This is a genomic window from Clostridium pabulibutyricum, assembly GCF_058242705.1.
Genome location: NZ_JBZAYZ010000001.1, coordinates 1 through 115,343 on the forward strand (window position 1 = coordinate 1; position 115,343 = coordinate 115,343).

Annotated in this window: 110 protein-coding genes and 6 pseudogenes (1 of these 116 running past the window's edge); 98 read left to right on the forward strand and 18 right to left on the reverse strand. The window is 34.4% G+C overall.

Going from position 1 to position 115,343, the window contains the following annotated elements; all coding sequences use genetic code 11:
- Window positions 1–1,255 (reverse strand): ISNCY family transposase (locus AC4CVH_RS00005; protein WP_490786292.1); only part of this gene is annotated, 1,255 nt, incomplete at its 3' end.
- Window positions 1,256–1,848: 593 nt separating this feature from the next.
- Between AC4CVH_RS00005 and AC4CVH_RS00010 the strand changes: the two genes are divergently transcribed.
- From AC4CVH_RS00010 to AC4CVH_RS00020, 3 genes are all read left to right on the forward strand, one after another.
- Entirely contained in the window at window positions 1,849–3,333 is a 1,485-nt protein-coding gene (locus AC4CVH_RS00010) for an Lsa family ABC-F type ribosomal protection protein (protein WP_490785665.1), read from the forward strand.
- A gap of 151 nt (window positions 3,334–3,484) precedes the next feature.
- A complete protein-coding gene (locus AC4CVH_RS00015; protein WP_490785666.1) occupies window positions 3,485–4,483 on the forward strand; it encodes a Cfr family 23S rRNA (adenine(2503)-C(8))-methyltransferase in 999 nt (332 codons plus the stop codon).
- A gap of 394 nt (window positions 4,484–4,877) precedes the next feature.
- Entirely contained in the window at window positions 4,878–5,738 is an 861-nt protein-coding gene (locus AC4CVH_RS00020) for a hypothetical protein (protein ID WP_490785667.1), read from the forward strand.
- 1 nt (window position 5,739) lies between these two features.
- Here AC4CVH_RS00020 and AC4CVH_RS00025 read toward each other — a convergent pair whose 3' ends face one another.
- Entirely contained in the window at window positions 5,740–6,036 is a 297-nt protein-coding gene (locus AC4CVH_RS00025; protein WP_490785668.1) for a hypothetical protein, read from the reverse strand.
- Window positions 6,037–6,251: 215 nt separating this feature from the next.
- On the opposite strand from AC4CVH_RS00025, the gene AC4CVH_RS00030 reads away from it, so the two are divergent.
- The 8 genes and pseudogenes from AC4CVH_RS00030 (at window position 6,252) to AC4CVH_RS00065 (ending at window position 11,443) form a co-directional block, all read left to right on the forward strand.
- Window positions 6,252–6,983 (forward strand): hypothetical protein, encoded by a 732-nt coding sequence (locus AC4CVH_RS00030; protein WP_490785669.1) that lies wholly within the window; start codon window positions 6,252–6,254, stop codon window positions 6,981–6,983.
- Window positions 6,984–7,185: 202 nt separating this feature from the next.
- Complete coding sequence (locus tag AC4CVH_RS00035) at window positions 7,186–7,359, forward strand: hypothetical protein (protein ID WP_170065736.1); 174 nt, start codon at window positions 7,186–7,188, stop codon at window positions 7,357–7,359.
- Window positions 7,359–7,922 carry an ATPase gene (locus AC4CVH_RS00040; protein WP_039652139.1) on the forward strand — a complete coding sequence of 188 codons (564 nt, stop codon included), beginning with the start codon at window positions 7,359–7,361 and terminating at the stop codon, window positions 7,920–7,922. Before AC4CVH_RS00035 ends, AC4CVH_RS00040 begins: the two co-directional genes overlap by 1 nt.
- A 386-nt stretch (window positions 7,923–8,308) precedes the next feature.
- Window positions 8,309–8,877 (forward strand): annotated as a pseudogene (locus AC4CVH_RS00045) (lactate utilization protein).
- 166 nt (window positions 8,878–9,043) lie between these two features.
- Entirely contained in the window at window positions 9,044–9,589 is a 546-nt protein-coding gene (locus AC4CVH_RS00050; RefSeq protein ID WP_490785670.1) for a GNAT family N-acetyltransferase, read from the forward strand.
- Complete coding sequence (locus tag AC4CVH_RS00055) at window positions 9,586–10,083, forward strand: AAA family ATPase (RefSeq protein WP_490785671.1); 498 nt, start codon at window positions 9,586–9,588, stop codon at window positions 10,081–10,083. Before AC4CVH_RS00050 ends, AC4CVH_RS00055 begins: the two co-directional genes overlap by 4 nt.
- Window positions 10,084–10,122: 39 nt before the next feature.
- Window positions 10,123–10,686: a GrpB family protein gene (locus tag AC4CVH_RS00060; RefSeq protein ID WP_490785672.1), complete on the forward strand. Its 564-nt coding sequence runs from the start codon at window positions 10,123–10,125 to the stop codon at window positions 10,684–10,686.
- Window positions 10,683–11,443, forward strand: a pseudogene (locus AC4CVH_RS00065) (MBL fold metallo-hydrolase). Before AC4CVH_RS00060 ends, AC4CVH_RS00065 begins: the two are co-directional and overlap by 4 nt.
- Before the next feature lie 25 nt (window positions 11,444–11,468).
- Here the strand turns inward: AC4CVH_RS00065 and AC4CVH_RS00070 are convergent.
- A complete protein-coding gene (locus AC4CVH_RS00070) occupies window positions 11,469–11,975 on the reverse strand; it encodes a recombinase zinc ribbon domain-containing protein (protein ID WP_490785673.1) in 507 nt (168 codons plus the stop codon).
- Between the two features lie 41 nt (window positions 11,976–12,016).
- A protein-coding gene (locus AC4CVH_RS00075; protein ID WP_490786293.1) for an IS3 family transposase occupies window positions 12,017–13,155 on the reverse strand; the annotation gives its coding sequence in 2 pieces (ribosomal slippage) (window positions 12,017–12,882 and window positions 12,882–13,155; 1,140 coding nt in all).
- 359 nt (window positions 13,156–13,514) lie between these two features.
- Here AC4CVH_RS00075 and AC4CVH_RS00080 point away from each other — a divergent pair.
- The 4 genes and pseudogenes from AC4CVH_RS00080 to AC4CVH_RS00095 form a co-directional block, all read left to right on the forward strand.
- Window positions 13,515–14,060, forward strand: coding sequence for a hypothetical protein (locus AC4CVH_RS00080; RefSeq protein WP_490785674.1), 546 nt, complete (start codon window positions 13,515–13,517; stop codon window positions 14,058–14,060).
- Window positions 14,061–14,205: 145 nt separating this feature from the next.
- Window positions 14,206–14,460, forward strand: coding sequence for a hypothetical protein (locus AC4CVH_RS00085; protein WP_490785675.1), 255 nt, complete (start codon window positions 14,206–14,208; stop codon window positions 14,458–14,460).
- Between the two features lie 9 nt (window positions 14,461–14,469).
- Entirely contained in the window at window positions 14,470–14,655 is a 186-nt protein-coding gene (locus tag AC4CVH_RS00090; RefSeq protein WP_490785676.1) for a cysteine-rich KTR domain-containing protein, read from the forward strand.
- 1,014 nt (window positions 14,656–15,669) lie between these two features.
- Window positions 15,670–15,881 (forward strand): annotated as a pseudogene (locus AC4CVH_RS00095) (IS110 family RNA-guided transposase); the annotation flags it as partial.
- A gap of 638 nt (window positions 15,882–16,519) precedes the next feature.
- Here the strand turns inward: AC4CVH_RS00095 and AC4CVH_RS00100 are convergent.
- Complete coding sequence (locus AC4CVH_RS00100; protein ID WP_490785677.1) at window positions 16,520–16,702, reverse strand: hypothetical protein; 183 nt, start codon at window positions 16,700–16,702, stop codon at window positions 16,520–16,522.
- A gap of 129 nt (window positions 16,703–16,831) precedes the next feature.
- Entirely contained in the window at window positions 16,832–17,305 is a 474-nt protein-coding gene (locus AC4CVH_RS00105) for a MarR family winged helix-turn-helix transcriptional regulator (protein WP_490785678.1), read from the reverse strand.
- A gap of 151 nt (window positions 17,306–17,456) precedes the next feature.
- Between AC4CVH_RS00105 and AC4CVH_RS00110 the strand changes: the two genes are divergently transcribed.
- The 23 genes and pseudogenes from AC4CVH_RS00110 (at window position 17,457) to AC4CVH_RS00220 (ending at window position 40,474) form a co-directional block, all read left to right on the forward strand.
- A complete protein-coding gene (locus AC4CVH_RS00110; RefSeq protein ID WP_490785679.1) occupies window positions 17,457–17,945 on the forward strand; it encodes a MarR family transcriptional regulator in 489 nt (162 codons plus the stop codon).
- A gap of 114 nt (window positions 17,946–18,059) precedes the next feature.
- Window positions 18,060–18,530 (forward strand): Fur family transcriptional regulator, encoded by a 471-nt coding sequence (locus tag AC4CVH_RS00115; RefSeq protein WP_490785680.1) that lies wholly within the window; start codon window positions 18,060–18,062, stop codon window positions 18,528–18,530.
- Between the two features lie 325 nt (window positions 18,531–18,855).
- Window positions 18,856–19,260 carry a MerR family transcriptional regulator gene (locus tag AC4CVH_RS00120; RefSeq protein WP_490785681.1) on the forward strand — a complete coding sequence of 135 codons (405 nt, stop codon included), beginning with the start codon at window positions 18,856–18,858 and terminating at the stop codon, window positions 19,258–19,260.
- Window positions 19,261–19,279: 19 nt separating this feature from the next.
- On the forward strand, window positions 19,280–21,025 hold the full coding sequence (locus AC4CVH_RS00125; RefSeq protein ID WP_490785682.1) for a 1-deoxy-D-xylulose-5-phosphate synthase: 1,746 nt from the start codon (window positions 19,280–19,282) through the stop codon (window positions 21,023–21,025).
- Window positions 21,026–21,337: 312 nt separating this feature from the next.
- Window positions 21,338–22,396 carry a substrate-binding domain-containing protein gene (locus tag AC4CVH_RS00130; protein ID WP_490785683.1) on the forward strand — a complete coding sequence of 353 codons (1,059 nt, stop codon included), beginning with the start codon at window positions 21,338–21,340 and terminating at the stop codon, window positions 22,394–22,396.
- A 369-nt stretch (window positions 22,397–22,765) separates the two neighbouring features.
- Window positions 22,766–24,139, forward strand: coding sequence for a sugar porter family MFS transporter (locus AC4CVH_RS00135; RefSeq protein WP_490785684.1), 1,374 nt, complete (start codon window positions 22,766–22,768; stop codon window positions 24,137–24,139).
- 30 nt (window positions 24,140–24,169) lie between these two features.
- Window positions 24,170–24,832, forward strand: coding sequence for an SGNH/GDSL hydrolase family protein (locus AC4CVH_RS00140; RefSeq protein ID WP_490785685.1), 663 nt, complete (start codon window positions 24,170–24,172; stop codon window positions 24,830–24,832).
- 121 nt (window positions 24,833–24,953) lie between these two features.
- Window positions 24,954–25,904, forward strand: a complete 951-nt coding sequence (locus AC4CVH_RS00145; protein ID WP_490785686.1) for a 2-hydroxyacid dehydrogenase — start codon at window positions 24,954–24,956, stop codon at window positions 25,902–25,904.
- Between the two features lie 140 nt (window positions 25,905–26,044).
- On the forward strand, window positions 26,045–27,286 hold the full coding sequence (locus tag AC4CVH_RS00150) for an IS256 family transposase (protein WP_490785687.1): 1,242 nt from the start codon (window positions 26,045–26,047) through the stop codon (window positions 27,284–27,286).
- 156 nt (window positions 27,287–27,442) lie between these two features.
- Complete coding sequence (locus AC4CVH_RS00155) at window positions 27,443–28,555, forward strand: MFS transporter (protein WP_490786294.1); 1,113 nt, start codon at window positions 27,443–27,445, stop codon at window positions 28,553–28,555.
- A 217-nt stretch (window positions 28,556–28,772) separates the two neighbouring features.
- Complete coding sequence (locus AC4CVH_RS00160) at window positions 28,773–29,708, forward strand: ROK family glucokinase (RefSeq protein ID WP_490785688.1); 936 nt, start codon at window positions 28,773–28,775, stop codon at window positions 29,706–29,708.
- 280 nt (window positions 29,709–29,988) lie between these two features.
- A complete protein-coding gene (locus AC4CVH_RS00165) occupies window positions 29,989–30,624 on the forward strand; it encodes a TetR/AcrR family transcriptional regulator (protein WP_490785689.1) in 636 nt (211 codons plus the stop codon).
- 90 nt (window positions 30,625–30,714) lie between these two features.
- Window positions 30,715–31,398 carry a M23 family metallopeptidase gene (locus tag AC4CVH_RS00170; protein ID WP_490785690.1) on the forward strand — a complete coding sequence of 228 codons (684 nt, stop codon included), beginning with the start codon at window positions 30,715–30,717 and terminating at the stop codon, window positions 31,396–31,398.
- Window positions 31,399–31,481: 83 nt separating this feature from the next.
- On the forward strand, window positions 31,482–31,781 hold the full coding sequence (locus tag AC4CVH_RS00175) for an MGMT family protein (protein WP_490785691.1): 300 nt from the start codon (window positions 31,482–31,484) through the stop codon (window positions 31,779–31,781).
- 153 nt (window positions 31,782–31,934) lie between these two features.
- Window positions 31,935–32,900 (forward strand): helix-turn-helix transcriptional regulator, encoded by a 966-nt coding sequence (locus AC4CVH_RS00180; protein WP_490785692.1) that lies wholly within the window; start codon window positions 31,935–31,937, stop codon window positions 32,898–32,900.
- Window positions 32,901–33,017: 117 nt separating this feature from the next.
- A pseudogene (locus AC4CVH_RS00185) lies at window positions 33,018–33,173 on the forward strand (TfoX/Sxy family DNA transformation protein); the annotation flags it as partial.
- Between the two features lie 99 nt (window positions 33,174–33,272).
- Window positions 33,273–33,386 (forward strand): annotated as a pseudogene (locus AC4CVH_RS00190) (VOC family protein); the annotation flags it as partial.
- A 211-nt stretch (window positions 33,387–33,597) separates the two neighbouring features.
- Window positions 33,598–34,587 (forward strand): Gfo/Idh/MocA family protein, encoded by a 990-nt coding sequence (locus AC4CVH_RS00195; RefSeq protein WP_490785693.1) that lies wholly within the window; start codon window positions 33,598–33,600, stop codon window positions 34,585–34,587.
- Window positions 34,588–34,622: 35 nt separating this feature from the next.
- On the forward strand, window positions 34,623–35,309 hold the full coding sequence (locus AC4CVH_RS00200; protein ID WP_490785694.1) for a response regulator transcription factor: 687 nt from the start codon (window positions 34,623–34,625) through the stop codon (window positions 35,307–35,309).
- Window positions 35,296–36,285: a sensor histidine kinase gene (locus AC4CVH_RS00205; protein ID WP_490785695.1), complete on the forward strand. Its 990-nt coding sequence runs from the start codon at window positions 35,296–35,298 to the stop codon at window positions 36,283–36,285. The genes AC4CVH_RS00200 and AC4CVH_RS00205 overlap by 14 nt, the downstream gene beginning before the upstream one ends.
- An 82-nt stretch (window positions 36,286–36,367) precedes the next feature.
- Entirely contained in the window at window positions 36,368–37,051 is a 684-nt protein-coding gene (locus AC4CVH_RS00210) for an ABC transporter ATP-binding protein (RefSeq protein WP_490785696.1), read from the forward strand.
- The gene (locus AC4CVH_RS00215; RefSeq protein WP_490785697.1) at window positions 37,048–39,627 is read left to right on the forward strand and encodes an ABC transporter permease; all 2,580 of its coding nucleotides are present in this window, start codon (window positions 37,048–37,050) and stop codon (window positions 39,625–39,627) included. The genes AC4CVH_RS00210 and AC4CVH_RS00215 overlap by 4 nt, the downstream gene beginning before the upstream one ends.
- A 67-nt stretch (window positions 39,628–39,694) precedes the next feature.
- Window positions 39,695–40,474, forward strand: coding sequence for an alpha/beta fold hydrolase (locus AC4CVH_RS00220; protein ID WP_490785698.1), 780 nt, complete (start codon window positions 39,695–39,697; stop codon window positions 40,472–40,474).
- A gap of 13 nt (window positions 40,475–40,487) precedes the next feature.
- Here AC4CVH_RS00220 and AC4CVH_RS00225 read toward each other — a convergent pair whose 3' ends face one another.
- Complete coding sequence (locus tag AC4CVH_RS00225; RefSeq protein WP_490785699.1) at window positions 40,488–40,808, reverse strand: TetR-like C-terminal domain-containing protein; 321 nt, start codon at window positions 40,806–40,808, stop codon at window positions 40,488–40,490.
- Window positions 40,809–40,817: 9 nt separating this feature from the next.
- Here AC4CVH_RS00225 and AC4CVH_RS00230 point away from each other — a divergent pair, with 9 nt between their 5' ends.
- Together AC4CVH_RS00230 and AC4CVH_RS00235 are read left to right on the forward strand one after the other, a co-directional pair.
- The gene (locus AC4CVH_RS00230) at window positions 40,818–41,315 is read left to right on the forward strand and encodes a DUF4368 domain-containing protein (RefSeq protein WP_490785700.1); all 498 of its coding nucleotides are present in this window, start codon (window positions 40,818–40,820) and stop codon (window positions 41,313–41,315) included.
- A gap of 83 nt (window positions 41,316–41,398) precedes the next feature.
- Window positions 41,399–41,713 carry a DUF3847 domain-containing protein gene (locus tag AC4CVH_RS00235; RefSeq protein ID WP_490785701.1) on the forward strand — a complete coding sequence of 105 codons (315 nt, stop codon included), beginning with the start codon at window positions 41,399–41,401 and terminating at the stop codon, window positions 41,711–41,713.
- Between the two features lie 106 nt (window positions 41,714–41,819).
- Here the strand turns inward: AC4CVH_RS00235 and AC4CVH_RS00240 are convergent, their stop codons facing one another.
- Window positions 41,820–42,290: a VOC family protein gene (locus AC4CVH_RS00240; RefSeq protein WP_490785702.1), complete on the reverse strand. Its 471-nt coding sequence runs from the start codon at window positions 42,288–42,290 to the stop codon at window positions 41,820–41,822.
- A 409-nt stretch (window positions 42,291–42,699) separates the two neighbouring features.
- Here AC4CVH_RS00240 and AC4CVH_RS00245 point away from each other — a divergent pair, with 409 nt between their 5' ends.
- The 4 genes from AC4CVH_RS00245 to AC4CVH_RS00260 all read left to right on the forward strand — a co-directional run bounded on the left by AC4CVH_RS00245 (window position 42,700) and on the right by AC4CVH_RS00260 (window position 46,517).
- A complete protein-coding gene (locus AC4CVH_RS00245; protein WP_490785703.1) occupies window positions 42,700–42,849 on the forward strand; it encodes a hypothetical protein in 150 nt (49 codons plus the stop codon).
- Entirely contained in the window at window positions 42,824–44,128 is a 1,305-nt protein-coding gene (locus AC4CVH_RS00250) for an MDR family MFS transporter (RefSeq protein WP_490785704.1), read from the forward strand. The genes AC4CVH_RS00245 and AC4CVH_RS00250 overlap by 26 nt, the downstream gene beginning before the upstream one ends.
- 166 nt (window positions 44,129–44,294) lie before the next feature.
- Window positions 44,295–44,831, forward strand: coding sequence for a PadR family transcriptional regulator (locus AC4CVH_RS00255; RefSeq protein WP_490785705.1), 537 nt, complete (start codon window positions 44,295–44,297; stop codon window positions 44,829–44,831).
- 108 nt (window positions 44,832–44,939) lie between these two features.
- Window positions 44,940–46,517, forward strand: a complete 1,578-nt coding sequence (locus tag AC4CVH_RS00260; RefSeq protein ID WP_490785706.1) for an MDR family MFS transporter — start codon at window positions 44,940–44,942, stop codon at window positions 46,515–46,517.
- A 119-nt stretch (window positions 46,518–46,636) separates the two neighbouring features.
- Here the strand turns inward: AC4CVH_RS00260 and AC4CVH_RS00265 are convergent.
- Window positions 46,637–46,801, reverse strand: a pseudogene (locus tag AC4CVH_RS00265) (nitroreductase family protein); the annotation flags it as partial.
- Window positions 46,802–47,131: 330 nt separating this feature from the next.
- On the opposite strand from AC4CVH_RS00265, the gene AC4CVH_RS00270 reads away from it, so the two are divergent.
- Window positions 47,132–48,562 carry an MFS transporter gene (locus tag AC4CVH_RS00270; RefSeq protein WP_490785707.1) on the forward strand — a complete coding sequence of 477 codons (1,431 nt, stop codon included), beginning with the start codon at window positions 47,132–47,134 and terminating at the stop codon, window positions 48,560–48,562.
- A 3-nt stretch (window positions 48,563–48,565) separates the two neighbouring features.
- Here AC4CVH_RS00270 and AC4CVH_RS00275 read toward each other — a convergent pair whose 3' ends face one another.
- The gene (locus AC4CVH_RS00275) at window positions 48,566–49,420 is read right to left on the reverse strand and encodes an AraC family transcriptional regulator (RefSeq protein WP_490785708.1); all 855 of its coding nucleotides are present in this window, start codon (window positions 49,418–49,420) and stop codon (window positions 48,566–48,568) included.
- A gap of 155 nt (window positions 49,421–49,575) precedes the next feature.
- Between AC4CVH_RS00275 and AC4CVH_RS00280 the strand changes: the two genes are divergently transcribed.
- The 5 genes from AC4CVH_RS00280 to AC4CVH_RS00300 all read left to right on the forward strand — a co-directional run bounded on the left by AC4CVH_RS00280 (window position 49,576) and on the right by AC4CVH_RS00300 (window position 52,896).
- Window positions 49,576–49,722 carry a hypothetical protein gene (locus AC4CVH_RS00280; protein WP_490786295.1) on the forward strand — a complete coding sequence of 49 codons (147 nt, stop codon included), beginning with the start codon at window positions 49,576–49,578 and terminating at the stop codon, window positions 49,720–49,722.
- Window positions 49,723–49,834: 112 nt separating this feature from the next.
- A complete protein-coding gene (locus AC4CVH_RS00285; protein ID WP_490785709.1) occupies window positions 49,835–50,377 on the forward strand; it encodes a 2TM domain-containing protein in 543 nt (180 codons plus the stop codon).
- 26 nt (window positions 50,378–50,403) lie between these two features.
- Window positions 50,404–50,997 (forward strand): TetR/AcrR family transcriptional regulator, encoded by a 594-nt coding sequence (locus tag AC4CVH_RS00290; protein WP_490785710.1) that lies wholly within the window; start codon window positions 50,404–50,406, stop codon window positions 50,995–50,997.
- Between the two features lie 101 nt (window positions 50,998–51,098).
- Window positions 51,099–52,040 carry an alpha/beta fold hydrolase gene (locus AC4CVH_RS00295; RefSeq protein ID WP_490785711.1) on the forward strand — a complete coding sequence of 314 codons (942 nt, stop codon included), beginning with the start codon at window positions 51,099–51,101 and terminating at the stop codon, window positions 52,038–52,040.
- A complete protein-coding gene (locus AC4CVH_RS00300) occupies window positions 52,027–52,896 on the forward strand; it encodes an AraC family transcriptional regulator (RefSeq protein WP_490785712.1) in 870 nt (289 codons plus the stop codon). Before AC4CVH_RS00295 ends, AC4CVH_RS00300 begins: the two co-directional genes overlap by 14 nt.
- 43 nt (window positions 52,897–52,939) lie before the next feature.
- Here AC4CVH_RS00300 and AC4CVH_RS00305 read toward each other — a convergent pair whose 3' ends face one another.
- Window positions 52,940–54,826 carry a BglG family transcription antiterminator gene (locus AC4CVH_RS00305; protein ID WP_490785713.1) on the reverse strand — a complete coding sequence of 629 codons (1,887 nt, stop codon included), beginning with the start codon at window positions 54,824–54,826 and terminating at the stop codon, window positions 52,940–52,942.
- 196 nt (window positions 54,827–55,022) lie between these two features.
- Here AC4CVH_RS00305 and AC4CVH_RS00310 point away from each other — a divergent pair, with 196 nt between their 5' ends.
- The 14 genes from AC4CVH_RS00310 to AC4CVH_RS00375 all read left to right on the forward strand — a co-directional run bounded on the left by AC4CVH_RS00310 (window position 55,023) and on the right by AC4CVH_RS00375 (window position 68,217).
- Window positions 55,023–55,337 carry a PTS sugar transporter subunit IIB gene (locus AC4CVH_RS00310; RefSeq protein ID WP_490785714.1) on the forward strand — a complete coding sequence of 105 codons (315 nt, stop codon included), beginning with the start codon at window positions 55,023–55,025 and terminating at the stop codon, window positions 55,335–55,337.
- Window positions 55,338–55,364: 27 nt separating this feature from the next.
- Complete coding sequence (locus AC4CVH_RS00315) at window positions 55,365–56,660, forward strand: PTS transporter subunit EIIC (protein ID WP_490785715.1); 1,296 nt, start codon at window positions 55,365–55,367, stop codon at window positions 56,658–56,660.
- Between the two features lie 19 nt (window positions 56,661–56,679).
- A complete protein-coding gene (locus tag AC4CVH_RS00320; RefSeq protein ID WP_490785716.1) occupies window positions 56,680–57,015 on the forward strand; it encodes a PTS lactose/cellobiose transporter subunit IIA in 336 nt (111 codons plus the stop codon).
- Window positions 56,999–58,444 (forward strand): glycoside hydrolase family 1 protein, encoded by a 1,446-nt coding sequence (locus AC4CVH_RS00325; protein WP_490786296.1) that lies wholly within the window; start codon window positions 56,999–57,001, stop codon window positions 58,442–58,444. The genes AC4CVH_RS00320 and AC4CVH_RS00325 overlap by 17 nt, the downstream gene beginning before the upstream one ends.
- Before the next feature lie 237 nt (window positions 58,445–58,681).
- Window positions 58,682–59,407 (forward strand): ABC transporter ATP-binding protein, encoded by a 726-nt coding sequence (locus AC4CVH_RS00330; protein WP_490785717.1) that lies wholly within the window; start codon window positions 58,682–58,684, stop codon window positions 59,405–59,407.
- Window positions 59,400–61,028, forward strand: a complete 1,629-nt coding sequence (locus AC4CVH_RS00335; protein WP_490785718.1) for a putative ABC transporter permease subunit — start codon at window positions 59,400–59,402, stop codon at window positions 61,026–61,028. The genes AC4CVH_RS00330 and AC4CVH_RS00335 overlap by 8 nt, the downstream gene beginning before the upstream one ends.
- A 14-nt stretch (window positions 61,029–61,042) precedes the next feature.
- On the forward strand, window positions 61,043–61,501 hold the full coding sequence (locus tag AC4CVH_RS00340; protein ID WP_490785719.1) for an AraC family transcriptional regulator: 459 nt from the start codon (window positions 61,043–61,045) through the stop codon (window positions 61,499–61,501).
- Between the two features lie 193 nt (window positions 61,502–61,694).
- A complete protein-coding gene (gene vanR, locus AC4CVH_RS00345; protein ID WP_490785720.1) occupies window positions 61,695–62,390 on the forward strand; it encodes a VanR-ABDEGLN family response regulator transcription factor in 696 nt (231 codons plus the stop codon).
- Between the two features lie 32 nt (window positions 62,391–62,422).
- Window positions 62,423–63,481 (forward strand): sensor histidine kinase, encoded by a 1,059-nt coding sequence (locus tag AC4CVH_RS00350; RefSeq protein WP_490785721.1) that lies wholly within the window; start codon window positions 62,423–62,425, stop codon window positions 63,479–63,481.
- A gap of 133 nt (window positions 63,482–63,614) precedes the next feature.
- On the forward strand, window positions 63,615–64,502 hold the full coding sequence (locus tag AC4CVH_RS00355) for an ABC transporter ATP-binding protein (RefSeq protein WP_490785722.1): 888 nt from the start codon (window positions 63,615–63,617) through the stop codon (window positions 64,500–64,502).
- A 3-nt stretch (window positions 64,503–64,505) separates the two neighbouring features.
- Window positions 64,506–65,762: an ABC transporter permease subunit gene (locus AC4CVH_RS00360; protein ID WP_490785723.1), complete on the forward strand. Its 1,257-nt coding sequence runs from the start codon at window positions 64,506–64,508 to the stop codon at window positions 65,760–65,762.
- 108 nt (window positions 65,763–65,870) lie between these two features.
- The gene (locus AC4CVH_RS00365) at window positions 65,871–66,173 is read left to right on the forward strand and encodes a hypothetical protein (protein WP_490785724.1); all 303 of its coding nucleotides are present in this window, start codon (window positions 65,871–65,873) and stop codon (window positions 66,171–66,173) included.
- Window positions 66,174–66,402: 229 nt separating this feature from the next.
- Window positions 66,403–67,569 (forward strand): alpha/beta hydrolase, encoded by a 1,167-nt coding sequence (locus tag AC4CVH_RS00370; RefSeq protein WP_490785725.1) that lies wholly within the window; start codon window positions 66,403–66,405, stop codon window positions 67,567–67,569.
- A gap of 87 nt (window positions 67,570–67,656) precedes the next feature.
- Window positions 67,657–68,217 (forward strand): ferritin-like domain-containing protein, encoded by a 561-nt coding sequence (locus tag AC4CVH_RS00375; protein ID WP_490785726.1) that lies wholly within the window; start codon window positions 67,657–67,659, stop codon window positions 68,215–68,217.
- A 77-nt stretch (window positions 68,218–68,294) separates the two neighbouring features.
- Here AC4CVH_RS00375 and AC4CVH_RS00380 read toward each other — a convergent pair whose 3' ends face one another.
- The gene (locus AC4CVH_RS00380) at window positions 68,295–69,116 is read right to left on the reverse strand and encodes a MerR family transcriptional regulator (RefSeq protein ID WP_490785727.1); all 822 of its coding nucleotides are present in this window, start codon (window positions 69,114–69,116) and stop codon (window positions 68,295–68,297) included.
- Window positions 69,117–69,297: 181 nt separating this feature from the next.
- On the opposite strand from AC4CVH_RS00380, the gene AC4CVH_RS00385 reads away from it, so the two are divergent.
- The 3 genes from AC4CVH_RS00385 to AC4CVH_RS00395 are packed head-to-tail and all read left to right on the forward strand — an operon-like array spanning window position 69,298 to window position 73,613.
- Window positions 69,298–71,409, forward strand: coding sequence for an FAD-dependent oxidoreductase (locus AC4CVH_RS00385; protein WP_490785728.1), 2,112 nt, complete (start codon window positions 69,298–69,300; stop codon window positions 71,407–71,409).
- A 17-nt stretch (window positions 71,410–71,426) separates the two neighbouring features.
- A complete protein-coding gene (locus AC4CVH_RS00390) occupies window positions 71,427–72,113 on the forward strand; it encodes a DUF362 domain-containing protein (protein ID WP_490785729.1) in 687 nt (228 codons plus the stop codon).
- A 45-nt stretch (window positions 72,114–72,158) separates the two neighbouring features.
- Window positions 72,159–73,613: an FAD-dependent oxidoreductase gene (locus AC4CVH_RS00395; protein ID WP_490785730.1), complete on the forward strand. Its 1,455-nt coding sequence runs from the start codon at window positions 72,159–72,161 to the stop codon at window positions 73,611–73,613.
- A gap of 25 nt (window positions 73,614–73,638) precedes the next feature.
- Here AC4CVH_RS00395 and AC4CVH_RS00400 read toward each other — a convergent pair whose 3' ends face one another.
- Window positions 73,639–74,646 (reverse strand): LacI family DNA-binding transcriptional regulator, encoded by a 1,008-nt coding sequence (locus AC4CVH_RS00400; protein WP_490785731.1) that lies wholly within the window; start codon window positions 74,644–74,646, stop codon window positions 73,639–73,641.
- 210 nt (window positions 74,647–74,856) lie between these two features.
- On the opposite strand from AC4CVH_RS00400, the gene AC4CVH_RS00405 reads away from it, so the two are divergent.
- The 11 genes from AC4CVH_RS00405 to AC4CVH_RS00455 all read left to right on the forward strand — a co-directional run bounded on the left by AC4CVH_RS00405 (window position 74,857) and on the right by AC4CVH_RS00455 (window position 85,515).
- A complete protein-coding gene (locus AC4CVH_RS00405; RefSeq protein ID WP_490785732.1) occupies window positions 74,857–75,504 on the forward strand; it encodes a ribulose-phosphate 3-epimerase in 648 nt (215 codons plus the stop codon).
- Between the two features lie 23 nt (window positions 75,505–75,527).
- The gene (gene rpiB, locus AC4CVH_RS00410) at window positions 75,528–75,971 is read left to right on the forward strand and encodes a ribose 5-phosphate isomerase B (protein WP_490785733.1); all 444 of its coding nucleotides are present in this window, start codon (window positions 75,528–75,530) and stop codon (window positions 75,969–75,971) included.
- Between the two features lie 79 nt (window positions 75,972–76,050).
- A complete protein-coding gene (locus AC4CVH_RS00415; protein ID WP_490785734.1) occupies window positions 76,051–77,868 on the forward strand; it encodes a beta-glucoside-specific PTS transporter subunit IIABC in 1,818 nt (605 codons plus the stop codon).
- A gap of 196 nt (window positions 77,869–78,064) precedes the next feature.
- Window positions 78,065–78,772: a response regulator transcription factor gene (locus AC4CVH_RS00420; RefSeq protein ID WP_490785735.1), complete on the forward strand. Its 708-nt coding sequence runs from the start codon at window positions 78,065–78,067 to the stop codon at window positions 78,770–78,772.
- Window positions 78,773–78,774: 2 nt separating this feature from the next.
- Window positions 78,775–79,866 carry a sensor histidine kinase gene (locus AC4CVH_RS00425; protein ID WP_490785736.1) on the forward strand — a complete coding sequence of 364 codons (1,092 nt, stop codon included), beginning with the start codon at window positions 78,775–78,777 and terminating at the stop codon, window positions 79,864–79,866.
- Between the two features lie 89 nt (window positions 79,867–79,955).
- A complete protein-coding gene (locus AC4CVH_RS00430) occupies window positions 79,956–80,864 on the forward strand; it encodes an ABC transporter ATP-binding protein (RefSeq protein ID WP_490785737.1) in 909 nt (302 codons plus the stop codon).
- On the forward strand, window positions 80,864–81,568 hold the full coding sequence (locus AC4CVH_RS00435) for an ABC transporter permease (protein ID WP_490785738.1): 705 nt from the start codon (window positions 80,864–80,866) through the stop codon (window positions 81,566–81,568). Before AC4CVH_RS00430 ends, AC4CVH_RS00435 begins: the two co-directional genes overlap by 1 nt.
- Before the next feature lie 10 nt (window positions 81,569–81,578).
- Entirely contained in the window at window positions 81,579–82,313 is a 735-nt protein-coding gene (locus AC4CVH_RS00440; protein WP_490785739.1) for an ABC transporter permease, read from the forward strand.
- A gap of 80 nt (window positions 82,314–82,393) precedes the next feature.
- Window positions 82,394–82,996, forward strand: a complete 603-nt coding sequence (locus AC4CVH_RS00445; protein WP_490785740.1) for a TetR/AcrR family transcriptional regulator — start codon at window positions 82,394–82,396, stop codon at window positions 82,994–82,996.
- 24 nt (window positions 82,997–83,020) lie between these two features.
- A complete protein-coding gene (locus AC4CVH_RS00450) occupies window positions 83,021–85,258 on the forward strand; it encodes a HelD family protein (protein ID WP_490785741.1) in 2,238 nt (745 codons plus the stop codon).
- A gap of 20 nt (window positions 85,259–85,278) precedes the next feature.
- A complete protein-coding gene (locus AC4CVH_RS00455; protein WP_490785742.1) occupies window positions 85,279–85,515 on the forward strand; it encodes an acyl carrier protein in 237 nt (78 codons plus the stop codon).
- Window positions 85,516–85,564: 49 nt separating this feature from the next.
- Here AC4CVH_RS00455 and ilvD (AC4CVH_RS00460) read toward each other — a convergent pair whose 3' ends face one another.
- A complete protein-coding gene (gene ilvD, locus AC4CVH_RS00460; protein ID WP_490785743.1) occupies window positions 85,565–87,259 on the reverse strand; it encodes a dihydroxy-acid dehydratase in 1,695 nt (564 codons plus the stop codon).
- 181 nt (window positions 87,260–87,440) lie between these two features.
- Here ilvD (AC4CVH_RS00460) and AC4CVH_RS00465 point away from each other — a divergent pair, with 181 nt between their 5' ends.
- The 3 genes from AC4CVH_RS00465 to AC4CVH_RS00475 all read left to right on the forward strand — a co-directional run bounded on the left by AC4CVH_RS00465 (window position 87,441) and on the right by AC4CVH_RS00475 (window position 91,745).
- The gene (locus AC4CVH_RS00465; protein ID WP_490785744.1) at window positions 87,441–88,376 is read left to right on the forward strand and encodes a LysR family transcriptional regulator; all 936 of its coding nucleotides are present in this window, start codon (window positions 87,441–87,443) and stop codon (window positions 88,374–88,376) included.
- A gap of 184 nt (window positions 88,377–88,560) precedes the next feature.
- Entirely contained in the window at window positions 88,561–89,859 is a 1,299-nt protein-coding gene (locus tag AC4CVH_RS00470; protein WP_490785745.1) for a cell wall-binding repeat-containing protein, read from the forward strand.
- Window positions 89,860–89,876: 17 nt separating this feature from the next.
- A complete protein-coding gene (locus AC4CVH_RS00475; RefSeq protein WP_490785746.1) occupies window positions 89,877–91,745 on the forward strand; it encodes a hypothetical protein in 1,869 nt (622 codons plus the stop codon).
- Between the two features lie 52 nt (window positions 91,746–91,797).
- On the opposite strand, the gene AC4CVH_RS00480 is transcribed toward AC4CVH_RS00475, so the two are convergent.
- Window positions 91,798–92,652 (reverse strand): MurR/RpiR family transcriptional regulator, encoded by an 855-nt coding sequence (locus AC4CVH_RS00480; protein WP_490785747.1) that lies wholly within the window; start codon window positions 92,650–92,652, stop codon window positions 91,798–91,800.
- Between the two features lie 262 nt (window positions 92,653–92,914).
- Here AC4CVH_RS00480 and gnd point away from each other — a divergent pair, with 262 nt between their 5' ends.
- The 10 genes from gnd (at window position 92,915) to AC4CVH_RS00530 (ending at window position 105,346) form a co-directional block, all read left to right on the forward strand.
- Complete coding sequence (gene gnd, locus AC4CVH_RS00485; protein WP_490785748.1) at window positions 92,915–93,814, forward strand: phosphogluconate dehydrogenase (NAD(+)-dependent, decarboxylating); 900 nt, start codon at window positions 92,915–92,917, stop codon at window positions 93,812–93,814.
- A 270-nt stretch (window positions 93,815–94,084) separates the two neighbouring features.
- On the forward strand, window positions 94,085–95,617 hold the full coding sequence (gntK, locus tag AC4CVH_RS00490) for a gluconokinase (protein ID WP_490785749.1): 1,533 nt from the start codon (window positions 94,085–94,087) through the stop codon (window positions 95,615–95,617).
- Window positions 95,618–95,634: 17 nt separating this feature from the next.
- Window positions 95,635–96,951, forward strand: a complete 1,317-nt coding sequence (gene gntT / locus AC4CVH_RS00495; protein ID WP_490785750.1) for a gluconate transporter — start codon at window positions 95,635–95,637, stop codon at window positions 96,949–96,951.
- 50 nt (window positions 96,952–97,001) lie between these two features.
- Window positions 97,002–98,642, forward strand: coding sequence for a dihydroxy-acid dehydratase (gene ilvD, locus AC4CVH_RS00500; protein ID WP_490785751.1), 1,641 nt, complete (start codon window positions 97,002–97,004; stop codon window positions 98,640–98,642).
- 156 nt (window positions 98,643–98,798) lie between these two features.
- The gene (locus tag AC4CVH_RS00505; RefSeq protein WP_490785752.1) at window positions 98,799–99,764 is read left to right on the forward strand and encodes a helix-turn-helix domain-containing protein; all 966 of its coding nucleotides are present in this window, start codon (window positions 98,799–98,801) and stop codon (window positions 99,762–99,764) included.
- 134 nt (window positions 99,765–99,898) lie between these two features.
- A complete protein-coding gene (locus tag AC4CVH_RS00510; protein ID WP_490785753.1) occupies window positions 99,899–101,641 on the forward strand; it encodes an ABC transporter ATP-binding protein in 1,743 nt (580 codons plus the stop codon).
- Window positions 101,634–103,379 (forward strand): ABC transporter ATP-binding protein, encoded by a 1,746-nt coding sequence (locus AC4CVH_RS00515; RefSeq protein WP_490785754.1) that lies wholly within the window; start codon window positions 101,634–101,636, stop codon window positions 103,377–103,379. The genes AC4CVH_RS00510 and AC4CVH_RS00515 overlap by 8 nt, the downstream gene beginning before the upstream one ends.
- Window positions 103,380–103,554: 175 nt before the next feature.
- A complete protein-coding gene (locus AC4CVH_RS00520; protein ID WP_490785755.1) occupies window positions 103,555–104,076 on the forward strand; it encodes a methylated-DNA--[protein]-cysteine S-methyltransferase in 522 nt (173 codons plus the stop codon).
- A gap of 77 nt (window positions 104,077–104,153) precedes the next feature.
- Window positions 104,154–104,681: a flavodoxin family protein gene (locus AC4CVH_RS00525; protein ID WP_490785756.1), complete on the forward strand. Its 528-nt coding sequence runs from the start codon at window positions 104,154–104,156 to the stop codon at window positions 104,679–104,681.
- 29 nt (window positions 104,682–104,710) lie between these two features.
- Window positions 104,711–105,346 (forward strand): flavodoxin family protein, encoded by a 636-nt coding sequence (locus AC4CVH_RS00530; RefSeq protein ID WP_490785757.1) that lies wholly within the window; start codon window positions 104,711–104,713, stop codon window positions 105,344–105,346.
- A gap of 52 nt (window positions 105,347–105,398) precedes the next feature.
- Here AC4CVH_RS00530 and AC4CVH_RS00535 read toward each other — a convergent pair whose 3' ends face one another.
- Together AC4CVH_RS00535 and AC4CVH_RS00540 are read right to left on the reverse strand one after the other, a co-directional pair.
- Complete coding sequence (locus AC4CVH_RS00535; RefSeq protein ID WP_490785758.1) at window positions 105,399–107,201, reverse strand: serine hydrolase; 1,803 nt, start codon at window positions 107,199–107,201, stop codon at window positions 105,399–105,401.
- Between the two features lie 123 nt (window positions 107,202–107,324).
- Window positions 107,325–107,522, reverse strand: a complete 198-nt coding sequence (locus AC4CVH_RS00540) for an alpha/beta-type small acid-soluble spore protein (RefSeq protein WP_490785759.1) — start codon at window positions 107,520–107,522, stop codon at window positions 107,325–107,327.
- A 250-nt stretch (window positions 107,523–107,772) separates the two neighbouring features.
- Between AC4CVH_RS00540 and AC4CVH_RS00545 the strand changes: the two genes are divergently transcribed.
- The 7 genes from AC4CVH_RS00545 to AC4CVH_RS00575 all read left to right on the forward strand — a co-directional run bounded on the left by AC4CVH_RS00545 (window position 107,773) and on the right by AC4CVH_RS00575 (window position 114,523).
- Window positions 107,773–108,261 (forward strand): ferritin family protein, encoded by a 489-nt coding sequence (locus tag AC4CVH_RS00545; RefSeq protein ID WP_490785760.1) that lies wholly within the window; start codon window positions 107,773–107,775, stop codon window positions 108,259–108,261.
- A 139-nt stretch (window positions 108,262–108,400) separates the two neighbouring features.
- The gene (locus AC4CVH_RS00550; protein ID WP_490785761.1) at window positions 108,401–109,174 is read left to right on the forward strand and encodes an alpha/beta hydrolase; all 774 of its coding nucleotides are present in this window, start codon (window positions 108,401–108,403) and stop codon (window positions 109,172–109,174) included.
- Window positions 109,175–109,179: 5 nt separating this feature from the next.
- On the forward strand, window positions 109,180–110,298 hold the full coding sequence (locus tag AC4CVH_RS00555) for a DUF362 domain-containing protein (protein WP_490785762.1): 1,119 nt from the start codon (window positions 109,180–109,182) through the stop codon (window positions 110,296–110,298).
- Between the two features lie 11 nt (window positions 110,299–110,309).
- Window positions 110,310–111,443, forward strand: a complete 1,134-nt coding sequence (locus AC4CVH_RS00560) for a THUMP domain-containing class I SAM-dependent RNA methyltransferase (protein ID WP_490785763.1) — start codon at window positions 110,310–110,312, stop codon at window positions 111,441–111,443.
- Window positions 111,444–111,469: 26 nt separating this feature from the next.
- Window positions 111,470–112,300, forward strand: a complete 831-nt coding sequence (locus AC4CVH_RS00565) for an HAD family hydrolase (RefSeq protein ID WP_490785764.1) — start codon at window positions 111,470–111,472, stop codon at window positions 112,298–112,300.
- A complete protein-coding gene (locus tag AC4CVH_RS00570; protein WP_490785765.1) occupies window positions 112,301–113,548 on the forward strand; it encodes a dicarboxylate/amino acid:cation symporter in 1,248 nt (415 codons plus the stop codon).
- Window positions 113,549–113,578: 30 nt separating this feature from the next.
- Window positions 113,579–114,523 (forward strand): hydroxyacid dehydrogenase, encoded by a 945-nt coding sequence (locus tag AC4CVH_RS00575; protein ID WP_490785766.1) that lies wholly within the window; start codon window positions 113,579–113,581, stop codon window positions 114,521–114,523.
- 52 nt (window positions 114,524–114,575) lie between these two features.
- On the opposite strand, the gene AC4CVH_RS00580 is transcribed toward AC4CVH_RS00575, so the two are convergent.
- A protein-coding gene (locus tag AC4CVH_RS00580) for a SpoVR family protein (protein ID WP_490785767.1) crosses the window boundary here: on the reverse strand, window positions 114,576–115,343 show its 3' portion. 504 nt of this gene lie beyond the right edge of the window; the window shows 768 of its 1,272 coding nt (coding positions 505–1,272); its start codon lies beyond the right edge, outside the window; it ends in the stop codon at window positions 114,576–114,578.

Genomic DNA, 115,343 nt, shown 5'->3' on the forward strand with positions numbered 1-115,343 from the left:
TTGCAAGATCAAAATTTTTTGATGAAGGAACATGCTCTGGAAGCAATTCAAGCACATAAACTTTTTCATTAACACAAAAGTATAGATCATTGTTAAATGCCTTTATTACTATACCGCAGGTACCTTTATGGTAATATACCGGGTGACCATTAGCATCTACTGGAAGATAATATCCTTTATTGTATTTTACACAACTCCCGTTGTCTATTTTCCTACTAGAAAGCACACCAAGAATTAAATTGATTTTTTCAATATCAGGTTGCGTTTCAAATACAGATTTGATATTATCAACAGGTAAAGCAAATCGAGCATTGAATTTTTTTATGTAGGAGTTTAAAAATTCATTTGCCTGCTCAATTGTGCTTATACCAGCTAAACGCAATTCGATAGGAAGTCGTGATTGCAGTGTGTGGAACATTCGTTCCACACGCCCCTTGGCTTGTGGAATACTGCTGGTTTTAATCTCAATTCCTAACTGCTTGCAGGCATAACCGAATTGAGTAAAAGTGTCCTCTTCGATAGAAGGGGATTTTTTTTGCTTATACTCAAAAACTGTACGCCTATCGGTGTAAAACATATAAGGAATACCGTAGGTTTTCAGTATTTGCTCAAGTACATGGTAATAGCCATTTAGCGTTTCTTGAGCATCGAAATAAGCACCTACAATAACACCTGTGGCATCGTCCACAGCTATATGGAGCTGACTTTTTTCTTCGCCAAACCAAGGATGAAGAGAAGCATCCATTTGAAGCATTTCGCCAAAATAAGCACATCTAGGACGCCTGGGATGGGCATCTTCTATATCAAGAATAGCACTTTGAATAATAGCAGCTTCTTTTTTTGATTTGGTGTCTTTTTGTAAATCTCTAAGCTTATCATGTAAAGCTTTCTTAGAAGAACGTTTTGCCTTAGGAGACAGGATGAATTCCCGCAAAAGGATGGAACGTACAGTCGTTGGTGAGACCTTTATTCCTTCAAATTCTTCTAACAGTTCAGAAAAATGTGTTAGATTTGAGCCTTCATATTTTGTTTTGTATAAATCAACGATGTCCTGTTTTACAGAGTTATCTATGGTATGAGCTGGCTTCTTTCCACGGTTGCCATGAATAAAAAAAGCCTTTCCTTTTTCCTTATATCCCTTAATCATTCTGTTTATATGTCTAACAGTGCAGCCTAACTCAATTGCAGCTCTCTGCTTGTTACCATTACTATCTATTAACTTCTTAATAACTTTATATTTTAATTCTTCATTCATTTTTAAATATACCTTTCTAATCATGTCCACCTCATTTCTTTGTCATGAGGTTTATTATATTATAAATTTGCTTTTTGGGACATAATCAACTTTGGTATACTAAGACATTATCATCTTTCGTTCATACAGCAAAGTAGTTGATTCAAGCTTTTGTTGATTTTTTCAATATATAGTGATACAATGTAAAAAAGTTAAAGTTTGAGGTGAAAAGATGATTTAGTTTTCTTGCTAATTTTTAAAGTACAATTGACAAAAAGATAAAAGGATGTATTTTGTTTATTTTGTCGTACTTATGCAAGAAAGTTATTCTTTTTTCTCTTAATATATACTCTTGTGTTATGCTATAATGATTAGCTTAATTAGTATATCTATGAGCTGTAAGAATGATAATTTCTTGCGGCTCTTATTTTTTATAGATAATAGAATAAGGAGGATAATTAATATTATGAAAAACAAAGACACTTTGCTAACACATGATAATCTCCATATAAAGCCGTATACTGAAGGCGACATTTATATGGAGTAAATAAACACAGTCGCCTGTTGTTCCGACTTTGTTGTTTATACTATTAATTACAGAGGAGGACAAAAATATGTCTTTAATAAATGTTACAAACCTAACCTTTGCTTATGAAGATAGTTATGATAATATTTTTGAAAATGTAAGTTTCCAAATTGATACAGATTGGAAATTGGGGTTTACCGGAAGAAATGGAAGGGGAAAAACCACTTTTTTAAATCTCCTACTTGGGAAATACGAATATAATGGAAATATTTCAGCTGATGTGACTTTTGAATATTTTCCTTATAAGGTGCAGGAACAAGGAAATTTCACCATAGATATTATAAGGGAAATCAGTCCAAATTCAATGGATTGGGAAATAATTAAAGAATTATCATTGTTAGATATGGATTATGATGCTTTATATAGACAATTTTATAAACTATCTAAAGGAGAGCAGACCAAAGCATTACTAGCTGCTATGTTTTTAAAGGAGAACTCCTTCTTACTTATTGATGAGCCTACAAATCATTTGGATGTTGAAGCTAGAAAAAAACTAAGCAATTATTTAAAAAAGAAGAAAGGATTTATTCTGATTTCACATGATAGGTATTTTTTAGATAATTGCGTTGACCATATTTTGGCCATTAATAGAACTAATATTGAGATACAGAAAGGAAATTTTTCTTCATGGTGGAGAAATAAAGAATTACAAGATGGCTTCGAACTAGCAGAAAACGAAAAATTGAAGAAGAATATTAGCCGGCTTTCCAGTTCAGCAAAACGTACATCTGCATGGTCAGATAGTGTTGAAAGCAGTAAATATGGAGCTACTAATTATGGGAGCAAATTGGATAAAGGGTATGTTGGACATAAAGCTGCAAAAATGATGAAGCGTGCTAAAAATATAGAAGCTAGACAACAGAATATGATTGAGGAAAAATCAAGGCTTCTTAAAAATATTGAATCCAGTGAAAGCTTAAAAATAGTACCGCTTACTTTCCATGGTAAAAAGCTTGTGGAACTTGCGGATGTTTCAATTCAATATGATAATAGAATTATCTGTGAAGCAGTAAGCTTCACCATAGAGCAGGGTGAAAGAATTGCTATTCAAGGAAAAAACGGCAGTGGGAAATCAAGTATATTGAAATTAATTTATGGAGAAAAAATCCCGCATAATGGAATTGTGAGGAAAAGTAGTCAGTTGATTATTTCTTATGTTTCACAAGATACATCAGATTTATATGGTAACTTGTCTGAATACGCAGATAAATATTGTATTGAAGAAAGCTTATTTAAATCAATTCTTAGAAAGCTTGATTTTTCAAGAGAGCAGTTTGAAAAGAATATCCAGGATTTTAGTGGAGGACAGAAAAAAAAGGTATTGATTGCAAGAAGTTTGTGTGAACAGGCACATTTATATATTTGGGATGAACCATTGAATTTTATCGATGTAATTTCTCGTATGCAGATTGAGAAATTGTTAATTGAATATCAGCCCACAATTTTATTTGTTGAGCATGATATTGCATTTTGTGAAAATGTTGCAACAAAAACTATAAAATTGAAGGGATAGAATGGAATTAATATGTTTAATATGAATATACAAGTAACACATAATAGGCTCCATGCAAAGTCAGATGTTTTAGGCGACATTTGCATGGAGTAGTATAAGTCGCCAATGCTGGCTTTGCTTCCTAACTATTAATAGCGAGGAGGAAGCCTACATGAAGCAGACAAAAACAAAATATGAAAAAATAAAACAAATAGTATCAGATTTAAATTTACCAAATTATAGATATATACAGCTTTCAAAAGCTATTTTTCGTCAAAGGATAGATAATTTTGATGATATGGCTATGTTGCCAAAAGTATTAAGGATAGCTTTAACAAATGAGTTTGGAAATAATGTATCTAGCTTAATACCTGTTTTTTCACAACATTCTAAGCAAGCTGAAAAATTGTTATTTGAATTGACAGACGGAAAGAGAATAGAGGCTGTTCGATTACAGTATAAACAGGGGTGGGAATCGTTTTGTATTTCTTCTCAATGTGGTTGCGGTTTTGGATGCCGTTTTTGTGCAACTGGAAGTACTGGATTTAAACGAAATCTCACTGCTGATGAGATAACTGATCAATTACTTTATTTTTATTTCTATAGACATAGTTTGAATAGTGTTTCATTTATGGGAATGGGTGAGGCTTTTGCAAATCCAGAGTTATTTGGTTTAAGTCAACGAAGAATTACGATTTCAACAATTGGTGTTATACCAGGAATTCAAAAATTGACCAAAGAATTTCCACAAGTAAATCTCATTTTCTCACTTCATTCACCATTTGAAAGTCAACGAAGCGATTTAATGCCTATAAATGAAAGATTTCCATTGCATGAGGTAATGAAGACATTAGATGAACATATTATTCATACGGGACGAAGAGTATTTCTTGCGTATATTATGCTTGAAGGGATTAATGATTCTAAAGAACATGCAAAGGCAGTTATAGGTTTGTTGAAAAATCGTGGTTCATGGGAGTATTTATATCATATTGATTTGATACCTTATAATTCTACGAATAAAACAACTTTTAAATTTCAATCATCGAGTGCTATCAACCAGTTTTGCAGTACATTAAAGGAGGCAGGCATTAGTGCAACTGTTAGGACACAATTTGGTTCTGAAATTGGTGCTACCTGCGGACAATTGTATTGTGAAAATGAATTGTGATGTTGGTTCGAAAATATTATTCTAAGAATAAGCCCTCTCAATTAAAAAAGAGGGCTAATTTTTAAGTGTTGACTTTCTATCAAAATACGTGTGGATATGATAATTTCATTAAAAAGCACGGCAGGAAGACTTTAGTAGCTGTGCTCTTATTAGTGTAGGTTTATTATATACTCTAAAAACTGCTATATCTTTCAAGTTAATTTTAGAAGCTTTTAAGAGGCTGTAATTGAATAATGAAATTCAAGAGTCGGTTAAGGCGAGCAATCATCTTAATTGGATTTTTTGTTTTTACATATAGGTAATTTTATTGTTGCTGACAGTCTATGTCAGTATGAATGTATATAATAGAAAGTGTAATATATAAATATAAATGTTGAGGACAGGGGTGTGTGGTGTGAATTATGAGGATATGGACAAAAAAACGGAAGTGAACAAAATGAAAAAAGTTATTATTGGGATTATCACATTATTGGTTATTGTTGCAGGTGGTTGTGGTTATTACTTTGGTGTATATTTACCACGTGAAAAAGCCGTTACTCAGTTTGATAATGCAAAGAAAAAAGTTGAAACAGAAAATAAAAAACTGCAAATATTAATTGATGGTTCTGAGAAGTTGATAAATTCTAAGAAAGAAGCCTATGATACATCGGCATTAGATAAGCTAAAATCAGCTGATGACAGTGCCAAGAAAGCATTAGTATCTGTTCCCAAAGTTCCTAAAAAGACTGATGCAATCGAAAAAGCTACCAAAGAATTAGAAAAGCCAATTGACTATTCAATACAAATTAGTGAATTGAAATCAGCTAGCGAAGCATTTGAAAGCAGCGTGAAGCAGCTTAAGCAAATTACGAATCCAACAAGTGATTTTGTAATTCAAAGATTGAAGGAAGTATCTTCAATCACAGGAACACAAGCAGTAACAGAAAATAACGATCCAAACGGTAATCTTAATAAACAAGGTGGATATACTGCTGCAGTTTATTTCACTGACAAAAATGTAATTGAAGAAGTGGATGGCAAAGATATTGTTGATAAAGGAACTGATGCAGGTGGATGTATTGAAGTCTATCCAACTAAGAAAGATGCAGAAACCCGTAACGCTTACCTAGCAGCGTTTGATGGAGCAGAAATGTTTAATTCTGGTTCTCACGAAGTACATGGAACAGTTGTGATCAGAACTTCAACCAATTTAACAGCGGCACAGCAAAAGGATTTGACAAAACAAATTCTTGACAAGTTGATTGAGTTGAAATAGTTTATACCAAGAGCAATGGGTCGGTGTTTGACTCCCGGCTTATCTTGTGATCAGGAAAGGCTGGATAGTATTCCCATAAGTATTCATGTCCTTTCCTAAAAATTGGCATAAGAAAAGCACCTATCTTTCGATAGATGCTTTTGAGAATTAATATTCTATTCTTTATATCGTCCATACATTTGTTAATTTCAGTATCAAATTGTTTTTTGGTAAGTGAACCAAAGACAGTTGGAGCATTTGCAGGCAGTTTTATTTCAAATGGAATACCGCGTTGCAGTACAACTTGTCTTAAAAACATTCCTAAAATCGGCTTGTTGTAGTTATATAAGCTGATTTTTTATTACCTAGAATTAAAATGATTTGAGTTGATAAAATGATGCGCTTTTATGCCCGGGCAGGAATAATGTAATATAGAGAATCAATAATTATATGATTTATATTCAAAAATTTTAAATATTTAACTCTATTAAATTTCATGATATACTGAAATTAGTTATAGCAGATTCAAAACTATTGGCTAGTTTTAAGGCAATAGTAGTTTTGGGAGCGGTAATGATTATGTGTGTAAAAATCAGCAAATATTTAAAAGGGTATCGAAACAAGTACTCAGTGGATTATTGCTCTGACAATGGGAACAAAATACATCTGTTTGATTTTGATGAGAAAGAAATATTCCATGCTGAGGAGACTGGGGATTCATCGTTTTATAGGTATGACATAATGAGTCTTTTAGAAGAATTTAAGGTATTTGATAAGGTACAAGATAAGTTGAATGTACAGAAAAAGTCTTTTGAGCGAATGGTAATAGAGTCAGTTGAGGATTTTTATGAGTATGAGTTCAAAGATAATTTCACTAAAAACCAGTATAGGTTGCATTTGCGTAAGGAAAAAGAAAATGAGATTATAAAGGATATGATATATTATGAAGAAGAATATGATGAAAATTTCAATGATGAAGAACATTTCAAAAAATGGTATGTAAATATAATCAACTATAACTACAATACAAATTTCAATACATATAATGAGGCTAAAAGATTTTACAAATCTCAAGGATGGAAAGAAATTAACAAGCAGAGGAATTCTAATCCTTATCATCTGACAGCGGAGGAAAGTGAACTTTTTAAGGAACTGCTTAAAGCAGGATTTACTAAACTTGCAAAAAAATATCATCTAGATGTAAAAGGTGACAGTGAGAAAATGAAAATGTTGAATTCTTTAAAAGAGAAACTTAAAAACGATTAAGTTTATTTACTATTTAATTAAAGTCTGTATCTAAAAATAAAAAAGTTAAGCATGTGCCAAAATGGTTGAAGAAGTTATTGCTCTTTAATAAAGAAAAGTGAGATTCCTGAAAATTTAAATTCAGTTAAGTACAGCTATTTATGGGAGCATTATATTAGGGTACAATATAGTATAAAGATATATTTATCGAAGGGGAATCGTTATGGAAAAAATAAATCAGCAAAGTAGTTTGTATAAGCAGTTTCTTAGGTATTCATATGAGGATTTAAAAGAACTGTTTAAAAAATCAAAGACAAAAGAAGAACAAGATTTTTATGCTGCTTTATCGGATTTAGTGCTTCAAAGAGAGCAAAAAAAGGTGATAGGTAAAGAGTAATGGCTACTTATACTATATTTGCAGGAGTAAATGGGGCTGGAAAAACGTCCATATATAGATCTATTTATTATGAAAGAGATAAAAATCAAAAAAGAATAAATACGGATGAAATGGTAGCAAGAATAGGTTCGTGGAAAGATAATAATCTTCAAATTAGATGTGCAAGAGAGGCTATAAGGCTTATAAATTATTATATTGAAAATCATATATCATTTAATCAGGAGACTACTCTTTCAGGTAAAAGCATTATCAGAAATATAAAAAAAGCGAGGCAAGAAGGGTTTTATGTAGTTATGAATTATATTGGAGTTGATAATTGCGATATAGCAAAAGAAAGAGTTAAGATTAGAGTTATGAAAGGCGGACATGGCATTTCTGAGAGAGATATAGAAAGAAGATACTATGAATCATTGAATAATTTAAAAAAGATACTAGGTATATGTAATGAAATAAATATATATGATAATACAAATGAATTTAAATATGTAGCCTATATATGCAACGGAACAGTTAAATGGCAAAGGAATACAATTTCCAACTGGAGTAGAAAGATTCTGCAATAAGGGGGGGGTACATCTTTACGCAAAAGCCAATATTTCTGCATAATTATATCAAAGGCTTGTCTACTGGCATGTGGAGACGGTAGTATTGATGTCAAGGGTAGAAAATTGAATGTACGGAAAACACAGTAATACTGGTGCTTCCGGGGTTTGCGGGCAAAATTCCGGTGCGCCGAAAACGGCGGAATATCGCTTTGAGGGAACAAGTCCAGAGGGTTGATTTCGGTCGTGAGTGAACGATATTGATGTCAGTGCTCGGCGAGAGAACAGGATAGATGTTTCGGTGCTTTTGGGGTTGGTGTGTGAACAGAATTGATGTTTGTGAGTTTTGGCGTGGCGTGGGAACAGGTCCGTATATTAGTGTGTCGATAAGCGCTTGGGAGAGAAATATGCAGGGTACCATCAAAGAGACAATAGACAATTTAGGCAAAAATCACATGGCCGGATACTATGTGGAATCCATCTTTCAATTGCATAAGCTGATTCGGAATTTGATGCCCGAAGGGCAGACCGGCGTGTATGAATATGTCAGGAATCATCATTACAATTTTTGGGATAAGCATCGGGAAAGCTTGAGTCACGAGGAAAAACGGGAAATTTACCTCCGAAACTTCCGTGCGGACACGTTTTTAACGGGAATCAATGCCGTGACCGTAGACGGCAAACTATTTAATATTGATGGAAACGGCAGTCGTGTTGCGCCGATTATTTATGGACCAAAACAGGTGATTGCTGTTGTAGGAACGAATAAGATTGTAAAATCTGTAGATCACGCCGCCAGATTGCCGCACTACTGGATGCAAAACGACTTGGAAAAGAAACTCCATGTACAACATTGGGCCGGTGTATTGATTGTCATCATTCCCAGCGGATTTGCAATTATTTCGTACTGATAACTGGTCAATTTGAGAAGGAACGAATTAATGTCATATTCATTGATGGAAATTATGGCTATTGAAGTTAAGGAAGATTGCGGCTTCTTTTGAAACATACGCATCCATTACAGCCAGGCCTTTTTTTGAAAAGCTTGGGTACACCGTGCAGGCTGAAAATATCGCCGTCAGAGGAGATGTTTCCCTGACGAATTTCAGAATGACAAAAGTATATAGAAAGGCTACGAGGTTATGGAACTGCAAACAAAGCGATTGATATTACGGACTTGGCAAGAAACGGATGCCGAGAGTTTATACGAATATGCAAAGGATCCGGACATTGGACCCATTGCCGGGTGGCCGTCCCATAAAAGTGTTGAAGAAAGTCGTTCTGTGATAAAGGAATATTTTAATGGGCAGGAATGTTATGCCGTTTGTTTGAAAAAGGTTCCTGCGGCGATTGGCTGTATTGAGTTGAAGCTTAACGGTCACACGGATATGACGGATAAAGATGATGAATGCGAACTTGGTTACTGGATCGGAAAAAGGTTCTGGGGGCAAGGGCTGATTCCTGAAGCAGCCAAAGAACTGCTTCGTCACGGATTTGAAGATTTGGGAATGAACATCATCTGGTGCGGGTATTATGACGGCAACGCAAAGTCAAAACGAGTGCAGGAAAAGCTGAGGTTTCTTTATCATCATACCTGTGATACGGTGCCTGTTCCACTTTTGAGAGAAACCAGAACAGAACATACGAATTATTTGACAATGGAGCGCTGGCGTACAGAGTCGTTATGAAAGATATTTATTTAACCAGTGGCACCATGGGTATAGGTAAAACTACAACTTGCCGTATAATGAAACACAAACTTGAAAACAGCGTATTCCTTGATGGGGACTGGTGCTGGGACATGCATCCATTTCAAGTGACTGATGGGACGAAGCAAATGGTGATGAGAAATATTTGCTTTATCTTAAACAGCTTTATCAAATGCTCCGCTTTTGAACATATTGTGTTTTGCTGGGTTATGCATGAGCAAGGCATTATTGACGAAATTCTTTCACATCTTGATACAACGGAATTCCGTGTTCATCTGATATCGCTGATCTGTGATAAGCAGACGTTGCAAGCCCGGTTAGGCAAGGATATGGATGCGGGTATTCGCACGGGGGATATCATCCGTAAAAGCGTAGAACGTATTCCTCTTTATGAAGTATTAAGCACGGTTAAAGTGGACGTGTCAAAGAGAACTCCGGAACAAACGGCGAATTTTATTATCGAGAATTGTTAATCAGGTGAATACAGGGGAAACCGAAAGGTAGGTGTCGTGGTGCCTAAACCATTATCTGAAATGACGCTTCAGGAACTGTGGGAACTGTTTCCCATTCAGCTGACGGAGTACAAAACATACTGGAAAGACTGGTACCGGGAGGAGCGGGCGTTTCTGTCCTCTTTTTTGACGAAAGACGTTCAGATTGCACATATCGGCAGTACCGCCATTGATAGCATCTGGGCGAAACCGATTGTTGACATCCTAGCAGAGGCACCGCTTGCGGAGCATGAGACAATTAAAAAACTCTTGCTGGAAAACGGTTATCTCTGTATGGCTCAAAGCGAAAAGCGTATGGATTTTAATAAAGGCTACACGCCGGAAGGCTTTGCCGAGCGGGTGTTTCACTTGCATCTGCGGGATTTCGGCGACCACGACGAGCTTTATTTCCGGGACTACTTGAACGAGCATCTCGAAACGGCAAAGGAATATGAAACCTTGAAGCTGTCCTTATGGAAACACTATGAGCATGACCGGGACGGCTATATGGAGCAGAAAACCAGTTTTGTCCGAAAGGTTACAGAGCAAGCTTTCGCGCGATATGGAAATGAAAAATATCCATGAATGATTGGTTTACAATAGACCGCATTGATGCGGATACATATATCATCAGCGAATACAGGCATTGGGAAGAAACACACTGTTATCTTCTAAACGGGAACAAACGAAGTTTGCTCGTCGACACCGGGCTTGGTATTTGCAATATTTCAGAAGAAGTGAAAAAGCTGACGGACAAACCGGTTACCGCCATCGCTTCCCATATTCATTGGGATCATATCGGAGGACACAAGTACTATCCGGATTTTTACGCACACAAGGAAGAACTGGACTGGCTTTCCGGCGGATTTCCTCTGAGCATGGAAACAATCCGTGCTATGGTGCTTGACCGTTGTGACTTACCGGATGGCTATGATGTGAACACCTATAAATTTTTTAGGGTATGCCCGCGAAAATTTTGCATGATTACGACACCATTGACCTTGGCGGCAGGGTGATCGAAGTCCTGCATACACCGGGACATTCGCCGGGGCATATGTGCTTCTGGTAAAAAGAAAGGGGCTATCTTTTTACCGGGGATCTTGTTTATAAGGACACGTTGTTCGCATACTATCCTTCCACAGACCCAGAAGCTTATCTGAAATCATTGGAAAAGATCTCTGCTTTGCTGGTGAGACGGGTATTTCCCGCGCATCACACTCTTGATATCCACCCGGAAATCTTAGTCCGAATGCGTGATGCGTTCCGGCACATCAAAGCCGAAGGAAAACTGCATCACAGCAGCGGAACATTCGATTATGGTAATTGGGCTGTGTGGCTGTAACTTTGGATACAATAGGCAAAGCACCTTACGATGTAATTTCTGTGGGCTGTTCCCGCAGAAAAGCGCTCATGTCGGCGATGCGCTTCTTAACCTCGTCACGATTGGCGCTTTCTATCAGAGCCTTCTGCTTTTCGTCCCGCAGGCGGTAAATCTCTTTGCCGACTTTTTCATAATCCGCATTGGACGAGGCCAGCTTCAGAAGCTCCGCCTGCAGTTCCTTCAAGCGCTTTTCAATGTCGGCGAGCGCCCGGTCGTTCCCGTGGCTAAGGACAGTTTCAATATTTTTCTGCAAAATGTCAAGGAAATCGTCCTTGTCGCAGAGCGTCCGGTTGATGGCTTTGACCAGCACCTGCTCCAGCTGGCTTTCCGGCACGGTGCGGGCGTCGCAGTACAGGCCGGTGTTCTCCAGCCGGCTGATGCACCGCCAGACAATCGACTTTTTGCCACGGTTGTACCAGTGAATCCGGCGGTAAAACTCCACGCAGCCGCCGCAGTAGATGATGTTCGACAGGCAGTGACAGCTGCTGAACACCCGGTTTTTCCCGTTCGGACTTTTGGAATGTCAACATTTTTCTAGACAACTTTTTTAAGGTTATTTAGCTTAAATTGATATAGGGTTACATATCCAAGAGATGAATGAATTCTATAGTTATTGAACCAGTTAACATAATCCGCAAGCTGCCATTTTAACTCATCAAGTGATTCAAATACTTTTCCACGTACAAATTCTGTTTTTATAATTTTAAATGTTGCTTCTGCAACTGCGTTATCATAAGGACATCCTTTCATACTGAGTGAACGTTTAATTTGAAAGGCCCTCATTGCCTCATCTATAATCTTGTTTTTAAACTCATTACCTCTATCTGTATGGAAAATTTCAATATTCCTTAGATCTCCATTGACTCTGGCAAAGGCTTGTTTTACTAATTTTGAATTTTTATGCCTGCCAGCACTATAACCTATAATCTCACGGTTAAAAAGGTCAACAAGTATACAGATATATTCCCATCTGTCTCTAACCCTTACATATGTAAGATCGCTTACTACAACATTCCTGTATGGTTGATTCCTAAATTCCCGTTTAACCAGATTATCTATTTTTGACTGAGTGAATTTATTCACATGTGGTTTGAACTTTAATTTTGTATAACTGGATACAAGAGTATTTTGTTTCATTATTCTGCCTATTCTTCGCCTTGAAACTCTGTATCCTTTTTTCTGTAACTCAACCTTGATTTTTCGTGCTCCATAATTATTGCGGCTTGAGTTAAATATGTCCTTAATCATAGATATAAGAGCATCTTCACTGCCTTTCTTTCTACTTTTATAGTAATAGGTACTTCTTGAGATCTGCAGGACTTTACACATTGCTGATACAGAGTATTTGTGAGAATTCTTCCTTATCACAGTTACTTTCGTCCCAAAATCAGCGCTGCTTGTTTTAAAATATCATTCTCCATCATAAGTTGTTTGTTCTTCCTGCGTAGCTCCATAAGTTCCTGTTCTTCCTTGCTTCGATTATCCTTTTCCTTAAATGACCCCGTATTTTCAGACTGCCTTATCCATCTACTCACCATTGATAATGATAAACTATATTCTCTGGCAATTTCACTTTTCATCTTGCCATTGTGATAGAGCTCTACTATTTGATTCTTAAATTCCGTTGTATAATTATGTCTCTTTTTTGTTTCCTTTTTTTCAGACTGCGTTATTCCTTCGGCAATCCGGGAGCCCTTTATGGTATGAGCAAATGAGTTCAGTAATTCCTCCACTGTTAGTTCACCTCACCAGCAAATTTTACAGTATGGGTATAGGATTGAGAACGAACTAACAATGACTATAAATACGAAAACATAAAAATAGTTGCTTACAAATTTCGTGAACTCGAAATATAATAACTAAAAAGCAATAGTGAGAATGAAAAGGATGGAATGCTTGCCGGTTAGCGAAAAGCGGATGAAACCATCGTACATGTGTGCTGTGTTGACGTTGATACCTTTGGAATATACAGTATTGACTTTATATTATCAATATGATAATATTATAATACAGATAATGAAAGGGTGATGCTATGCCTATTACAACGGAACAGATTATGGATTGTATTGAAAATCCAGTCAAAACAAAAATAATATTTACGCTACAAGAGAAAGGCCCATTAACACCTCAGGACTTGCTAGAGGTGAATGAAGACATACCACAAGCTACTTTGTACCGTGCACTTAAAAGTATGAAAAGTTCTGGCGTTATTGAGGTCGTATCGGAAACTAAAGTGCGAGCTGTTGTTGAAAAAACCTATGCAATAAGCAAGGAATTTTTAAACTTTGAAGACGAGATAGTTAAGAAAAATGACGGAGAAGCTTACTACAAATTGTTCAGTACTTTTGTAATTGAGTTACTTAAGAGATTTGAGGCATATGCTAAGACTAAAGATATTAATATCGTTGGCGATGGTTCAGGTTTTACTGCTATTCCGTTATATGCCACAGTTGAAGAACTTGTTGGATACAGTAAACAAATTACTAAGGTACTTGAGCCTGCAATGACAAGAACATCGAAGGAACAAAAACTATATACACTCGCTACAATTATCACGCCGCCACGTGAAAATGATTAAAGAGAATTAAACATGTAAGGATATCTAAAATGTCATAATAAAATTTAAACTTTTTACTATCAGCATAGTCTATTGTTCTTCTCGCGTCATCTCTATTGCAGTTTTTAAAGTAAAAAAAATGAAAAGGGAAAGGATGAATAACTTCATGATTAACCAAAAAATTGAAATTGATATGTCGAAAGTTATTGCATATTCCGGTATTGTGATAATTACGCATAAGGATTTGGAAAAACTCAAAGCAAGCAATCGAAAAGCCAATATCCAAATGGTTGGATTATTGGTAATCACTAAGGACATTTCTCTCGAGTTAGCCAGAGAGACTATTGAGAGGGTCAAAGTACACGGAATAGTCAAGGCTTCTTCTGAGATAAAACAGTTTTTTCGGGAAATATGCTGTTGAGGTGGACAGATGCAGAATGAATGGGTAATGTGCCCTGTTTGCCAGAGCAAAACGAGGTTAAAAATCCGTGAGGATACGGAGTTGAAAAATTTTCCTCTATTTTGTCCTAAGTGCAAACATGAGACACTAATCAATATAAGTCAAATGAATATATCAGTTATGAAAGAGCCAGACGCGAAGGCGCAGAGCCGATAACACGTATAAGTAAAAATGCGGTTATCGGCTCTTTATTTTTGACAACAACTATTTGCTATGCGATTGCTGACAAGTTGCAATTTATAATAAACCGTTGCTTGTCTAAAATCGTGATTTAAATGACAGCGGTTTTGAAATTGAAAATCAAAGTTATAATTTACTTCTGTAAGATCAGATAGTTATGGGCAATCTCCGACTGCATATAAAATTGGAATTATAAATCTCGATGGAGGAAAATCATTGGTTGAACTGGTGAGTACTATCAATGCTATACCTAGAGAACATTTATGTTGTAGATAATAAGATAATGGTATTAAAATTAAAAATTCCGATATGTGGCTTTTTGATGCTATAATGATGTACTCGCCAAATAAAAAAAACGGCGCTTTGGCGGGTCATTCTCTATGTCTGAATATTTCAGGAATCCCTCCAAACTCGTAAAGTTTGGGGGGATTCCTATAGGTATTGGTCTCTACAGACTGCACCGCTGCGCATACGCCGCAGCGACATTAGGCCATTTGCACAACCGGTACATACTTAGGTGATTTCTTAAAAAAATCCTATGTTTTTCAGCGGATAACTATGCGCATCAGTACGAACCAACAGTACTGGTTAAACATGAAATGATATATAAGAGCGTTCTGACGGGTAAACATGCCTGTAAGTTCGCTCATTTTAGTACCATAAAAGTGTAATTGTTAAACACATCATTAGTGATTTAACACGTACACTTATTTTTTTATAATAAAGGAAAGTAATTGGTCTGTCGAGGCTCTTTTGGATTTTTACATCCATCATGAAAACCGTCAACCACCCCTTACTATAAACATTCGATTAAGCAGGTTGGAACTCATAGATGAGCTTTCGTGTAACGAACTAAAATGAACTGTAATAAGTGTGGATGGGAGAATTACAAATGATTTTAGGAGGTACATGATGATTAGTGTAGGTATTGATGTATCAAAAGGGAAAAGCACAGCATGTATTTTAAAGCCATATGGAGAGATTATTAGTAAAATTAGCAAACGTGGATCATCAATATTACGGAAAATCGGATATGAGACAATGCGAGTGTTAAAGACACATGCGGCGCCAGATGATGATGCAGTATATTGGTATATTCTAAAAAAGAAGCTGAGGGTAAACCCAAACGGGTAGCTAAAATAGCAGGCTTAAATAAATTTTTACGGATTTACTATGTAAGAGTGATGGAAGTTTACCAATAAAAAATAAAGTGGATGTTAAAAAAATACCTTGACTTTTCTTAGCAGGTTTAGTACCATAAAGCCAATATTAATGTTTATAGTAAATGCTTTAACAATGAAAAATACAGTCCAAAAACTGTAAATAGCCATCAAAAGGAAGTTTCATTGCTTACTCCTATGAAACATGGGGTATCTAGCAAAAAACTCCTTTTGGTGTTTGCTTTTGGTGACATCTGTAAAAAAAAGTAAATAATAGAGCAGCAAAAAAACAATAAACATACAACACCTATTGAGTTGTATGTTAATCATAGGTAAAAAGCGTATGGATACCATACGCTTTAATGCAATTGTTTATTCATCTTGCTTTTTTAGGAATTTATCAATTTCATTATCTTCAAACTTATTATTAAAAGAATTGCTTTGCTCAAATATTGAGTATTCATATGGATAAAAACCAAAGAGAACACATGCGGCTAAAGCAATATAGATTGCCCATAAACTTTTTTCATCAGCTTTAAGTATTTTATATTTATGCTTAATCACTTCACTATTATCGGAGTCCAGATATGGATTTGGTGCTTTGTTCTTTTTGATGTTAGCACCTCCTAAATTAATTACAGGTAAAAGCGTATGGCTACCATACGCTTTGGCATAATTGTTTATTTGTCTTGTTTTTTTAATGTTTTATCAATTTTGGTACTTTCTAGTTTATTATTGGAAGAATTGGCTTGCTCAAATATTGGGTGTTCATAAGGATAAAAGCCAAAGGGAACGTATGAGGCTAAAGAATTATAAATAGCACACAAAGCTTTTTTATCAGCTTCAAGTGTTTGTTTATACATTTTTTCCTTCACTTTATTATTATCACAAGCCATATATAACTTTGATGATTTTCTATTTTTTATGGTTAGCACCTCCTAACTTAATTATATACAGCAAGTGTATGGCTGCCATACTCTTGCTTAAAAATTTTACTCATCAAAATTTTTACTGAAAAATTTAATTTTGTTCATCACGGATGACAAAAAGTTTGACAAAAATTCTAATTCATGTTCGGAGGCATTTTTCAGCTCATCTTCAACCATATTGTTTACAACAGCATGATAATGCATATGGTTGCTATGAGCTTTTTTACCCTTTTCAGTCAGACTCAACGAATATCTAGATAGATTAAGATCATCAACTTCTTTTATAACAAGGCCCTTTCTCTCTAGCTTTTTGAGAATTTCCGAAACAGATCCTTTTGTTACTCCTAGAATATCAGCTAGACCACCCACATGAATTCCAGGATGTTCGGCAATAGCCATTATTACATGTATTTCAGAGTAAAAAATTGGCACATCAGTTTTGTAGTTACGAGTTTTTTTATCAAGATCAACCAAGGCAAGTGCTAACTTTAAAGAATTATCTGCAATTTGATGTTTGTTATCTATAAACTTATTCATGTTAATAGTATATGGTTGCCATACGCTTTTGTCAAGTTGCTATTTGATTTCCTAGGAAACTATTTTTGAAAAATAATATTGAGTAGATTAGTTATATGAGGTATAATATCATTGTTTCCGAAGAAATTATTTTTAAAAGGAGATTGCGATCATGAAAACAGAAAATGTAAAGTTTGAGATAGATTTAACAATAAATAAGTTTATGGCAGCCTTTGAACATATAAATAATTCGTTGAATAGTCATGATGATGAAATAAAGGATTTGTTAATCAAATATAACCACAAAGAGCTTTGTGATATGGGATTAATGTTTTCGGAAATTCACGTAATTGATTGTATTGGGAAAAATCGATTGGTGAATGCAACATTTATAGCAAAGGAATTAAATATGACAAAAGGTGCCATATCTAAGATTACTAATAAGCTGTTAAAGAAAGAGTTAATAAAAGGAAATCATTTGGAAAATAATAAAAAAGGAATTTATTATACACTGACAGCGCAAGGAAAAGAAGTATTTGAAATACACGAAATGCTCCATAAAGTTAAACGTGAAAAATTTATTAAAATATTAAGTAAATATGATAAAGAAGGATTAAACACTATAAATAGTTTTCTAGATGATTTAATAAGTCAAATCTAAGGAGGAGAATGGGATGATGCAAGAGAATTAGTCTTGAGTATGAATGATACACTGAAAAAGATATATTCTAGGAATTTTATAATGAATTCATGAAATCATATAGGAGATGATATTGTGGAGGATTATTTAGATAGCATATATGAAGAATTAAAAGCAGCAGATATTACTCTTACCCATCAACGAAAGGTTATACTACAAGTTTTATTTAAGAATAAAGATAACCACTTAAGTGTTGAAGAGCTTTATTATTATACTAGAATAAAAAGTCCGGATACTGGTGTGGCTACAGTCTATAGGACTTTAGAATTACTATATCAATTTGGAATAGTGAGAAAATTAACCTTTGGCGATAATATAACTCGTTATGAGATGGTTTTAAGCAAAAGTGAACATAAGCATCATTTTATGTGTAAGGAGTGTGGAGCTATTATAGATATAAAAGATGATTTTGTAAGTATTTTCAATGATATAATCATCAATAATTATGGATTTTATCTTATAGAGCAAAGCATAGCTTTTGAAGGTTTATGCTCAGAGTGTTTAAAAAAGAAATCTACATTTATTGCAGATAGCCAGCAAAAGTAAGAAAATATATGCTTAGTATTTTCAAATAAATCCGAGCTTATTTTCCGAGTACTATAATTATTGTGGCTTGTCTTGTTTTTGCTTCGTAGTAATAGGTGCTTCTTGGAATTTGCAGGACTCTACAGATTGATGATACAGCGTATTTGTGGGCAGTTCTATAAGTTCCTGTTTTTCTCTGCTTCGATTATCATTTTCCTTAAATGACTCCGTATTTTCAGACATGACCAAGAAAATATTAGGCGATACAAAAATAAAAATTATCACTACTTGACTTGGAGTTAACTCCAAGGTTTATAATTTGGTTGTTGGAGAAAGGAGATTGTTTATGACTATAAATGAAGTGTGTCAAAAATATGATATTTCAAAGGATACGTTGAGATATTATGAGCGTGTTGGCATGATTCCACCTGTTCATAGAACTGAAAGTGGTATTCGCAATTATACGTCTGAGGACGAAGCCTGGATGGAATTGTGTTTATGTATGCGTAGTGCAGGGCTTTCAATTGAAGTGATAATAGAATATGTAAAACTTTATCGGCAAGGTGATAAAACAATTGCTGCACGCCTGAAACTTCTCCAGAGACAAAAGGACGTTTTGTTAAAGCGACGTCAAAATATTGATGTAACTCTTGAGCGTCTTAATTTTAAGATTGCTAGATATGAGATTGCGGTGGAAACGGGCAGTCTCACATGGGCTGCCCCAAAAACAAAAGATAAATTGAAACCTTAGCTAATTGGAGGAATGTAATATGTATTTAGAACAGATTAAGTCACCTGTAGATATAAAAAAGCTTACGTTAGATCAGCTGAATGTTTTAGCCGATGAGGTAAGAACAGCACTGATAAAGAAACTCAGCGAGCATGGCGGTCACATTGGACCAAATCTCGGAATGGTGGAAGTTACTATAGCCATGCATTATGTATTTAATTCGCCTACGGATAAGTTTGTATTTGATGTATCTCATCAATGCTATCCGCATAAAATACTCACTGGAAGAAAAGAAGCATTTCTTGACCCGAAGCATTATGATGATGTAACTGGATATACAAATCCATTAGAAAGTGAACATGACTTTTTTACAGTTGGGCATACTTCAACATCGGTATCTCTTGCAACAGGACTTGCCAAGGGGCGTGATCTTTCTTGTGGAAAAGAAAATATCATAGCTATTATTGGAGATGGTTCTCTTTCTGGAGGTGAAGCGTTAGAAGCACTTGATTATGCAGGGGAATACGATAAAAATTTGATTATCGTTGTAAATGATAATGACCAGAGTATTGCGGAAAATCATGGCGGTCTCTACAAATCTCTGAAAAATCTAAGAGAAACTAATGGCAAGAGCACTAATAATATTTTCAAAGGTTTTGGTTTGGATTATTTATATTTGGATGACGGACACAATATTGAACAGCTTGTGAAATTGTTTAAACAAGTGAAAGATATTGAGCATCCGGTTGTCCTACATATTCATACAATCAAGGGAAAAGGTTTGCCTTATGCAGAACAGGATCGTGAAGCATGGCATGCAGGTGGGCCATTTACAATAAAAGATGGATCTAGGCCGAGTAACATAGGTGATTCTACTATTTTTGATAGTTTGGTTGAGTTGTTGGACAGCAATGAAAAGGCTGTTGTTCTAAATGCCGCAACACCAATGGGGCTTGGATTCACAGAAAAAGTTCGTCCTGAGTACGTAAGAAGAGGGCAGTTTATAGATGTTGGTATAGCAGAAGAAACAGCTATTGCAATGATTAGCGGGATTGCAAAAAATGGTGGAACACCTGTATTTGGAACACTTGCTCCGTTTTTGCAGCGAACCTATGATCAGCTCTCTCATGATTTGTGTCTGAATGATAATCCGGCAACCATTTTGGTTCTGATGTCCGGTGCTTTTGGAATGAACTCCAATACTCATATTGCAATGTGTGATATTGCATTTTTCTCTCATGTGCCGAATTTGATTTATCTTGCACCTGCAAGCAAAGAAGAATACATTCAAATGTTTAAATTTGCCACCACACAGAGAGAACATCCAGTTGCGATTAAAGTCCCACTTGTTTTGAATCAAACGGGGGTGAAAGATACTACTGATTATTCTATTTATAATAAATCTAAAACAGTAAAAAAAGGAAAAGAAGTTGCCATCATTGGTGTGGGCTGTCTTCTTCAAATGGCCAAGGAAACTGCAGAAGCCTATGAGAATGAATTGGGTGAGAGGATTACTGTTATTAATCCTAAATTCCTTACTGGTTTGGATGAAGAGCTATTAGAAGATTTGAAGAAAGATCACAAGTTCGTGATTACCATTGAAGATGGTGAGTTGGATGGTGGATTTGGTCAGCGTGTGGCCAGTTTCTATGGTGACAGTGACATGAAGGTTAAAAATTTTGGTATCTCGAAAAAATTCCACACTGACTTTAATGTAATGGAGTTACTTGCTGAGCATGGGATGTCGGTGTCAGGATTGATTGACTGTATAAAACAGTTTAAATAATATCATCAGTATCATAAATTATTAATGAAAAGAATGATTTTAACCTAGGATGCTAAACTTCTAAAATAAAACTTTTATAACAATAACGCCTTTTTAGGCGTTATTGACATGATAATTTTTACCTTTAAAATGTGACTTATAATATTACATTTGTTTTATAATAAAGTTATTATGTACAATATAATTTCTTTTAGAGTATAAATTCATGATGCTATTAAAATTTAAGCAATTAAGCAAGATTTTATATTGACAAATAAAGTTTTTAGATATATATTCTAAATAGAGAAAACGTTTTTCTTGCGGAGGATATATATGGATAATAAAAGAGTAACATTAAAAGACATATCTAAAAAACTAAATGTCTCATTAAGTACAGTCCATAAAGCTTTATATGATAAAAAAGGCATAAGTGAAGCTACACGTGAAAAAATATTAAAAACAGCAGATGAAATGAATTTTAAAATTAATATTATTGCATCAACATTAAAAAGAAAAGCTGTGAGAATAGTTGTAGTTTTACCCGAGGCTATAGGTGAAGAACGCTATTTTTATAAAGATATTTGGAATGGAATATTTGGAGCCAAAGAGTCTTTAAAAGATTTTAATATAGAAATAATAAATGTGCCGTTTAGAGGAAATGACTATAAATTGCAAAGAAAAGTTTTGGAAAATGTATTTGATAAATATAATTCATCTATTGACGGATTACTTACAGTTCCGTGGAATTCATCAGAATTGAATAATATAATCAATAAATTTTCTGATGCCGGTATTTCAGTTGTTACTATAAATACAGATGCCCCATTTAGTAAACGAATTGCATGTATAGCTCCTCCATCTAAAAAAATTGGTATGCTTGCAGCTGAACTTATGAGTAAAATGATAGATTCATCAGGAAAAGTTATTGTTATAAGTGGAAATAAAGAAACAACTCTACATAATAAAATTGTTGAAGGTTTTATTGATGAGATGTCAAAAGAAATGCCTTTAATAGATATTATTCAAATTATTGATACTAATTCGAATAATACTTATGAAACATTAAAGGGATTTTTTAAAAGTTTTGATGATATAAAAGGAATTTATTCAAACAACTCAAGAAATACATTGCTTTTAGGAAATCTAATAAAAGAGATGAACTTATTAAATAAATTCAAAGTAATAGGAACTGATATTTTTGATGAATCGATTAAGTTTTTAAAAGATGACATTGTACAAGCAATAATATATCAGAACCCATATATGCAGGCTTACGAAGGAGTAAATTTTTTATTTAACTATTTAATAAAAAGTGAAGTCAATATTCCTAATGAATTTAATAAAATAGCAATCGTTTTAAAAAATAATGTCGACTTCTATATAAATCAATAATAAAAATTATTGGTTTATAAGAGATAACTTCTATAAATTTCAAGAAAACGTTACCTTAACTGTGATGATAAATTAATTTTATATTCATTAAGAAAACGTTTCTTTTAAATACATTTATAAAATATAAAATGAAAGGAAGTGATAATATGGTTATTAAATACAATGTTAGATATGATTCATCCTAGATACAGGTATTACTAGAAAATATAATTTTACATGTGGCAAATAATTTTTTATAGTTATTAGAAAAACGTTTTTCTATTTGTGACTTTATGAGGTACTCAAATGATTAATTGAATTTTTATCATGTATACAGAGAAAACGTTTTGAATTATGATCAATATTTGAAAAATGAAAGGTTGTGTTGATATGTCTAATAAGAAAAAAAATGCTGAATTATCTTATACGATATTAATAACTGTAATAGCAGGACTTGGTGGGATTTTATTTGGATATGATCAAGGAGTAATATCTGGAGCTTTAAATTTCTTTAGTGTTCACTTTAATTTAAGCCAAACAACTGTTGGATTTGTGTCAGGTGTCCTTGCCTTGGGTGCAATGGCGGGATGCATTGTAGCCGGATTTTTGAGTGACTATCTTGGCAGAAAAAAAGTTATGTTTTGTGCGGGTGTTTTATTTACTTTATCGAGTTTAATTTTAGCTATTTCTCAATCAGTGGAAATTTTAATTGTTGGTCGTATTCTTTCGGGTATAGCAATTGGAATGGCTTCGACTATTGTTCCTCTGTATATTTCTGAAGTTGCACCTGCAAAAATTCGAGGAACTCTTGTTAGTACAAATCAATTGGCTTTTGCAATTGGAATGACAACTGTGTTCATAGTAAATGCAATTATCGCTAATACTCATACAAATGCTTGGAATGTTTTGCTAGGATGGCGTTTTATGTTTGGTTCTGGAATGGTTCCAGCAATAATATTTTTTATTTTAACTTCCATAATTCCAGAAAGTCCACGTTTTCTAATTAAAATTGGAAAAAATGAGGAAGCTAAATCTATTTTAACTCGATTGAATGGGGTGGAGGTTGCTAAAAAAGAGAGTATAATTATAGAAAAAAGCATTAAATCAGAGACAAAGGGCCTAATTTCAGAGTTATTTGCTCCTGGGATAAGATATGCTTTTTTAATAGCTATATTATCGGCAGTTTTTCAACAGTTAACAGGAACCATTGCAGTTGGTTATTATGCTCCTGCCATTTTTAAAATGACAGGTGTAGGAACTAATGCATCTCTGATTGAAACTATAGGAATTGGTGTAATTAAAATAATCTTTGTTGCTATTTTTATGTTTTATATTGATAAACTGGGTAGAAAGAAGTTATTGAGAAATGGCGCTTATGCTATGGTTGCTGCATTATTGCTACTAGCCATATTGTTTAGCTTGGGTACATTTAACACTATTATAGATATATTAATCTTATTTGGTGTTTTAGCACACACTGCGGCTTATGAACTATCCTGGGGTGGCGGAGCATGGGTAATAGTTTCTGAAATATTCCCAACTAATATTCGTGGAAGAGCTCTGTCATTTTCATCAATGGCAATGTTTTTAACTTCATATTTTGTTACTCAATTTTTCCCGATAATGCTTTCTAAACTTGGGGCCACAATGACATTTTTAGTATTTTCAATGTTTTGTATTTGTATGGGAATATTTGCTCATAAAGTGCTTCCTGAAACCACAGGAAAATCTCTAGAACAAATTGAAGCAGATTTTAAGAAATAACTTAATGACAGAAAGGATATGAAATAAAGAATGAGTAAAATTGTAATGAATTGTCTTGGAGATTCTACTACATGGGGAGATAATGGAAATGGAACAGGAGGAAATGAAATATCTTGGACTACTCAAATTCAGAAATTCCTTGAATTTGAAACTATACGTAATTATGGAGTCAAAGGGTCAAGGATAGCCATTACTTTTGATCGAAATGACAGCTTTATTGAACGTTTTAAGGATATGGATAATAATGCTGATATTATTACAGTTCTTGGTGGAGTCAATGACTTTCATCACGATGTGCCTTTAGGCAAGCAGAACTCTTTTGATCCTCATTGTTTTTATGGTGCTCTTAACACTCTTATTTCAGGATTGTTAGAAAAATATGCGGATAAAGAAATAATATTCATGACACCAATGAAAAATAATTTTTCAAATTCAGTTAAGAATTATCCTGATTCATTTAGTTATAACAAATTGAATTTAAAGCAGATTGATTATGTGGAAGCGATACTGGAAAGATGTGATTATTATAGCATTCCAGTGTTAAATATGTATAAAGAAAGTGGAATTTCACCATATGATGAATTTCAAGCGAAGTTATATATGCCAGATAAAATGCATTATAACATAGATGGATATAGAAGACTCGCAAAAAAAATTGCTCGATATTTAAATCAATATTTTCATTATTGCTAAGTTATATCATTATATATGAGTAATGGATGCTTTATGTGATATACTTAATAAAAAAGCAGTACATTATGTACTGAAGACTATTTTGAAGTAAAAATATAGATCACATGGAGGAGATAAAATTATGAATGATAAAACTGTAGTATTAAATGCTGGTTTGGTAAATTATGATGGCAACATTGATTACTCGGAAATTGCATCTGAAGTTGTAATCTATGATGAAACGCCTGAAGATAAAATTTTAGAGCGCGTTGACGGATTTACAATTGTTGTAACAAAAGAAATGAAAGTCACAGGAGACATTATTAGAAAATTTCCTGACAGTGTAAAGATGATCTGCGAAGCCGGAACTGGATATAATAATATAGATTTGGATGCGGTACATGAAAAAGGAATCACATTATGCAATATACCTGCTTATAGCAGTGAACGAGTGGCTCATACAGCAATCCTTATGATCCTAAACCTGGCAAGTTCAATGCAAAAACAGATTCGTATGCTTTCAGAAGGTAATCATGATAATTTTCATAAACATTTAATGGTAGACCATGTGGAATTGAACGGTAAAACACTAGGAGTTATTGGTTATGGAAACATTGCAAAAGAAATAATCAAAGTAGCACAGGCAATGGGAATGAAAATTTTAGTATCGACCAGAACTCCAAGGGCAGATATAGAGAATATTCACTTTACAACAAATGAAGAAGTTTTGATGCAAAGTGATTTTATTTCTCTTAATTGCCCTTTAAATGAATCAACAAGACATATGATTGATAAAGATGCTTTAGCAATGATGAAACCGACTGCATACTTAGTTAATACTGCAAGGGGGGCATTGGTTGATGAAAAAGCATTGATTGATGCATTGCAGAATAATGTAATTGCAGGTGCAGGATTGGACGTGCAAGAGGTAGAACCATTAGATGATGCAAGTCCATTGTACACAATGGATAATGTTATCATTACTCCTCATATGGGATGGCGGGGACTCGAAACAAGACAGCGTTTAGTTTCGTTAATTCAGGATAACATCAAAGCTTTTTCAAAAGGACAGCCGATAAATAGGGTAGACTAAAAAGTAAGATTAAACTTAATAAAAGAGCCAGGGCACTAAGAGTCAGAGCCGATAATTTTAAGAGCCTGTGACGGAAAGTCTGTAAATAAAAAATATATAGCTTTCTATGATAAAATAAAAAATCATAGGAGGCTTTTTTTATGGCAAGGAAAAAAGATGTTTATAAGGTAAAACCAATGACCGAAGGTAAGAAAAATAGTATAACTTTCCTTCTAAGTGAGTACGATATTAAATCTGCAGAGGATATTCAAGAGGCATTGAAAGATCTACTAGGAGGAACTCTTCAAGAAATGCTCGAAGGTGAGATGGACAATCACCTTGGATATAAGAAATATGGATGTTCTAATGAATCAAACTACAGAAATGGCCGCAAAAACAAGAAAATACGCAGTAAATATGGTGAAGTAGAAATTGATGTACCCCAGGACAGAAACAGTACATTTCAGCCGCAGGCTGTAGAAAAGCGTCAGAAAGACATATCAAGCATAGAAGATAGAATAATATCCATGTATGCAAAGGGCATGACTACAAGGCAAATATCTGAGATTGTTGAAGATATTTATGGTTTTGAAGCAAGCGAAGGTATGATATCAAACATTACAGACCGTATATTACCTGAAATTGAACAGTGGCAGCAGCGTCCATTATCTACGGTATATCCTATTGTTTTTATAGACGCTGTGCACTTTTCAGTTAGAGATAATGGTATAGTGAAAAAGCTTGCTGCTTATATAATTATGGGCATAAATGATGCTGGAATTAAAGATGTTCTTTCAATAAACATAGGAGAGAACGAGAGCAGTAAATACTGGCTTGGTGTTCTAAATGAGCTTAAAAACAGAGGAGTTAAAGACATTCTCATACTTTGCGCAGATGGTCTCTCTGGCATAAAGGAATCTATAAATGCGTCCTTTCCGGACACGGAATATCAGAGGTGTATCGTACACCAAATAAGAAATACTCTTAAGTATGTATCTTATAAACACAAAAAAGATTTTGCAAAAGATCTTAAGGGAATATATCAGTCTCCATCAGAAGAAATTGCCCATAAAAATCTAGAAGTTGTATCTGAGAAGTGGAATGATAAATATCCAGGAGCTATGCGAAGCTGGCATAGGAACTGGGACTCAATAACCCCTATATTTAAATTTTCACCAGATGTCAGAAAAGTAATATATACAACGAATGCCATAGAAAGTCTTAACAGTACGTACCGTAAGTTAAATAGTCAAAGAAGCGTATTTCCAAGTGATACTGCACTTCTCAAGGCTCTTTATCTTTCAACATTTGAAGCAACTAAAAAATGGACGTCAGTCCTCAGAAATTGGGGTAAAGTTTATGGTGAACTGTCTATAATGTATGATGGCAGACTTCCAGAATAAAATTTTTATAAAAATAACGTCTTTTTTCTTAGACGTTATTGACATGCTAATTTTTAAATTGTATATTTGAAATTAAGGTAGAAATAAATTTTATTTTATCTATCTTTCTAAAATTTCATAGAAAGCTAATTTACAGAAAAAGCTTCACACGCTCATATATTATTTGGTCCAATATTACTTGCTGTATTTAATACACTAACTTTTACTACACCTTCATTGGATAATACAGGAAAGATAATTTATGCGTGTGTTACGTACCTTTTATTTGGAACTATTTATTCTTTGGTTAATGTGCCTTATGGAGCTTTAGGCACGGTAATGACTCGCGATACTAATGAGAGAACTTCATTAAATTCGTTTAGGGGGTTTTTTTCATTAATTTCTAGTGTTATTACAGGGGCACTACTTATGCCATTGGTTAATGTATTAGGTCATGGCAACAATCAAAGAGGGTATAGCTTAGCAGCTTTAGTAATATCATTAATTACATTGCCATTATTTTATATGGTTTTTAGAAATTGTAAAGAAGTAATCAAAATTGAAAAACAGGAGAAGCCATCAATAAGAGATTCAGTAAAAGCAGTTATATCAAATAAATCATTAATTTTGGTTTTCTGTTTTCTATTTTTGATGTTTACTGCATTATTTGGAAGATTAGGTACAGTTGTATATTATTATACTTATGTTATGAAGAGAGCTGATCTTATAGCGCCTTTAATGGCAGGATTTGGTTTATGTACAGCAATTGGTTCTATAATAGTTGGGGGTATTGCTAAATTTTTTCAAAAGAAAACGTTAGCAATTATTGGCGTAACTATATGTGGGTTATCAGCTATTGCATTGTATTTTGTGCCTGTTACAAATATTACAGTTATAGTATTGCTATCAACAGTTGGTTTTATACCAGTAGGTTTTGGATCTCCAATGGTATTCAGTATGGTCGGCGATTGTATAGATTATAATGAATATAAGTATGGAACTCGTTCAGATGGTTCAATTTATTCTGTAACAAGTCTTATTACAAAAATTTCTTCTGCTATAATTGGTGGAATTTTTGCAATTATACTTCAATTTATAGGATATGTGCCTAATGTTCAGCAATCACTTGCCACGATGCATAATTTAAATATGATAGTAAATCTGATCCCAGGTGTTATTTATTTACTTGCAGTAATTCCAATGTGTTTCTATGGAATTACAAAGTCAAAGGCTCAGGAGTATGCTAGAGAGATTGAAAAAAGACATAATGAAAATAAAATTTCTAATTAGAAAATATGATTATTGAAAAAATATTAATATTGATATTTGAAATTTTAATCTGATTAAATTGGCTTGGTATAAGTTTTTAATTAGAATAAAAACATAAGCAGAAACAAATAACCAAATTAATGCTTTTATGTGGTAATAACTATATAATAGAATTAAGACAATTTAAGTAAAAGGTATATAAATAAAATTATTGACTGATCTACTAGGAGGAAGGCAAATGCCAAAATATGGATTTGGAATAGATATAGGTGGAACGACAATAAAGTTTGGATTTTTTAAAATTGATGGTACATTAATTAATAAATGGGAAGTAAATACTAGGAAAGAAGAAAACGGAAAATATATATTGGAAGACATATCAAAAGAGATAAAAGTAAAAATGAAAGAAAAAGGAATATATAGAAATGATGTAGTAGGTGTTGGACTTGGAGTACCGGGGCCGGTTATCGAAGATGGAACCGTTTTAAAATGTGTTAATTTAGGTTGGGGTATATTTAATGTAGAACAAACTTTGAGTGAAATGATAGATCTTCCGGTAAAAGCCGGGAATGATGCGAATGTAGCAGCATTAGGTGAAATGTGGCAAGGAGGAGGAAAAGGATATAAAAATATTTTAATGGTGACGATTGGCACGGGTGTTGGTGGCGGAGTTATAATTAATGGAAATATAATTTCCGGTGCACATGGAGCAGGAGGAGAAATAGGACACATTAAAGTTGTAAAAAATGAAACAGAAGTTTGTGGATGTGGAAAAACAGGATGTCTTGAGCAATATGCATCAGCCAATGGAATTGTAAAAGAGGCTAAAAGACTTTTAAATAAAGATGATAGTGCATCTGTATTACGGGATTTTGATGAAATTACATCAAAAGTAATATTTGATTCGGCAAAAGAAGGAGATAAATTAGCAAACAAATTAGTTGAAAAATTAGGAGAAAAACTAGGATATGCACTTGCAAGTGTTTCCTGTGTGTGTGATCCTGAGGTTTTTGTTATCGGTGGAGGAGTATCCAAAGCAGGAAGTATTCTTATAAATTCAGTTCAAAAATATTTTAAGCAAAAAGCATTTCACGCATGTGAAGGAACAAAATTTGAACTTGCAAAACTTGGAAATGATGCAGGAATTTATGGCGGAGTAAAATTAGTATTGTAAATGTATTGGAATATGGATATAACAAAAAAATAAATAAATAAAAAATAACTTATTTTTTATGTTGAAAGCAAGTGATTCAGAGTGTAGATAAATAGCATATTTTCATTTTTAAAAATATGCTATTTTGAATCCAAACAAATACACGTTTGATTGTTTCTTTTATTCTGTGTATACGATTTGAAGATATCTTTCATTACTTTGCTTATTGACCTGTTAGGTAAATCTGGATATAATATTATTAATCTAACAGGTCAATAATATTTTTTGTAAAGGAGTAGTCGTGATAAAAAAATTATTAAATTTAGACCATAAGCGAAGAGATGCTGTTTTAAATGCAGCATTAAAAGAATTCTCATTACAAGGCTATGACAATGCTTCAACAAATGTAATAGCAAAAGAAGCAGGAATTTCTAAATCTCTTATGTTTCATTATGTAAGTAGCAAACGAGAACTTTTTCTTATTGTATATGATTATTTTTCTGATTTAATGAAGAAGGAATACTTTGAATTGATGAATTACGATGAAAAGGATATTTTTAACAGATTACGGCAATCATATCTTTTACAAGTTAAGTTGTTTAAAAAGTATCCATGGATTTCAAAGTTTAGTAAACTTGCAGGTGTTACTAATTCAGCCGAAATTAATAAGGAACTTCAAAATAGAGCAAACCAAGAAGATTTAGACTGTTATCCTAAATTATTTGATAAAGTAGATGAGAGTAAATTTAGAAATGGATTAGATATTGAAAAATGCAAAAAAATTATATTTTGGTCTAATGTTGGGTTTACTAATCAACTATTAGAGAACATTCGTAATGGTGATATAAGTACTTTGGACAGTGAAGTTATTATAAATAAAATAGATGAGTATTTTGATGAGCTTAGAAAACTATTCTACATCTCACTCAATGATTAAGAGAATGAAATATTATGCATAATCGGTGCCTTACTTATAGCACTAATTCTTTTTAGTATGGGTAAACAATGGATTGATAGGAGGAATACAATGATTGAAATGCGTGAACCAATAATTGTAGAGTTTCCTTTGAGAGGGGAGTGGCTTTCTCCTAATACTCCAGGAAGGAAAATTCCGAGTCATGGTACGAATAAATTAGGAACAAGATATGCTTATGATTTTATACAGGTAGATTGGGAAAGAAAAGGATTACCTGCTTATCGAGTTAGTTTTTTGCAATATCTTCTTGGAGCTTCGGTGAATGAATATTATTGTTGGGGGAAAGAAATATATGCTCCATGTAGCGGAACCATTGTGAAGGCGGAAAACAGCTATAAAGAACGAACGCGTACGAAGCTGCTATCAGATATGTACAATGCTTATAAAAATGCTCATTATTTTGATCCTAAAAAACATGATCCAGGATTTGTCGCTGGCAACTATGTTATTATAGAAAATGCCAATAATGTGTATGCTGCCTTATGTCATCTTCAAACAGGATCTATTCAAGTTTCAGTTGGTCAGAGAGTGAAAAAAGGTGAAGTTATAGGCAAAATAGGAAATTCAGGAAATTCTTTTGCTCCTCATTTACATTTTCAGCTCATGGATAATAGTGATATATCAAAAGCAAAAGGGTTGCCTTGCGTTTTTGAAGAATATGAACTATTCAAAGATGGCAGATGGGTAAAAGTAAAAAATAGTATACCCAAAAATAAAGATAGAATAAGATTTTAATGATAGTTGTTTAAACTGTTTATTTAACACAAAGTGGTTTGAAAATATAGGATCATTTAAAGAAAAAAGGAGATTTGATTTATATGACACAGTTTATTGAGGAAGTCCTTGCAATAATAAATAAAATACCATATGGGAGGGTTATGAGCTATGGACAGGTTGCAAGCTTTGCAGGAAATATTAGAGGCGCGAGGCAGGTATCTAGAATACTTCATTCTATGTCTAAGAAGTATAATCTCCCTTGGTATCGGATAATTAACTCCAAAGGAAAAATATCAATTACGGATGAAAGAGGGGCAGCTATCCAAAGAGAACTTCTTATATCAGAAGGAGTGGAAGTATCCAAGGACGGATACATAGATATTTCTACATATGGAATATGAAGATACACTCAAGGTATGAGAAAACTATGGGCTGTAAAACAAATAAATAGAAACTATGTACCCTGCGGAATGCAAGAGCAAGTAAAATCAAGCAGGTAGCTTTCTATTTCTTTATAATAAATGCAGGGTGGTTGAAATGAGGTTGACAAATAGATGTACGAGTGGCAGAAGCAAATTCAAATTATCGTTGATGAAATTGACAAATGTATTAAAAATTATAATAACGAAGCATTGACACTGCGATTTCTTTCCAGCAGATTGGGTTATTCCAAATTTTATACAACAAGAAAATTTAAAGAAATATCGGGTATGCAGTTTCGGGATTATCTGCGGCTTAGAAAGTTAGCTTTTGCGTTAAAAGAGGTTCGGGATAGTGAAAGAAGTCTCTTGGATATTGCTTTTGATTATGGTTTTTCATCCCATGAGGCTTTTACAAGAGCTTTTAAGGCAACTTATGGGGTAACTCCGAGTGAATACCGGAAAAAGCCTGAGCCTATAGTTCTTCGTACAAAAATTAACCCTTTCGACCGCTACTTTTTTGGATTTGGAGAGATTGGCATGATGAAATCTACAGAGAATGTTAAAATTTATTTCGTAACCATTCCTGCACACAAGTTTCTGCATATTAAAAACTACGAAAGCAACGGATATTGGGATTTTTGGCAAAAGCAAAGTCTGATTCCTGGGCAAGATTTCGAAACTATCTGCGGCTTGATGGATAGTATCAAGGGCAAATTGGATGATGACGGCGGGAGCGAGGTAAACAGTGGCAGCGGTCAGATTATGGCGTATATCAGCGATCCAGATGGCAGACTTTGTGATTGGGGATTTCTGCGAACAGAATGTTATGGAGTACGTCTTCCTGACGATTATACAGGCGAAGTACCGCCACAAATGTTTATGATTGATATTCCCGAGGCCGAGTATGTAGTTTTTGAACATGGGCCGTTCGATTATGAACAGGAGAACCGTAGCGTGGAGGAAAAGATAGAAAACGCCATGTCAACTTTTGATTTTTCAGGCACAGGGTATTGTTTTGATACCTCTCTCGGGAGAATTATATACATGTATCATGATCCGGAACGTTTTTTTAAGTATATAAGACCAGTACGAAAGTAAATAAAATTCATAATATCATATCATTTGCAGAAACAGTTTGAAATGCTTTTGGAAGAGCTTCAAGCAAAGAGTCCACCGTTCTGGATTTGACTTTGTGGTAGTGAAGATTATACATAACAAGCATGGTTGAAAATACAAGAAATCGACATTTCTGCATGCATTCACAAATTATTAGCAATTGAAGGGGCGATTCAAGGTGTTAAAAAAACAAATTTATCACGAGAAAGGAAAGTAGAGTTAAAAGATTTTTATGATTTACACAAAATTAAGTAGTATATTATTTAAAAAAAGATATATCACGATTCATGACATACAGTTATCATGTTCTATTTGATAGAATGACCTTATAAAAATTAAGGGAGGAAACGTAAAATAAAATTAGATGGATTAGGAGTAGTTGTAAAGGACATGGCGATAATGATTCGTTTTTATCGTGATGTCCTTGGGTTTGAAATTAAGGAGTTTTACGATACGAAAAACGTTTACAGGGGAATCTTATAGAAATTGGTTTCTTTATAAAAGAGGGGGAATGATCATTAAATATAGGGGTATACATAAAATTGAGGGCTTTTTGAATATGTTGTGTCCCTGCTTAGAAAAAATTTGAGTAAACGTATGCCTAAAAATGCTGTATACTAGTGGTGAAACAAATTACTTTGAATACATAGAGAGATAATGAGAATTAGGAGGATACAATATGAAATTAGGCATTTTAGGTTCGGGAATGATTGTAAAAGAATTTCTTACAATTACAAAATATTTGAAAGATATTGAGCTGACAGCCATACTTGGAACTCAAAGATCCAAAGAAAATGTAGAGAAACTGAAAAGAGAATACAATATAAAAAATACATTTTATGATATGGATGAGCTTCTTGAAAGTGACGTTGACACTGTATATGTAGCACTTCCAAATAGCCTGCACTTTGAATTTAGCAAAAAAGCACTGGAGAGCAGTAAAAATGTTATTGTAGAAAAGCCATTTACTACAAACTATAAAGAAGCATTGATATTGAAAAAATTAGCTATGGAAAAGGAATTATTTATATTTGAAGCTATAACGAATCAATACCTTCCAAATTACAAAAAAATAAAGGAACTGGTACCAACACTGGGAGATATAAAAATAGTCCAATGTAATTATTCTCAGTATTCCAGCAGATATGACAGGTTTAAAGCGGGAATTGTTCTTCCAGCTTTTGATACTAGGGCGTCAGGTGGTGCGCTGATGGATCTTAATATATACAATATACATTATGTTGTAGGATTGTTTGGAAGACCTGAAAATGTTGAATATTATGCTAATGTTGAAAGAGGAATAGATACATCCGGAGTGCTGATCCTTGACTATGAAAGCTTTAAATGTGTTTGTATTGGGGCTAAAGACTGTAAGGCACATATTGCAAACAACATTCAGGGAGAGAAGGGCTGTATATATCAGGATACACCGGCAAATGTATGCGAAAAATTCGAGGTGATAATGAATGATGGAAATAATAAAATTATAAATAAAAATAACTATGAGCACAGGATGGTAAATGAATTTGTTGAATTTCAGAAGATGATTGAAAACAGAGATTTGGAAGGTTGTTATAAGAAACTTGAGCACAGTATGATTGTTTGCGAGGTTCAAACTATAGCAAGAGCAAAGGCTGGCATTGTGTTTGAGAAAGATGAAGAACAGTAAGTGTAAATTGCTTAGAGTGAAGGAGTGTGAAAACAATGAAACGGATATTTTTAGTTGAGGATGATAGGGAGATTGCCAAAAACCTTGTGCTTCTGCTTCGTTCGGAAGGATTTACAGTTATTCACGCTCCTACACGAAGGGAAGCACTCTCTCAACTTGCAGGGAATAAATTTGATCTGGCGCTTATAGATATTTCCCTGCCTGACGGAAATGGTTTTACGGTTTGCACGGAGATCAAAGATATGCAGGATGTTCCTGTTATATTTCTTACGGCTTCCGGTGATGAGGCAAGTGTTGTTACTGGCCTTAATATGGGAGCAGATGACTATATCACAAAGCCTTTTCGTCCGCGTGAATTGATTGCACGAATAAAAACTGCTTTGCGAAAAAGCGGGCATTCAAGATCGGATTTTGAAATCGCCGGACTTCATGTGGATATGGCAAGTGGTGTTGTTAAAAAGGACGGCAGTGAGATATTTCTTTCAGCATTAGAATATCGTCTGTTTCTAGTATTTATCGGAACCCCCAAAAGCATTATCACAAGAGCCAGACTGCTTGACGAGTTATGGGATGCAGCAGGAGAGTTTGTCAATGACAATACGCTGACTGTATATATAAAACGCTTGAGGGAGAAAATAGAGGACGACCCGGCAAAACCCAAAATTATTCTTACTGTTCGCGGTACAGGATATAGATTGGGGGAGAAGTATGCTTCGAAATAGAGAGTTACGTAAGTTTATGAGCATATTCTCACTAATGACTGCAATTTTTATAATTTTGGGATTTACTATAAATATAAAGGCTGGAATTCTTGTAACCATCTCTGCGGCAGCCTTTGGCACGGCATTTTTTATGTTTACAAGAGCAAGATATAAAAGTATTTCACAGATTTCAGATCAAATCGATCTCGTGCTCCATAATACTGATCATCTTTATATAGCTGAATCCGATGAGGGTGAACTTTCCATTCTCCAAAGCGAAATTACAAAAATGACGCTGCGTATTCGGGATCAAAATATTGCCCTAAAGAAAGAAAAAGAGCACCTTTCAGATTCTCTTGCCGATATAGCCCACCAACTCCGCACCCCTCTCACATCTATAAATCTTATTCTGTCATTATTAGAGAATAGCCCTGATCAAAATCATCGAAAGAAGTTAGTACGTGAAACGGAAGAGTTGCTTATGCGAATGGATTGGCTTCTTACTTCACTGCTGAAATTATCACGCCTGGATGCCGGTATTGTAAGCTTTCAAAGCACACGGATAGATGTAAAAGATTTGATATATACTTCGCTTCGTCCTTTTCTAATCCAATTGGAATTGCATAATATTGATTTGCAAGTGGATGTATCAAAAGGAATTATTATTTGCGGCGATTCAGCTTGGCTATCTGAAGCTGTTCAAAATGTTATCAAAAATTGTATAGAAAGTGCAGGTGATAATGGAAAGATTAAAATTTGCTGTAGCTCCAACCCACTATTTACCGAGGTTACAATTCACGACAGCGGAAAAGGTTTTGAAAAAAAAGATTTATCCCGTCTGTTTGACAGGTTTTATCGAGGGAAGAACACAGATACTGCAGGATATGGAATTGGATTGGCTCTATGCAAGATGATTATAACGCGTCAGGGAGGATCAATTACCGCAAAAAATGGTCCACAAGGCGGTGCGATATTTGACATCCGTTTTCCAAAGTGACAAATCTCTCACCTGAAAGTCACAGAGATGTAAGTTTAAAATTCTATTATATAAGTAAACCACGAGAAAGGAGACTCAAATAATGGAATTTTTAAAAATTGAAAACCTATGTAAAATCTATGGCCGGGGCGAGAACCAAGTTACTGCACTTGACCATGTTTCACTTACAATTAAAAAGGGAGAATTTACTGCAATCATCGGTTCCTCGGGTTCAGGAAAATCAACATTGCTCCACAGTATTGGCGGTGTAGATGTGCCTACAAGCGGAAAGATATATTTGGACGGACAGGATGTGTATGCTCAAAATAATGAAAAGCTCGCTATATTTCGCAGACGCCAGGTTGGACTGATTTACCAGTTTCACAACCTCATTCCAACACTGAATGTTGTTGAAAACATAACCTTGCCTATACTGATGGACAAGAGAAGGGTCAATAAGGAACGTCTTGATGACTTGCTTGAATTGCTTGGCTTAAAAGAACGAAAAAATCATCTTCCAAATCAGCTTTCAGGAGGTCAGCAGCAGCGTGTTTCCATAGGACGTGCTTTGATGAACGCCCCGGCTGTAATGCTTGCCGACGAACCTACAGGAAGTTTGGACAGCAAAAATGGACATGAAATTATAAGCCTGCTTAAGGCAAGCAATCAAAAATATCATCAGACACTTATAGTTGTTACACATGACGAAAATATTGCTCTTCAGGCAGACCGCATTATAGGTATATCAGACGGAAGGGTAGTGAGGGATGAGAGGGTGAGACCATGAATATTTTCAATAAAGTCACCCTGCAGGGAATGAAAAAAAGCCGCACACGAACCATTGTAACTATTATAGGAGTTGTACTGTCTGCTGCCATGATTACGGCAGTAGCTACCTTTGGCATTTCTCTTCTGAGCTATCTTGCAAACGGAGCAGCTCAGAAATACGGTAATTGGCATGTGGAGTTTTTGAATGTTAATTCTCATTTTGCAAAGGAAAGAAGTTTAGACAAGGGAGCTGCAGATACTGCAGCAGTTGAAAATATTGGTTACGCAAAACTTCAAGGTGGAAAAAACCCTCATAAACCGTATCTTTTTGTAACAGGATTTAGTGAGAAGGCATTTGACACCATCCCTATAACCCTGTATTCAGGCAGAATGCCTAAAAACAGCAGTGAAGTTCTTGTTTCACTGAGTATCGAATCAAATGGAGGAGTTAAGTTCTCAGTAGGTGACAAACTTTCACTTCCTGTAGGAAGCCGAATGGAGGGAAGTAAAAATCTTACCCAGCATGATCCTTATGCTTCCGACAAAGAAACTTTTATGACAAAAGGTACAAAAATCTACAAGGTTGTCGGTATATGCCAAAGACCAAGCTTTGAGGAGCCTTCTGCAGCAGGGTATACATTGATAACTAAAGCAGATGCACAAGACAAAACAGACAGCTTAAATCTGTTTGTCACACTTAAAAATCCACGAAAAGTTCATTCTTATGCAAGCAGCATGGCTCAAAGCCACACTTATATCTTTAATGATAATGTGCTGCGTTTTATGGGTCTTTCAGAGGATAATATATTTAACACTTTTCTGTATTCAGTTGGCGGCATTTTGATTATTTTGATAATGGTAGGATCTATTTTTCTAATTTATAATTCATTCATCATATCGCTAAACGAGCGTACGCAACAGTTTGGAATTTTATCTTCGGTGGGTGCCACAGCAAAGCAACTCAGAAATTCGGTGTTGTTTGAAGGAATCTGCATTGGCGCAATTGGAATACCGATTGGAGTTATTGTCGGCATAGGTAGTATAAGCCTTGTAATTTCCATTGTTGCCAAAAAATTTGAGAGTGTTATGTACAGCGGTGTGCCATTAACATTGACGATATCTGCACCGGTGATTGGCTCTGCAGCTTTGGTCAGTATAATTACGATTTTGATTTCAGCCTATATTCCAGCTAAAAAGGCTGCAGACACTCCGGTTATGGAGAGTATTCGCCAGACAAACGAGATAAAAGTTGAATTAAAAGCTGTAAAAACATCAAAACTTGCACAGAGTATTTATGGTTTGGAAGGAACCCTTGCGTTAAAGAATTTTAAGAGAAACAAAAAACGCTATCGCAGTATTGTACTGTCACTTATTTTAAGTGTGGTACTGTTTATATCTACGAGTTCTTTTGTAACATATATGAAACAGGCGTCGGATAAGGCAACAGTATTTACCACATATGACATTGGTTTATCGATGCAGGACATGGACGATAGCAAAATGCTGCAGCTTTATGACAAATTAAAAAAGGTGGATGGTGTTTACGAAGGTTCATATCAAGCACTTATGAAGTATTCGTGTGCTGCTAAAACAGACAGTCTTTCAGAGGCTTATCTTAAATATTCAGGTCAGCATTCAAATGATATGGTTAATCTGCCCCTTGACATCCAGTTTCTTGATGATAGTACCTATTTTAATATTATCAAAGGCTTGGGATTACCTAAAAATGAATATACCGGTGAAAATGCTAAAATGATTGCTGTTGCAAAAATGACAAATCAAATGAAAGCTAATCAGGAGCCTAATGAGTTTGATAATTTATTCAAAAGTTCTTTCGTAAATCTTTCTATTTCTCCGGGAATAAATGAAAAAAATAAAACAGAACAGTGGCGAAATGTAAATATTAAGTTTGTAAATATTGTTCCACCTGATACACTTCCTATTATGGGAAACTCTGAAGCAAACAATCCGTTTATTTTTAGGATAATGGTTCCATACTCGCTTAAAGATAATTTTCAGACTACTGATACCCATGTGGCTGTTAAGGGCATGACTTTTAAGTCAAAAAATGCAGCACAGTCAGCATCTAAAATTGAGGCTGTACTTAAGAGTGCGGAAAACAAATCCGGTTATATATTGTATAATTCTCATAAAATGCTTGATGAGAGCCGGAATTACATTTTCATAGCCAACATATTTTCGTATACTTTTATAATTATGATTTCGCTGATTGCGGTTGCCAATGTATTCAACACTATTTCAACGAATATAAAACTGCGCAGAAGGGAACTTGCCATGCTCCGCTCCATTGGTATGTCAGATCGTGATTTTCAGAAGATGATGAATTTTGAATGTGCTTTTTATGGAATGAAGGCGCTGCTATTCGGACTTCCTATATCGGCAATCTCATCGTGGCTGATTTACAAAGGGATGACAAATGGAGGTGCAGACAATGTCCATTTTGTATTCCCGTTAGGCAGCATGGCCATAAGTATAGTCAGCGTGCTATTTGTAGTATTCATTACAATGTTGTATGCTGTCCAGAAGATAAAAAAAGAAAATATTATTGATGCTCTTCGGGATGATATGGAGTGATAGTGTTTATATAGGTGATGTATTAAGGTATTATTAAAATTAAGATATTGTTTAAAGAATAGAGAAGGTGGTATTTTTGAAGGTATATGAATTTGGAAATGAAGAAAATCCAGCTATTATGCTGCTGCCAGGGACATGCTGTCACTGGAAAAATAATTTTTATGAAGTAATAGATTTGCTGGCAGAAGATTTTTTCGTTGTATGTATATCCTATGACGGCTTTGATGAAATGGAGAAAATAGAGTTCTCTGATATGCTAACTCAGACAGCAAAAATTGAAGATTATATTAAAAGAAGATTTAATGGAGAAATACATGCTGTATATGGGTGCTCTTTAGGAGGATCTTTTGTGGGATTAATGGCACAGCGTAAAAAAATTCATATGAACCATGGAATTTTAGGCAGCTCGGATTTGGATCAAGCAAGTAGAGGGATTGCTGCAGTGCAAACAAGTATCATGATTTTATTATTTTATAAGATGATGCATAGCGGAAGAGTTTCTGGGTTCCTTAGAAAATATATGATAAAAAAAAGCGGAGAGGAGTATACAAAGAAGGGGCTTCATATGATGGGAATAGAAAATGAGGCACCGATGCGTTTTGTAACTAAAAAAAGCATGAAGAATCAGTTCTACACTGATCTTGTAACAAAACTTGAGAACAATATTGAAGTTAAGAATACAACTATTCACTGCTTTTATGCTGCCAAGATGGGAAAAAAATATAAAGATAGATATGAGCAGCATTTTACAGAACCGCATATTATAGAGATGGATTTATTACACGAAGAACTTCTCCTGTGTCAGCCAAGCAAATGGGTTCAAACCGTCAAGCAGTGCATACTATAATTATTTGATTTTACTACTTATCTTTAATCCACTTGAAATTTTTCATAACGCCATCTTCCATAAGACTGTATAAAATCTGTACAGTCTTCTCTATATCTGGATTTTCCTCTCTTGTAAAACAATAGGTCATCACGCCAATAAAAGCAGACATGGCGTATTCAAGGGTACATTCTAGCATATAGTCATCCACATTTCTATTAATTGATTGAATGGCAGGTCTAAGTAACGATTTGTATGCGTTTTTCATCTTTTCCTGAAAAGCGGGATCGCCGTTTTTTCCCAGTAGAACAATAAAGTATTGTTTGTTTTTTATGTATACATAGGTAAGGATCAAAAACGGGTTGTGGAACTCAACGCCCTCATTCGCCGTATTTACGAGGACAACGTAAGCGGCAAACTGACCGATAAAGGCTTTGAACTGCTGTCACAGGAATATGAGCAGGAGCAGACAGAACTGGAGCAATCCGTTTTACGGTTGCAGGCGGAACTGGACAGCTTCAACGCCAACAGTGCCAGAGCCGACAAGTTTATTGAACTGGTAAAAAAGCACACCGATTTTTCCGAACTTACCCCGCAGATGATAGCGGAGTACATAGAAAAAATCGTGGTACACGAAGCAGACAAATCCAGCGGGGAACGGCAGCAGCAGGTAGATATTCACCTGAACTTTATCGGCAGGTTTGAAGTACCCACGCCAGAGCCGACCGCAGAAGAAATCGCCGCCCAAGAAAAGGCGTTTCGCAAGCGGGAGCAACGCCGAGAAGCACAGCGGCGGTATGCCGCCAAGCAGAAGCAGAAACAGCAGGAACAAGAAAAACAGGCGAGGAAGAAAAGCGCATAATCACATATTTGACTGCAGAAAGCGGCTTACTCAAAACAGGGTAAGCCGCTTTTTTGCGCTTAAAATCGAAAGGAGTTTTTTTCATGGCAAAGACCAAGACCGAGAAAATAGCGGACATTCAAACGCAGATTGAACAGCTTAAAAATCAGGAAAAGCGGCTCATTCAGCAACAAAAGGAACAGGAACGCAAGGACAGGACAAAGCGCCTTTGCAAGCGGGCGGGGCTTCTGGAAAGCCTTATTCCCGACACTATATCCCTCACGGACGAGCAATTCAAAACCTTCCTTGAAAAGACCGTCACCACTGAACACAGCCGCCGCATACTGGAGGGGTTGACCGCACATACCGACACAGGCGGGAGCAAGAACGAGGGCAACGGCAAAAGGGTATCGGGCTAATGCCCCTGCCCTTAAACCCGAAGGGCGCACTTATATACCACATGAATGTGGTATGTGCGGCCTGGCGGCGGCGTTTTGTGCCTATCGGCACAAAAGAAAGCGAGAATTAGTCACCTAAAGCTGATTTGATGTAATTAACATCAACATCCATGCGATTTGCTGTTTGCTCTAAGGTAAGTCCTGAACTGATGAACCGCTTTATTACCATAACTATATTTTCGGCAACCTCAATAATATGTTTGTCCAAATCATAAAAACGCACAGCCCGTTGCCCCCAACTATGCTCTACTACCTGATGGAGATATTCAATATTGCCAAATGCTTTCATCTTCTCAATAAACATATCCATATCATCAGTTTCAAAGTACAATTCCACTGCGTTATTAGAAAAAATAATTTGTGCTTTTTCTTTATGGATAAAACCAGTCCAAGTATCGGCTGTTTGTAGAAACACACCATCTGTCAATTGTACATTTGCGCCTGCGTCCATCACTACTTCCAATCCCAACACAGCATTGTAAAACAGCTTAGATTTTTCAATATCATTAACCGCAATCAAAGTACCCTTATATTGCATTTCCATTACCCCTTTAATTTAGTTTCTATTTTTTTAATTATCCAAATTATAACACTCCACCGCCCCACACTCAATTAAAACCGAAAGGAGGCCATGCGGTTGGCAGACCATTCAGTGTGCGAGTAGCACTGCCAGTAACATGCCCTAGTTGTGATTTCTTTTACTGTGATCTTTTCAATTCGCTTTTTACAGTATAGTTGCCAGAAGGCATCCATTAAGTTTCGTTTTGTTTGCATTGTGATTTCAGGCTGCTTGTTCATAGAATTCTCCTTTTTGAAGTTTTCAATAACCGACAAAGCATGAGCAATTGTTGGTTGATGAAGAATCTTAAAATTATTGCAATATGATTATCCAACAGGTTGTTGGATAATAAAAGATTTTTAAGATAACTTATAACAGGAGGATGTAATTGTGGAAAAAAATAGCAAATGATTCAAAATTGCAGAAAGAAAAAATAAATCCAATGCTGCTTAAGGTATCAATCATACTGGTATTTGGTTCTTTTGCACCATTGCTGGATTCTACAATGGTCAGTGGCGGTAAAAACAATAGCAAGTGACATGAAAAACACTGTTTCAATTATTCAGTGGGTCATAACAGGATATGTGCTGGCAATGGCAATGGCGGTACCAATTTCAGGGTGGGCTATTAATCGCTTTGGAGGCAAAAGATTGTATCAATTTTCTCTGGCATTATTTCTTTTGGGTTCAATGCTTTCATCGCTGTCATGGAATATAAGTTCTTTTATTGGATTCAGACTTCTGCAGGGAATTGGGGCAGGTTTATTGATGCCGACTATGACAAATATGCTTGTTAATATATCCGGCGGCAGAAATTTAGGGCGTATGGCATCAATTGTAAGTCTGCCAATGCTTTTGGCACCTATTCTTGGTCCAGTATTAGGAGGGATTATAGTTAACAGCCTTGGTTGGCGTTGGATTTTTTATGTTAATATTCCAGTTACCATTATTGCATTATTTTTAGTTTGGTTAGGAATACCAAAGGATAGTTCTTTTGACAAGAGACAGTCCCTTGATATCATTGGCATTTTGCTATTATCTCCAGCGTTTGCCCTGCTTATTTACGGAATTTCCGAAGTGTCATCTCATGGAGGAATAAACAGCAGTGCAGTGTTTATTCCAGTGGTACTTGGATTACTTTTAATGGTTGCATTCATTGTTTATGCTTTGCATGCAAAAATTTCTCCTGTGCTTGACTTGCATTTGTTTAAATCACGCAATTTTTCAGCTTCGACTATTTTGCTTTTCATGTCGGGAATTATTACAAATGGTGGGTTGATTCTTCTTCCATTATTCTATCAGCAGGTACGTGGCGAAAGTGTTTTATATGCCGGACTTTTATTAATTCCTCAGGGAATTGGCATGCTATTTACAAGAAGTCAGATGGGAAAATTGACAGATCGCATAGGGGCACGTCCAATTGTGTTGGTAAGTCTTGTAATTACCGCAATAGGAACTTTGCCATTTGCTTTTGCTGACTCACACACAAATTCAATACTTTTAACAGCAGCACTTCTGGTGCGTGGAGCTGGTTTGGGTGGAGTATTTATTCCAATTATGGTATCTGCATATTTAGGAGTTAAGGATGCTGAGATTCCCCATGCAAGTATTGCTACGAGAATATTACAGACAATCGGCAGTGCATTTGGATCTGCAGTTCTTGCAACGATATTGGAACATCAGCTTGCACAACACTCTGCAGCAGGGATGCAGTATGTTGCAAGTTCATATAATGTTGCATTCTGGTGGTCTGTTGGATTTACTGTAATTGCTATAATTCCGACACTGTTTTTGGCTAACAAGCATTCTGAAAAATAGTATGTTAAACTGTTTTTTATTTTAATACAAGCTGCTGACAAATATATTCTGCCAGCAGCTTGTTACATTGATTATTATAAGTTATTTTATTGAACAGGCTATTGACATAATTGAAAGTTGAGTATACTATATACTAGTATACTTTATACTACAAGGAGGTTGTTGTATGTCAACTATTGATTTGATGCTGCTTGGAGCTTTGATGGAAAAGCCAATGAATGCTTATGAAATGAAAAAAAATATGGAAGCTCGCAATATAAAGTCATGGGTAAAGATTAGTTCTCCTTCAATATATAAAAATCTTGTTTCGCTTAATAAAAAGGGATATCTTGATGATAAAGTTGTAAAGGACGGGGAAATGCCGGAGAAAACAATTTATTCAATAAATGAAGAAGGGCGCAGTTATTTCGTGAGAATGATGGAAAAATACTCTGAAGAGCCTGGAATGATTTATATAGATTTTGTTGCATTTGCTGCAAATCTTCACAATGTGTCACCAGATATGGGATTGAAGATGATTAAAAACTTAAGAAACAATCTTTTGGAAGCGAGAAAGGTTATTCAATCCAATATTGAAGCAAAAAAAGAATTTGTGCCATTTTATGCAATGTCCATATTGGAGTTATATGACAAGATGTATTTATTGTTTTGCGAGTGGTTCGAAAAAATTGCAGATGATTTCACCGAAAAAAACAATCTTTAAAAGTTAATTTGTCATGAAAATTATGTTTTGAGAGAAACATAATTTTTTATACTCATATAGTATAAAGTATACCAATATAATATATAGCAAGTAATTGGAGGCGTTTTTTTGAAAACAGAAAATTTAAGTAAAACAAAAATTACGTTGATTCTTGTAGGGTTAATGGCAAGCCTTTTGCTGTCAGCTTTGGACTCAACAATTGTAGGTACAGGAATGAAAAAGATAGTTAACGATTTGCAGGGCATGGAATACTATGCGTGGCCATTTACAATTTACATGCTTTGCGCTACTATAATTACTCCGGTTTCGGGAGGACTTGCTGATATCTTTGGGAGAAAGCCAATATTTGTATTCGGTATTTTTACATTTTTAATTGGTTCGGCATTGTGCGGAATGTCAAGAAGCATGGTTCAACTTATTATTTTTCGTGGTATACAGGGAATTGGCGGAGGCATACTTGTTACCAGTGTTTTTACTGTCGTTGGCGATTTATTTCCACCTCAAAAAAGAGGAAAATATATGGGTATGGTTGCATCTATGTATGGATTGTCAAGTATAATTGGACCGCTTCTTGGAGGAATAATTATAGATAATCTCAGCTGGCGCTGGATTTTTTATATAAATGTGCCAGTTGGAATTTTTGCCGCAGCAATTATAGTATTTATAATGCCTAATTTTAAAACAGAGGGAAAAAGGAAGGCAGTTGATTACTACGGAACATTTGCAATGATACTTGCTTTAGCCCCAATGCTGCTTGCTTTTAGCATGGGCGGAAAAGATTATTCATGGTTGTCTGTACAGATTATAGGAATGTTTGTATTTTCATTTGTCATGCTGCTGATGTTTATCTTTTGTGAGTCAAAAGCAGAAAATCCAATCATACCATTATCTTTCTTCAAAAATAGAAGTATAAGTGTGACGCTTATTGTGGCATTTCTTACAAATGGAATTATGTTTGCAGCAATTATGTATATTCCATACTTTGCACAGGGAATTATTGGAACAACAGCGACAACTTCAGGCTCAATAACAATGCCTATGATGCTTGGACTTTTGTTTGCAAGCTCATTGACAGGAGTTTTGACATCAAAGCTTGGTAAGAGCAAAGTGTTTGTATTTGTAGCCTTTATTTTAATGACAATTGGAGCAGGGCTTCTTTCTACAATGAATGCCAATACATCATATTTTAAGGTCATTTTTTATATGATAATATTGGGTCTTGGAATTGGAATCAATATGCCTATTACCAATACAAATGTTCAAAATTCCGTATCCAGAAGGCAGATTGGGGCTGCGACATCTACAGTTCAATTTTTTAGAAACATTGGAAGTACTATTGGGTCGGCAATATATGGAACAATAATGACAGCAGCAATGAATACAGGTTTTTCAAAGCTTGATTTAGGGAGCATTCCAGGTGGCATTCAGGAACAGCTTAAAAATCCTCAGGTGATTACAAATTCTGAAACTTTGAAGCAGATAGAAAATCATGTTCCAGGGCAATACGTAAGTCTTTTAAATACAGCACTTGAGAGTGCAAAAAAAGTGCTTTCAAATTCCATACATGAAATTTTCTTGCTCTGTATGTTTGTTGCAATAGGAGGTTTTATACTTACAATTATTTTTAAGGATGCACCATTACGTTCAAAACAGATTGATAAAAACAGTGAGAGAGTAATTCAATAAATTTTTAAGTGCTGGGTACTTTGTGCTGGACGTCAAACTGCATACTATATAAATACATAAAATCTATATCCATTCAGAAACTTCTTCCAGCAACTTTCGTGGTTTTGGATATGGCGACTGGTTTGTATAGCTGCGCCTATTGATTGAGTATCAGTGAGTAATCTGTAATGATTGTAATCTTCTTCAAAATTAGAAAATGCATTAAATACTAAAGCTACTGCTTATGCTTCATTAATTAAATTTATATTTAACTCAAAACTTCCAATAGGTTTATTTTGTTTCTTTTGGTATTATTTTTATTTTGAAACTTTCGTATACTTCTTCGTTCTTCTGTTGTCTTTATTACATGCATGTTAGTTCTCCTAGAATTCAAAGTTTTTACTTGGTATATATAAATGAGATTGTTAACAATATAAGAATATGATGCACGTATCATATCTGTCAAGAGTAGGTTGGAAAATGTCAATATAGTCCTAAAACAGTGCAAACAAGTTCTTGTATGCAATTATTTAAATATTTATTATTATACGTGGAGCGAGTCAGATTATAAAAAGTTCTGTAAAACTGTTACGCTCGTATTTTAAATAATTGATGAGTTAAAAAAGGAGGTTTTTATGAAAGAACAAAAGTTTGACATTTATCAGAATAATAAGTGGATTGTATTATTTGTTGTTGTAGCAATGACATTTATGGCTACTTTGGATTCAAGTATAGTTAATGCTACATTGCCTGTAATATCTGAAAATTTGTCAGTTTCTCTTTCTTCAATTGAATGGATTATTGCAAGTTATGTAATAGTAATTTGTGCAACTATTTTATTCTTTGGAAGATTAGGGGATATGATTGGTAAAACCAAAGTTTTTCAATGTGGAAGTGCTTTGTTTACTTTGGGATCTTTTTTGTGCGGAAGGTCAAACTCATTTATCTTACTTATTATTTTTAGATTCATTCAAGGAATAGGTGCATCTGCTTACATGGCAAATAATCAAGGCATAATAACAGAAATATTTCCTGAGAAAGGAAGAGGAAAAGCATTAGGAATTTTGGCTGCGGCTGTTGCATTAGGAACTATGATTGGACCACCTGCTGGTGGAATAATTGTTTCATATTTAAGTTGGAATTATATTTTTCTCATTAACGTTCCAATTGGAATTATTGTTTTTATTTTGAGCATTAAATATTTACCAAGAGCTAAAAAAGCCAGTCAAAAACTGGATATAGCAGGAACTATTTTTCAACTTTTAGGGACATCTTTATTTTTTGGAGCATTCATATTGGCTCAAAGAATAGGTTTTGAAAATATATGGATAATAGGCGGGCTAATTGTATCGATTATTTTAATAGTTGTATTTATATATATTGAAACAAAAAGCAATCAACCATTACTTGCATTAAAAATATTTAAGAATAAACTATTTTCTGTAAGTTTGATATGCGCTTTTATTTCTTTTACATGTATAGCAGCATCTACTATATTGTTGCCATTTTACTTTCAAGACACTATGAAATTATCTCCATCTGCTGCAGGATTTCTTCTAATGATATCACCTATCATAATTGCAATTTTTTCACCACTATGTGGTACAATGTCAGATAAAATAGGTCCAGAAATATTGTCATTAACAGGATTGTTATTTATGAGCATTGCATTTCTACTTCTATCTTTTTTGACAGAATATTCACCTATACTGGAAGTGATAATATTTATGGCGATAATGGCTTTTGGACAGTCTTTATTTCAACCATCAAACAATTCACTTATTATGTCAAATTCTCCAAGAGAACAGTTGGGTATAGCCGGAAGTGTTAATTCATTAGTTAGAAACTTAGGACAAATTGTTGGAATTACATTGTCTACAACATTTCTATATACCTTTATGAGCCAGAAATTGCATTATCGTGTTTTAGGATATGTTTTTGGGAAAGATTATGCATTTGTATATGGTATGAAAAATGATTATATAATTTTATCGATAATATGCCTTATCGGTATAATGCTTACTGGTGCAAGAGCATTGCAAAAGAAGAAACAGGCAGATGTCTAGCCTTTAGCATACAAATTTTGTGGGAGAAACACCATATTTCTTCTTAAACAAACGACAGAAATAATTTACATCATTGAAGCCGCAGTTTATTGATATTTCTGTTATGTTCATAGTATCATTTTTTAAAAGTTCTATAGACTTTTTTAATCTGATTTCATTTATATATTCTGTTGCAGTTCTTCCAGTTATTTGTTTAAATATCCTGCAAAAGTAATATGTACTTATATGTGCAATACTTGAAAGTTCTTTTGCACATATTTTTTTACTGTAGTTATTATCTATATATTCGAATACTTCATGGAAACGCTTGAAGTTATCAAGTTTATATATGTTTTTTTCTTTTATGAACTCATCAATATAATTTCTGAGAAGTAAGACAATTAGGTTGTATATATGAGCTTTTACAGCAAGTTCATGTCCAATATCTCCATTAAAGTATTCTTTAATTATAGTAGTTATACATTTTAAAACTTCACTGTCATTTTCTATTAAATTTTGAAATACAATTAGATTTTCAGATAGAGGAGATAAATATTTTGCTTGACATAAATCAACATGGCCACTGAATAAAAAAGGCAAGTCAATGCGTATAATATAAAATTTAAAATTGTCATTGCGGCTTTCAAGATAATGTAATTCTCTGCTGTTTATAATTGCAATATTACCTTTTATGACGGAGAAGCATTTTTTGTTGCATCCCAGGAAACCTTTTCCATCAATAAAGTAGAAAATCTGAAGATGCTCATGCCAATGCTCTTTAAGTCTAGATCCTAATTTAAAAATTTTGGGCGATATTATGTCTACACCAAAATTTTGATCAGGCATATTTTTGTAATAATAATTTTTCATATCTTTCATAAGTATTACCTCTTACATATATTTTTTAGGAGATTTATTAATAAGTTAATTATATCAAGTGTGTAAAATAATTTGATGATGAAAATTCTATTATGACTTATTTAACAATTATACTGATTCGTAGAAGAGAACTCGCCATACTTAAAGCTATTGGCATGACAAAAAAACAGCTTGCTGTAATGCTGTGCCTTGAGTTCTCTGTTTATTGTGCGTCCGTTGTTATTTTTGATGGGTGCATTGATTCCGTATGTTTTCTATCATTTTGTAGGCAGGCAAAGTGTTGCGGAGTCTTTAAAAATTGATGAATAATAAATATTATTATGATACAGAAAAAATCTCTTGACAATATTTTATTAGATACTATATTATTATAATACAAGTGTATTATAATAATGCGTCGGGAGGACAATATTTATGTTGGTTGCATTAATTATAGCATGTGAAATAGGATTTTGGATTTTAGTATTTTTGGGACTTGCTACTCGTTATATTTTGAAGAAGAAAAGGATGGGAGCATTTTTGCTTTTGTTGACACCGATAGTTGATATGATACTGTTAATAACAACTGTGATTGATTTGCGCGGTGGTGCCGAGGCCAGCTCCCTTCATGGACTTGCTGCTGTTTATATAGGTATTTCTCTTTCCTTTGGACCTAAAATGATCCGTTGGGCGGATGAACGCTTTGCACATCGTTTTGCAAATGGACCGTCTCCTTTAAAACCGCCAAAGTATGGGAGGAAAAACGCACGCCATGAGAGAAAAGGATGGTATGCACATTTAAGAGCATGGATAATTGGAAGTTTGTTGTTATATTTTATGACGGTGCTTATAGGTGACAGCAATAGAACAATGAGTTTGATAAGTATAATTAAAACATGGGGAATAATACTTTTTATAGATTTTCTTTATAGTTTTAGTTTTACGCTGTGGCCAAGAAAAGAAAATAGTGTGCTGTAGTATTTTGATTAGTAAAGGAGATTAATATGCCTAAAATTGTAAATCATGATTGTCAGAAGGAAATTATTGCGAAAGCTGCCTGGAGAGTGATACAAAAGGATGGAATAGAAAATGCAACAGTGAGGAAAATTGCACAGGAGGCAAATGTGTCTTTAGGTGCATTAAGGCACTATTTCAGCAGTCAGGTTGAATTGTTGGAATTTGCAATGCTCATGGTTTCAAATCATATTGAAAAAAGGCTGGCAAATATGGATGCCTTGTTAGATACTATTAGTTTATCTGCGGCAAAGGAAGTATTATTAAATTTTATACCAGTTGACGAAGAACGTAAGCTTGAGATGAAGGTATGGCTTTCCATGTCCATTAAAGCTTTGAATGAACCCTCTTTAGAAAAAATCAGAAATGATACTTATGAATCCATGCACAAAACTATTTTTACCATGCTTCAGCAATTGTCGGAAGCACATATTATAAAAGAAGCGATTGATCTGGAATTTGAGGCACAGCAGTTGCAGGTTCTTGTTGATGGATTGTCGTTTCATTTGATGATTTGTCCTGATAAAATTACAGTTGATGAAGTGGATTCGATTCTAGCAAATCATCTTGATGGACTCTGCTAGGACAAATAAAAGCACAATCAGACAGAACTAAGATGATGTATTTTGATATACTCTAGTGTAGATGGTTAAGTATAAAATACAGCTGACGGAGGATATTTTAAATGGGATGTTATTATAAAATCAGAGGAAAGAATATTTACACTGAAATTTTAGGAGAGGACTCATCCAATGTATTGTTGTTTATTCATGGCGGACCGGGTGGAATTGGCGTTGCAGATTTTATTCAGTATCAGGGAGAGAGATTATCAAAGAATTTTAAAGTTATAGCTCCGGAACAAAGAGGTGTGTGGAGATCTGAAGATGTTTTACAGGAAGAAAGTATTACACTGGAAGACATTATTGAAGATTTTGAAGAACTCAGAAGAAAACTGCATATAAATAAATGGTCGCTTCTAAGTCATTCATTTGGAGGATATCTTGCTGCTGTTTATGCGAGTTTATATCCTGATTCCATTGAATGCATGATATATGAATCTCCATCTTTTGATTTTGCACTTTCAGAACGTTCCATGTTAAATGCAGCAGCAAATGAACTGACAAAGCTTGGAAATCCAATATTGGCAGAAGAATATTTTGAAGCGTTAAAAAATATTACAGATTATAAAAAAATTAATAAACTTCTCACAAAAGCTATAGGTCAGCTTGGGGAGAACTGCAATAATTTCATGTGGTTTGGAGATGACAAGCATATTATTGAAAGAATAGCAGTAAATACCCATGATGCCAAGAGGCTATGGCAAAAATCTACAAATACGAGAATGAAGCTGCTAAAAGATTGGCGTGTATATAATGATGTGTTTTGTGAGTTGTCAAATATAAATAAACCGTCTTTACTTCTTAAAGGCAAATATGATCCAATAACTTGTGAAGTTCAGATTGAGGAATTTACGAAGAGGGCTTGTGACAAGAGAGTGGTTGTATTTGATTTTTCTGGTCATTATATTAGAATTGAGGAGCCGGACAAGTATTGTGAGGTTATAACAAATTATGTGTATAATAAGATGATGATTCCTAAAGGAGATAAAAAAATTGGAAACAATTGAGCTGCTTAAAAATGCACTTGAATATATTGAAGAAAATTTGGATGCAGAACTTAATATAGATGACATAGCAAAAATTGCATACTCGTCAAGGTATCATTTTCAGCGGATTTTTCATGCATTGACAGGATTTACAGTAACCCGGTATATAAGAAACAGAAGGCTTACTCTTGCGGCAGAAGAGTTGACTATGTCGCATAATAGAATAACTGACATAGCATTGAAATACGGATATGAGAGTCCGGAAGCCTTTGCCAAGGCGTTTAAAAGAATGCATGGAATGTCGCCTTCAGCTTTAAAAAATTTTGGTGGGAAAATTAAAGCTTTTCCAAAAATATCTTTTACAATATCAATTAAGGGAGAACGGGAAATTGTCTATAAAATAGTTCAAAAGGAAGGTTTTAAGGTATTCGGTGTAAGTTTTGAAACAACTAAAGTTAATGATGAGGCCTATAGAGATATACCAAAGTTTATTAGCGGGATATTTGAGAATGGAGTACATGACAGGATAAATGAAATGTTAGGCAGGCCAAAGGGTAGTTTGCTAAGTGGACTCCATTATGATTTTAAGGAAGATGGTACAAGAAAGTATATGATGGGACATGAGATGGTTAGAGAAGAATTTACGGGTGAATTTACAGTGCTTAGTGTGCCGGAGCTTACATGGGCGGTATTTGAAGGTTTTGGAAAAGGGCCGGATAATTTTATTATACAAGATATCTGGAGACGTGTGTATTCAGAATGGTTTCCTTCTTCGGGATTTGAACAGGTGGAGGGTCCCTGCATGGAAAAAAACTTTTTGGATGATGAAAGTGGGTATAGATGTGAACTCTGGATTCCCGTAAAAAGGAAAAAATGAGCATGCCGTATCAGTATAGAAATATTTTGATGCGGCATATTTTCTAATATAATTTTAAGATATTATTTATGAATTCGTTATATGATTTGGAATTAATTATGAACTCTAAGTTTGCATAGTTGTTACAAATACTTGCGAGAAATGAAAAGACATCAGAAAAATTAGAAAAGTCAAATTTACTTATTGAGAACATAAAAATAATTTTTACTGATGAGTTTCCCCAACTAACAGGTTCTTCTAAAATAGAAATTTCAAGAACCGTTTTTTGTGAATAACAATCTATAGGATGGGGAATAGCAACCATGCCAAAATTAGTTGGCGATATTTCTTCTCTTTCAAATATTTTTTTAGTGAATTCATAAGATACATATTCTTTTTTTATTAGGGTATTTGCCATTTTATTAATTGCATCATCCCTTGAAATATAATTACAATTAGTTTTAAACAAATCTTTATCAATAAGCTTTTTTAGCATAGCTGCGATTTTAGAGCGAGATTTATCTCTTTTAATATGTTTTATTAGTTTACTTATATTATCCTTATCATCATCATTAAAAAATGTAGATATAACAACATAATTACTGACACAGGAAACTGGAATTGTAGATATTATAAAATCATTGTCATTTAAGTTTAATTCCTTTGGATTTGTTATTATGGAATTAATCATTATATCTTCATGAAAATAGGATTCAATTTTTTTCAATTGATTATTGTAATGAGAATAATAATGTGGACAAATAATTGTTACTTTTAACTTTTTACGTATGCTGTTTAATTCCTCAATTCTCACTCCTATGTGCAAAGCTATATAGGCAATTTCATCATCATACATAGTCACATTTTGCTGCTTACTTATAATATTTGAGATGTAAACGGCAATGTCATATATAAAAGGAGAAGTCGATTTTATACTATATAATAATGGGTTGTGAACTGATACTTTTTCTTTAAGACGAATTAGCATGTTTTTAATGTGCAGAGAAAAAGCAATAATAAATTCATCGACATTTAGATCGATATTATAATTTTTATATACAGAACTTATAATATTATTCACCAATATTGTTATGTCATTGCTAACTGATAATTTTGTAGTTTCAATTTCCCTTAGCTCCTTATTTTTAATTGATCTAGTCATTAGAAGTAATGTGAACTGATATTTACTACTATCAGTAAATTTCACATCATACATATTTTCTAAAATTTCGCATAATTCATCAATAATTGAAACAAACGGATGAGTTGATGTTGTTAGCTCTAAATTTAAGGATTCGTAGCTATTTTGTGATGATTGCGCTTGATTCATTGAAATAAGTATGTGCAGCAGAAGATTAATAAGTGAGTATTCATCAATAAAAAAATGGTTTTCATTGAGTTTTTGCATGATGATGTTGTGAATTTCTTCTACATTATAATTAGGAAATATATCGTTAAGGGTGGATAAGCTAACTAAATGATTCCCAGCTTCATCATATATAAGTTGAATTATCAATGTTTTCTTATCTTTTACAGTTCCAACCAAAAGCAATTTGTTATTTTTAGTTTTTAATACTAAATGATATCTTGCAATATATCTTCGAATTTTTTTTATTTCGTTTTGCAGAGTGACTTCAGATATACAGAGTTTGCTAGATAAAATATCTAAATCGATAGCTTTGCCGGTTATTAGTAGTTTTTGCAGAATGTATGATTTACGTTCCTCGAATGTCAAAGGAATATCATTATCCTCGTTTAATTTTAAAGTTTTTTTGATTTTAATACTATTTTTACTTATTTCAATGTCATCTTTATACTCTTCTTTAATATCTTTAATATAATTTCGTATGGTTCTAGGTGTAACGCTAAAATGAAGAGCTATACTTTTAGAAGTTAAAAGTTTGGAATTTGAGTTATTCAAGTAGTTTATGATATCTCTCTTAGTTAGCATTTTAGTTACCTCCTGTACATTTTACCCTGCATTTCCTAAATATTATATCAAATAAAAAGATTATCTTTAATTAGTATAACTATAAATGTTTTTAAAAAAAAGGTTTACAATTTCTTGTGTGCAGGAAAAGACAGAACTATTTTATTAAAATAGCCTTATTTATACTAGAGACATAAAGTTTATGGAGGCGATTAATATGGCTAAGTATTCTATATTATTGTGTTGTGGTGCAGGTATGAGTTCTGGATTTCTGGCACAAGCTGCACAAAAGGCTGCAAATTCAAAGAAAGCTCAAATGATTATTGATGCAAAGAGTCAGAGTGTTGTTGAAGACGTAATAGAAGATTATGATTTTCTTCTTCTAGGACCACATTATAAAAGTCATCTTGAGGAATTTCAAGAAATTGCAGAACCATATGATATTCCGGTTGCTGTAATTCCACAAGAAATTTACGGAGCTCTTGATGGAGAAGGTTTAATTGAATTTATCTTGAAAAAATTAAAAGAATAAAAAAATTGCAAAGGAGGAGTAATACTTATGAAAAAGTTCATGTATTGGCTGCAAAATTCATTGACACCGGCAGTACAGAAATTTACCAATCGCCCATGGGTATCAGGTTTTTCTGCCGGTATAGTTAAATGTTTACCATTTATATTAACAGGATGTGTAGTTTTCTTTTATAATGTTATACAATCTTATTTTTCAAAAATTTTGCCGGATTTAACTATTATAACAACTTATACGTTTAATTTATTGTCTCTTCTTGTAGCGTTTATGATGGTATATCAATTAATGGGATCATTAAAACATCGTGGATATCAGGTAGTTGGAGGATTAACGGGTATATGTGCATATATTTTAACCATGAAAGGAACTATTGATAGTAAGGGAATATATACTGTAACCTGGAACAGATTTGGGCCAACAGGTATTGTTGTAGCTATATGTATTGGATTATATGTAGCATTTATATTTCATATTATTGCCAAATTAAAATTATTAAAGGGAAATACAAGCATTCCTGAATTTGTTAAGGAATGGATCAACAATATTATTCCTATTTTTTTAACTATTCTAACCTTAAAGATTTTAATTATTGATTTTAACATAGATTTGTATCCATTGGTATTGCTTATATTTCAGCCAGTTCAAGCAATTGCTCAAACATACCTGGGATTTTTACTCGTTGTTTTTATTCCTGTATTTTTCTACTCATTAGGAATATCAGGGTGGACATGGTCTGGTCCGAGAAATGCAATTTTTATTCCAGCGCAGGCTGCAAATGTGGCAGCTGTTGCTGCAGGTGGTACAGCTACATTTTTAACAACATCGGAGGTTGCTAATGGTATCGCATTATGTGTACTTGGTGGTATGGGCTGCACATTGGCTTTCAACATTTGGCTGCTTATGTCTAAGAGTAAAAAGTTAAAGACACTTGGCAGGGTGTGCATTGGACCATCTATTTTCAACATAAATGAACCAGTTATATTTGGAGCACCAATGGTATTCAATCCAATGCTTATGCTTCCAATGTATATTTGTACATTTGTCAATGCCACAATTGTATGGGTAGTTATGAAATTTGGGTTCTTAACCATTCCCACAATTCAATTGGCAATGGTTTCAACAATTCCAGCACCGATATCTACTGTACTATTTACAGGAGATATGAGGGGAATTATCTGGTGGGCAGTTGTGCTACTCTTAGATTTATTAATTTACTATCCATTTTTCAAGGTATTTGAAAAGGAAACATTGTTAAAGGAACAAGAAAAGCTTTCTGAGATGGAAGGTAAATCTATAAAAGGTGATGCGGAACTGGTTCTTAAATAAGATAAGGGAGTTTGATGGTATGGACGAAAAGATAGTTAACGTTGCCATGCAAATTATATTAAATGCTGGTGATGCTAGAAATAATGTTATGAGTGCAATGTCTGCAGAGATGGATGGAGACAAAAAGAAGGCAGATGAGTTGTTAAGTATAGCTAGAGAATGTATTAAAAAGGCACATCTTTCCCAAACAGAAGTTATTCAAGAAGAAGCACGTGGAAATAAAATGGATATATGCTTTTTATTCATACATGCACAAGATACTTTAATGACGATAGCGTCAGAAGTAAATATGATTGAGCAGATGATGAAAATGTATAGAAAATTGGAGGTAAAAATTGATGGATATTGTAAATAGCTTTCCTGAAGGTTTTATGTGGGGTGCAGCAACTAGCGCATATCAATGTGAAGGTGCAGCAAATGAGGATGGAAAAAAGGACAATCAACAGGATGTAATTAATAGAGAAATCAGTGATGAATACGGTTATGCAGATGCAAGTGTGGCAAGTGATCATTACCATCATTATAAGGAAGATGTAGCATTAATGGCAGAGATGGGATTTACATCATACCGTTTTTCAATTAACTGGGCTAGAGTTTTGCCTGACGGAATTGGTAAGCCCAATTCAAAAGGTGTTCAATTTTATCATAATTTAATTGATGAATTAAAATCTCATAATATTGAGCCAATTGTAACTATGTGGCATTACGATTTGCCTATGGCTTTAGTAAATAAATATGGAGGATGGGCAGATCGCAGAATTGTTGATGATTTTGAGTACTATGCTAGATATATTTTGAATGAATATAAAGATAAAGTGAAATATTGGTTAACTATTAATGAGCAGAGTATTGTTGTCAATTATATTGACCGTAAAAATAAAATATCATTGGAAGACAAGTTCAACCCAAAGTTTAGATATCAAGCAAATCATTACATGAATCTTGCTCACGCAAAAGCAGCAATTGCTGTTCATGAGATTGTTCCAGGAGGATTATGTGGTGCAGCACTTGACATGGCTCCATATTATCCACATACGTGTGCTCCAAAGGATATTTTGGCATCTAAAAATGCAAGTGCCTTTAAGAATTATTTTTATATGGATGCGTACTTTAAAGGAATATACACAAAATCAGTAATGGCTTATTTGAAACGTCAGGGGCTGGATTTTGAAATTTTAGAAGGAGACATGGATTTAATAAAAAGGGGTTCGGAATGCTTTGATTTCCTGGGAATAAATTATTATCAAAGTGCATGTGTAAAAGAGGCTGCCCCGGGATTGGCTCGTCGCTCTAAACAAAATAATAAGACGGGTAAGGGTGGAAAAATTGTTTATGAGGTACAGCCAGATTTATTTGAATGTTGTAAAAATGACAATATTAAAGATACTGATTTTTCAATGCCAATAGATCCAATTGGACTTCAATATGTATTGGAGGATATTAATGATCGTTATCACAAACCCGTTATGATTTGTGAAAATGGGTTTGGAGCATATGATGAACTGGAAAGAGACGGAAGTGTGCACGACAGTTATCGTATTGAATATATCCGTGAGCACATTAAGGCAATGAAAAATGCAATTGCAAATGGTGTTGATATTATAGCGTATAATCCGTGGTCTGCATTTGATTTATTGTCAACAAGTAACGGAATTGCCAAAAGATATGGATTTATATATGTAGATCGCACAGATAAGGATATTAAAGAATGCAGAAGATACAGAAAAGATTCGTTTTATTGGTATAAAAATGTTATAGCAACGAATGGAAAAAATTTAGAGTAGATTGTTTTGAAAATTTGTTTTAAGACTGCTGATAAATGCATTTATCAAGCAGTCTTTTTTAACAAAATTTTGGCAAGTCCTTATAAGGCTGAAGGTGAGAGTATTATTTCAGTGGAAAATAAGTCGGTGGCGGAAGTTAACGGCTTACTCTACTTATAAAGATATGTTAAAATAAAACGAATACTTTTTTATACAGCAAATTTTAGTATGAAAATATCCTAGAAGGAGGCGTCAATAATGATAAGCATACAAAATGTCATAAAAAGTTATAATGGAAATTATAAGGCAGTCGACAATTTAAATTTAGAAGTAAGCGATGGAGAAATCTACGGACTGCTAGGCCCTAATGGTGCAGGAAAAACCACTACAATCAAGATGATTACTGGAGTGATAGCACCAACTAAAGGGAATATAGAAATCAATGGTGTTGACATAAGTAAAAACCCAATTAAGGCAAAAAAACAGTTCGGATATGTACCAGACAATCCAGATATGTTTTTAAGACTTACTGGAATAGAGTACTTGAATTTTATGGCAGACATTTATGGCGTTTCTAAAGAAGATAGATCTGAGAGAATAAAGAATATGTCAAAAAAGTTTGGTATGGAATCTGCTCTTGCAGATAAAATTCAAGCGTATTCTCATGGAATGAGACAGAAAATCATTTTAATAGGAGTTATGATCCATAAGCCAAAAGTGTGGATTTTAGATGAACCCATGACAGGCTTAGACCCTAAATCAGCATTTACGTTAAAGGAAATGATGAGAGAACATGCTGATGCAGGAAACACAGTTATTTTTTCAACTCACGTGTTGGAGGTTGCAGAAAAAATATGTGATAAGGTAGCAATAATTAATAAAGGGCAATTAATATTTAATGGAACTTTAAACGACATGCATGATAAATTTAAGGAAAATGAATCTTTAGAGGAAATGTTCCTGGAGATGACCGAAAATGAATAGATTAAGAGTTGTGACCAAATATTTTATGAAAAATGCCCTCGGTGAAATGTTTGGAAACAATAAAATGAAGACTATCTTTTTATCTTTAATTATGATTTTTTCAATAATTGTCATATCTATACCATTTGCACTTATAATTGCAAGCGGATATGAGTCGTTTCATGCAGCAGGTCAGGAAGGAATGCTGCTGGCACTTATGGTATCGGCAGGTGCAGGTATTTGTTTCCTTCTTGGAACATACACAATAATGAATGTATTTTACTTTTCAGATGATATAGAAGTGCTTTTACCTATGCCAATTAAAAGCAGCGAACTTATAATTGGCAAGTTCTTAGCCGTATTATTAAATATGTATATGTATACTTCTATATTGATACTTCCGCTTATAGCTTATGGAATTGTATCAAAAGCAAGTATTATTTATTATTTGTATCTTGTATTAGTATTGATAATAACTCCTGTATTTCCAATGGTACTGGCATCTATCATATGCATGATACTTATGAGATTTACCAAGCTGTCAAAGCACAAAGATGGCTTTAGAATGTTTATAGGTTGTATTTCATTAATCTTTGTTATTTTATTTAATTACCTCAATTCTGCTTTAAATGGAAACATGACTCATGGACAAACGCTTTTGAAATTTTCAGAAGGTCATAACAGCATGATGGATACTATGACAGGAATTTTTATAACAAATAAATTTTCATCATATGCACTGCTGTACAATAACAAAACAAGCGGACTCTTGTATATAATTCTAACATTAGTAACAAGCATAGCAATATTTGCTGCTTATTCATATATTGGAGGAAAACTGTATCTCAAAGGAATAATAGGTATTTCAGAATCTTACAGCACAAGGGAAAACATACTTGAAAATGGAAAAGCAGATAAAATCATAAAAATAAATTCTCCACTAAAAGCTCTTGTGGTAAAAGATATTAAAATTATGTTTAGAACACCAACGTATTTTATAAATTGCGTTGCAATGATATTTTATATGCCGGCAATACTTGGGGTGTCAATGATATCCAACGGAGGTCTTGCAAATATAAAAAATATGTTAAACAGTACTAATAGACTAAATGGTTTTGTAATAGTTGGAGCCTTTGTTCTTGCCGCAATGTCTATAATGACAGGTGGTGCAGCCTCAATTGCACTTTCAAGGGAAGGCAGAGATATTATAGTATCTAAATATATTCCGATTTCATATAAAACTCATCTACACTCAAAAATAATATCATCTTTATGTATAAATGGAATGGCAGTAGTAATAACAGCAATAGTATTGATACTAATAGGTATCAATAAATTATTATTTATTTTAGGACTATTAGTATCGATAGGTGCAATATTACTGATATCTTTGATAGGTTTATTCCTGGATTTTAGCTTTCCAAAACTCACATGGGAAACTGAGAAAGCTATTTTTCAGAAAAACTATTTGCCAGTTTTAATAATGGTTATAGTTGTTGTTATAAGTGGGATACTTGTGATTTTAAACTTTTTTATAAATAATTATATAGTAATATTTCTTGTCTGCATGAGCATAGTGTTATTTGGAAGCTTAATTTTATACAGACTTTTATTAAAACTTGCATATAAAATATTTGGATAATAGGAGGAGCAGAGTTGGCATATAAATTAAACAAAATAACAATAAGAACTAATAACTCCGAGGAGGGAATAAAAAAGATTAATGATATCTGGAAGGATATTGAAAGTGGAAAACTGCCTATTCTTTTTGACAGTGAGCATGTATTTCAACAGGGGATTTCTCCGGTTTCAAAATACAGTAATTATTCCAGTGATGAAAAAGGAGATTACGATTTGACCATAATGGCTGCAACAGCAGATTTCTTTAAGATGATGGAACAAAAAGTAAATGAAGGACTTTATAAAAAGTATGATGAAAAAGATGAATATGGACAAATAAGCCTTTGCACAAGAAAGGCGTGGGAAAAGGTATGGTCTGAGCAAAACTCAGGTGATATACATAGAACTTTTACAGAGGATTTTGAAAGCAGTGTTCCGGGTCAATATACGAAGGACGGAAAAGCACATTGCTATTTATATATCGCAGTTAAGTAAATTTGATACATATGACAAGAGCAATCCATTAATAAATTTTATTGGATTGCTTTTTTTAGTTTGGGTGTATTATGATGGTATCAATATATATTAGTAAATTCTTAATAATTTCTTATGAAGAAAATTATAAATAAACGAAAGAAATTTGATAAAATTTTATATGGCTTACATTAGGTGGAGGAGAGTCGATTTTATGAGTGATAGAATTCTTGTGGTAGATGATGAACATGATATTGCAGATTTAATAGAGGTATATCTGCAAAACGAAAATTATATTGTTTTTAAGTTTTATTCTTCAAGAGAGGCACTTGCTTGTATAGAAGACATGCAGCTTGATCTTGCTATTCTGGATATTATGATGCCGGAAATAAATGGCTTTGACCTTTGCAGGAAAATTAGAGAGCAATATAATTTTCCAGTCATTATGTTGACGGCAAAAGATGAGGAAACTGATAAAATTACGGGATTGACTTTAGGTGCTGACGATTATGTAACAAAGCCGTTTCGTCCTCTTGAATTGATTGCCAGGGTAAAAGCTCAATTACGTCGATATAAGAAGTACAATTCTACAAAAGATGAACTGGATATAACTTCTCATTTATCTTATTCAGGATTAAAAATAAATATAAAGACATACGAATGCTTTATAGATGAGAAGCTCATTTCGCTGACACCAACGGAATTTTCAATACTTCGAATACTGATGGAGAATAAAGGTATGGTTGTAAGCTCTGAAAAATTGTTCCAGGGGATATGGAAAGATGAATATTACAGTAAAAGAAACAACACGATTACCGTTCATATTCGGCACTTGCGCGAAAAAATGGGGGATACTGCAGATGAACCAAAATATATAAAAACGATATGGGGAGTAGGGTATAAAATTTAGATATTGCAGGCTGCAAGGAAGGAAAATATGTTATGAACAATAAAATCATAGAAAAAAAGCTGTGTATTAGATTATATATTACTTTGTTACTATATACTTTAATTGGATACGTTTTAATTGTGATAGTTGATTATGCGCTGGGTAAATTTTCAAATGCGTTTTTTTCATGGTTTGATCTTAGAATCAGTATTATTTATTTTATGTATATTGTTATTGGTTTTTGCTGCATATTCTATCATTACTTGAAAAAACCTTGGGAATATCTTCATGAAGTCATAGATGCTACAAAAACTGTGCATCAGCCAAATGACAAAACCATTGAGTTATCGGAGCCTTTAAAAGATGTAGAAAAACAAATGAATCAGATAAAAATGGATGTTCTTTTAAGTTATAGGGCAGTAAAAGAAGCGGAAAGTAAAAAGAATGAATTGGTTATGTATTTGGCACACGATATTCGTACACCGCTGACTTCTGTAATTGGTTATCTGAGTTTACTGGAGGAAGCACCGGATATGCCTGCAGAACAAAAAGCAAAATATGTAAAAATTGCCTTAAAAAAAGCTGTAAGACTGGAAAAACTCATTAATGAATTTTTTGAAATCACACGGTACAATACACAGCAAATTAAGCTCAAGAAAGAAAACATCGATTTATACTACATGCTTGTGCAGTTGATTGATGAATTTTATCCTGCTTTATCGGCTAAAGGAAATTCTGCCATACTCCGTGCAAATGAAAATTTGACTGTTTATGCTGATCCTGAAAAGTTGGCAAGGGTATTTAACAACATTTTAAAAAATGCTGTTGCCTACAGTTATCCAGGTACGGAAATTATAATTTCAGCAGAAGAGAATAATGATAGAATAATTATTGTGTTTGAAAATCACGGGCAAACTATTCCACCTGAACAGCTATCATCTATTTTTGACAAATTTACCCGTTTGGATGATGCACGCAAGTCGGATACAGGTGGATCAGGGCTTGGACTTTCTATTGCAGATCAAATCCTTCGTCTTCATGGGGGAGAAATTTCAGCTCATAGTGAAAATAATACTGTTACTTTTACAGTATCTCTTCCAGTTAAGTCTTAGGAAAACATAAATCGGATATTAAGATTTCCTTAGGAATTTATATTGTTTATCTTAAAGTTTGAAACGTCCTTGTTTAGTACAATAAAAACTGAGCAGGGACGTTTTTATTGTAATTAAAAAAAGGAGAGATAATATGGAGCTTACGATTACAAATCTTAGTAAACAGTTTAAGGATAAAACCGCAGTTGACAATGTTTGCTTAAGTCTTACGCCAGGGGTATGGGGATTGATTGGAGCAAATGGTGCAGGCAAGACTACACTCATGCAGATGATTGCGGACATTTTAAAACCAACCAGTGGAAAAATTCTTTATGAAGGCAGGGATATTCACACTCTAGGGGAAGAATACAGGAATATATTCGGATTTTTACCCCAGGAGTTTGGATTTTTTCAAGACTTCACAGTAAAGGATTATTTGGAGTATATGGCGGCGTTAAAGGATGTCCCCAAGGTGGAAACAGGAAAAAAGATTGAAGGTCTTCTGCATACATTAACGCTTAATGATGTAAGAAACAAAAAAATCATTAAACTGTCAGGAGGAATGAAACGCCGTGTAGGAATTGCACAGGCAATGCTGAATGATCCAAAGATTCTCATTATGGATGAACCAACAGCCGGTCTTGATCCGGGAGAACGGGTTCGCTTCCGTAATTTTATTTCGGAATTTTCTCATGATCGTATTGTTCTTGTTTCAACTCATATAGTATCCGACATTGAGTATATTGCTACCCAAAATGCCATTATGAAGGCGGGAAAAATTCTTGATTTTGGAACAACTGACGAGCTTGTCAGGCAGGTTGAAGGAAAAGTTTGGTCTTGCAAGGTTCTAAGTAACAAGCTGTCTATGTATGAGATGAAGCTGCGCATTGTAAACCAGCGCAGTGAGGAGAACAATATGGTGTCTATCCGATATTTAGCAGATGAATCACAAGTGAGTGAATCTGTGATGGTACAGCCCCGTTTGGAGGATTTATATTTATGGTTGTTCCCGCAGGAGGAAATCAGTGAGGAGGAGAAATAATATATGCGTATTTATTATTTAGAACTTAAACGTATACTTAAGTCACGTCGCTCAATCATTTTGCTGCTTATCGCACTTCTTGCGTCCATAGGGATGGCATGGCTTCCAGTAATGTTTGTAGACAACAATCAATATGATGCTAAGGGAAACAAGGTGGCGGAGTTAAATGGATTAAAGGCTATTAGACATATACAGAAGCTTCAAGCTCCATATGATGGAGAAGTTACCCAGGAGAAGCTAAAGGAAGCGTTGAAAATTTATCAGATAACCATTGCACCGTACGGGGAAGACAGCCTGTATGATGGAAAATTTCCACCTGCTCTTTATCAAAAGATAGAACCCGTTCAGTCAATTATTGGCAGACTTCCGGAGGCATTTGCCGATTTACAAGATTTACAAACAGGATTGGGAAAAAGCAAAATGGATATACCCATAGATGATATGGATCATTTTTATGAAAGGACAAAGAAACGTCTTAACAGTCTTATGGATATAGAAGAGAAAGATTATCCATCGGCAAAGGAGAATGCCTTTAAGCAATATTCGAAAGTCAAGACACCGTTTAAGCTTTATTCAGGATATACAAGAGATGCTTTTGATTATATTGAACTTACGGTGTTCTTTCTTGTAATTCTTTGTGCAGCAGCTGTCACGCCTACATTTTCCAATGAGTATCAAACTGGGGCTGATAGTATATTAAGATGTACAAAACATGGACGCTCCAAATTGGCTGTAGTGAAAATATCTGCTGCACTGACCATTTCTGTCATAGCTTTTGCCGTATGTATTTCTCTGCATTTACTGATTTCAGATTTTGCATTCGGTACAGAGTGCATGAAAACATCTATGCAGATGTTGTTTTCTGTGAGCAGTTTGCCTGCAATTAATTTAGGCAAGCTGCAAGCTTTTGTAGCAATGGGTGGATTAATTTCCCTTTTGGCGACTGTAAGTTTTACGATGTTTATTTCGGCCCAATACAGGGATGCATTGACAGTTATTATGATTACTATTGCAGTGTGTCTGTTTCCTATGTTTGTATTTCAAGCTTTCGGTGCAAATTGGTTAAGTTCTGTTTTACCGTCTTCGGGAATAGGCATGAGTAGTAATAATTTCCTTTATCAACTTATTGATATTAAATATCTTCATATCGGGCACTTGTGCATTTGGACACCATATGTCATGATGGTGTCAGCAGTGATCGAAATCCCAATTTTTATCTTTCTCGCCGTACGTACTTATTGTAAACATCAAGTTGTGTGATTATATGCCAGTTTGATTTTTGTGAATTTTAGTATTAACATATATCCTATGCCTGTTTTCTTATTTGATGAAATATGTAACCGTGCAAATATACTGGATAATGTCTATTTGAAAAATAAATCTTATGCCATACTTGATGATGACAAATGCAGAAAAGCCATTAATATTTCAAATACCTGCGGGGAGGACATAGACAGCGAGATTTTGAAAATATTCGGTTTTGAAAAAGGTGGAATTGGTGAATATGATCATAGGATACGCAAAGCACTTGATATTATAAACGAGGCTGAAACTATTGAAACTGGAATTATTGGACTCTTATGCAGCAAAGTGTTTTTATCTGAAAGCCGTCTTTCGCATTTGTTTCGGGAACAAATCGGAACTTCCATAGCAAGTTATATTATGTTTTAAAAACTTGCAAAGGCTTATGGTTATATTCGGTCTGGCGAAAATATCACGCAGGCGTCAGTTCATGCCGGGTTTTCAAGTTCCTCCCATTTTGCCTCGGTAAATAAGAAGTTATTTGGAATTAGTGTGAAGGAACTTGGAGTGGTTCAAAAACTATTTAAAACAGCAGAAAAGTGAAAGTAAAAGCAGGATTCCTTACAGTACAATGAAGATACAGTAAGGAGGAGATTTTATGGAATTTCATTTTAAAAAAGGTGTATACAAGCTTAATTTGCAAAGTAATTTTGATTTTCAGCTCAATCGTCTGGTAATGTGGAATGGTGGAGATTTGGATGAAGTCAGAGCAATAGGCAGCAGGATAAGTGACAGCAAAAGCTGGAAAAAAGAGTTGATTGACCTTGGCAATCGGGCGGTTTATGAAAACCGTATAGAAAATGCTATTGGTTATTATCGCATGAGTGAGTTTTTCATGTATGATGGAGATCCTGACAAAAAAAAATATTATGTTAAAGCGTCGGAGATGTTCTACGATTTTTATAAAAGTTATTTTGAATGTAAAAAGGTCCAGCGTTTCTTTGTACCATACGATGGTGTAAAGTTGCCGGTTCTGCATGTAAAAGCAAAAGGACAGCCAAAAGACATTATTCTGCTTCATGGTGGAAATGACAGTTATTTTGAAGAGTTCTTCATCCCGATGCTATATCTTGCAGAGAATGGATTCGAGGTTTATTTGTTTGAAGGCCCTGGACAGGGTGGTGTTCTTCGAATACAGAATAAGCATTTTACTCATGAATGGGAAAAGCCTGTGAAAGCGATTATTGATTATTTTGGACTTTGTGATATCACGATAATCGGAGCATCTCTCGGTGGTATGCTGGCACCTCGTGCTGCAGCGTTTGAAAAAAGGATCTCACGAATAATTGCATGGAGTGTTATGCCTGACTTTCAAGAAGTATTGCTAAATAATTTGCCGGACAAAAAGAAAAAAATATGTAGATTTTTTTTGAATTTCAGGTTAAAGTTCATTATGAATATAGCCATGAAAAATGTTTCAAAAAGGGATGAACTTGTTCGATGGGGACTCTCTCACGGGATGTATGCCTATGAAGCTGAAACACCGTATGATTATATAGATAAAATGGATTCTTATCAGATGATGAATGTAGCGGATAAAATAACACAGGATGTGCTTATTGTCGGAGCAAATAAGGATCACTTTATTGATTATAGGGTTGGCTTGAAGGAAATTTCGGCTCTTAAGAATGCACGTTCAGTAACTTTTCGACTCTTTACAGAGAAGGAAAGTGCATGTAACCACTGCAACTGCGGCAATGTAAAGTTGACATTTGACACATTTATGAATTGGGTTATTCAGATGAAATCAACGGACAGATATTGATTTTATATAATTTTGCATTTAAAAGATTGTAATAGTATGGAGTACTTGTTAGAATTAAAGTATGATAGTTTTGGAGGGGATATTTGTATGGTTACTTTGACTTGTGCTGTTTGCGGCATGAAAATAAATGAAAAAAATTATAATTTCAATAAAAAAGCGTTTTTAAATTCCAATAGTGCAAATCATGTAATATACTGTCCGTTTTGTGGAGCGCCTATTGGCTGCCTATCAGAAAATGGGCGGGTAATACAATATGACAAGAATAAATTGACTGAAAATGATTTTAAAATAATAAACCATTCAGTTAAGTTGGAAGTTTTTAATGGAGATTTTTATAAAGAAGCATCAGATAGGGCTAAGAACGAAAATGTAAAAAATATGTTCAAGGATTTATCAAATATAGAATATATTCATGCCGGAATTCATAGGAAGATAGCGGGTTTAAAAGAAATGCCAACACTTAAAAAAGTTGATTATTCCAAATATAATACAGATGAAGAACTGCTTTCTTTGGCCTGTGAGAAGGAGAAGCATGCTGTAGAGTATTATAAAAAGTATGAAAAACAGATTCATGAAGAAAATGTTGCAAAGATATTTCGCATACTTTCCAGGGTTGAAGGAGAACATGTGGAACTTACAAGTAAATGATTTTTTGACAGGCTATATTTGACACAGGTAAAAGTTTAAATACTTGATATTAACTACAAGGGAAAAACGTACAAGAACTATATTTTCTCAAGTATTTGCAATTCCATTTCATACTCATATTTGTTTTTTGCACTTAAGTCAAGGCGTTCAAAAATTTGAAATGCTGTATCGGATAAAACAATTTTGTTTTTGTCTGCAAAATCAATCATGTCAGATATTATTTGATATGACAGTCTCTCGGAATATTTGAAGTTACAGCATAAATATCGTCCTTCCGGCAGGGTAATGTATTCTGCATTTCCAAGAGTTTTATTTGTGAAGTATCCAATTTGTGATACTAGTAAGTCCTCAACATGAGGATTAAAATCTTTTTTCTTGTATACATAGCACATTGTATTTAATTGGGTTGAATTATCACCTTGCAGTACATCTTCATTTCGTCTGCAGTACAAGTCAATATTATTTAGCGAAACATTGACATCTTTAACTCCAATACGACGACTCAGTAGGTATTGCTCATATATGTGAAGATCCTTTCTAATTTTATTCTTATCTTTCAGGTTGTTAATTGCCTCTGTAATGGTTTTACTGGAATATTGTAATTCTTTAATTTTCTTCTCCACGGATATTTTATGATTTGACAAATAGGCTAGAAGGGTTTCACAATCATCAGATGAATTCAACATTAATTTTATTTCTTCAAGAGATACTTTTAAAGCTTTATTCATATAGCGGATTAAATCAATATAAAAAAACTGATCATAAGTATAATATCTGTAGTGCGTATTTTCATCAATATGAAAAGGGTTTAATACGCCAAGTGAGTCATAATGACGCAGTGCTTTAACAGGTATGTTCATTATTTTAGACACTTCACCTGTAGTATATAAACATTTCAATTCTAATACCTCCCCAAATAGAAGTTCATAGTTTTTATTATATAATTATTCATTTACTTAGGCAAATTTTAAGAATTATGTAGAAAAAATATATTGACTCTTCCCCTAGGGCAGATTATATATTTAATTTGTTAAAACAATAACTTAACAGGAAATTAAACTTGAAAATGGAGTGAACATCATGAATACAGTAACAGTTACAATTGATGGCTATAAGTTACAGGCGGAATCTGGTAAAAACATATTGAGTATAGCATTAGAATCAGATATATATATTCCTCATTTATGTCATCATCCTGATCTACCTGATATCGGAGCATGTAGATTGTGTGTTGTGGAAATAGAAGGATGCAGCGAAATAAAAACAGCATGCACTACTAAAGTGGAAGATGGAATGGTAATACGCACAAAAACGGAAAGACTGGATGCTATGCGTAGGTTGTCGATGGAATTAATGCTGGCTAACCATGTTGATGATTGTACTACCTGTCCTAAATATTTAAAATGTGAATTACAATCCTTGATTCAGTATCTGGGAGTAAGTACATCACGTTTGCGAAGGACTCTAAATAGCGTACCTGTAAATACATCCAATCCACTTATTATAAGAGATTTGAATAGGTGTGTGTCTTGTGGAAGATGCGTAAGGGTATGCAAAGAGGTCAGGGGGGTAAACGTTCTTGAGTATGGAATGACAGAAGATGATAGAGTTATGGTTGACATTCGAAATCACAATTCCCTGCAGAAAGAAAATTGTCGTTTTTGTGGAGCTTGTGTAGAAGTATGCCCAACAGGAGCACTTCAAGATAAAGAAGGAGTATTTAAGAAAAATTTAAATAGAGAACTTGGTCTTATACCATGCAAGGCAGAATGTCCTGCAAATATTGATGTACCAAGATATATTAGATGTATTAAGGAAGGAAAGTATCAGGAGGCTATTGCGGTTATTAGGGAAAAAGCACCATTTCCCCATTCATTGGGTTATGTCTGTATGGCGTTTTGTGAAAGTGCATGTAGAAGAAAAGAAATTAATAAAGCCTTGTCAATTAGAGAACTGAAGAGATTTGCGGCAGAACATGATGAAGGGTTATGGCGTGACAAGGTGACTTTTAAACCTAAAACCAACAAAAAAGTTGCAGTAGTAGGTAGTGGACCGGCAGGGTTAACAGCGGCATATTATCTAGCCAAGTGCGGTCATAAAGTTACGGTATTTGAAAAACTTCCAGTGCCTGGAGGAATGCTTACAACTGGTATTCCAGAATATCGTCTTCCAAGAAAAGCTGTTGAAGCTGAAATTGAAGAGATAGAAAAAGCAGGAGTTACTATATTGACTAATTATGAGATTACTTCACTTGAAGATTTAAAAGCTCAGGATTTTGATAAAATCCTTTTGGCAATAGGAACAGGAAAAGGTTCAAGACTGCCAATTCCGGGGGCGGATTTAGAAAATGTATATGAAAATATAGATTTTCTGCGTAAGGTTTCTTTTAAAGAGCAAGTTAGTGTAGGTGAGAAGGTTGTAGTTATTGGAGGAGGTAATGTGGCCTTTGATTGTGCCAGAGTTGTAAAAAGGCTTGGTGCTCAAAATGTTACAATGGCATGTCTTGAGAGTAGAAAAGCTATGACTGCAAGTGAGGATGAAATAAAAGAAGGATTAGAAGAAGGAATAACAATTCTTAATTCAAGAACATTTTTATCCATAGAAGGCAACGAAAACAAGGTATTTGGAGTTAAGTGCCAGGAAGTGGCATCCTTTAGCTTTGATGAAAATAAAAAACTACAGCTTAAAATAACACCCGATTCAGAACATGTAATATTGGCAGATACAGTTATCTTTGCTATAGGCCAGAAGGTGGAAGTACCAGAGAAATGGAATATAGCTACTGGACGTGGAAATTCAATTGTTACTGAAGATGGAATAAAAGTTAATGACAGTGTTTATGCAGTTGGTGATGCAGTATACGGTACAAACTCTGTAATAAGGGCAATTGCATCTGGGCGTAGAGCTGCATCTTCTATAGATATTTCACTTGGAGGAGACGGGGATATCAAAGATACATTAACGGAAAATGTAACTCCAAATCCTTGTATAGGAAAAGATGAAAACTTCTTTAATATTGAGAGAGCGATAAACAAGTGTGAAGATGTTAAGGGCCGTGTTGAAAATTTCAAAGAGGTAAATCATTGTTTAAGTGAAGCTTCAGCTTGTATGGAGTCAAACAGATGTCTGCAGTGTGACCTGCGTACGCAAATTACAAGGTCAAAATTATGGACTGAGTACAAAATCAAATAGAATGGAGTGAAAACTGTATGTCGTTAATGGAAAGAAAACTGTGGAAGCAGGTGGCCTTGGATAAAATACAGGATTTTGTAAATAAAGAATATAAAAGGCGGCAGGAAAATCCCTGTTCGGTTGATAAAATAAGAGAGTTTACTGATAGTGCAAGGCGTGCAAGTTGTGGAGAATGTGTAATCTGCAGAGAGGGAATACTACAGATTAATATGATATCCGAAGCAATTTCGAATGGCAAGGGACGCGATGGAGATATTGAAATACTAGATGAAATATCAGAGAACTTGATAATAGGGTCCTGCTGTGACTATGGCAGAGAAATTGGAAAAATTATTAAAAATATAATTGGACAGAGCAGAGAAGAATTTGAAAAACATATAAAAAGGAAAAAATGTGATGCACTGATATGTAAGAAATTTTTCACATATTATGTTTCACCCGAAAAGTGTGATGGCTGCGGCAAGTGTGCAGGAGAATGCCCAAAAGGAGCAATTGCAGGAGGAGAGAACTTGATCCATGTAATTGATTCCTCTATATGTGATAGATGTGGGAAATGTGCAATTGTCTGTGAAAAATCAGCAATTCAAAAGGCAGGTACAATGGTGCCGGGCCTTCCATCAGAACCAGTAGCAGTTGGAAGTTTTAAGGCGGGTAAACAAAATGGGGGATTGATGGCTGGTAGAAGGAGACGTAGAAGAAGCTAGTAATTCAAATTGAAATATACATATTATTAAAGGAGGAAAAAAATAATGAGAGAATTTGAAACAGATGTTGTTGTAGTTGGAGGAGGTGCGTCAGGACTTGCGGCAGCAATTACTGCTGCTGAGAAAGGTGCGAATGTAATACTACTTGAAAAGGCAAATACTACAGGTGGATGTGCTAATATGGCAATGGGTCCTCTTGGAGTTGAAACGAGAATTCAAAAAGAAAAACTTGTAGATATATCTGTGGATAGAGCATTTAACAAGTTTATGGAGTATACACACTGGAGATCGGATGGAAGGCTTATAAGAAATTATTTGGAGCATTCAGCAGGAACTATTGAATGGTTGGAAAACATGGGTGTAGAGTTTGCATTGCCTTCAAAATATTTTCCAGGTTCAGAAGCAACATGGCATATTGTTAAACCTAAGACTGGAAAGCCGGGACTGCGTGCAGCTGCTACTATGATTAAGATTATGACGGAGAGGGCAGACGAGTTAGGTGTTAAAATATTGTTAGAAACACCTGTAAAGAGTATTATAAAAGATCAGGGAGATGTAATTGGTGTAACAGCTTCCGATAAAGATGGTGAGTTGGAAGTATATGCCGGGGCGGTTATTATTGGTACAGGTGGATTCGGCGATAATCCGGAATTTATAAAAGAGCATGTTGGGCTTGAGTGGGGAAAGGACTTGTTTTCATATAGGATTCCAGGACTTACAGGGGATGGAATTCAGATGGCCTGGGAAGCTGGTGCTTCAAAAGATTTTATGACTATGGAAATGGTTTTCTTTGCGCCAAATACTGGCGGATATGCTCCTATAGAGCTACCTTTTCGTCAACCTAATCTTTTAGTAAATTTGGATGGAGAGAGATTTATAAATGAAGAGGTTATAGAAAATCCTGTATTTACTGCGAATGCTATCGAAAAACAAAAAAGCAGAATTGCGTATTCTATAATAGACGAAGAAATAATCAAGCATTATGAAGAAAAAGGTTTGGAGCTTATAAATGTTGTTACATCTGGTATGGATATGAGCTATTTTAGACAGGAAGAAGAAGAAGCAAATAAAAATGGAAGTGATGTATTGTTTATTGCCGATTCTTTGGAGGAATTAGCCGAAAAGACCGGTATTGATGCTGAAGGTTTGAAAAATACAGTTCAAACTTATAATTCTTATTGTAATTCAAGAGATGAACTATTCCATAAAAACCCTAAATATTTATTGCCAATCAATGGACATAAATATTATGCATTAAAATTTGGTTTAAGTGCATATGGAAGTGCTGGAGGAATAAGAATAAATTATAATACTGAAGCTCTTAATGACGACTTGAATGTTATAAACGGACTTTATGCAGTCGGAACCGATGCCAATTCTTTGTACAATCCTGATTATGCTTTTGTACTGCCGGGAAATTCACTTGGATTTGCATTAAACAGCGGAAGAATAGCAGGGGACAGTGCTGTAAAGTACATTAAAAATCTCATAGAAGAGTAAATGATCACAATCTAGCAAAGTTAATTTACTTAACTTTGCTAGATTCTCTTAATATTAGAGATACGGGTATTATAATGGTTTTGCCGATTTTAGAAGGCTTATCAATAAGACCAAGCAAGTTTTCAACTGCCGAATTTGCAATTTTTTCTGTATTTTGATGTACAGAAGAAAGTGGTGGATTTGAGTATCTGGCATAGGATGTATCATCGAATCCAATTATCTTAATTTGCTCAGGAATTTTTTTGTTTAAATGAGATAGATGTATAATTAATTCCAGAGCAATAGTGTCATTTATTGAAAAAATACCATCTGTTATTGGGTTAGCCTTTAGAAAGTGCTTAAGTTTATTTTCAAATGGTATTGAATTGTCAAAAACAATTGTATTTTCATCAAAGACAAAAGTAAAATTATTTTTTTTAAGAGCATCTTTAAATCCTTTAAAACGTTCTTTTGAAGACGTGGATATCCTCTTATATAAAGCAATTACAGGATGATTACAGCCAGACTTTATCAACTCTTCTGTGGCCTCAAAGGCACCTTGATAATGATTGGAAGATATAAATATTGTATGATCTTTGTTTTTAGGTTCTCTATCAATACAAATATAAGGTATTTTTTTTTCAGATTGGTATTCATCAAAAGAAAACTCTTCTACTCCTGATATCACGATTAGGCCATCTACACCTTTGCCTTGAAGTATTTGCAGGTAAGCTTTTTCTTTTTTTTCATTTCGAGCAGTATTGCAAATAATAGATGTATAGCCTTTTTCAAAAAGGATTTCTTCGATTTTTTGTACAACATGTGAGAAGAAATAGTTACTAATATCAGGGACTAAAATTCCAATGGTAAAAGATTTATTCATTCGCAGACTTTTCGCATTGTAATTCATTTTATATCCGGTTTCCTCAATAATTTTTAAAACACGTTTTCTTGTTTCTTCTGAAAAACGTCCATTATCATTAATAACTCTGGAAACAGTTGCTACGGAAACACCACTTAATTCTGCAATATCTTTAATTGAATATTTTTTCATAAATCATACTCCTTTGAGTAATCGTTATCTCGATACAGTCGCATTTTCCTATATTTTCTCATAGCTTCAGCAATTTTTCAAGTGCATTTTAAAAATAAAACGTTGACATTGTTCTAATATCGTGATATAGTTTGAAATATAAAGAACAAACGATTACCCAAATATTTTTTAAAACGTGGTTAATCGTTACCGCAAAGGAGGAAAGCAAGTATGGATAAACTCTTATGCCCATCAATGATGTGTGCAGATTTTTCAAATTTAAAAAAGGATACAGAGGAGCTTGACCAGGCAGGAACTGATATTTTTCATATGGATTTTATGGATGGAAGCTTTGTTCCCAACTTTGGAATGGGGCTGCAGGATTTTAAGTTAGTGAGGGCTTCTACCAAAAAAAAGGTCGATGTTCATTTGATGATTGAAAATCCGGGAAAATATGTTGAAATGTTTGCTGATATGGGAGCGGATATTATCTATGTTCACCCTGAAGCAGACCAGCAGGTGGCAAGAACACTTGATGTTATTTCCAGCAAAGAGAAAGAAGCGGGTATTGCAATTAACCCGGGAACATCAGTTGAGACAATTAAAGAACTGCTTCCGTTAGTGAATTATGTAATGGTAATGACAGTAAATCCGGGATTTTCTGGACAGAAATATTTAGATTATGTTAATCCTAAAATTGAAAAGTTGGTTGAATTGAAAAAATGTTTTAGTTTTAAAATAATGGTTGATGGTGCTATTTCTTATGATAAGATAAAAAAGTTAAGTGAAATTGGCGTTGAAGGTTTTATTTTAGGTACCTCATCCTTATTTTGCAAAAAGGATTCATATAAAGAAATATTTAAAAAATTAAGAAGATAGGCTTTTTAGGAGGAAATGATATTATGAAATTGGCAATTGGCAGTGATCATGTTGGATTAGAATTGAAACCGGCAATTATTGAGTATTTAAAAGACTTGGGACATGAAGTGAAAGATTTTGGGACGTATTCTTCAGAAAGGACTGATTATCCGATTTACGGAAGAAAAGTGGCCGAAGAAGTTGCAGCAGGAAATTTTGATGGAGGAGTATTGATTTGTGGAACAGGAGTCGGCATTTCCATTGCAGCTAATAAAGTGAAAGGAATACGTGCAGTAGTATGCAGTGAACCGTATTCTGCCAAATTATCCAAAGAGCATAACAACACAAATATTGTAGCATTTGGATCAAGAGTTGTTGGAATTGAACTTGCAAAAATGATTGTTAAAGAGTGGCTGGATGCCAAATTTGAAGGTGGACGACACAGCAATCGCGTAAAAATGATTTCAAATATTGAATATGAAAATTAGAAATAAACCAAGGCGATTCAAAATTCGTGATTAATATTTTATAATGATTGGGTAATCGTTTAATCTGGGAGGGTTTGATATGGGAAAAAATTTAGGTAAAGAGATTATTGATTTAGTTGGCGGAGAGGATAACATACAATCAATTACTCATTGTGCAACTAGATTGAGAATGTCATTTAAAGATAGGAAAAAAGTCAATGATAATGAAATTAGTGATTTGAATGGTGTATTGAGCACAATGGAAAAAGGTGGACAGTATCAGGTAGTAATTGGACCTCAAGTAGAGTCAGTTTATAAAGATGCTATTAAAAACACTAGATTTGAAAATGAGTCATCAACTGGAACTAAACAAGGAAGTAAGAACATTATTACTATTTTCTTGGATACTGTTGCTGGAATTTTCACTCCGCTGCTTCCACTACTGGCAGGTTCCGGTGTACTGCGTGGAATTGTTCTTTTACTTACTCAACTTGGATGGCTTTCTGATAAAAGCAGCACTTATACTATTTTAACAGTTTCTTCAACAGCAGTATTTTACTTTTTACCTATTTTATTAGCATTTACTTCTGCCAAAAAATTCGGAGCAAACCAGTATGTAGCCGTAGCTGTTATGGGAGCACTTATAATGCCGGACTTTACTGGTCTTATGGGTAATGGCGGAAATGGTGCGATTTCAAGTTTTATTGGAATACCTGTCGTTTTAATGAGCTATAGCTCAACTGTAATTCCGGCAATTCTTGCTGTTTGGTGCCAGGCACAATTGGAAAAGTTATTGAAGAAATTTATTCCGTTAAATTTGCAATTATTATTTGTATCATTAATAACTCTTCTTGTAATGGTTCCACTGACAGCAATTGCATTCGGACCATTTGGTGTTTATGTTGGTAAGGCATTTGCTAATGTTGTGAATACTTTGATGAGTTTTAATGGCTGGATTGCCGGAGCATTTATTGGAGGAATCTGGAATGTTATGGTTATTTTCGGATTGCAGTGGGCAGTTAATCCTGTAATGATTCAAAATATAAGTGTTTTAGGATTTGATAAAATTGTTCCTTTAACGGCAGCTGCGAATTTCGGAATGGCTGGAGCAGCAATGGGAACTTTATTAAAGACAAAAGATAAAAAAATGAAGTCATTTTCTCTTTCAGCACTTTTGTCAATTTTCTTTGCAGGAATTACGGAACCGGCCATCTATGGTATTGCAGTAAAGTATAAAAAACCTTTGATAGGAGCGATTGCAGGCGGCGCTGCCGGAGGAGCATTTATTGGACAAGCAGGCGTAAAGGCATATGCTTTTGTGTTTGGAGGATTGACTACTATTCCCGCTTTTATTGGGGATACTCTTGTTTATTATTTGATCGGCTTAATAATTTGTTTTGTTGTTGGAATGATAGTTACATTTATTCTTGGAATTGAAGATAAATTTACAGATGAAAGTTCTAAAAATGAATATGCATTTACACTGCCGATGTCTGGAAAAGTAATTAAACTTGATGAAGTCAAAGATGAAGCTTTTAAATCAGGATCAATGGGGGAAGGATTTGCGATTCTTCCAAGTGAAGGAAAATTATATGCACCATTTGACGGAAAAGTTTCAATGATATTCCCAACAGGACATGCAATAGGTTTAACTTCAAACAATGGGACTGAAATTTTAATTCATATTGGACTGGATACTGTAGAACTTGAAGGAAGACCGTTCACCGCTCATGTTAAACAAGGAGATTCAGTTAAACATGGAGATTTGTTAATTGATTTTAATATTAACTATATTGTATCTAAGGGATATGATATAACGACACCGGTTGTGGTCACAAATGGTGGAGAAAAGACTATAAAATTACTGGATGAAGGTAATTTAAAATTTGGGGTGGACATATTGGATATCAACGGATAATTATATAATTTTGGTTGCTTGATATTTTTAATGCCTTGTAAGGCGCATAAACAAATTTTGTTTATGCGTTATTTTATTTGTTTCTATCATTGTCGCTTAATTTAAGTTTGATTTTTAATCAAAAAGAGATATGTGATATACTAAAAAAGTTGGCAGATATAATATAAAGTATTACAATCCAAAAGGAGAGATAAAAGTGGAAAAGTATATTCTTCTTGTAGACGATGAGGTTGGCATATTGGATATGCTGGAAATTGTTTTAAGAAAAGAAGGATTTGAAAATATAAAAAAGGCAGAATCCGGCAGTGAGGCACTACAGATGATTAAGAAATATGAACCGAAACTTATTGTATTGGATATCATGCTTCCGGACATGAATGGCCTGGAGCTTTGCATGAAGCTGCGTAAAACAACAGATGTGCCTGTACTATTTTTAACGGCCAAAACCTCAGATTATGATAAATTGACTGGGTTTGCAATGGGTGGGGATGATTATATTACAAAGCCCTTTAATCCAATGGAAGTGGTTGCTCGAATTAAAGTGCAGTTGAGGCATCAGCACATTTATTCCAATGGACAAAATTTAAATATTATAGAGTTTGAGGACTTTACTATAAACAAGGATTCCTGTGAAGTGAAACAAAATGGAAAAACACTGGAATTTACTGCCTTGGAGTATTCACTGCTTCTTTATTTTGCTGAACATCCAAATAGGATTTTTACAACGGCACAACTTTACCAAAATGTATGGGGACAAATCAATATGGGAGATGAGAAAACAGTAGTTATGCATATTTCAAAAATACGCAGAAAAATAGAAACTCAATCCAACAAACCAAAGTATATTCACAATATTCGGGGACTGGGTTATAAATTTGTTCCTCATAAAAAGGAGATGTCTTGATAATGAGAGTTTCCCCTAAAATAGTTCTTAAAGTTTTAATGTTTATGATTGCTGTTCTCCTGGTTTATTTGATAAGTCTTGATATACTCCTCTCTCTATTTAAATTTGTATATAAGTTGTCTTTTTTTCAGTTTTATGTAAGCTTCGAGATATTTCGACATACAGCTACTATTATTTCATCAATGCTTGCAGTATATCTGTTCTTTATCATTGTAATAAGACCAGTATTTTATATTAGTTCATGGATTCAACTGTTATCCCAGGGAAGTTTCAGAGAACCCATGATACCAAGCAAACATAAGAAACATTTATTTTTGAATAAATGTGCGGAGTTTATATACAAGGAACTTTTAATACAGATGAAAATTTTAACAAATGAATTGAAGCAAGCTGAGGAAGATAGGAAAAGACTTGAAAAAAATCGTCAGGAGTGGCTTTCAGGTATTACACATGATTTAAAAACGCCACTTTCATATATTCAGGGCTATGCATCTATGATTTCTGCTGAAAAGTACAAATGGACCTATAAAGAATTAATAGACTTTGGAAGTAAAATTGAAGAAAAATCAAAACATATAAAATATTTGATTGATGATTTGAATCTCTCTTTTGAATCCAAAGATGGAAAAATTTTTACCAATAAAAAGGAAGTGGAGATGGTTGAGTATATTCGCAATATAATACTGGACATTGCCAATTCACCAGACTTTTCATCATATAGTTTTTCTTTTGATTCCAGTGTTAAAACAATTTCTATTAGAATAGATTCAGTATTGATTCAGAGGGCTTTGCAGAATATTATTGTGAATGCGGTTATGCACAATCCACCTGAAACAGAAATCAATATATTTCTTAAAAAGGTTAAAGGCGTACTTATAATAAAAATTATGGACAATGGAGTTGGAATGAGTTATGAAGTCCAGAAAAATTTTTTTCAAAGTTATTATAGAGGGATATCCACAGACAAACATTCGGGAGGATCTGGACTTGGAATGGCAATTGCAAAGAGATTTATTGAATTGCATGATGGTTCCATTGATGTAAAAAGTACTTTGGGACATGGAACTTCCATTTTCATCAAGTTGCCAATCTGAAAAATTTTACTTATATTTTACTTTTGTTTACCTTAAAATTATATTCATTGTTTATACTCTTGTTATCAAGTAATGCAGGAGGTTTTTTTATGGGTAAATATATAATTGAAACAAAGGGATTAACACGGAGTTTTGGAAAGCATGTTTCTGTAGATCATATTGATCTTCGTGTTCCAGAAGGAAAAATATATGGGTTCCTAGGAGCAAATGGAGCAGGTAAAACTACAACAATTCGTATGCTTTTAAGTTTGATTCGTGCAGATTGTGGAACTATCCAGATTATGGGACAATCTCTTCAAAAGCATCGTGAAGAAATTTTGAGAAATGTTGGATGCCTTGTAGAAGGACCGTCTTACTACGGGCACTTGTCTGCATATAAGAACTTAAAAATTATTTGTGGCCTTATGGATTTGCCGGAGAAAAATATAGATGAAGTTTTGGAGATTGTTAGGCTTACACCTTATGCAGATCAAACTGTAAAAGGTTATTCTCTTGGAATGAAGCAGCGTCTTGGAATTGCCCAGGCATTAATTCGAAAACCAAAACTTTTAATTTTAGACGAGCCAATAAATGGTCTCGATCCAGCTGGAATTCAGGAAATTAGAGAACTGATGCTGTCACTTTGCAGAAATCAGGGAATTACTGTTTTTTTATCAAGCCATATTTTGAGCGAGATGCAGTCTATCTCCGATGAAATTGGAATTATTCAGAAAGGAAGACTTATTTTTCAGGACAATATAAAGGAACTGGAAAAGAAAAGTGGTTCAAGACTTTCAGTACGAGTGGATCATATGCAGGAGGCATATCGTGCACTTGCCTCCGCCGGAGTTGATGTGGTTTTGCAGGAGGATACACTTCTTATATCACTGACAGAGGATATTAACCAAGAAAAAGTTTTTCAAATTTTAAAGCCATTTTCCATACAACATATGCAGGAATATGTTTCTACGTTGGAAGACATCTTTTTATCTTTAACGGGAGAGGGTGGAAGCTTATAATGATAAAATTGCTTTATGCAGAAATTCAAAAGACAAGAAAAATTTGCTATGTCGTTCCAGTTGTTAGTTCTATCATTTTGATTTTATTTACATGTCTTGAGTGGTATATATATTTTCGCCAGGGTGCAGGAGGAATAATGTCAGGGTTAAATGTAGTATACATGTTTCTTTCTTTTACAATGCTTCTTACTATTTCTATTATGTGCAGTATAGTATCTGAAACTGAACATCAGGCACAGGGATTGAAATTATTTTTTACCATGCCAGTAAGTCGTACAGCCTTTTATGTTATTAAAGCTGTCTGGGTTATTATTCTGATGATTATATGCAGTACGTTGATTTTAAGTGGATTTTCAGTGGTATGGATTATGTATTCTAATGAGACGTTACCATTTTTATTTCTTGCAAAACAAATATTTGGGTGTCTAGCAGCATCACTTCCGGTTCTTTCCATTCAATTATTTATTTCAATGTATTTTTATAATCAAACATTTCCTCTTGCATTTGGTGTAACTGGAGCAGTTTCAAGCCTTTTTCTACCTAGAATCATACAAAAAGGTCTGTACATTTTTCCATGGGCATATCCTTCCATGGCAAGTCCTTTCATTAAGGAATATATTTTGTGGATTATATTGGGATTGGGAATCGGAGTAATTTTTCTTATAGCAGGTGCTGTGAAATTTCGTAATTTAGAGATAAAATAGGAGGAAATATATGTATAAATTGTTTTTATCAGAACTGCAAAAAATAAAATGGAGAGTTATATTGCTTTTGATATTATTAGAGGAGGTTGGAACGTGGATTCTTGCAACCGGAAGTGTAAAATCTTTGGTGGATTATTTTAAGCCAAACTGGATGACACTTTACTTTCAGGGAGTACTTTTCCATGGAATGTTCTTCTTGCCGCTTTTTACAGCACTTTTTGCAGCCTTTCTATGCTTTTATGAGCATAAAGAGGGGTCATGGAAACAGCTTCTTACTTTACCTTATCCTCGTTGGCAGGTTATTTTATCTAAAATTCTAACTTTGATTGCCTTAATTGCAGTTATACAGTTGATTTATTTTATGGGATATTTTATTGCAGGTAAAATTATTGGAGTGGAAGGATCAATTCCATTGAAAATTGTTATATTACGTATATTTGGCGGATGGCTTGCATGTTTTCCACTGGCAGTACTTCAAATTGGATTGGCATGTCGCTTTAAATCATTTGGTGCGATTTTGACATTTAGTATTTCTTCCGTAGTTCCAAATATAGTTCTTACAGGTCTTCCATCATATATAGGAGCGTGGCTGCCATTTGTTCCACCTTATTATGCTATGTTTCCCCAGGGTTTAAATCTTTCACCAAGAGTTGAACCTGTGCCTTTTATATTGATACTTTTAGTTACTTTTTTAATATATTTTTATATAAGTATAAGGTCTTTTGTTCATAAGGACTTTATGTAGCTTTAAAACATACCTTGATTGACTTTGCATTGTTAGTGTGCTAGACTCTTATTACCACTGGTAATAAGAGAGGTGTTTGAATGAAAAAAAGTATAACAAAAGAACAAATAATAAAAACAACCCTTGATTTATTGAAAGATGAGAGTGACATACGAAATGTAAATCTTCGAAGGATTGCTCGTGTTATGGGGTGTGCGCATACAAATTTGTACAATTATTTTCCGTCTTTTAATGAATTGCTTTGGGAGGCGCATATTGAAATAGAAAATAAGTTTGTGAGCCAGATATCCCTCAATATTGACAGTGCAGAGAATTATAATGTTAGACTTTATCAATTCTATTTTGCGCTGTCAGGACTTTATTTGGATAATAAAGGATGGTTCAGGCTTCTATGGATGGATTATATTGATGACAAAAGGCCGGAAAAAGATATAATTGCTACAGAAAATGCAGTGGATGTAATGATTGAAATTTTAAAGGATATTTGTGCTTGTATATGTCCTGAGGTTTCTGAAAGGGAGAAAATGCATGATATATTGCATGATGTGCACTGTTATATTGTCGGAGAGGTATCCAATTTTATAAACGGAAGAGGATTAATACAGGATAAGAAGCTGCTTAGAGAACACATTGCTGAAACTTCTGCTACTTTTTTCATGCTTCGTTTAAAAATGGAGATGTAATATACATACGTAGGAGGTTTTGTTATGGTAAAAAACTATAAAGTTGAGTTGGCATCTGAGCTTGAGTATTTTAATAAGACAATAACGTATATCGAACTGGAATTGGGAAAGAAGTTGACAAGTAACAATAACAGATGTAATGATGTTGTTTCCTCAAGGAGGGAAATGTGGAATGATACGGTGCATTCAATACATGATTCTGATGAATCAGTTGAAGTTTCTCAGTATTTACAGGAATTAAACATCAGAACGTCCTCTTATATTTCTTGCAATAATGAGATAGAAAAGTTAAAAATTTTAAAAGAGTCACCGTATTTTGCACGTATTGACTTTAAGGAAGATGGTTGTGAAGATAAAGAAAAAATATATATTGGATGTTATTCTTTCATGGATGATGATACTTGTAAAATGTTTGTTTTTGATTGGCGGTCACCTATAGCTAGTATTTTTTATCGCTTCGGGTCTGGAAATGTTGAGTATAAAGTACCTGATGGTATTGTGTATGGAAAAGTTTCTTTGAAGCGCCAGTATGAAATAAAATTTGGTAAGTTTGAATATTTTTTTGATGCAAATGTGCAAATAGTAGATGAATTTTTGCGCAGGCTATTATCTAAAAATGCTTCATCACGGATGACTTCTATTGTTGAAACCATACAGAGAGATCAGGATATTATTATAAGAGATTCAAAGAATGATCTTTTGATGGTTCAAGGAGTAGCTGGAAGCGGTAAGACGTCGGTCGCTCTGCATCGTGCGGCATACCTTATGTATCATGGGCTTAAAGATAGACTTTCATCAAACAATATTGTGATACTTTCACCGAATAGTTTGTTTGCAAAATATATTTCAAATGTACTCCCGGAGTTGGGTGAGGATAATGTAAAAACTTTGGATTTTGAGGATATTCTAAATAAAGTGTCGAAGGGTGATTTTGAAATAGCTCAAACACGCAATCAGTTTTTTGAAAAAATCATTACTTGTACTAGAGATTATGAAAAGCAATTTTTTAAGTTAAGTATGGAGTTCAAGACTTCAGATGTATTTGTAATAATGTTAAAAAGACTGATACTTTGCTATGAACGCAAATTAATACCGATAGAAGATGTTTATTATAATGGTAAATTGATTTTCAAAAAAAATTTATTGAAATCATGGCTATTAAAAAGAGATTCCAAGGTGCCGGTTATTATAAGGCTTGAAAAGATGGAAAATATGATTTTAGAAGAGATTCGCAGAGAAAATAAGCAGCGAATTATGAAACTGGAAAAATTTGCAGATAGATATCCGGAACATATGTACGAGGCGAGAGCATTCTCACGAATGATATCAATACATGAAAATAGGATGCTTCTTTTTCATATTCGTAAATTTACAAGGATTGATTACATGGATCTTTATTATAAAATGTACAATAATAAGGACTTGTTTTATACCCTTGCCAAGGGATTAAAATTGCCACAAAATGTTGAAGAAATCAGGCAGCAAACGATGAAACAGTTAGTTTATAAAAATTTACAGTATGAAGATGCATTGGGGGCTGTGTTTTTAAAAGTAAAGATGACTGGGTATGATTTTTATAAAGATATAAAACAGGTAATAATAGATGAAGCACAAGATTATTATCCAATACATTTTGAAATATTAAAGTCTTTGTATTTAAAAGCAAAATATACGATTTTGGGTGATATTAATCAGACAATAGAAAAGCAGACTTCATTAAATTTTTATGATCAAATTAAAACAATATTTAATAAAAAAAGATCTGCATTACTTACTTTGAAAAAGAGTTTTCGGTGTACCAGCGAAATTATTTGCTTTAGCGAAAAATTTATTGACAAGAACATAAAACAGGAATGTTTCAGTAGAAAAGGGACCCTACCCAAAATTATATTCGGTGATACCAGGGATGAATTGGATAAAGGAGTAATAACATTTATTAAGGGACTTGAAGAAAAGACTTGCAAGTCTATTTGTATTCTTTGCAAAAGTATAAGGGAAGCTTCTGAATTGTATGGAAAATTACAAAAATATTTGAAAATTGTTTTGATAGACAACACTTTTGCAGATGAGATATCCGGCATTTCTATTACATCCATTTATATGGCAAAAGGATTGGAGTTCGATGCAGTTGTTATTTATAATGTGGATGATGAGCATTATAAATGTATGGAAGATAAAAAGCTTTTATATATTGCATCAACAAGGGCACTGCATAAACTTGCATTGTGCTATACAGGCAAAAAAAGCAAATTTTTGAATTAAGAGTAAGGAGGTGAATATAAATGGTTTTTGATAAGGTTTCTTGTATTCTCGCCGAAATTTTGGGACAGGATGAAAAAGATATAACAAAACAAACAGAGTTCACAGAAGAATATGGAATTGACTCTATTGATTTTGCAAAACTAATCTTAGAAGTTGAAAAAAAGTTTAATATTACAATATACGATGATAAAGCCGCGGACTTTAAGAATGTTTGTGATATTGTAGATTATATAAATGAAGTTAGTGTTTTGAATTGAAAATATACAGCATGAATATTTGAGTTCATGCTGTATATTTTATAGGATGTTAAAATGTAACAGCACCGGTATCTGCAGATGAAACCTTTGAAGCATATTTTGCAAGAGCTGGTTTCATAGGTCTTTTAACCGGTTTCCAATTTTTATGACGATTTGAAAGTTCTTTTTCAGATACTTCAAGGGTAAGAGAACGGTTAGGGATATCTATTATAATAGAATCACCATTTTCAACCATTGCAATAGGCCCACCCGCTGCTGCTTCAGGAGAAACGTGTCCAATACATGGCCCGTGTGTTGCGCCTGAAAAACGTCCATCTGTAATAAGGGCACAGCTTTCACCGAGACCACGCCCCATGAGCATGGCTGTAGTCATTAACATCTCACGCATTCCGGGGCCACCTTTTGGTCCTTCATATTTTATAACTAAAACATCACCTTTTTTGATGGTATCACTTCGTACAGCTTCATTTGCCTCTTCCATTGAATTAAATACTTTTGCAGTTCCTTTAAAATAATACATGCTTTTTGCAACACCGGATTGTTTCACCACGGCACCTTTAGGGGCAAGGTTACCATAGAGTACGGCAATTCCACCTTCAGTGTTTATAGGTGATGATAGAGGATACAAAATTTTGTTTTCTATTGTAGGAGTATGTTTAATATTTTCTATTATGGAGAGACCGGTAACAGTCATATGATTTGGCATTAATTTGTCTTCGATGGTTTTTAAAACTGCAGAGACTCCTCCGCATGTGTCAAGTGCAACAAGGGGATATTTTCCGGATGGCTGCAAATTGCAGATGAAAGGGACTTTTCTACTTATATTGTCGAAATCGCTGAGTGATAGTTCAGCTGATGCTTCTTTGGCGATTGCCATTAAATGAAGTACTGCATTAGTGGATGCACCCATGGCCATGGTAACTGAAATGGCATTTAAAAGAGCATCTCTTGTAATAATTTTACGTGCTGTCAGGCCTTCTTTGAGCATATTTACAATGCGGCGGCCGGATTGTTTTGCGATAAGGCGTTTTTTATTTGAAACTGCAGAGGCTGTGGCACATCCAGGCAATGAAATACCAAGGGCTTCAGTTATACAGGCCATTGAATTTGCCGTTCCCATATGAGCACAGGTGCCTGCAGTGGGTAAGGCTGAACGTTCAGCAGTATGAAGCTGATCAAGGGTCATTTTTCCAACTTGAACCTGGCCTGAGAATTCTCTGAGTTCGCTTGAACAGAAATTATCGTTCCCGTTGAAGTTTCCAGGAAGCATAGGGCCGCTTGTAATTACAATGGCAGGTATATCTAAACGTGCGGCAGCCATGATCATTCCAGGCACGGTTTTGTCACAGCCTGGAATAAGAACCATTGCATCAAATTGATGAGCTTCCACTATCATTTCGATTGAGTCTGCAATTAGATCACGGCTTGGAAGGGGATATCGCATGCCCAAGTGTCCCTGACATAATCCGTCACATATAGAAATGGTCTCTAATTCTCTTGGTACACCGCCTGCGTCACGTATTCCCTGCTTTACATAATCGGCTATTTCATGGACATGGACATGGCCGGCAACGATTTCACTAAAAGAGCTGACAACTGCGATTAGAGGCTTTTTCATATCCTCTTCATCTAATCCAACTGAATATAAAAGTGCACGCTGACCTGTGCGTTCAAGACCGTTTGTCAGGGTACTGCTTCTAAATTTTTTATTTTTGATTTGATCAAATTTATCATCTTGTTTCATAGTATTTATACCTCCTTAGGATTATAATCACAGTATAAATACTGTGATTATAAAAGTAAAACAGTTAAATTCAGATAATACTACAATATAAATGTTGTATATATACTTGGAACAGAGAGTTAATTAATGTGTAATTATCATACTGAGATAGTAAAAATATGGAATGAAAGCAGGGGATTATATGAAAAACAGTCTTGAACATTTTTTGATGGCAACTAAAGAAAAAAGCATAAGTGATGCTGCAAGAAAAGCATTTATAACTCAGCAGGCCTTTAGCGACCAAATTAGGCATCTTGAAGAGGAATATGGTATAAAATTATTTCACAGGAGGCCAAGATTGGTATTGACAAAAGCTGGAGAAATTATGGCATATAGACTTCAACAAGTTAAAAGTATTGAAAATATAATGAAAACCGAACTTTTGGAATTGAAGGATGGAATTAGAGGCAAACTTCGAGTTGGGATGCACTCTACCAGGGCAAAAATAATTCTTCCGGGTCTTTTGGAGCAGTATCAAAAAAAATTTCCCAATGTCTCTCTTGAAATTATTCATGATGAATCGGATGATTTGGAAAAAAGGCTTTTAAATGGTGATATTGATATGTTTCTTGGGGTTAATGTAAAACCACTTCCTGAAATAAAGAAAATTCACTTGATGGATGCAAGGATATATCTTGTGATTTCAACGTATGTGTTAAATAAATATTTTCAGAAGGAAGATGACTATATAAAAGAAGGCTTCAAAGTTTCTATGGAAAAATTTATTGGAATCCCCTTTATACTTAGTCCGTGCAACAGCCGATTGTATAAAACTATAAATCATTTTCTTGATGACAGATGTTTGATATTAAAAAGTATGTTGACTATCAGTGATACTGATACACAAATACTTTTAGCAGGGAGAAACTTGGGGGCTTGTTTTTGCAATGAGATAATGCTGAAACGAATTGAATTATTAAATAACACGCAGTTTTTAAATAATAAACTTAAGTATTTTGAAATAGAAGGTATGAATCAAACTGATAAAATAGAACTGATATATAATAAAAATTTACGTTTACCGGAATATATGACAGGATTTATAGAAATAATTAAGAAACAGTTTTTAAGTTACTAGTAACTTAAAAACTGTTTCTTTTCATTATTCGTAAATAAAAAAGATAAATATGTGTTGACTGGAAAATATATCTGTGATAAGTTATTAGTGTAATTGATAATGAATATCATGTGTTAATATTTATCAGTTACATTAATATTACTGTTAAAGTAATATAGCTAAAAAATATTTTAGGGGGACTAAGATGATTTTAAAGAAAATTGTAAGTTTGTTTGGATTGACTATGATATTGTCGTCATCAACTGTAATGGCTCAATCGTCTTCGCATGAACTTACGCAGAAAAGGATTTTTGGAAATGACAGATACGAAACATCGTCGGTTATAAGCAAAGACGGGTGGCAGAATTCTTCAAATGCAATAATATGCAGTGGAGAAGATTTTCCAGATGCACTTTGCGCAGCACCTCTTGCGAAAAAATACAATGCTCCTGTACTTCTTGTCAGGAAAAACAGTGTGAGCAGTAATGTAATGCAGGAGTTAAAAAGGCTCAGTCCTGAAAAAGTTACAATAATAGGAAAAGAAGGAGCTGTTTCAAGCCAGGTCGAGAAAGATATAAAGAAAAATGTTTCTAGTATAAAGACAGTGGAAAGAATTGGTGGACAGGATAGATATCAAACTTCAAGATATATTGCAGATAAGTTTGAAAAAGGCAGTGAAGTAGCTCTTGTTTCAGGCAAAGTTCCATCGGATGCACTTACTATGAGTTCAATAGCAGCTAGCAAAAACATGCCTATTTTACTTGCAGATCAAAATGAAAACAATATAAAAGATTATATAAATAAAAATAATATAGGAAAAGCATACATAATAGGAGGAACTTCCTGTGTTCCAGGAAATATGGACAAAATTACCTCAAATTCTGAAAGAATATATGGAAAAGACAGATATGAAAGCAATGAGAAAGTAATAGAAAGATTCAAGGATGATATAAATTTCAGCAAAATATATTTAACAGTGGCAAAGTACAACGGAGTTGATCAGTTTGCAGATGCACTTTGCGCTGCACCTCTTGCAGCAAAAGAATCAAATCCAATAGTGTTTGGCGAAAATATAAGCAGCAAGCTTGTGGACACTATAAAAGACAAGGTAAGTGATAACAGCAGTATTGTAGCTATAGGTGGAGAAAAACTTGTATCAAAAAGTGTAGTTGACTCGCTGGCAAATGTGGATAAAAAAGATTCTGGAAATTCAGGCGGTTCATCAAGTTCTGGAGGCTCAAGCCATCATAACAATCAAAATTATTATACCGCCTCTTCCAGTTTGTCATTTCCAGGTGCTCTTACCTATGATGTAAAAGTTACGAGCAATAAAAGTTCAGAAATTCTAAAAGGATACAAACTTTTGTATGATGGAAAAGTAATAGCACAGGATGAGGACAACGATGGAACAGTAAGAGTACTGTCAATATTCTTTGATCAGAAAGTAGACAAATCAAAATTTCAGATTCAAAAAGACAATAATATATCAAATTTAGTGTTTTGAATTAGGGGGAACGAATAATGATAAAAAGAAAAATAATGTCATATCTTTTAGCATCAACAATAGTTTTAGGTACAGGCAGTTTTGTAATGGCAGCAGGAGTTGATGAGCTTCCGAACATATCAGATAATTCTCTGGTTATAGGTAAGAACTTATTTAAGCTGGATACTGTAACAAATTCTATTTACAATTTAAATACTTTTGTAAAAGCATCAAAAACTGTAGATGAAAACAATGGAGTGTATTATAAATATAATGGAAAATGGTATACGGGTCAGGACATAGAAAGCTTTGAAAAGCTTAAGACAGGAACTCCGGTTGATTCCATTAAAAATGATATTGAAAGTGTAAATGGTCAATCGGCAGCAGATTATAAAAATAACAACTTTTCCTTTGACTGGTATCAAGATGGTGATTACAGTCATGACAAAGATGGTGAAAATGAATCAGTAGAACAATTCGTGGTAGTATTCAATCAGAAGATAAATCCAAACAAGGGAAAATTAAAAATCATAGTTCCGGATAATACTAAAGCAGATCCTTATGGAGCTGGCAAGCTTGGCGAAATTACTGTAGATTTGGAAAATGACAGTACAGAACAGTCTCTTGCAAATGTAGAGGGAGGAAAACCTGTAACTTGCTTTCTTGTAAAAACTAAGGAGAATACAGACAGAGTTATTTTGGAACTTACAGAGGATTGGACGAGAATACTTAATACGGAAAAAACCGGCATAAATTATTATGACAAAAGAGTAAGTGGTCTTAAACTTGTTGCGGAAGGACTTGAAGATAGTGAAGGAAATAAAATATCAAATGGTTCAGAAACAGGTGAGATAACTGCAAAAAGTGATATAAATCTTGTAAAGGACAACCAGAAACCAAAAGTTGTATATGATAAACCAATATACACATATATAGGGGAAAACGGTATGCAGCCTGCAGGAAGTACAAGAATTGTATTCAATGAACCAGTTCAGATATTTACAGAAAAAATGATATCGGAGTTAAAAGATGCAAATACAAAATTGCCTGAGATTATAACGTATAATCCACTTACTCCGAGTCAGCAGCAGCTTGAAACAAATAAAGACGGACTGCCTGTTTTCTCAGCCGAATATCACAAGGTAGGCAGTGATGGAAAAGATGAACTTGACAAAGATGGAAAACCAATAGTCATAAAAGGTGAATATGGACTTATGGGAGACATTATGAAAAAGGATGCAGAATCAAAGGAAAATGGAGAAAAGATAGCATTTAGGATCGATCAGATTCCATTTGACTATGATTTTGATCCTAAAAACGAGGGAATTACAAGATTCAGGGATATAGGAGCTTATCTTATAAATCCCGAGACAACTTTAACAGAAGGAAAATGGAAGCTTGTAGTGAAAAACTTCACCGACGAAGCAGGAAATACGATGGATGAGTATGTTTCAGATGTAATTGATATTAAACCGTATTTCACAATAGAGAAGCTTACAAAGGATGGAATAAAGATTAAATTTACAGAACCATTTAAAGGAAACAAAATTTTTGGAGGCAGGGTACCGATACTTGTATATAATAGTGAAGGCAAAATGGTTGCATATTGTTTTATCGACAACATTAAAGAAGGACAAACTGAAGCAGAAGGTAAATTTTTAAGCCCGATTGAAAATTTAGAAGGCACCTATGATATAAATAATATGGAATATACTGTAACAAAGGAAGAGAGCCAGAAAGACAACGGTCAGGTGGAGAAAAACCAGGAAGATAAGACTCAGGAAGAGAATGATAAGGTAGATAAAAGCCAGGAAGATAATACTGAGATGGATAAGGCTCAACAAAAAACTCAAGATGAAGGTCAGACATCAAAAGTAGAAGCAAATGATGAGTCCAAAGCAGAATAGTTAAACCAAGTAAAAAGACAACTGGAAATTTTCACTTCCAGTTGTCTTTTTACTAAAATCTTTTATAGGCAATTCCTTTTCTTATATTTTCAAGATTTTTCAAAGTTATGTCTTTTCGCTTAAAAGCTACGCCAACGTAAAGCCAATCAATTATCATAAGAGATGACAAACGGGATTCAGATGCTTCGCTTCTGAACATGGATTCATTTCCATAGGCTATAAGGGCTACATCCGATGCTTTTGCAAGGGGAGATTTTTCATTATCAGTAACAGATATAATATTGATATTGTTTTTTTTGGCCAAAGTTACATTTTCAACAAGTTCTTTGTTGCTTCCTGAATTTGAAAAGGCGAGGATTGTATCGTTTTTATCACTCATGGAGGAAAACATCACCTGCCAGTGGGAATCAGATGAACTTACGCAGTTGATTCCAGTACGTATAAATTTATGATATGCATCATTTGCAATTGCTGCAGAGCCGCCCATTCCAAAAAACATTAGCTTGTTTGACTTGAGTATCAATTCGATAGCGTTGTTTATGATTTCGACTTTGTTTAATTTGATGGTTTTTTGAATGCTGTCTATACTTGAACGCATGATTTTATGCATAATAATATAAGTGTCATCGCCTTCTTTTATTTCTCCATGAATGTTTTCCATTGGTTCTATTACTGAGCCTGCAAGGTTTATTTTTAAATCTTGATATCCTTTATATCCAAGCTTGCTGCACAGTCTAAATACAGTTGCTTCGCTTGAATGGCTTGCCTCTGCCAGTTCTGTTATAGAGAAATGAATTATATCTTTAGAATTTTCCAATATATATTGAGCTACTTTTCTTTCGGCACCTTTTAAACTGCCATAGCTTGAAGTAATTCGTTCAAGGCAGCTCTGTTTGTTGTTAGACATTTTAAAACTCCTATTCTTAAGTAAAGAGATATATTAGACTACAATAACTGTTACATTATTTAATTATATCATAAATATTTTTTTATAAAAATTATTTTCATTAAATTAGTTAATTGTGTTGTTGTAAGGGAAAAATGCTAGTGATATAATTTTATTAAAGAAAAATTTCTTTGCAAATGATGAAAATAAGGTGTATATGCTATTTAATGAAAAAAATTATCAAACTTTATGAAATTAAAAATATGAAAAAGGAGATGCAGGTATGAATATAGGAATAATTGGACTTGGGAAGATGGGATTTAACATAGCATTGAGTTTATTGAAAAATAATTATGGCGTGGTTGCATATGATTTGAACCGGGAAAATATAAAGCATATTGAAGAAAAGGGAGCAAGAGGGGCTTCAAGTATCAGTGAATTATCTGAGAATCTAAAAGGAAGAAAAATAATATGGCTGATGATTCCGGCAGGAGGGGAAGTTGACAAGACTATAGATGAATTATTAAAATACTTGAATATTGGAGACATAATAATAGATGGAGGAAACTCCAATTATAAGGATTCACTGAAAAGATACAGATATTTAAAAGAAAAAGAAATAAACTTTATTGACTGTGGAACAAGTGGAGGAACAAGCGGAGCGCTTAATGGAGCATGCACAATGATTGGAGCGGAGGATGAGCCGTTTAGTTACTGTGAGAGTATATTTAAAGATTTGTCTGTAGAAAATGGATATCTTCATGTTGGTGGTCCTGGAAGCGGACATTTTGTAAAAATGGTTCATAATGGGATAGAATACGGAATGATGCAGTCCATAGCCGAGGGATTTGAAATACTTTCAAAGAGTGAATTTGATATTGATTATGAGAAAATTGCAAAGGTGTGGAATCACGGTTCCGTTATCAGAGGATGGCTTATGGAACTTGCAGAAGACGCATTTAAAAAAGACAAGAATTTAAGTGGAATAAGAGGCGTAATGCATTCATCGGGAGAAGGAAAGTGGACTGTGGATACAGCTTTGGAATTGCAGGTTCCAGCCCCTGTTATTGCATTGTCTTTAATGATGAGGTATCGCTCCATTGAAACTGATACATTTACAGGAAAGGTAGTTGCGGCCTTGAGAAATGAGTTTGGCGGACATTCTTTTGAAAAGAACAATTAATATCAAAAAAATTAATAAAGTTTGTTATATGTGACTTCTTGATTTTTGAGGAGTCATTTTATAATTATAAAAAAATATTTCATATATTGGATTCAAGACTGCTTATATGCAAGTTTTTGAAAAAAAAATTCAAAAAAGTATTGTAATCATAAAAAGCTGATGATATAATTCAAGTAAAGAAAATTTTCTTCGAAAACTTTGATAAAATAGTTTACAAATCAAAAACGAAAAAAATTTTCTGAAAACAAGTATTTACAGGAGGCGGGTTAATTGAAATATTTAGTAGGAGTTGATATTGGGACTACTAGTACAAAAGCAATAGCTTTTGATTTAAAAGGAAATCTTTTAAATAAATCCAATATAGAATATGAATTGTTTAATCCAAAGCCATCATGGAGTGAACAAGATCCTGAACAGATCTTCAGGGCGGTTCTCGACTCAATCAAGCATGTAGTTCAGGAAAACGATGTCAAGAAGAATGAATTGCTTGGAGTCTCATTTAGCAGTGCAATGCACAGCGTTATAGCAGTTGACAAAGAGGGAATACCTCTTACAAATTGTATAATATGGGCTGATACACGAAGCGATGAATATGCCGAAAATTTAAAAAACAGTCAAATTGGACAGAGAATTTATATGAGGACAGGTACTCCAATACATCCGATGTCTCCACTTTGCAAATTGTGCTGGATGAGAGACAACGATAAAGAAGTATTCAATAAAGCATACAAGTTCATATCAATAAAAGAATATGTATTTTTAAAGCTGTTTAATGAATATATAGTTGATTATTCCGTAGCTTCAGCCACAGGAATATTTGATATTTGGGATTTGAAATGGAACAGGGATGCTTTGGATTATATAGGAATTTCAGAAGAAAAACTTTCAAAACCAGTACCTACGTTTTATAAAGTCAAGGGATTGAGCAAGGTATATTCTGATTATATGAAAATTCCAGAAAAAACAGTTTTTGTAATTGGAGCAAGCGACGGATGCCTGGCAAATCTTGGTGCCAATGCCATAAAAGACGGAGATGCTGCAGTGACAATAGGTACGAGTGGGGCTATAAGAGTTATATCAAAAGATGTTAAAAATGATGCCAATAGAAGAATATTTAGTTATATATTGACAGAAAACCATTATGTACTGGGTGGTGCTGTAAATAATGGAGGAGTAATTTACAGGTGGTTCAGAGATAATTTTTCAACTGCCGAACTGGAAGCATCAAGGCAGCTTGGAATTGATGCTTATGATATTTTAAATTTGGAAGCTTCGAAAGTTAATCCTGGAGCGGACAGCTTAATATTTCTTCCGTATTTGCTAGGTGAAAGGGCTCCACACTGGGATGCAAATTCAAAGGGAGTATTTTTCGGGGTTAATATAAAGCACAGGAGACAGCATTTTTTAAGAGCAGTTCTTGAAGGTGTAATGTATGGAATATATGATGTTGGCCAGGCTCTTGAGGAGACTACTGGAAAAATAAACACCATATATGCGACAGGAGGATTCGTAAGATCAGAGTTGTGGGTTCAAATGATGTCTGACATATTCAACAAGAGGGTAGTAATTGCTGAAAGTTATGAGAGTTCATGTCTTGGTGCCGTAGTTATTGGAATGAAAGCACTTGGTATTATAGATAATATTGAAGAAGTTGAGAAGATGGTTCCTATATCAAAAGTATTTGAACCTGATAAAAAGAATCATGAGATTTATATGAAAAATTTCAGCATTTATAAAAAATTATATGACAGGCTGAAAGACGAATTTTTAGAGATAAGCAGTATACAAAATGAAAATAATTAAAATGGGGAGTGATATAAATGCCACTACTTATAATTGGCATTGGAGTTGCCTTACTGTTATTGCTGATGATTAAGTTTAAATTGAACGGTTTTTTGTCTTTGATTATAGTTGCACTTCTTGTAGGTGTAATGGAGGGAATGCCGATTGACAAGGTAGTAACATCTGTAAAAAACGGTGTAGGAGGGACACTTGGAAGTCTTGCGCTTATAATTGGCTTTGGTGCAATTCTTGGAAAACTTTTGGCCGATTGTGGTGGAGCGCAGAGGATTGCCACAACTTTGATTGAAAAGTTTGGAAAGAAGAGAATTCAATGGGCTGTAGTTATAACCGGATTTGTAGTAGGTTTTGCACTGTTTTATGAAATAGGTTTTGTACTTTTGATTCCACTTGTATTTACAATAGCTGCTGAAGCAGAAATACCTCTTTTATATATAGGAGTGCCAATGGCAGCAGCACTTTCTGTAACACATGGATTTCTGCCGCCTCATCCAGCTCCAACGGCAATAGCCGGAGTTTATAATGCAAGCATAAGTAAAACGTTATTATACGGTGCAATTTTGGGAATACCAACTGCTATAATATCAGGACCTGTTTTTTCTAAATTTTTAAAAAATATGGAGCATCCGATTCCGAAAGGATTGTATAATCCAAAGATATTTACAAATGAAGAAATGCCAAGCTTTGGAGTAAGTATATTTACAGCATTAATACCTGTTTTTCTTATGGCGGTTCAGGCAGTAGCTGAAATGACAATGCCAAAGGGTTCTGCAGTACTTAAATATGCAACTTTTTTTGGGGATCCGGTAATTGCACTTTTAATAGCAGTAATTGTAGCTTTGTTTACATTTGGATTAAATAGAGGCAAGAAGATAGACGAGGTAATGGATACGGTAACAGAGGCGGTAAAGACAATTGCAATGATATTATTGATAATAGGCGGAGGCGGAGCTTTGAAACAGGTTCTTGTTGACAGCGGAGTATCAAATTATATAGCAAATGCAATGCAGGGAAGCAATATATCACCTTTACTTTTGGCATGGCTTATAGCTGCAGTTTTAAGAATAGCTTTAGGTTCGGCTACAGTAGCCGCCATGACAGCGGCTGGAATCGTAGCTCCGATTATAGCGGCTACTGGAGTAAGCCCTGAACTTATGGTAATTGCCACAGGATCAGGAAGCGTAATATTTTCACATGTAAATGATCCTGGCTTCTGGTTGTTTAAAGAATATTTCAATCTTTCAATACCAGAAACATTGAAGTCATGGTCGCTGGTTGAGACACTTATAGCAGTCTGTGGACTGGTTGGAGTATTAGCAATAAATGTATTTATATAACATAGAAATGTGAGTTTAATAATAGTTGTATCAATTAAGGGAGTGTAATTATGAAAAATCATCTTTCAACGATAAGGCCATATACTCGTGCTATATTGAAAGGACATCTTTGTTCATGCGGAGTTGATTACAAGAATATGGACAAACCTATCATTGCAATTGCAAATTCATGGAATGAAATTGTTCCAGGACATGCACATTTAAGGGAACTTGCCGACAGGGTAAAAAAAGGAGTGAAGGAAGCAGGGGGACTTCCACTTGAGTTTAATACAATTGCAGTCTGTGATGGTATAGCTCAAGGACATGATGGAATGAAATATTCTCTGCCAAGCCGTGAAACAATTGCAGACAGTGTAGAGATAATGGTAAATGGACATGGAATTTTTGATGGAATGGTTGCATTAAGTTCCTGCGACAAGATTGTTCCGGGAATGCTTATGGCATCTGCACGTTTGAATCTTCCAACTTTGGTGGTACTTGGGGGAGTAATGCCAAATTACATTAAACCAAAAGAATCAAAAGCTGCAAGAAAGCAGTTCCTGGATGGAAAACTCGATGAAAAAGGGCTTGTAGATGTAACCAATAAATATTATCCGAGCAAGGGAGTATGTCCATTCCTTGGCACGGCAAATACTATGCAGGGATTGTCAGAAGCTTTGGGAATGGCATTGCCTAAATCATCATGGATGAGGGCTTTGTCGGAAGAACAATTCATGGCTGCAGAGGCGGCAGGACGTCAGGCAGTGGAACTTGTTAAGAAAGGAATAAAGGCACGTGATATTCTTACACTGGATGCCTTTAAAAATGCAATTTCAGTTTTGCTTGCTATGGGAGGATCACTCAATGCATGCCTGCATCTTCCGGCAATTGCACATGAGGCAGGAATAGATCTTCCACTTGATATGTTTGATGAAATCAGTCGAAAAGTACCATTTATTGCAGGGGTTACACCTAACAATAATGAATATACGACAAACGATTTGCAGAGGGCGGGGGGAATGCCGGCTCTAATGAAAGAAATTTCCGAACATTTGAGTTTGGATGCCTTGACAGTAAACGGAAAAACGGTTGGGGAAAATATTAAAGATGCAAGTGTTTTTGACCGTGAGATTATCCATAGCATTCAAAATCCAATTGACAGGGAAGGCGGCATTGCTGTGCTCAAGGGAAACATAGCAGAGGGTGGTGCTTTGATTAAACAGTCTGCTGTACCTGAATATTTGAAAACTTTTGTAGGAGATGCGATTGTATTTGACAGTGAGGATGAATTTGACGATGCTTATCAGGCCGGAAAAATCCATGAGCATCATGCTGTTGTAATTCGATATGAAGGCCCAAAAGGTGGCCCTGGAATGAGGGAATTGCATAGATGTACAGAGATTTTAGGAAAATTCAAGGATATTGCACTTATTACAGATGGTCGTTTTTCCGGTGCATCTGCAGGATTGTCTGTTGGATATGTGAGTCCGGAGGCTGCAGAAGGAGGAATTATTGCTTTTGTAAAAGATGGTGATAAAATTTCCATAGATATTGCAAAACGTTCCATTTCGCTGCTTGTATCCAGTGAAGAGTTGGAAAAGAGAAGAAAACATCTGGAGATTGTAAAGAGAAAGGTAAGCAAGCTTTTGGAGCTGTACTCAATAAGTACTACATCGGCATCAAAAGGTGCAGTTCGCTTTATTGGAAAGTAGAAATATTAATAAAAATAACGCCTGTTTTTGTAGGCGTTGTTTTTGCTTTGAAGAAATGTTGTTTATATTTTTTTTGATATGTGCTATGATTATTGTAAATGATATTCATTGTCATTTGCGATAATCATATATTACTTATTTGGAAAGGGAGATTATTTGAATAAGAGATTGTACATATCTGATATCAGGTGGCATGCCTCGTTTTCAGATATGATAAGAGAAGCATGTCAAGTTGGAGATAAAACAACTTATTATTATAATCCGGATTATATTAATGGTAAAACAATGCAGTGTGAAATATTCCCGGGAATATGGATTGTTTATCATGACTTTATGTTAAACGGTAAGGAACTTCTTCCTGTAGAAGAGGGTGGAGTCTTGGAGATGAACTACTGCATAGACGGCAGGTGCGAGCTTGATTATTCAAATCGAAGAATATTTTATGTGGCACCAGGAGATTTTGCAGTAGCAATTTTGAAAAATGGCAGACACAAGCATAATTTTCCACTTGGAACCTATAGGGGTATTTCAATGGTAACTACAAGGGAGGCCCTCGATTGCTTTTTAAGAAGCATATTTGGCAAAAGCGATATTAACAGTTCATTTCTGTTTTGCAAACTGGAGGCTTGTGGAGGTTTTACAATATTGCCGAATAATAGATATATACAGGAGCTTATTGGAGATATTATATCAGAAGGTGTGTATTGGAGGGAAAGAGCAGTTTTGAAATTTTCAGAACTGATATTGTTTTTAATAAGCAGTCGCAATGGAATGCCCAGAATGAGTGGAAAGTATTTTACAAGAAGGACTATAGAAAAGGTAAAGCTTATAATGATGGATATAACTCAGAATCTTGATGAATATACGTCTGTAGGAGAGGTAGGAAGCAGATATGATATAGGTATTAGGACATTTTCAGATTGCTTTAAGGAAGTATACGGCAAGACTTACTATGCATTTATAAAGGAATTCAGAATAAAAAAGGCAGCGGGTATGCTTTTGACTACAAAACATACAATAGGGAATATTGCAGTTTCCGTTGGTTATCAAAATGCAAGTAAATTTTCAAAGGCTTTTCGGGATGTTATGGGAATTGCTCCCGGTGAATTTAGAAAAAAATAACTTGTATACACTTTTGGAGCATAAAAGTTTGAATGGAGTAGATGTAAATTTGGCTGAGGGATATAATTCAATGTAGTTTAAGAAAATGACTACATTGAATTTTTTTATGTTTGTAAAACAAAGAGGAGGTTTTAATGAAAAAAGATAGTACTTTTAATAAACTCATGCTGTTTGCATCACAGTGCAAAGGAGAGATGACAGTTTCAATGATTCTGGCATTATTTGGTGTAGCCTTCGGAATGCTGCCATATTTTGCCGCGGCGGATATCGTTTTGAAAATATTAGACGGTGTCAAAAATTTCAGCGACTTTTTATATCCTGTACTGATTATTTTTGTAGGATACACAGGGAAGGTCGTGTTAAATGCACTCTCTACTTCCATATCCCATAATGCAGCTTTTACGATTCTAAAGAATATTCGTTCTAAATTGACGGAAAAACTTTCAAAAGTTCCACTTGGTTATGTTCTTGAAACTCCATCGGGAAAATTGAAAACAGTAATAGTTGATACTGTAGAGCAGCTTGAAGCACCTCTTGCACATATAATACCCGAGATGATTTCAAATCTTATTGTACCTGTATTTGTCTTTATCTACATGCTTTATCTTGACTGGCGCATGGCACTGATTTCTCTTGGTACAATCCCTATAGGAATGATTTTATACAAGTGTATAATGAAAAAATATGTATATTACTACAAAGAATATTCAGAAGCTGGGAATGTAATGAATTCAACCATAGTTGAATATGTAAACGGGATAGAGGCAATAAAAGCCTTCAATCAGGCATCTGTTTCTTATAAAAAATATTCTGATTCTGTGGAAAATAATTGCAGTGCAGTTACGGCATTTTTTAAAAATACTTTGTTCTTATATACGGCAGTAATGTATATTACACCTGAAGCACTTTTCTTTACACTGCCTGCAGGATTGTATTTTTATGCGAAGGGTACTATTGAGCTTTCAGTATTTATAACATGTATAATACTTTGTTTCGGACTTTTGACGCCACTTGTGAATGCCATGCAGTATACAGATAATATAGCATCCATGGGTACTATCATAGGAAAGGTGTATGAAATACTTAATCAGAAGGAATTAGTGCGTCCGCATGATTATAAAAAACTAAAGAATAATAAAATAAAATTTGAAAATGTAAAATTCAGCTGTGGAGGTACTGAAATAATACATGGAATATCATTTGAAACAACACCGGGAGGAATGACAGCTATTGTAGGTCCTTCAGGCTCGGGAAAATCAACTATAGCAAGGCTCATTGCAAGTTTTTTTGAAGTGACCGAGGGAAAAATGACAATAGGACATGTTGATGTAAAAGATATTCCGCTTGAACAGATAGGTAATCTTATATCTTATGTATCCCAGGAAAACTTTTTGTTTGACATGTCTGTTAAAGAAAATATAAGGATCGGAAACCTTAATGCCTCTGACGAGGAAGTCATTCAAGCAGCAAAGATGGCAAGCTGCCATGATTTTATCATGTCTCTTGAAAATGGATATGATACTCGTGCAGGTGAATCTGGAATGAACTTTTCAGGAGGAGAGAGACAGCGTATTTCAATTGCCAGGGCAATACTCAAAGATAGTCCTATAGTTGTCCTTGATGAAGCTACTGCATATACAGATCCGGAAAATGAAGCTGTGATACAGGAATCAATATCACGAATGGTAAAAGGAAAAACATTGATTGTAATAGCACACAGACTTTCAACTATAATGTCTGCAGATAATATAGTTGTACTTAACAAGGGAAATATAGAGGCGCAGGGAACACATGAAAGACTTCTTGAGGACTGCAGCTTGTATAGAGAGATGTGGGAAGCACATATAGGAGCAAAAAGGGGAGAGGAATATGATTAAAACAATAAAAAGAATTTTAAAGTTTGCAGGTATTTACAAGAAAGACCTTGTTCAATCGTTTATACTTGATGTTATCTTCTCTATTTGTCAGGCAGTACCTGTTTTTGCAATGTTATATGCATTATATGAGATTATATCACTTAAAAGTTCAGGAGCGAATGTTACAACAGAAATCGTGCTCCTGCCGCTTATTATAATGGTCTTGGGACTTGCAGGAAAGATAATATTCGGATATCTGGCCAATGAAAAGAGAAGTATTGCTTGCTTTTCGATGTGCTCAAGAAAGAGAATTCAAATTGGAGAGAGATTGAAAAAAATGCCCATGGGATATTTCAAAGCTAATAAACTTGGAGAAATATCGTCTGTAGTTACTACTACTATTTACGATATTGAAAATAAGTCCGGTGATGTTTTGGACAAGATTGTTGTGGGATTTGTACATGCAATTGCAATAACCATAGCTATAAGCTTTTTCGATTGGAGAATTGGGGCTATATCTGTTGCTGCACTTGTTATAGGTACTATTTTAAACTCAAAAATTCAGAATAAAAGTATTGATATTTCCAAGGAACGCCAGCAGGCGCAGAGGAATCTTGCATCAGCGATTCTTGAATATATACGTGGAATATCGATTGTAAAATCCTTTGGCTTGGATAAAAAGTCAAACAGACAGGTAGATAAAGCTATTGAAGAAAGTCGTATAAGAAATACAAATATGGAAAAAATGTTTACAACTCTTATACCGCTTTATACTTATGTTTTCAAATTTGCATCCTTTGTTATTGTAATAGTATCATGTTATTTCTTCTTGGGAGGCAGCCTTTCGGTTTTGGCAAGTATTATGATGATTATATCAAGTTTTGTGATTTATTCATATATAGAATTGATAGGGACTGTTTCAGCTGAACTAAGGATTATAGACAGCAGTATGGATAAAATTGAAAGTGTAGAAAAAAGTCCGCTTATGGACGAGGGGGGAAAGGATATAATACCTGATAACTATGACATTGAGATTCAAAATGTATCCTTTTCTTATGACAAGAGAAAGATTATAGATAATATAAGCATGACAATTCCACAAAATTCTACTGCAGCCATTGTAGGACCATCAGGTGGTGGAAAAAGTACAATATGCAGCCTTATAGCAAGATTTTGGGATGTTGATGAAGGAAAGATAACTATAGGTGGACATGATGTCAGAGAATATACATGTGAAAGTCTTATGAGAAATATAAGTATGGTTTTTCAAGATGTGTATCTTTTCCATGATACTGTTTTAAACAATATAAAGTTCGGATGCTCGGAGGCAAAAATGGATCAAGTAATTGAAGCTTGCAAAAAAGCTTGCTGCCACGATTTTATAGAAAAACTTTCAAAGGGCTATGATACTGTAATCGGTGAGGGAGGAAACAGTCTATCGGGAGGAGAAAAACAGCGTATTTCAATTGCCAGGGCAATACTTAAAGATGCACCTATAATTATACTTGATGAAGCTGCATCAAGTGTTGATCCTGAGAATGAAAGGCAACTTCAACTGGCAATCTCTGCTCTTACATCACATAAAACCGTAATTTCAATTGTACATCGTCTTTCAACAGTGAGAAATGCGGATATAATTTTTGTATTGAAGGGAGGACGTATTGTTCAGAGAGGAAGTCACAGCAAACTGCTAAAAGAAAAAGGATTGTACAACGAATTTATAAACATAAGAAAAAGGGCTGTTGGATGGAATCTTTAAAAGAAATATTATAATTTTATGAAAAAATTTAAAAAATATAATATGATTTTTTAAGATCAAGCAAATGTCATGGAACTGTTCCATAGTACATTTGCTTGATTTGGGTTATACTTGAATAATAATATTGAGCTGCAGATTGATGTAAGGTAAAAATTGTTGAAAATAGGTGATTAATTTGAACATAAAATATAAATGCAGGTATATATCCCCTGTGGGATATTTATCAATAATAAGTGACGGCAAAAGTATAACGAAGATTGGCATAAGCAAAGAGTCAAAACATATAGCAGAGTATGTCGACAGCGATTTTCACGATTTTGAAGTATTAATAAAAACCAAGTACTGGCTTGATTGTTATTTTTCGGGCGTCAAGCCTGATTTTGACATACCGCTTGAACTCTGCGGAACTGTATTTCAGAAGATGGTGTGGGAGCTTGTATCTAATATACCCTATGGCAAAGTTGAGACTTATGGAGAAATTGCAAAGAAGATTGCCGCTGCAAGGGGTATAAAGAAAATGTCGTCTCAAGCTGTAGGAGGGGCGGTTGGAAGAAATCCGATACCTATAATTGTGCCTTGTCATCGTGTTGTTGGAGCAGGTGGAAACCTTACCGGTTATGGATGTGGACTTGATGTAAAATATAGACTTCTTGAGATTGAAGGATTTGATATGAGTAAATTTTACATGCCTGTATAAATCTTTATTTATAAGTTGGAATTGCAGTATAATTAAATCATGTATATATTATTTTAAGATAGGAGAGGAAAATTTTTATGAATATTTTAGTTGTTACAGGAAGTCCAAGAAAGGGAGCAAATACTGAAGTCATGGCTGATGTTTTTGCAGATGGAGCAAGAGATGCAGGAAACAAAGTTGATGTTGTAAAGCTGAGCGGACTCGATGTAAATCCCTGTATTGCCTGTGAATACTGTCACTCTCATGGTGGAGAATGCGTGCAGAAGGATGATATGAAGAAAATATATGAGAAGATGTCAGAATCAGACATGATTGTTTATGCATCTCCTATATATTATTTTACACTGAGTTCCCAGATAAAGGCTGTTATAGACAGGTTTTATGCAAAGGGGAAGGATTATCCAATTAAGAATGCAGCGCTCCTTCTTGATTCAGGTTCCGAGAATGTATATGATTCTGCAATAGCTGCATACAAGGGAATAAACAGGTATCTTGGATGGAAGGACAGAGGAATAATTACTGTAAGTGGAATGAGAGCAAAGGATGCAATGAAAAATTCTGACAAACTTGAAAAAGTCCGTGAATTTGGAAGAAGCATCAAATAAAAAAATTCTAATTTAAGGAGGTAAATTTAATGAAAGTTGTTGCATTCAATGGAAGTCCGGTAAAGGAAGGAAACACCTATCAGGCAATAAAGCTTGTTTCGGCAGAACTTCAGAAAAATGGTATAGAAGTTGAAGTGATTCATGTGGGAAACAAGAAAATCAGGGGATGTACTGCCTGTGGGGGATGTATAGCAAATCAGAATTGCAGATGTGTTATACAGGATGATCCTGTAAATGAATGGATTTCCAAGATGAAAGAGGCGGATGGAATAATACTCGGAGCACCTGTGTATTTTTCTTCAATAGCAGGGACAATGAAATCATTTTTGGATAGAGCGTTTTATGTGGCATCTTCAAATGGAAACTTTTTAAGGCACAAGGTGGCAGCAAGTGTTGTTGCAGTTAGAAGAGCAGGAGGCATACCGGCATTCAATGAGTTGAACAATTATATTACTTTTTCAGAAATGATTATGCCTACATCAAACTACTGGAATGTGATTTATGGAACTCAACCAGGAGAAGCGCTCAAAGATAAAGAAGGAATGCAGATTATGAGTATACTTGGCAAGAATATGGCATGGATCATGAAGCTTGTTGAATTTGGAAAGGATAAAATAGAAGAAAACAAGAATGAAGAGAAGGTATTTATGAATTTTATAAGATAAATTCAATATATTAAAAGCGGCCCAAATAATATTTTAGCCGCTTTTAAAGCTTTTATTTCTCTTTGTCTGCGATAAAGGTTGAGTCGTACTGGTATATCTTTATACCATGGGGATTTCCCTTTCCATCTGTCAGAAATTCAAATTGTGCATCGGCTTCCCGCATGTAAAATTTTTTAGCTGTTTGTGGAAGCAATTCATATTTTTCATTGTTGATTTCGTAGTAAAGATGATTGCCATCACTTTTTATTGTAAAAATAGAAGAATTTTCTTGAAGCTTGTATGTTCCTGTATATTTTTCAATTATTTTTTTATCAAGGTTGATTGTATTTTTGGGTTCTGGAAGGCTGTAACTGTATCCAGTGGATATGTCCGCCAGCGTATCATTCAATTTGTTCAATATGGAATTCCCAAGGTTTGTGAGAATTATTATAGTCATGTCCTTTTCAGGATATCTTGAAATATTGCTTGTAAAACCAAGTACGTTTCCACCATGGTAAATTTGTTTCCCGAGTTTTCCGTCGGTAATCATCCATCCATATCCATAAGATGGCTGGTATTTTCCCATTTCAATGTAACCTGTGAATATTTTTTTCAGGTTTTCAGATTTCAAAAGTTTGTTTGTATAAAGAGCCCTGTCCCATTTATAAAGATCTTCTGTGGTTGAATAGAGTGATCCTGCTCCAAAACATCCGTTTAAATCTATCTGGTCATTTACGGGAAAAACATCAAGATATCCAGTGTAGCCTGAAGATGTATACAGCTTGTCTTCTCCGTTATAGGACATTCCAGTATTTTTCATGTCCAAAGGAGCAAAAATATTTTTCTTGAAGTAATCTATGTAGCTCATTCCTGTTACTTTTGTAATTATATAGCTTAGCAAAGTGTATCCAGAGTTTGAATAGGAAAATTGACTTCCAGGTTTGAATTCAAGTGGTTTGTTCTTGAAGAGGTCTATTACTTTGTTTATATCCTTCACTGAATCAGTATTCATGGACCAGAATTCTGGAAGGTTTGTGTAATTTACAATTCCGGAAGTATGAGTCAATAAATTTTTTATAGTTATCGAGTTGCCATTAGGATAATCCGGAATAAATTTTGAGAGGGGGTCATTTTCACTTAACAGACCACGTTCTACGAGCTGCATTATGGAAAGTGCAGTAAATTGTTTTGTCATTGAGCCAATTGGAAATTCTGTTTTAGGTGAATTGTCTATGTTCTGTGAGAAATCCGATTTTCCGTAGCCTTTGTCAAGAATTATATTGCCGTTTTGGGCCACTAGTACGCTTCCATGAAAGTTTTCATTTTGCTGCAGGAGAGTTAGATAATTATCCAGTTTTGCTCTGGTGTCATTTGTCTGATTGGAATTTTTGAAATAGGTTTCTTTGTTTTCATAAGGAGTACATATTTTTGCAGTCTTTGTAACAAAATTCCAATTTATAGTTTTATTTAGAACTTTGCTGAAAAATTCCAAAGGCACATATATTACGTCGTTTTTGATTTCAGGAGCAGTTTCAAGATATATTGATGTGCTGTTTGAGATAATTTTTTTATTTCCATTTTGAAGTTCTATGGTTGTATGAGGATTTTTGAGCGTGACATTATTATGGTTTGTGGAAAGAGAGGATTTCTCAAGTAATTTGTCATATACAGAGTTTAAAGAAACCATAACAATTGAATTTGAGTTTTCATAAATTATATTTGGATCGGAAGATATTTTCGAATTCCCGATATCGAGAGTTGCTTTTGAGGAAATATTTTGTACGGATTCAGCACGGACTTTGATGTTTAAAGCATTTCCACAGGGTAAAAATATAAAACAGGATACTAGAAAGCATGAAAATAATTTTTTTATCATTATAAAAGTTCCCCCTTTGTCTAACTGATATAATGATATCATGAGTATGGCAAAATATACAAGAAATAAAGCTTGAAATGATTTATATCACTTCAAGCTTTACTCCATATAGCTTCATTTTATTTATTTCATGCCCTGCTCATAAGCTTCTACCATTTTTTTAACCATGTTTCCACCAACAGAACCTGCTTCTCTTGATGTAAGGTCACCATTGTAACCCTGTTTCAAGTTTACCCCAACTTCTCTTGCTGATTCCATTTTAAACTGGTTAAGTTTTTCCTTAGCTCCAGGTACAACTAATCTGTTACTGCTTGATGCCATTTCAACCACTCCTTTTAAATGATTTAATAAGTATTGGATACTTATATTTAAAGTTTGTACAGTATGAGATAAAATATGTTAGGTAATTGGAGGGTTGATTGGAAAACTTATATACAAGTAGTGAAACATATTTTTATTTCATAAAAATAACTCTAAAAATAACTTTTTAATAATAATTATCTATTGATAAATATTACATTTAAGTGTATTATTTAATTATACAAATATTTATGGAAAGGGAGTGTTGTTTATGGCAGGAAATAATAATTTTAATGCCTGTGAGATGCTTAAAATAGCAATGCTTATGGAGGATGAGGGATATAAATTTTATACTAATGGAGTAAAGTATACAAAAGGAAAAACAAAAGAATTTTTAAAGGCGGCGGCAGGTCAGGAGTTTATACATCGTGAGAAGTTCCAAAAGCTGTTTAATGAAGCTTCAAAGAAGTATGAATCAGATTCAGAGGACTATCTTTTTGATGAAGATGTAGTTGTATATTTGAGAGATTTGATAGAAAATAAGGTATTTGATCATAAAGAGCTGCCTGAAGATGCCTTCAGTGATTTAAAAACGGCTGTACAGCATGCGGTTAATACAGAAAAACTTACAGTTGATGTTTATGCACATATGTACAAGGGTGTTTCATCACCTGATTTGAAAAAAACTCTTTCCGATATACTTGAAGAGGAAAGATCTCATGTAAAGTATTTTTCAGGATTGCTAGAACAGATGGTATAAATAGTAGTAATAAAGAGTGACTGCAGGAAAGCATTTTCCTGCAGTTTGTTTAGTCTGGAAGAGTCAGGGGAGTTACTTGCCTTGATTTGCTTTTTTATAGTAAAATTATGTTTAAAGTATAAAATGGAGGTAGCACAGTATGCAGAAGGCAGTTGAAATTGAGAGAGGAAATCTTGTTTTGAGAGGTGTTGTTCACATACCGGAGGGCATTTCGGGAAAAGTACCTTTGGTTTGCATGTTCCATGGTTTCAAAGGAAATAAAGAGGAAAAACATTTCATGTTCGTTAAAATGTCAAGGCTGTTTGAAAAGAAAGGCATTGCAAGTTTGAGGTTTGACTTTAGCGGAAGTGGTGAAAGTGATGGAGAATTTGTTGATATGACTATACTCACTGAACTTCATGAGTCCAAAACTATATTGGATTATGCAAAGGGACTGGATTTTGTAGATATAGAGAATATAGGTGTTCTTGGGCTTAGTATGGGAGGAGCTGTTGCAAGTATACTTGCCGGTGACTGTAATGAAGATGTGAAAGCTTTATGCCTTTGGGCTCCGGCAGGAAATATGCAGGAGATTGTTGATGGGTTTAAAACGAATCAAAATATTGGAGTATTGACTAAAAGGGGATTTTTTGACCTTGATGGATTTTCCATTGGAAAAGAGTTTGTGAAGGCGCTTGAAAAAATAGATATATTCAAAAGGGCATCAAATTATGAGAAAAATGTACTTCTGATACATGGAAATTGTGATGAGATGGTTTCATTCAATACATCCGAAAGATATCTTGATATTTATGGAGAAAAATCATTTTTGCATCCTGTTGAAGGATCAGATCACACATTTAATAAAAAAGAATGGGAAGATGAAGTACTTGAATGTACGGTGGAATTTTTTAAAAATGAATTTAAGGGGTGATTTGTTTGAAAAGTGATGTATATTTTGCAGATTTAAGAGCAAGAAGTGAAAAACAAAATAAAGTTAGTAAAATAAGAAAATTGTTTGATGCAGCTGGATTTCGAGATGTTTTAAAAGATGGTGATCTTACTGCAATAAAACTTCATTTTGGTGAACTTGGAAGCGACGCATATATAAACCCAATATTTGTACGGCAGGTTGTTGATAAAATAAAAGAATCGAAGGCAAATCCATTTTTAACGGATTCAAATACATTATATACAGGGAGTAGGTCAAATGCTGTTGATCATTCAACTACAGCAGCACTTCACGGATTTACAAATTATGCCGTTGATGCTCCGGTTATAATAGCCGATGGGTTGAGAGGAGAAAATGTAAGGGAAGTCTCTATAGACAAGAAACATTTTAAAAAGGCCAGAATATCTGGAGTTGTATTTGAATCAGACAGTATGATTGTGATTTCACATTTTAAGGCACATGAAGCAGCTGGTTTTGGAGGTGCAATTAAAAATTTGGCTATGGGATGCGCAAATCCACAGGGTAAAAGAGATCAGCATTCTATAAGGCCTGGTGTAGTTACTGAAAAATGCATAGGTTGTGGAGAGTGTACAAAAGTATGCCCAAAACAGGCTATAACTTTGAAAAATAAAAAATCTTCCATAGATAAAATGACCTGCATAGGGTGCGGAGAATGTATGACCGTCTGTCCTGTTAAAGCAATTGATTCTGGAAAAGAAGAAGAACTCAGGATATTCACAGAAAAGCTCACTGAATATGCTTATGGAGCTGTAAAAGGAAAAGAAGGAAGGGTTGGATACATTAATTTTGTCATAAATGTAACCCCTGATTGTGACTGTGTTCCATGGAGTGATGCACCCATAGTTCCGGATATAGGAATACTTGCATCAACAGACCCTGTAGCTCTTGATACGGCCTGTTATGACCTTGTAAACAAATCCCATGGACTTGAAGGAAGTATGCTTCATAAGAAAAATGGAGCTTGTATAAAAGATGGGGAAGATAAATTCAAAGGACTGAGAAAAAACACATACGGTTATGTACAGCTTAGCTATGGCGAAGAAATTGGACTTGGAACTAGAAACTACAATCTAGTTGAAATCTAGGAGGAATTACATTGGAATATACTTTAATTGCAACATCAACTTTCGGACTTGAGTCTGTGGTTGCTGGAGAACTTAGAAATCTTGGGTATGAAGATTTAAAAATTGAAAACGGAAAGGTTACTTTTACAGGTGATGAAATGGACATAGTTACCTGTAATCTCTGGCTTAGGACGGCAGACAGGGTTCTTGTTAGGATGGCACAGTTCAAGGCTGAGAGTTTTGAAGAATTGTTTCAGGGAACGAAATCCGTAGACTGGGGATCGTTTATGCCTGAAGATGCATTTATGCACGTAACGGGCAAGTCAATAAAATCGGTACTCCACAGCGTTCCGGATTGCCAGTCCATAGTAAAAAAGGCTGTAGTTGAATCTATGAAAGACAAATATAATATTGAGAAATTTGAAGAGAGCGGTGCAGAATATAGAATAGAAGTCGGGATACTTAAAGATATAGTTACACTTACTGTGGACACTTCCGGCGAAGGACTTCACAAAAGGGGGTATAGAAAAAATTCAGGAGAAGCTCCAATAAAAGAAACTCTTGCGGCAGCCCTCGTTATCCTGAGTGGATGGAACACAAGTATAAAACTTGCAGATCCAATGTGCGGTTCTGGAACAATTGCCATAGAGGCGGCCCTTATAGGAAAAAATATTGCTCCGGGACTTGGAAGAAGCTTTGTATCTGAAAAGTGGGGTATTATTCCAAAAAATATATGGGATGATTTGAGAAAGTATGCCATGTGTTCGATAAGCAAGGATAAATTTGAAATTTCGGCCTCTGATATAAATGGCAGAGTGCTGAGAACTGCTATGAACAATGCAGAAAAAGCTGGAGTTCAAGACTGCATTGCATTTAAGAAATCTCCGGTTCAAGCCTTCAAACCAGAAGAGAAATCAGGATTTATAATATCAAATCCGCCATATGGAGAGAGACTTGGTGAAATTGAAGAGGTTGAGGCACTCTACAAGGATATGGGGAAAGTATTTTTAAAGCTCAAAGACTGGTCTTATTTTATAATAACGGCAGATCAAAAATTCGAAAAATGTTTTGGAAAAAAGTCTGTGAAAAATAGAAAATTGTATAATGGAAAGTTGAAATGTTATTATTATCAGTATATTTCAAAACATGGAGAAAATAAAAGATAATTATTTAGGAAAAGAGGCAGGAATATTTGGATTTGTATATTTCGGATTTGGATGGAACACTTTTAAATTCAAGGCAGGTTATAAGCAGGGAATCGGTGGAAACAATAAATGATTTGATAAATAAGGGACTTAATTTTACAATAGCTACGGCAAGATCATATGAAGCTTCGATCAACATAATTGCTCCGCTTGAATTAAGGGTTCCTGTTATCCTCAACAATGGTGCTTTTATATATGATTTGGCTTCCGGGAAGAATATAGTTGAAAACTATATGGATATGGATTCGGTGGCATACATTCTAAAAACGTATGCTGAAAAAAATATACAACCTATGGTATCGGCTGTAAATCGGGCAGGAGAGAAAAAGATATTTTACAAAGGTTCTTTTAATTTTGGACAGGATGTATATTTAAATTCGAGATTCAGGAGCAAAGACAGAAGACTTGAAATTGTGGACGACTTTTCAGCAGTTTGGGATTGTAAAGTAATAAATATTTTCGCTATAGATAAAAAGAAAAATTTAGACTTTGAGTATAAACTGTTTACAGACAACCTTGACGTGGGATGTCATTATACTGAAGAAATCTATTCAAAAGGATTTTTCTGGCTTGAAACTACGAATCCGAAGGCAAAAAAATCAAGTGCAGCCATGTATGTTAAAAATTATTTGAAGGCCGAAAAACTTGTTTGTTTTGGAGACAATCTAAATGACATGCCTCTTTTTGAAGTTGCAGATGAGAAATATGCAGTTGAAAATGCATATGAGGAATTGAAAAATATTGCAACGGAAGTAATTCAATCCAATGAGGAAAATGGAGTGGCACGGTTTCTTAGAAAATGTTTTGGAGGTGTATGAATGAAAAAATTTTTAAAAAACTACATGTTTTCCATAGTACTGCTTTCATCTATTGTAGTTGGAGCGGTTATAGGAGTGTGTTTTGGTGAAAAAGCAGTTGTTCTCAAGCCTCTTGGGGATTTGTTTTTAAATTTGATGTTTATGGTAATAACGCCTCTTGTATTTTTCAGTGTCTCTTCTGCAATAGCCGGAATGAATGGAATAAAAAGATTTGGAAAAATAATGGGGGGCACCTTCCTTGTATTTGCATGCACTGGAATAGTGGCGTCTATTATTGGAATTATAGGGGCGGCTGTTGTGAAACCTGCTAGCGGAGTAAATTATTTTGAGTTGAAAAAGATTATTGCAGGAAGTGGTGCTGTAGAAAAAACTAACCAGACGGGAATACTGGAACAATTTGTGAACACGGTTACAGTACCTAATTTTACGAATTTGTTTTCTAAGGAAAATATGCTACAACTTATTATATTTTCATTGATTTTTGGAATATCTGTGGTACTTGCAGGTGAAAAGGCAGACCCTGTTAAAAAGTTTTTAAGATCAGGATCAGAAGTTATGATGAAGATGGTGAAAATAGTAATGTATTATGCCCCGATAGGTCTTGCCTGCTATTTTGCATCCATGATAGGGCAGATTGGCTCAAAGATACTTGAGTCATATCTTCGGGTATTTATACTTTACACGGTGATTGCACTGATATATTATTTTGTGTTTTTTACTATTTATGCATTTGTGTCAGGAGGCAGAAAAGGGGTGAAGCTGTTTTGGATGAATTCTGTGGCGCCCACAGTGACAGCACTTGCAACGTGTTCCAGTGCGGCAAGTATTCCTGTAAATATAGAATCTACTAAAAAAATGAAAGTCCCGGAGGATATTGTGGAGACGGTAATTCCGCTTGGAGCAAATATTCACAAAGACGGTTCTGTAATTGGAGGTGTAATGAAAATTACATTTTTGTTTGGCGTATTCGGCAGGAATATGAACAGTGTGTCTTCTGTTATATCGGTAATAATAATATCTTTTCTTGTAGGGGCAGTTATGGCTGCTATTCCAAGCGGTGGAATGATAGGAGAAATGCTCATACTGAGCGTTTATGGGTTTAACATGAATCTTGTACCTGTAATATCGGTTATAAGTGTTATAATCGATGCAGCTGCAACGGTTCTTAATTCTACAGGCAATACTGTATCGTCCATGATGATTTCAAGACTCGTAGAAGGAAAGAACTGGATTGAAAATGAAAAATGAGCTTGAATATTTTGAAGGGGAGGAATAACTGTGAGGTATAAAGTTTTAATTACTGAAGATATAGATAGAACGGCAAAGGAATATTTAAAAAAGTTGGGATATGATGTAAAAGTAGCATCAGGTACATCAGAGAATATACTTGTCCGTGAAGTTTCTGATTGTGATGGAATGATAGTAAGAATGGCCAGGATAAACAAAAAAGTGATGAGGGCGGGCAGAAAACTCAAAGTAATATCAAAATTTGGAGTCGGAATGGATAACATAGATGTAGATGAAGCCACAAAACTTGGAATAAAACTTACAAATTCACCTGAGTCAAATAGAAATTCTGTAGCTGAATATACTATTGGACTTGTCATAGCACTTGCAAAAAAATATTTTACCTATGACAGTGAAATAAGGAGTGGAAATTTTCAAATAAGAACAAGCCTTGGAATGGATGTTGCAGGAAAAACCCTTGGAATTATAGGAATGGGCAATATAGGAAAACTTGTCTCAAAGAAAGCTGTATATGGTCTTGAGATGAATGTTATAGCATATAAAAAACATAAATATACGGGAGAGAATTTGGAAGGTGTGGAGTTTACTGATAATCTGGATTATGTCCTTGAAAATTCTGATTTTATAAGCCTGCACGTTCCACTTACGAAATCAACAAGGGGTCTTATAGGCAAAAGGGAACTTGACATTATGAAGAAAACTTCATTTCTTATAAATACTGCAAGGGGAGGGGTAGTTGATACAACAGCTCTTGTATGCGCCCTCAAAAATGGTACAATAGCAGGGGCGGCTGTAGATGTGTTTGAGGGAGAAATTCCATCGCGGGATAATCCACTTCTTAAACTTTGCAATGTCATAGTTACTCCACATACGGCAGCACATACCGTGGAGGCTTTTGAAAGAATGTCAATGCATCCTGCAATTGGCGTCCATGAAGTGTTAAGCGGAGCAAAACCTTCCTGGCCTTTCAATTAAAATCAACCCGCCGGTGTATAAAATACTACACCGGCTTGTTTCAATTAACTTATTATGCTGATTTATATGATACTTTTTTTTCTTCGCTGCAACATATTTTGGTATTTTTTTTATTCAATACTGTTGTGAGTTCAATTGGATTCTTCCAGAGGTCGTATATATATTTCAAAGTTTTTTCAGTATATCCAGTATCAAGTTCCCTCCCGTCGTAAATATGTTTGAGGAAAAGTGTTGTACTGCGATTTGAATCATTTTTTACACATATTTTGGGTATGGAGCCCATGCCGCAGTTTTTGCACAGTGTATTTCTGATTTCAATCCATCCTTTATTGTCGGAAATGTCGTCTATTACATAGTTTTTACCTTCCCTTGAATATTTAAACAGGTTAAGGCTGCTGCACAGTTCTTTTGTGAGATATCTTCTTATGAATGATTCATCTCTTTCTATCTCCCTTACTTCAAATATCTTTTTGATTCCATATTTTTTTTCGAGGTCCTCGAATATCTTGAATCCAAGGTGATAGGGATTTATTGATCCTGAAAATGGTGTTATAACGTCATTGTGTCTCTTTAGAAACTCAAGATGAAGCGGCTGTGGAAGGTCAAGAATATGCAGAAGTTTATAGTGCCAGTAGCTTGCCCATCCTTCATTCATGATTTTAGTTTCAACTTGGGGAATAAAGTACAGGGCTTCTTTTCTTACCACATTTAGTACGTTCTTCTGCCATTCAGAAAGCTTTCCATTCAATATTATATATTTTAATATGTCATTTTCAAATTCATTATCTGTACTATAGTTTTTTTTCATTGATACGCTTTG

Coding starts and splice junctions, on each gene's coding strand:
- AC4CVH_RS00320 (WP_490785716.1), top strand. CDS start 56,680: ATGGACGAAAAGATAGTTAACGTTGCCATGCAAATTATATTAAATGCT.
- AC4CVH_RS00545 (WP_490785760.1), top strand. CDS start 107,773: ATGGCAGGAAATAATAATTTTAATGCCTGTGAGATGCTTAAAATAGCA.
- AC4CVH_RS00035 (WP_170065736.1), top strand. CDS start 7,186: ATGGAAAAAATAAATCAGCAAAGTAGTTTGTATAAGCAGTTTCTTAGG.
- AC4CVH_RS00205 (WP_490785695.1), top strand. CDS start 35,296: ATGCTTCGAAATAGAGAGTTACGTAAGTTTATGAGCATATTCTCACTA.
- AC4CVH_RS00295 (WP_490785711.1), top strand. CDS start 51,099: ATGGGATGTTATTATAAAATCAGAGGAAAGAATATTTACACTGAAATT.
- AC4CVH_RS00375 (WP_490785726.1), top strand. CDS start 67,657: ATGGTTACTTTGACTTGTGCTGTTTGCGGCATGAAAATAAATGAAAAA.
- AC4CVH_RS00120 (WP_490785681.1), top strand. CDS start 18,856: ATGACTATAAATGAAGTGTGTCAAAAATATGATATTTCAAAGGATACG.
- AC4CVH_RS00090 (WP_490785676.1), top strand. CDS start 14,470: ATGCAGAATGAATGGGTAATGTGCCCTGTTTGCCAGAGCAAAACGAGG.
- AC4CVH_RS00195 (WP_490785693.1), top strand. CDS start 33,598: ATGAAATTAGGCATTTTAGGTTCGGGAATGATTGTAAAAGAATTTCTT.
- AC4CVH_RS00085 (WP_490785675.1), top strand. CDS start 14,206: ATGATTAACCAAAAAATTGAAATTGATATGTCGAAAGTTATTGCATAT.
- AC4CVH_RS00395 (WP_490785730.1), top strand. CDS start 72,159: ATGAGAGAATTTGAAACAGATGTTGTTGTAGTTGGAGGAGGTGCGTCA.
- AC4CVH_RS00310 (WP_490785714.1), top strand. CDS start 55,023: ATGGCTAAGTATTCTATATTATTGTGTTGTGGTGCAGGTATGAGTTCT.
- vanR (WP_490785720.1), top strand. CDS start 61,695: ATGAGTGATAGAATTCTTGTGGTAGATGATGAACATGATATTGCAGAT.
- AC4CVH_RS00390 (WP_490785729.1), top strand. CDS start 71,427: ATGTCGTTAATGGAAAGAAAACTGTGGAAGCAGGTGGCCTTGGATAAA.
- ilvD (WP_490785743.1), bottom strand. CDS start 87,259: ATGAAACAAGATGATAAATTTGATCAAATCAAAAATAAAAAATTTAGA.
- gntT (WP_490785750.1), top strand. CDS start 95,635: ATGCCACTACTTATAATTGGCATTGGAGTTGCCTTACTGTTATTGCTG.
- AC4CVH_RS00415 (WP_490785734.1), top strand. CDS start 76,051: ATGGGAAAAAATTTAGGTAAAGAGATTATTGATTTAGTTGGCGGAGAG.
- AC4CVH_RS00100 (WP_490785677.1), bottom strand. CDS start 16,702: ATGTATAAACAAACACTTGAAGCTGATAAAAAAGCTTTGTGTGCTATT.
- AC4CVH_RS00535 (WP_490785758.1), bottom strand. CDS start 107,201: ATGATAAAAAAATTATTTTCATGCTTTCTAGTATCCTGTTTTATATTT.
- AC4CVH_RS00275 (WP_490785708.1), bottom strand. CDS start 49,420: ATGAAAGATATGAAAAATTATTATTACAAAAATATGCCTGATCAAAAT.
- AC4CVH_RS00315 (WP_490785715.1), top strand. CDS start 55,365: ATGAAAAAGTTCATGTATTGGCTGCAAAATTCATTGACACCGGCAGTA.
- AC4CVH_RS00235 (WP_490785701.1), top strand. CDS start 41,399: ATGGCAAAGACCAAGACCGAGAAAATAGCGGACATTCAAACGCAGATT.
- ilvD (WP_490785751.1), top strand. CDS start 97,002: ATGAAAAATCATCTTTCAACGATAAGGCCATATACTCGTGCTATATTG.
- AC4CVH_RS00440 (WP_490785739.1), top strand. CDS start 81,579: ATGTATAAATTGTTTTTATCAGAACTGCAAAAAATAAAATGGAGAGTT.
- AC4CVH_RS00125 (WP_490785682.1), top strand. CDS start 19,280: ATGTATTTAGAACAGATTAAGTCACCTGTAGATATAAAAAAGCTTACG.
- AC4CVH_RS00475 (WP_490785746.1), top strand. CDS start 89,877: ATGATAAAAAGAAAAATAATGTCATATCTTTTAGCATCAACAATAGTT.
- AC4CVH_RS00210 (WP_490785696.1), top strand. CDS start 36,368: ATGGAATTTTTAAAAATTGAAAACCTATGTAAAATCTATGGCCGGGGC.
- AC4CVH_RS00170 (WP_490785690.1), top strand. CDS start 30,715: ATGATTGAAATGCGTGAACCAATAATTGTAGAGTTTCCTTTGAGAGGG.
- AC4CVH_RS00330 (WP_490785717.1), top strand. CDS start 58,682: ATGATAAGCATACAAAATGTCATAAAAAGTTATAATGGAAATTATAAG.
- AC4CVH_RS00180 (WP_490785692.1), top strand. CDS start 31,935: ATGTACGAGTGGCAGAAGCAAATTCAAATTATCGTTGATGAAATTGAC.
- AC4CVH_RS00150 (WP_490785687.1), top strand. CDS start 26,045: ATGGCAAGGAAAAAAGATGTTTATAAGGTAAAACCAATGACCGAAGGT.
- AC4CVH_RS00105 (WP_490785678.1), bottom strand. CDS start 17,305: ATGAATAAGTTTATAGATAACAAACATCAAATTGCAGATAATTCTTTA.
- AC4CVH_RS00350 (WP_490785721.1), top strand. CDS start 62,423: ATGAACAATAAAATCATAGAAAAAAAGCTGTGTATTAGATTATATATT.
- AC4CVH_RS00140 (WP_490785685.1), top strand. CDS start 24,170: ATGAGTAAAATTGTAATGAATTGTCTTGGAGATTCTACTACATGGGGA.
- AC4CVH_RS00305 (WP_490785713.1), bottom strand. CDS start 54,826: ATGCTAACTAAGAGAGATATCATAAACTACTTGAATAACTCAAATTCC.
- AC4CVH_RS00255 (WP_490785705.1), top strand. CDS start 44,295: ATGTCAACTATTGATTTGATGCTGCTTGGAGCTTTGATGGAAAAGCCA.
- AC4CVH_RS00385 (WP_490785728.1), top strand. CDS start 69,298: ATGAATACAGTAACAGTTACAATTGATGGCTATAAGTTACAGGCGGAA.
- AC4CVH_RS00200 (WP_490785694.1), top strand. CDS start 34,623: ATGAAACGGATATTTTTAGTTGAGGATGATAGGGAGATTGCCAAAAAC.
- AC4CVH_RS00525 (WP_490785756.1), top strand. CDS start 104,154: ATGAATATTTTAGTTGTTACAGGAAGTCCAAGAAAGGGAGCAAATACT.
- AC4CVH_RS00010 (WP_490785665.1), top strand. CDS start 1,849: ATGTCTTTAATAAATGTTACAAACCTAACCTTTGCTTATGAAGATAGT.
- AC4CVH_RS00445 (WP_490785740.1), top strand. CDS start 82,394: ATGAAAAAAAGTATAACAAAAGAACAAATAATAAAAACAACCCTTGAT.
- AC4CVH_RS00360 (WP_490785723.1), top strand. CDS start 64,506: ATGCGTATTTATTATTTAGAACTTAAACGTATACTTAAGTCACGTCGC.
- AC4CVH_RS00530 (WP_490785757.1), top strand. CDS start 104,711: ATGAAAGTTGTTGCATTCAATGGAAGTCCGGTAAAGGAAGGAAACACC.
- AC4CVH_RS00175 (WP_490785691.1), top strand. CDS start 31,482: ATGACACAGTTTATTGAGGAAGTCCTTGCAATAATAAATAAAATACCA.
- AC4CVH_RS00435 (WP_490785738.1), top strand. CDS start 80,864: ATGATAAAATTGCTTTATGCAGAAATTCAAAAGACAAGAAAAATTTGC.
- AC4CVH_RS00370 (WP_490785725.1), top strand. CDS start 66,403: ATGGAATTTCATTTTAAAAAAGGTGTATACAAGCTTAATTTGCAAAGT.
- rpiB (WP_490785733.1), top strand. CDS start 75,528: ATGAAATTGGCAATTGGCAGTGATCATGTTGGATTAGAATTGAAACCG.
- AC4CVH_RS00280 (WP_490786295.1), top strand. CDS start 49,576: ATGACAAAAAAACAGCTTGCTGTAATGCTGTGCCTTGAGTTCTCTGTT.
- AC4CVH_RS00570 (WP_490785765.1), top strand. CDS start 112,301: ATGAAAAAATTTTTAAAAAACTACATGTTTTCCATAGTACTGCTTTCA.
- AC4CVH_RS00015 (WP_490785666.1), top strand. CDS start 3,485: ATGAAGCAGACAAAAACAAAATATGAAAAAATAAAACAAATAGTATCA.
- AC4CVH_RS00270 (WP_490785707.1), top strand. CDS start 47,132: ATGAAAGAACAAAAGTTTGACATTTATCAGAATAATAAGTGGATTGTA.
- AC4CVH_RS00160 (WP_490785688.1), top strand. CDS start 28,773: ATGCCAAAATATGGATTTGGAATAGATATAGGTGGAACGACAATAAAG.
- AC4CVH_RS00510 (WP_490785753.1), top strand. CDS start 99,899: ATGAAAAAAGATAGTACTTTTAATAAACTCATGCTGTTTGCATCACAG.
- AC4CVH_RS00480 (WP_490785747.1), bottom strand. CDS start 92,652: ATGTCTAACAACAAACAGAGCTGCCTTGAACGAATTACTTCAAGCTAT.
- AC4CVH_RS00550 (WP_490785761.1), top strand. CDS start 108,401: ATGCAGAAGGCAGTTGAAATTGAGAGAGGAAATCTTGTTTTGAGAGGT.
- AC4CVH_RS00025 (WP_490785668.1), bottom strand. CDS start 6,036: ATGTTTTTAAGACAAGTTGTACTGCAACGCGGTATTCCATTTGAAATA.
- AC4CVH_RS00290 (WP_490785710.1), top strand. CDS start 50,404: ATGCCTAAAATTGTAAATCATGATTGTCAGAAGGAAATTATTGCGAAA.
- AC4CVH_RS00335 (WP_490785718.1), top strand. CDS start 59,400: ATGAATAGATTAAGAGTTGTGACCAAATATTTTATGAAAAATGCCCTC.
- AC4CVH_RS00425 (WP_490785736.1), top strand. CDS start 78,775: ATGAGAGTTTCCCCTAAAATAGTTCTTAAAGTTTTAATGTTTATGATT.
- AC4CVH_RS00455 (WP_490785742.1), top strand. CDS start 85,279: ATGGTTTTTGATAAGGTTTCTTGTATTCTCGCCGAAATTTTGGGACAG.
- AC4CVH_RS00450 (WP_490785741.1), top strand. CDS start 83,021: ATGGTAAAAAACTATAAAGTTGAGTTGGCATCTGAGCTTGAGTATTTT.
- AC4CVH_RS00465 (WP_490785744.1), top strand. CDS start 87,441: ATGAAAAACAGTCTTGAACATTTTTTGATGGCAACTAAAGAAAAAAGC.
- AC4CVH_RS00135 (WP_490785684.1), top strand. CDS start 22,766: ATGTCTAATAAGAAAAAAAATGCTGAATTATCTTATACGATATTAATA.
- AC4CVH_RS00215 (WP_490785697.1), top strand. CDS start 37,048: ATGAATATTTTCAATAAAGTCACCCTGCAGGGAATGAAAAAAAGCCGC.
- AC4CVH_RS00405 (WP_490785732.1), top strand. CDS start 74,857: ATGGATAAACTCTTATGCCCATCAATGATGTGTGCAGATTTTTCAAAT.
- AC4CVH_RS00110 (WP_490785679.1), top strand. CDS start 17,457: ATGAAAACAGAAAATGTAAAGTTTGAGATAGATTTAACAATAAATAAG.
- AC4CVH_RS00080 (WP_490785674.1), top strand. CDS start 13,515: ATGCCTATTACAACGGAACAGATTATGGATTGTATTGAAAATCCAGTC.
- AC4CVH_RS00355 (WP_490785722.1), top strand. CDS start 63,615: ATGGAGCTTACGATTACAAATCTTAGTAAACAGTTTAAGGATAAAACC.
- AC4CVH_RS00050 (WP_490785670.1), top strand. CDS start 9,044: ATGGAACTGCAAACAAAGCGATTGATATTACGGACTTGGCAAGAAACG.
- AC4CVH_RS00130 (WP_490785683.1), top strand. CDS start 21,338: ATGGATAATAAAAGAGTAACATTAAAAGACATATCTAAAAAACTAAAT.
- AC4CVH_RS00040 (WP_039652139.1), top strand. CDS start 7,359: ATGGCTACTTATACTATATTTGCAGGAGTAAATGGGGCTGGAAAAACG.
- AC4CVH_RS00055 (WP_490785671.1), top strand. CDS start 9,586: ATGAAAGATATTTATTTAACCAGTGGCACCATGGGTATAGGTAAAACT.
- AC4CVH_RS00325 (WP_490786296.1), top strand. CDS start 56,999: ATGGATATTGTAAATAGCTTTCCTGAAGGTTTTATGTGGGGTGCAGCA.
- gnd (WP_490785748.1), top strand. CDS start 92,915: ATGAATATAGGAATAATTGGACTTGGGAAGATGGGATTTAACATAGCA.
- AC4CVH_RS00240 (WP_490785702.1), bottom strand. CDS start 42,290: ATGCAATATAAGGGTACTTTGATTGCGGTTAATGATATTGAAAAATCT.
- AC4CVH_RS00470 (WP_490785745.1), top strand. CDS start 88,561: ATGATTTTAAAGAAAATTGTAAGTTTGTTTGGATTGACTATGATATTG.
- AC4CVH_RS00145 (WP_490785686.1), top strand. CDS start 24,954: ATGAATGATAAAACTGTAGTATTAAATGCTGGTTTGGTAAATTATGAT.
- AC4CVH_RS00540 (WP_490785759.1), bottom strand. CDS start 107,522: ATGGCATCAAGCAGTAACAGATTAGTTGTACCTGGAGCTAAGGAAAAA.
- AC4CVH_RS00430 (WP_490785737.1), top strand. CDS start 79,956: ATGGGTAAATATATAATTGAAACAAAGGGATTAACACGGAGTTTTGGA.
- AC4CVH_RS00515 (WP_490785754.1), top strand. CDS start 101,634: ATGATTAAAACAATAAAAAGAATTTTAAAGTTTGCAGGTATTTACAAG.
- AC4CVH_RS00285 (WP_490785709.1), top strand. CDS start 49,835: ATGTTGGTTGCATTAATTATAGCATGTGAAATAGGATTTTGGATTTTA.
- AC4CVH_RS00400 (WP_490785731.1), bottom strand. CDS start 74,646: ATGAAAAAATATTCAATTAAAGATATTGCAGAATTAAGTGGTGTTTCC.